Annotated in this window: 90 protein-coding genes, 1 pseudogene and 1 riboswitch; of the genes and pseudogenes, 49 read left to right on the top strand and 42 right to left on the bottom strand. The window is 40.2% G+C overall.

Translation table 11 applies throughout. The features are described from left to right. The 8 genes and pseudogenes from PROVRUST_RS13205 to purM form a co-directional block, all read right to left on the bottom strand. Positions 1-711 (bottom strand): efflux RND transporter periplasmic adaptor subunit (locus PROVRUST_RS13205; protein WP_006815355.1); only part of this gene is annotated, 711 nt, incomplete at its 3' end. A 266-nt stretch (positions 712-977) separates the two neighbouring features. Further along, a complete protein-coding gene (locus tag PROVRUST_RS13200) occupies positions 978-2,333 on the bottom strand; it encodes an MFS transporter (RefSeq protein ID WP_006815354.1) in 1,356 nt (451 codons plus the stop codon). 591 nt (positions 2,334-2,924) lie between these two features. Next, positions 2,925-4,205, bottom strand: a pseudogene (mgtE, locus tag PROVRUST_RS13195) (magnesium transporter); the annotation flags it as partial. A gap of 347 nt (positions 4,206-4,552) precedes the next feature. Continuing rightward, entirely contained in the window at positions 4,553-6,085 is a 1,533-nt protein-coding gene (ppx, locus tag PROVRUST_RS13190; protein ID WP_006815352.1) for an exopolyphosphatase, read from the bottom strand. Between the two features lie 4 nt (positions 6,086-6,089). After that, a complete protein-coding gene (ppk1, locus tag PROVRUST_RS13185; RefSeq protein WP_006815351.1) occupies positions 6,090-8,159 on the bottom strand; it encodes a polyphosphate kinase 1 in 2,070 nt (689 codons plus the stop codon). An 89-nt stretch (positions 8,160-8,248) separates the two neighbouring features. After that, positions 8,249-8,794: a spermidine N1-acetyltransferase gene (gene speG / locus PROVRUST_RS13180; RefSeq protein ID WP_006815350.1), complete on the bottom strand. Its 546-nt coding sequence runs from the start codon at positions 8,792-8,794 to the stop codon at positions 8,249-8,251. Between the two features lie 272 nt (positions 8,795-9,066). After that, positions 9,067-9,705 (bottom strand): phosphoribosylglycinamide formyltransferase, encoded by a 639-nt coding sequence (purN, locus tag PROVRUST_RS13175; protein ID WP_006815349.1) that lies wholly within the window; start codon positions 9,703-9,705, stop codon positions 9,067-9,069. Next, a complete protein-coding gene (purM, locus tag PROVRUST_RS13170; RefSeq protein WP_039855252.1) occupies positions 9,705-10,745 on the bottom strand; it encodes a phosphoribosylformylglycinamidine cyclo-ligase in 1,041 nt (346 codons plus the stop codon). Before purM ends, purN begins: the two co-directional genes overlap by 1 nt. Before the next feature lie 314 nt (positions 10,746-11,059). Here purM and upp point away from each other — a divergent pair, with 314 nt between their 5' ends. The 3 genes from upp to hda all read left to right on the top strand — a co-directional run bounded on the left by upp (position 11,060) and on the right by hda (position 13,893). Then, on the top strand, positions 11,060-11,686 hold the full coding sequence (upp, locus tag PROVRUST_RS13165) for a uracil phosphoribosyltransferase (RefSeq protein WP_006815347.1): 627 nt from the start codon (positions 11,060-11,062) through the stop codon (positions 11,684-11,686). Between the two features lie 79 nt (positions 11,687-11,765). Beyond that, complete coding sequence (gene uraA, locus PROVRUST_RS13160) at positions 11,766-13,064, top strand: uracil permease (protein WP_039855249.1); 1,299 nt, start codon at positions 11,766-11,768, stop codon at positions 13,062-13,064. Between the two features lie 106 nt (positions 13,065-13,170). Next, entirely contained in the window at positions 13,171-13,893 is a 723-nt protein-coding gene (hda, locus tag PROVRUST_RS13155) for a DnaA inactivator Hda (protein WP_039855247.1), read from the top strand. A 35-nt stretch (positions 13,894-13,928) separates the two neighbouring features. Here the strand turns inward: hda and arsC are convergent, their stop codons facing one another. After that, a complete protein-coding gene (gene arsC / locus PROVRUST_RS13150; protein WP_006815344.1) occupies positions 13,929-14,285 on the bottom strand; it encodes an arsenate reductase (glutaredoxin) in 357 nt (118 codons plus the stop codon). 12 nt (positions 14,286-14,297) lie between these two features. Continuing rightward, the gene (gene bepA / locus PROVRUST_RS13145; RefSeq protein ID WP_006815343.1) at positions 14,298-15,761 is read right to left on the bottom strand and encodes a beta-barrel assembly-enhancing protease; all 1,464 of its coding nucleotides are present in this window, start codon (positions 15,759-15,761) and stop codon (positions 14,298-14,300) included. Positions 15,762-15,904: 143 nt separating this feature from the next. Here bepA and PROVRUST_RS13140 point away from each other — a divergent pair, with 143 nt between their 5' ends. Next, the gene (locus PROVRUST_RS13140) at positions 15,905-16,987 is read left to right on the top strand and encodes an AI-2E family transporter (protein ID WP_006815342.1); all 1,083 of its coding nucleotides are present in this window, start codon (positions 15,905-15,907) and stop codon (positions 16,985-16,987) included. 62 nt (positions 16,988-17,049) lie between these two features. Here the strand turns inward: PROVRUST_RS13140 and bcp are convergent, their stop codons facing one another. Both bcp and PROVRUST_RS13130 read right to left on the bottom strand, forming a co-directional pair. After that, a complete protein-coding gene (bcp, locus tag PROVRUST_RS13135; protein ID WP_006815341.1) occupies positions 17,050-17,520 on the bottom strand; it encodes a thioredoxin-dependent thiol peroxidase in 471 nt (156 codons plus the stop codon). A gap of 14 nt (positions 17,521-17,534) precedes the next feature. Then, complete coding sequence (locus tag PROVRUST_RS13130; protein ID WP_006815340.1) at positions 17,535-18,092, bottom strand: glycine cleavage system transcriptional repressor; 558 nt, start codon at positions 18,090-18,092, stop codon at positions 17,535-17,537. 250 nt (positions 18,093-18,342) lie between these two features. Between PROVRUST_RS13130 and dapA the strand changes: the two genes are divergently transcribed. The 4 genes from dapA (at position 18,343) to purC (ending at position 22,184) form a co-directional block, all read left to right on the top strand. Then, on the top strand, positions 18,343-19,251 hold the full coding sequence (dapA, locus tag PROVRUST_RS13125; RefSeq protein ID WP_006815339.1) for a 4-hydroxy-tetrahydrodipicolinate synthase: 909 nt from the start codon (positions 18,343-18,345) through the stop codon (positions 19,249-19,251). A 16-nt stretch (positions 19,252-19,267) separates the two neighbouring features. Continuing rightward, a complete protein-coding gene (gene bamC, locus PROVRUST_RS13120) occupies positions 19,268-20,320 on the top strand; it encodes an outer membrane protein assembly factor BamC (RefSeq protein WP_006815338.1) in 1,053 nt (350 codons plus the stop codon). A gap of 167 nt (positions 20,321-20,487) precedes the next feature. Beyond that, a complete protein-coding gene (locus PROVRUST_RS13115; RefSeq protein WP_006815337.1) occupies positions 20,488-21,159 on the top strand; it encodes a hypothetical protein in 672 nt (223 codons plus the stop codon). Positions 21,160-21,470: 311 nt separating this feature from the next. Then, a complete protein-coding gene (gene purC, locus PROVRUST_RS13110; RefSeq protein ID WP_006815336.1) occupies positions 21,471-22,184 on the top strand; it encodes a phosphoribosylaminoimidazolesuccinocarboxamide synthase in 714 nt (237 codons plus the stop codon). A gap of 49 nt (positions 22,185-22,233) precedes the next feature. Here purC and PROVRUST_RS20565 read toward each other — a convergent pair whose 3' ends face one another. Genes PROVRUST_RS20565 through PROVRUST_RS13085 form a run of 5 tightly spaced genes read right to left on the bottom strand, consistent with a single transcriptional unit; the run spans position 22,234 to position 25,630 of the window. Then, entirely contained in the window at positions 22,234-23,043 is an 810-nt protein-coding gene (locus tag PROVRUST_RS20565) for an energy-coupling factor ABC transporter ATP-binding protein (RefSeq protein ID WP_006815335.1), read from the bottom strand. Next, positions 23,030-23,872, bottom strand: a complete 843-nt coding sequence (locus tag PROVRUST_RS13100; RefSeq protein WP_006815334.1) for an energy-coupling factor ABC transporter ATP-binding protein — start codon at positions 23,870-23,872, stop codon at positions 23,030-23,032. The genes PROVRUST_RS20565 and PROVRUST_RS13100 overlap by 14 nt, the downstream gene beginning before the upstream one ends. Next, complete coding sequence (locus PROVRUST_RS13095) at positions 23,863-24,567, bottom strand: energy-coupling factor transporter transmembrane component T (protein WP_039855242.1); 705 nt, start codon at positions 24,565-24,567, stop codon at positions 23,863-23,865. The genes PROVRUST_RS13100 and PROVRUST_RS13095 overlap by 10 nt, the downstream gene beginning before the upstream one ends. A gap of 9 nt (positions 24,568-24,576) precedes the next feature. After that, a complete protein-coding gene (locus PROVRUST_RS13090; protein ID WP_039855240.1) occupies positions 24,577-25,158 on the bottom strand; it encodes a membrane protein in 582 nt (193 codons plus the stop codon). A 46-nt stretch (positions 25,159-25,204) separates the two neighbouring features. Next, positions 25,205-25,630 carry a PPC domain-containing DNA-binding protein gene (locus PROVRUST_RS13085; RefSeq protein ID WP_006815330.1) on the bottom strand — a complete coding sequence of 142 codons (426 nt, stop codon included), beginning with the start codon at positions 25,628-25,630 and terminating at the stop codon, positions 25,205-25,207. Positions 25,631-26,013: 383 nt separating this feature from the next. Here PROVRUST_RS13085 and PROVRUST_RS13080 point away from each other — a divergent pair, with 383 nt between their 5' ends. After that, positions 26,014-26,466, top strand: a complete 453-nt coding sequence (locus tag PROVRUST_RS13080; RefSeq protein WP_006815329.1) for a DUF441 domain-containing protein — start codon at positions 26,014-26,016, stop codon at positions 26,464-26,466. A 7-nt stretch (positions 26,467-26,473) separates the two neighbouring features. Beyond that, complete coding sequence (locus tag PROVRUST_RS13075; protein ID WP_006815328.1) at positions 26,474-28,513, top strand: tRNA(Met) cytidine acetyltransferase TmcA; 2,040 nt, start codon at positions 26,474-26,476, stop codon at positions 28,511-28,513. On the opposite strand, the gene PROVRUST_RS13070 is transcribed toward PROVRUST_RS13075, so the two are convergent. Beyond that, positions 28,494-28,688 (bottom strand): YpfN family protein, encoded by a 195-nt coding sequence (locus PROVRUST_RS13070; RefSeq protein WP_006815327.1) that lies wholly within the window; start codon positions 28,686-28,688, stop codon positions 28,494-28,496. The two genes, PROVRUST_RS13075 and PROVRUST_RS13070, sit on opposite strands and share 20 nt — an antisense overlap. A 118-nt stretch (positions 28,689-28,806) precedes the next feature. Between PROVRUST_RS13070 and PROVRUST_RS13065 the strand changes: the two genes are divergently transcribed. Next, a complete protein-coding gene (locus PROVRUST_RS13065) occupies positions 28,807-29,199 on the top strand; it encodes a DUF454 family protein (protein ID WP_039855470.1) in 393 nt (130 codons plus the stop codon). A gap of 51 nt (positions 29,200-29,250) precedes the next feature. Here the strand turns inward: PROVRUST_RS13065 and PROVRUST_RS13060 are convergent, their stop codons facing one another. The 4 genes from PROVRUST_RS13060 to PROVRUST_RS13045 form a co-directional block, all read right to left on the bottom strand. Further along, positions 29,251-29,919: a M15 family metallopeptidase gene (locus tag PROVRUST_RS13060; RefSeq protein ID WP_006815325.1), complete on the bottom strand. Its 669-nt coding sequence runs from the start codon at positions 29,917-29,919 to the stop codon at positions 29,251-29,253. After that, positions 29,916-31,046 carry a succinyl-diaminopimelate desuccinylase gene (gene dapE, locus PROVRUST_RS13055; protein ID WP_006815324.1) on the bottom strand — a complete coding sequence of 377 codons (1,131 nt, stop codon included), beginning with the start codon at positions 31,044-31,046 and terminating at the stop codon, positions 29,916-29,918. The genes PROVRUST_RS13060 and dapE overlap by 4 nt, the downstream gene beginning before the upstream one ends. Positions 31,047-31,057: 11 nt before the next feature. After that, entirely contained in the window at positions 31,058-31,429 is a 372-nt protein-coding gene (locus tag PROVRUST_RS13050) for an ArsC family reductase (RefSeq protein ID WP_039855238.1), read from the bottom strand. 204 nt (positions 31,430-31,633) lie between these two features. Next, a complete protein-coding gene (locus PROVRUST_RS13045) occupies positions 31,634-32,254 on the bottom strand; it encodes a LuxR C-terminal-related transcriptional regulator (RefSeq protein ID WP_006815322.1) in 621 nt (206 codons plus the stop codon). Positions 32,255-32,705: 451 nt separating this feature from the next. Here PROVRUST_RS13045 and maeB point away from each other — a divergent pair, with 451 nt between their 5' ends. The 5 genes from maeB (at position 32,706) to PROVRUST_RS13020 (ending at position 41,495) form a co-directional block, all read left to right on the top strand. Beyond that, on the top strand, positions 32,706-34,985 hold the full coding sequence (gene maeB / locus PROVRUST_RS13040) for an NADP-dependent oxaloacetate-decarboxylating malate dehydrogenase (protein ID WP_039855236.1): 2,280 nt from the start codon (positions 32,706-32,708) through the stop codon (positions 34,983-34,985). A gap of 128 nt (positions 34,986-35,113) precedes the next feature. After that, complete coding sequence (locus PROVRUST_RS13035) at positions 35,114-36,007, top strand: ChaN family lipoprotein (protein ID WP_050767636.1); 894 nt, start codon at positions 35,114-35,116, stop codon at positions 36,005-36,007. A 137-nt stretch (positions 36,008-36,144) separates the two neighbouring features. Continuing rightward, complete coding sequence (locus tag PROVRUST_RS13030; RefSeq protein WP_006815318.1) at positions 36,145-36,951, top strand: energy transducer TonB family protein; 807 nt, start codon at positions 36,145-36,147, stop codon at positions 36,949-36,951. A 12-nt stretch (positions 36,952-36,963) separates the two neighbouring features. After that, positions 36,964-39,096 (top strand): S9 family peptidase, encoded by a 2,133-nt coding sequence (locus PROVRUST_RS13025; protein WP_006815317.1) that lies wholly within the window; start codon positions 36,964-36,966, stop codon positions 39,094-39,096. A gap of 137 nt (positions 39,097-39,233) precedes the next feature. Beyond that, on the top strand, positions 39,234-41,495 hold the full coding sequence (locus PROVRUST_RS13020) for a TonB-dependent receptor domain-containing protein (protein ID WP_006815316.1): 2,262 nt from the start codon (positions 39,234-39,236) through the stop codon (positions 41,493-41,495). 59 nt (positions 41,496-41,554) lie between these two features. Here PROVRUST_RS13020 and xseA read toward each other — a convergent pair whose 3' ends face one another. Then, a complete protein-coding gene (gene xseA, locus PROVRUST_RS13015) occupies positions 41,555-42,922 on the bottom strand; it encodes an exodeoxyribonuclease VII large subunit (RefSeq protein ID WP_006815315.1) in 1,368 nt (455 codons plus the stop codon). A 170-nt stretch (positions 42,923-43,092) separates the two neighbouring features. Between xseA and guaB the strand changes: the two genes are divergently transcribed. Then, complete coding sequence (gene guaB / locus PROVRUST_RS13010) at positions 43,093-44,559, top strand: IMP dehydrogenase (RefSeq protein ID WP_006815313.1); 1,467 nt, start codon at positions 43,093-43,095, stop codon at positions 44,557-44,559. Positions 44,560-44,642: 83 nt separating this feature from the next. After that, complete coding sequence (gene guaA / locus PROVRUST_RS13005; RefSeq protein ID WP_006815312.1) at positions 44,643-46,220, top strand: glutamine-hydrolyzing GMP synthase; 1,578 nt, start codon at positions 44,643-44,645, stop codon at positions 46,218-46,220. A gap of 166 nt (positions 46,221-46,386) precedes the next feature. Here the strand turns inward: guaA and PROVRUST_RS13000 are convergent, their stop codons facing one another. After that, entirely contained in the window at positions 46,387-46,719 is a 333-nt protein-coding gene (locus PROVRUST_RS13000; protein ID WP_006815311.1) for a hypothetical protein, read from the bottom strand. 620 nt (positions 46,720-47,339) lie between these two features. Between PROVRUST_RS13000 and alr the strand changes: the two genes are divergently transcribed. The 4 genes from alr to rlmA all read left to right on the top strand — a co-directional run bounded on the left by alr (position 47,340) and on the right by rlmA (position 51,091). Next, on the top strand, positions 47,340-48,563 hold the full coding sequence (gene alr / locus PROVRUST_RS12990) for an alanine racemase (protein ID WP_006815309.1): 1,224 nt from the start codon (positions 47,340-47,342) through the stop codon (positions 48,561-48,563). 208 nt (positions 48,564-48,771) lie between these two features. Then, a complete protein-coding gene (locus PROVRUST_RS12985; protein WP_039855233.1) occupies positions 48,772-49,509 on the top strand; it encodes a phosphatase in 738 nt (245 codons plus the stop codon). A 436-nt stretch (positions 49,510-49,945) separates the two neighbouring features. Then, positions 49,946-50,158: a hypothetical protein gene (locus PROVRUST_RS12980; protein WP_006815306.1), complete on the top strand. Its 213-nt coding sequence runs from the start codon at positions 49,946-49,948 to the stop codon at positions 50,156-50,158. Positions 50,159-50,269: 111 nt separating this feature from the next. Beyond that, the gene (rlmA, locus tag PROVRUST_RS12975; RefSeq protein ID WP_006815305.1) at positions 50,270-51,091 is read left to right on the top strand and encodes a 23S rRNA (guanine(745)-N(1))-methyltransferase; all 822 of its coding nucleotides are present in this window, start codon (positions 50,270-50,272) and stop codon (positions 51,089-51,091) included. Between the two features lie 43 nt (positions 51,092-51,134). Here the strand turns inward: rlmA and mntP are convergent, their stop codons facing one another. The 8 genes from mntP to pabB form a co-directional block, all read right to left on the bottom strand. Further along, complete coding sequence (gene mntP, locus PROVRUST_RS12970) at positions 51,135-51,716, bottom strand: manganese efflux pump MntP (protein WP_126436906.1); 582 nt, start codon at positions 51,714-51,716, stop codon at positions 51,135-51,137. Between the two features lie 3 nt (positions 51,717-51,719). Then, positions 51,720-51,908, bottom strand: a riboswitch (yybP-ykoY riboswitch). A 151-nt stretch (positions 51,909-52,059) separates the two neighbouring features. After that, positions 52,060-52,518: a DUF986 family protein gene (locus tag PROVRUST_RS12965; RefSeq protein WP_039855231.1), complete on the bottom strand. Its 459-nt coding sequence runs from the start codon at positions 52,516-52,518 to the stop codon at positions 52,060-52,062. Between the two features lie 89 nt (positions 52,519-52,607). After that, the gene (locus PROVRUST_RS12960; RefSeq protein WP_006815302.1) at positions 52,608-53,459 is read right to left on the bottom strand and encodes a PTS mannose transporter subunit IID; all 852 of its coding nucleotides are present in this window, start codon (positions 53,457-53,459) and stop codon (positions 52,608-52,610) included. A gap of 13 nt (positions 53,460-53,472) precedes the next feature. Further along, positions 53,473-54,270, bottom strand: a complete 798-nt coding sequence (locus tag PROVRUST_RS12955) for a PTS mannose/fructose/sorbose transporter subunit IIC (RefSeq protein ID WP_006815301.1) — start codon at positions 54,268-54,270, stop codon at positions 53,473-53,475. 78 nt (positions 54,271-54,348) lie between these two features. Further along, positions 54,349-55,314, bottom strand: a complete 966-nt coding sequence (gene manX / locus PROVRUST_RS12950; RefSeq protein ID WP_172459968.1) for a PTS mannose transporter subunit IIAB — start codon at positions 55,312-55,314, stop codon at positions 54,349-54,351. A gap of 701 nt (positions 55,315-56,015) precedes the next feature. Beyond that, positions 56,016-57,380: an L-serine ammonia-lyase gene (locus PROVRUST_RS12945; RefSeq protein ID WP_039855230.1), complete on the bottom strand. Its 1,365-nt coding sequence runs from the start codon at positions 57,378-57,380 to the stop codon at positions 56,016-56,018. A 294-nt stretch (positions 57,381-57,674) separates the two neighbouring features. Continuing rightward, positions 57,675-58,235 carry a CoA pyrophosphatase gene (locus tag PROVRUST_RS12940; protein ID WP_006815297.1) on the bottom strand — a complete coding sequence of 187 codons (561 nt, stop codon included), beginning with the start codon at positions 58,233-58,235 and terminating at the stop codon, positions 57,675-57,677. Next, positions 58,219-59,598, bottom strand: a complete 1,380-nt coding sequence (gene pabB / locus PROVRUST_RS12935; protein ID WP_006815296.1) for an aminodeoxychorismate synthase component 1 — start codon at positions 59,596-59,598, stop codon at positions 58,219-58,221. Before pabB ends, PROVRUST_RS12940 begins: the two co-directional genes overlap by 17 nt. A 140-nt stretch (positions 59,599-59,738) precedes the next feature. Between pabB and PROVRUST_RS12930 the strand changes: the two genes are divergently transcribed. Both PROVRUST_RS12930 and yebF read left to right on the top strand, forming a co-directional pair. After that, positions 59,739-59,918 (top strand): YoaH family protein, encoded by a 180-nt coding sequence (locus PROVRUST_RS12930; RefSeq protein WP_006815295.1) that lies wholly within the window; start codon positions 59,739-59,741, stop codon positions 59,916-59,918. A gap of 187 nt (positions 59,919-60,105) precedes the next feature. Beyond that, the gene (gene yebF, locus PROVRUST_RS12925) at positions 60,106-60,471 is read left to right on the top strand and encodes a protein YebF (protein WP_006815294.1); all 366 of its coding nucleotides are present in this window, start codon (positions 60,106-60,108) and stop codon (positions 60,469-60,471) included. Between the two features lie 95 nt (positions 60,472-60,566). Here yebF and PROVRUST_RS12920 read toward each other — a convergent pair whose 3' ends face one another. Beyond that, positions 60,567-60,797 carry a DNA polymerase III subunit theta gene (locus PROVRUST_RS12920; protein WP_006815293.1) on the bottom strand — a complete coding sequence of 77 codons (231 nt, stop codon included), beginning with the start codon at positions 60,795-60,797 and terminating at the stop codon, positions 60,567-60,569. Positions 60,798-61,091: 294 nt separating this feature from the next. Between PROVRUST_RS12920 and ftnA the strand changes: the two genes are divergently transcribed. The 4 genes from ftnA (at position 61,092) to PROVRUST_RS12900 (ending at position 63,463) form a co-directional block, all read left to right on the top strand. Beyond that, positions 61,092-61,595, top strand: a complete 504-nt coding sequence (gene ftnA / locus PROVRUST_RS12915; RefSeq protein WP_006815292.1) for a non-heme ferritin — start codon at positions 61,092-61,094, stop codon at positions 61,593-61,595. A 197-nt stretch (positions 61,596-61,792) separates the two neighbouring features. Beyond that, on the top strand, positions 61,793-62,179 hold the full coding sequence (copC, locus tag PROVRUST_RS12910) for a copper homeostasis periplasmic binding protein CopC (RefSeq protein ID WP_006815291.1): 387 nt from the start codon (positions 61,793-61,795) through the stop codon (positions 62,177-62,179). Position 62,180: 1 nt separating this feature from the next. Further along, a complete protein-coding gene (gene copD, locus PROVRUST_RS12905; RefSeq protein WP_006815290.1) occupies positions 62,181-63,077 on the top strand; it encodes a copper homeostasis membrane protein CopD in 897 nt (298 codons plus the stop codon). Between the two features lie 44 nt (positions 63,078-63,121). Continuing rightward, entirely contained in the window at positions 63,122-63,463 is a 342-nt protein-coding gene (locus tag PROVRUST_RS12900) for a DUF2511 domain-containing protein (protein ID WP_006815289.1), read from the top strand. Between the two features lie 454 nt (positions 63,464-63,917). On the opposite strand, the gene PROVRUST_RS12895 is transcribed toward PROVRUST_RS12900, so the two are convergent. The 3 genes from PROVRUST_RS12895 to yebS form a co-directional block, all read right to left on the bottom strand. Beyond that, the gene (locus tag PROVRUST_RS12895) at positions 63,918-64,151 is read right to left on the bottom strand and encodes a DUF1480 family protein (RefSeq protein ID WP_006815287.1); all 234 of its coding nucleotides are present in this window, start codon (positions 64,149-64,151) and stop codon (positions 63,918-63,920) included. A 149-nt stretch (positions 64,152-64,300) separates the two neighbouring features. Next, entirely contained in the window at positions 64,301-66,640 is a 2,340-nt protein-coding gene (locus PROVRUST_RS12890; RefSeq protein ID WP_006815286.1) for a PqiB family protein, read from the bottom strand. Beyond that, positions 66,615-67,841, bottom strand: coding sequence for a membrane integrity lipid transport subunit YebS (gene yebS / locus PROVRUST_RS12885; protein WP_039855227.1), 1,227 nt, complete (start codon positions 67,839-67,841; stop codon positions 66,615-66,617). Before yebS ends, PROVRUST_RS12890 begins: the two co-directional genes overlap by 26 nt. Before the next feature lie 128 nt (positions 67,842-67,969). Here yebS and PROVRUST_RS12880 point away from each other — a divergent pair, with 128 nt between their 5' ends. From PROVRUST_RS12880 to htpX, 5 genes are all read left to right on the top strand, one after another. After that, positions 67,970-68,452 carry a GAF domain-containing protein gene (locus PROVRUST_RS12880; RefSeq protein ID WP_006815284.1) on the top strand — a complete coding sequence of 161 codons (483 nt, stop codon included), beginning with the start codon at positions 67,970-67,972 and terminating at the stop codon, positions 68,450-68,452. A 110-nt stretch (positions 68,453-68,562) separates the two neighbouring features. Next, positions 68,563-69,249, top strand: a complete 687-nt coding sequence (gene proQ / locus PROVRUST_RS12875; RefSeq protein ID WP_039855225.1) for an RNA chaperone ProQ — start codon at positions 68,563-68,565, stop codon at positions 69,247-69,249. Positions 69,250-69,268: 19 nt separating this feature from the next. Then, on the top strand, positions 69,269-71,311 hold the full coding sequence (gene prc / locus PROVRUST_RS12870) for a carboxy terminal-processing peptidase (protein ID WP_006815282.1): 2,043 nt from the start codon (positions 69,269-69,271) through the stop codon (positions 71,309-71,311). A 202-nt stretch (positions 71,312-71,513) separates the two neighbouring features. Then, positions 71,514-72,242, top strand: a complete 729-nt coding sequence (locus PROVRUST_RS12865; RefSeq protein ID WP_006815281.1) for a YdcA family protein — start codon at positions 71,514-71,516, stop codon at positions 72,240-72,242. A gap of 211 nt (positions 72,243-72,453) precedes the next feature. Continuing rightward, the gene (gene htpX / locus PROVRUST_RS12860) at positions 72,454-73,338 is read left to right on the top strand and encodes a protease HtpX (protein ID WP_006815280.1); all 885 of its coding nucleotides are present in this window, start codon (positions 72,454-72,456) and stop codon (positions 73,336-73,338) included. A 210-nt stretch (positions 73,339-73,548) separates the two neighbouring features. Here the strand turns inward: htpX and PROVRUST_RS12855 are convergent, their stop codons facing one another. From PROVRUST_RS12855 to PROVRUST_RS12845, 3 genes are all read right to left on the bottom strand, one after another. Beyond that, complete coding sequence (locus PROVRUST_RS12855; RefSeq protein ID WP_006815279.1) at positions 73,549-74,538, bottom strand: phage integrase; 990 nt, start codon at positions 74,536-74,538, stop codon at positions 73,549-73,551. Between the two features lie 93 nt (positions 74,539-74,631). Then, on the bottom strand, positions 74,632-74,844 hold the full coding sequence (locus PROVRUST_RS12850) for a hypothetical protein (RefSeq protein ID WP_006815278.1): 213 nt from the start codon (positions 74,842-74,844) through the stop codon (positions 74,632-74,634). After that, positions 74,841-75,131: a helix-turn-helix domain-containing protein gene (locus PROVRUST_RS12845; RefSeq protein ID WP_006815277.1), complete on the bottom strand. Its 291-nt coding sequence runs from the start codon at positions 75,129-75,131 to the stop codon at positions 74,841-74,843. The genes PROVRUST_RS12850 and PROVRUST_RS12845 overlap by 4 nt, the downstream gene beginning before the upstream one ends. A gap of 94 nt (positions 75,132-75,225) precedes the next feature. Here PROVRUST_RS12845 and PROVRUST_RS12840 point away from each other — a divergent pair, with 94 nt between their 5' ends. The 14 genes from PROVRUST_RS12840 (at position 75,226) to PROVRUST_RS12775 (ending at position 82,972) form a co-directional block, all read left to right on the top strand. Next, positions 75,226-75,576 (top strand): hypothetical protein, encoded by a 351-nt coding sequence (locus tag PROVRUST_RS12840; protein WP_006815276.1) that lies wholly within the window; start codon positions 75,226-75,228, stop codon positions 75,574-75,576. Positions 75,577-75,584: 8 nt separating this feature from the next. Further along, the gene (locus PROVRUST_RS12835; protein ID WP_006815275.1) at positions 75,585-75,815 is read left to right on the top strand and encodes a hypothetical protein; all 231 of its coding nucleotides are present in this window, start codon (positions 75,585-75,587) and stop codon (positions 75,813-75,815) included. Positions 75,816-75,853: 38 nt separating this feature from the next. Beyond that, a complete protein-coding gene (locus PROVRUST_RS12830; RefSeq protein WP_006815274.1) occupies positions 75,854-76,066 on the top strand; it encodes a hypothetical protein in 213 nt (70 codons plus the stop codon). A gap of 18 nt (positions 76,067-76,084) precedes the next feature. Further along, complete coding sequence (locus PROVRUST_RS12825; RefSeq protein WP_006815273.1) at positions 76,085-76,249, top strand: hypothetical protein; 165 nt, start codon at positions 76,085-76,087, stop codon at positions 76,247-76,249. A gap of 5 nt (positions 76,250-76,254) precedes the next feature. Next, positions 76,255-76,674, top strand: coding sequence for a DUF5347 family protein (locus PROVRUST_RS12820; RefSeq protein WP_006815272.1), 420 nt, complete (start codon positions 76,255-76,257; stop codon positions 76,672-76,674). A gap of 68 nt (positions 76,675-76,742) precedes the next feature. After that, positions 76,743-77,003 (top strand): DUF2732 family protein, encoded by a 261-nt coding sequence (locus tag PROVRUST_RS12815; RefSeq protein WP_119246420.1) that lies wholly within the window; start codon positions 76,743-76,745, stop codon positions 77,001-77,003. After that, positions 76,996-77,217 (top strand): TraR/DksA family transcriptional regulator, encoded by a 222-nt coding sequence (locus PROVRUST_RS12810; protein ID WP_006815270.1) that lies wholly within the window; start codon positions 76,996-76,998, stop codon positions 77,215-77,217. The genes PROVRUST_RS12815 and PROVRUST_RS12810 overlap by 8 nt, the downstream gene beginning before the upstream one ends. Positions 77,218-77,219: 2 nt before the next feature. After that, complete coding sequence (locus tag PROVRUST_RS12805) at positions 77,220-77,516, top strand: DUF3850 domain-containing protein (protein WP_119246367.1); 297 nt, start codon at positions 77,220-77,222, stop codon at positions 77,514-77,516. Beyond that, entirely contained in the window at positions 77,509-78,333 is an 825-nt protein-coding gene (locus PROVRUST_RS12800; RefSeq protein ID WP_006815268.1) for a DNA adenine methylase, read from the top strand. The genes PROVRUST_RS12805 and PROVRUST_RS12800 overlap by 8 nt, the downstream gene beginning before the upstream one ends. Beyond that, on the top strand, positions 78,330-78,650 hold the full coding sequence (locus tag PROVRUST_RS12795) for a DUF5405 family protein (RefSeq protein WP_006815267.1): 321 nt from the start codon (positions 78,330-78,332) through the stop codon (positions 78,648-78,650). Before PROVRUST_RS12800 ends, PROVRUST_RS12795 begins: the two co-directional genes overlap by 4 nt. Continuing rightward, positions 78,643-81,045 (top strand): replication endonuclease, encoded by a 2,403-nt coding sequence (locus PROVRUST_RS12790; RefSeq protein WP_006815266.1) that lies wholly within the window; start codon positions 78,643-78,645, stop codon positions 81,043-81,045. Before PROVRUST_RS12795 ends, PROVRUST_RS12790 begins: the two co-directional genes overlap by 8 nt. A 525-nt stretch (positions 81,046-81,570) precedes the next feature. Continuing rightward, the gene (locus PROVRUST_RS12785; RefSeq protein WP_006815265.1) at positions 81,571-82,041 is read left to right on the top strand and encodes a GNAT family N-acetyltransferase; all 471 of its coding nucleotides are present in this window, start codon (positions 81,571-81,573) and stop codon (positions 82,039-82,041) included. Then, on the top strand, positions 82,042-82,623 hold the full coding sequence (locus PROVRUST_RS12780; protein ID WP_006815264.1) for a hypothetical protein: 582 nt from the start codon (positions 82,042-82,044) through the stop codon (positions 82,621-82,623). Then, positions 82,601-82,972, top strand: a complete 372-nt coding sequence (locus tag PROVRUST_RS12775) for an ASCH domain-containing protein (RefSeq protein ID WP_006815263.1) — start codon at positions 82,601-82,603, stop codon at positions 82,970-82,972. The genes PROVRUST_RS12780 and PROVRUST_RS12775 overlap by 23 nt, the downstream gene beginning before the upstream one ends. A 9-nt stretch (positions 82,973-82,981) precedes the next feature. Here the strand turns inward: PROVRUST_RS12775 and PROVRUST_RS12770 are convergent, their stop codons facing one another. Beyond that, the gene (locus PROVRUST_RS12770) at positions 82,982-83,518 is read right to left on the bottom strand and encodes an ATP-binding protein (protein WP_039855219.1); all 537 of its coding nucleotides are present in this window, start codon (positions 83,516-83,518) and stop codon (positions 82,982-82,984) included. 62 nt (positions 83,519-83,580) lie between these two features. On the opposite strand from PROVRUST_RS12770, the gene PROVRUST_RS12765 reads away from it, so the two are divergent. Further along, positions 83,581-83,961 carry an ASCH domain-containing protein gene (locus tag PROVRUST_RS12765; protein ID WP_039855217.1) on the top strand — a complete coding sequence of 127 codons (381 nt, stop codon included), beginning with the start codon at positions 83,581-83,583 and terminating at the stop codon, positions 83,959-83,961. Positions 83,962-83,971: 10 nt separating this feature from the next. Continuing rightward, positions 83,972-84,751, top strand: a complete 780-nt coding sequence (locus PROVRUST_RS12760; protein WP_006815260.1) for a putative phage abortive infection protein — start codon at positions 83,972-83,974, stop codon at positions 84,749-84,751. A 621-nt stretch (positions 84,752-85,372) separates the two neighbouring features. Here the strand turns inward: PROVRUST_RS12760 and PROVRUST_RS12755 are convergent. Continuing rightward, entirely contained in the window at positions 85,373-86,413 is a 1,041-nt protein-coding gene (locus PROVRUST_RS12755; protein WP_006815257.1) for a phage portal protein, read from the bottom strand. Further along, positions 86,413-86,563: hypothetical protein (locus PROVRUST_RS19625; RefSeq protein WP_006815256.1), on the bottom strand; the 151-nt coding region annotated here is incomplete at its 5' end. The genes PROVRUST_RS19625 and PROVRUST_RS12755, both read right to left, overlap by 1 nt.

Genomic DNA, 86,563 nt, shown 5'->3' with positions numbered 1-86,563 from the left:
ATCGGCGGGTTGAGTTTGGGTGATCACGACAATTGGTGTTGAGGTGCCCGAAGAGATAAAGTTACCAACATCCACCTGTTTTAGACCAACACGCCCAGAAATTGGGGCGGTAATTTTACTGTAGGTTAATTGCAGTTTGGCATTATCCACCGTCGCTTGGTCGACTTTAATGCTACCTTCTGCTTGTAGAACGGTTGCTCGTTGATTGTCTAATTCTTGCTGTGAAATGACTTTTGTACCCGCTAATTTCTGGTAACGAGCTAAATCTAAACGCGCATTAGCGAGAGTTGCTTTATCTTTGGCGAGTTGACCTTCTGCTTGGGCAAGCTGAACCTCAAATGGGCGAGGGTCGATTTGTGCCAGTAAGTCACCTGCTTTGACATATTGACCCTCAGTAAAGAAAATCCCCATCAATTGCCCTTCAACTCGGCTTGTTACCGTGACCACATTGGCGGCTTGTACCGTACCTAAACCTGAAAGATAGCGAGGGACGATTTTTTTCTGTGCGGTTGCAAATTGAACAGGCGCTAAAGTTCGAGGTGGGCGTCCATTTGAATTTCTCGGTTGTGAGCTATTGGTTGTTGCGTTAGCGGTTGGTGCATCGCTTTGATTATTTTTATGGTAGACATACCAAGTTGCTCCTGCGGCTGCGATTAAAGCGACAAGAATAGCTGAGCGAGTCAATGTTTTATGGCGTTTTTGTTTAATCATTGTGGACAATTCGCTTAACTCAAAGTTGAGTAAATATCAGTTAGAAATTAAACCAAAAAATTAACTGAATATAATTAGGTATATATTAAAAATTAATCAGTTGCGTATCTTAATAGTTTAGCTGGAGGGGAACAAAAGAAAATGGAGGAAATATGAAAAATTGCAAGATATCTTTGGGTTTAGGTCAGGTATTGTCAATTTTAGTATAAAAAACCTGTGATTTTGGGACCACAGGTTTTAAATAAGCAGTGTGTTGCTGATTATGACTATTGAATTGTGCTGGTTTTCAGAACGGCAGCATTATTTGAGGCTTGCTCAGATGTGCCAGTCCAACCTTTCCAAGACAGCGGGATAAATGCCACTGCAACGGCTAATAAAGAGACCCCAGCCACATAGTAGGCAGGGCCCATATGGGATTGTTGTAACCAAGCACCCGTCAATATTGGTGTTAAGCCACCGAATACGGCATAGGCTAAGTTATAGGCGAATGATAGACCTGAAAAGCGAATTTCTGGTGGGAATGCTCGGGTACTGACTATGGGGGTGGTTGCAATTGCGCCAACAAAGAAGCCCATTAACCCATAATTGAACGTCAGAGTGTTAGCTGAGATATCCGCTGACAAACTTGAGTAGAAATAAAGTGCAGTGACGGCTAATCCGCCCCATGACAATGTCATGGATGCACGAGTCCCCATTTTATCGCCTAACCAACCCCAGAAAATACAACCTAAAGTCAGTGTTAATGTTGCCGCACAGTTAGCTTGTAATGCGATATTACGGTCAATGCCATAAATCCCTTTTAATACTACATCGGGCGTCATCAAAATCGTGACAACAATGGCGGTAGACAGTGACCAAGTCAGAGCCGCAGTGATCATACAGGCTTGTTTATGGGACTTAATAACGGTCTTCACCGGTAATTCTTTGGTTAAAGCTTTCTTGGCTGCCATTTCTTTGAAAATAGGTGTTTCTTGTAAGAAGCGACGCAGATAAACAGAAATAAAACCAAAGATCCCGCCTAAAATAAACGGAATACGCCAAGCAAAATCGTGAACTTCTTGAGTGGTATATGAGCGCTCAATTAAGATAGCGACGATGGAGCCTAATAAAATTCCACCAGTAATACCGGAAGTTAATGTGCCAATTCCTAAGCCATAACGTTGTTTTGGTGTATGTTCAGCAATAAATACCCATGCTCCCGGCATTTCACCACCAATAGCCGCACCTTGCATGATCCGCATCAACAGTAATAACAGTGGCGCTGCTGCACCAATGGTTTCAAAAGTTGGTAAGAAACCGATGATCAGGGTAGGAAATGCCATTAAAAAGATACTTAAAGTAAACATCTTTTTACGACCAATTTTATCCCCAAAGTGCGCCATAATAATTCCGCCTAGAGGGCGTGCGAGGTAACCCGCAGCAAACAAACCTAGCGTTGCCATTAATGCGAGAAATTCATTATTTCCTGGGAAGAATAGCTGGGAAATAATTTTCGCGTAAAAGACGAAAATCACGAAATCATAAAACTCTAACGTGCCACCCAAAGAGGATAAGCCCAAAGTTTTATAATCTTCTTTACCCAATGGTCTGGCTGCGGGCTGACTGGTTGTTTGCGATGTCATAATACTGTCCTTCTAAAATACACAGCGTTTAATTATTAGCGCGATAGTTTTTTTAATATTAATAATAGGTACTTTAAATAATGCAGTTGTTAATATTAATTTGAAAAGAATATGAGAGATAAAACATGGGAGGAATAAACCTTGTTAACACTCTGTATCTTTAATGCTGCCTCATTTATAGCAGAAAGTTTCATATTCTGTAAACCGTCACCTTTAAAACAAGCATAATATTCCTATCAGTTATCTTTAGTTGGATTTAGTCGCTGATTGATGGTTGAATGCCATGATATGATGTTAATAATAAAGCTTTTGCAGAAGATCCTATATTTAGATGGCCTAAATATGGTGTGAATTCAAAAGAAATAGTTAATTTTGACGATAATTAAATAGATGAAAAATAAAAAATAGTACGGGCATTTTCTAAGGGTAAATTAAAATAAACAGTAAATATGGCTATTTAAATAAATAATACTCGTATATTTGAACTGTTTACGCTATCTGCTTTGGAATGTTTCGGAGGTTTATTTATAAATAGCGGGGTTTTATAAATCTGCATACTTAACAGCGTGCTAAGTATGCAGATGATAGAAATTAAACTAAGAATAGGGTAGCTAAGCCAAGGAAAATAAAGAAACCACCAGTATCCGTGATTGCTGTAATCATAACGCTAGAGCCGATAGCGGGATCTTTACCCAGTTTGATCATTAATAATGGGATTAAAACACCCATAATAGCAGCCATCAGCAAGTTCAGTATCATGGCTAAAGTCATTACGGCACCCATGGCGATGTCCCCATAGAGTAAATAGGTAACAACCCCCATAATCCCCCCCCAGACGACGCCGTTAATGAAGGCGACACCTAGCTCTCTAAATAAGAGGAAGGAGAAGCTTCCATTTTGGATTTGGTGCAGGGCAAGAGCGCGCACAATCATCGTAATGGTTTGGTTACCGGTATTCCCGCCGATACCTGCAACAATTGGCATTAGAGTCGCTAAGGCGACTAATTGGGAAATGGTATCTTCAAACACACCGATAACACGGGAAGCGACAAATGCGGTACATAGGTTAAGTGCCAACCAAGTCCAACGAGTTTTCACTGCCTGTCCAACAGGAGCAAATACGTCTTCTTCAGGGCTTAACCCCCCCATACGACGGATGCTGTTATCATTTTCTTCGCTGATATTATCAACGATATCTTCAACGGTTAAACGCCCCATCAATAAACCATTGTTATCGACGACTGCGGCAGAAATTAAGTCATAACGTTCGAACGCACTTGCCGCATCTTCACCTTTTTCATCAGGTAAGAAGGTGACGGTGTCCGTTTTCATAACATCCGCGACAATTTTTTCGGGAGCTTGGGTTAATATGGTGGTTAGCGGTAATTCACCTTGTAGGTTGTTGTATTTATCAACCACAAAGATCTTATCTGTCGCCTCAGGGATCTTCCCGCGTTGGCGTAGATAGCGTTGAACGGTTTTCAGGGTCACATTAGAACGCACAGTCACGAACTCAAAGTCCATCATTTGACCGACGCTATCTTTTGCGTACTGTAAGACTTCGCGGATACGACTTCTTAAGCTGGGATCTAAATAGGTGAGTAATCGGCGCATTGTATCGCGAGGTAAGTGCTCAGCGATGTAGGCTTGTTCATCAACGTGCAGCCCAGCGACAGCGCGCAGCAATTCTCTGTCAGACATATCTTTAATCAGGCTATCCCAGACTGAAACAGATGCTTCAACGAGTACTTCACCGCGTTCGTTATTGTCAATCAGTCGCCATAATGCGAGACGTTCATCATAGGGGAGCATCTCAAGTATATCCGCGATATCGGCGGTGTGGAGGTCGACTAATAACTCTTTTACAGCATTGATTTTTTCACGAAATGCTTTGTCATCAATACCGACGTGTTGATCATTTTCAACGAGAGCATGGACGAATTCCTCGTCGTCCATAAAAAGCGTCAGGATTTGCTGGCGGATATACGCCAACTTCTGTGAGTGCGGATTGACCGTAGTTGCCGCATCAGTTGAAAAAGCAGTTTGTGACATTTTAATCCTTAAAGCATTCGGCGCGTATGGCGCTTTTAATTAATTCGTCTGCGAGCGGACGAAACTTCTTCCCAGTATTGTCGCTGATCCCTCAGAAATATCAAATCTGTTCATATTCCGAATAGGAAGCTCAAAGCGATACTGACCGCAAATAATCATGTTTCATGCTACTGCATATTTTCCGCGCAAATGCTTAATTTCCAGCCCGGAACATCTTCCCAATAGGAACTCTCTTTCTCAAGGTCTAGCAGCATTAATGCATTCTGCGCGAGATATTGAGCAGGTAAAAAGAGAGTCCAATGACCTTCGTCTGTTTCAATTCGTAATGACGTTGGTGTTGTCGTTGATTGGCGCTGGTTATTTAAAAGCACGGATAAGCGCAAAATTTGAATCAACGGCATAAATTGTTTACGTTTAAACAAGTTAAACTTAGGTATCTCATCGTATTTAATCCCGCGACGATGATTTCGTACCAAGGTAGCCAGTAGTAACTGTTGCTCTTGGCTAAATCCGGGTAAATTAGTATTTTGCAGGATATAAGCGGAGTGACGGTGCATACCGCTGTGATTAATACTTAATCCCACTTCGTGAAGCATTACCGCCCAAATTAAAATAGATTCTAATTGTGGATTGGCCTGCTTAGGGTTCTGTTGGCTCCATTGATAATAGAGTTCCTCCATGGTTTTTAGAACCCGCTTGGCTTGTTCACGGTCGATATTATAGTGTTCAGCAAGACTTAACGCTGTACGTTGGCGAATATCTTGATGACGGAAACGGCCTTCCATTTCATATAATACCCCTTCACGTAAGGCGCCATCAGAAAGCCGTAGCTCTTTAATTTCTAAGGAATCAAAAACGGCGATTAGGATTGCTAACCCCGGTGCAAATACATACTTGCGTTCCGCAGATAATCCTGGAAGATCCAACGATTTAAAGGTCTTATATTTTAGCGTTAATTGCTTAATTGCTTCCAAACGTTCTCGCGTAATGAGGCCGTCTCTATCACCCATTTCAACGATCACGGCATGGGCTGCCTTGATGGTTCCTGATGCCCCCATTGCCACATCCCACGGCTGTTTTTTAAATTGAATAGCCGTGCTTTCTAATTTTAAACAAGCTGCAAGATAAGCGCGATTAAAATTTTCAGGTGAAATGATTTCGTTAGGAAAATAGTTGCGTGCAAAACTGACACACCCCATTCGACGGCTTTCAATCAGCAATGGCTCAAATTTTTCACCAATCACTAATTCGGTGGATCCACCACCAATATCAATAACCAGTTTGCGACCTTTTTCTGGCTGGGTATGTTCGACACCCATGAAAATTAAACGGGCTTCTTCTTGACCTGAAATAATCTCGATTGGGTAGGGGATGATGGCTTTAGCACGACGTAAAAATTCTTCAACGTTTGTCGCAACCCGTAACGAGTGGGTGCCCACAATACAGACATTTTCAGGGGTAAAACCCTGTAAGCGCTCAGCAAACAGAGCAAGACAAGATAACCCTCGCTCCATGGCTTCTTCGCTTAATTCATTGGTATCACTGAGACCATCAGCAAGGTGCACCCGTTTCTTTAAACGGGTAAGTACTTGTAATGCCCCATTGACGATACGCGCAATGACCATGTGAAAACTATTTGAACCCAAGTCAATCGCAGCAATTTCTTGCGGTCTTGGGGTAGATGAAGAGGTTATTGGCATAATATCAAACTCGAGTTTCTGGCATTTCAAGCGCTTTTAAAAATTCATAAACAGCTAATTGAGCGCGTATTTTGCGCTTATTGCCGCGAGGGACATAATTATTACTCAGTTCTTTATCAACAAAACGTGCTTTGACAGTATCGCTGAATTGGAGTTCGAGGATATCTAAAACGAGTTGTTTCAAGCGCGGGTCAACCAAACGAACGGCCACCTCAATGCGATAGTCAATATTGCGAGTCATCCAATCGGCGGAGGAGATAAAGACTTTTTCATCCCCGGCATTGGTGAATACGTAGACCCGATCGTGTTCAAGGAAACGATCGACCACACTCGTCACGTGAATATTTTCGCTATAGCCTTGTTGCCCTGCAACTAATGAGCACATTCCTCGGACTAATAAGCGAATTTTCACACCCGCATTTGAGGCATCATACAGTTTGTCGGTTAATTCTCTATCAACTAAGTTGTTAATTTTCAGTGTGATACCACTAGGCAGCCCAGCATTGGCATTGGCAATTTCTTGGTCGATTAGCTCCGTAATTTTGGTCCGTGTATTTTGTGGCGATACCATTAAGTTATCAAAGGTCACTGGGCGATATGGGTTTTCAATAAAGCTAAAGACGCGGCGAACTTCATTAGTGATTTGTTCGTCACAGGTCAGTAGTGAATAGTCGGTATATAAGCGCGCTGTTTTTTCGTTAAAGTTACCAGTTCCGATATGGGCATAGCGGACAATTTGCCCCTCTTCCATGCGGGAAATAATAAACAGCTTGGCGTGAATTTTAAGTCCCGGTGCAGAGAAGATAACGTGAACACCGGCTTCAGTCAGGCGTTTTGCCCAGTGGATATTGGCTGCTTCATCGAAACGAGCTTGTAACTCCACCACGACGGTCACTTTTTTGCCATTATGAGCGGCGTGGATCACGGAATCAATAATGCGGGAATCTTTAGCCACACGATAAATATTAATTTTAATCGACAGAACATTAGGGTCAAAAGAAGCCTGACGAAGTAATTCTAAAGTGTGTTCAAAAGTGTAATAAGGGTAGTACAGCAACACATCACGTTCACGAATGGCATCAAAGCCGTTACGGAAATTGTCAAACCAGCGGTGACGTAAACGCGGCAAAGGTTTATTCAGTAGATTTTTATTCCCTTCATTTGGGAAGTTAATGAAATCTTTAAAGTTATGGTAGCGTCCACCTGCAATAACTGAATCATCACTGGATAAGCCCAATTTTTCTCGTAAAAGGGCGACCATCTCGTCCGGCATATCTCGTTGATATACAAAACGTACGGGCTCCGCGGTGAGGCGCTGTTTTAATGTGGATGACATTATTTCCAGCAAGCTGGACTCCATTTCGGTGGCAATGTCATATTCCGCATCTCGGGTCATCTTCATCGAATAGGCATTGAGTTTGTCATAATCGAAGAAGCCTTTAAAAATCTCATCAAGGGTGTAACGTAATATATTATCAATCAAAATCATAGATTTGCGACGTTTTGGCATTTCTGGTGGCAGATTAACAAAACGTGGAACCTTATCCGATGGGATCTCTAGCAGTGCATATTGCACATTGGCACCATTAATAATTTCAACCGCAAGATAGGTGTAGTCGTCTTTTAAGAACTCAACTAAGTTGGTATCTCGGTTAATTAAAATGGGGGTAATGTGCTGACGCAGATTTTGTCGAAAATATTGACGCAACCAAATCTGTTGGCGTGGAGAAATTTGACGTTCATTGATTAAAAAAATCTGATTACGTGCCATTTCTAGTAGCAAGTCGTTATATAAAATATCGAACTCTTGCTCTTGTTTTGCGACTTTGGATTGGATGCGCTTGAGTAGATGGCGAGCCCCGCTAGCGGAGCCTCGCTCTTCATTAATTAAAATACGGCGTTTTACGTCGGCAAAACGGACTTTATAGAATTCGTCTAAGTTATTGGAATAAATGCCCAAAAAACGCATTCGTTCAATCAAAGGGTTACGCTTGTCAGCGGCTTCTTGAAGAACTCGTTCGTTAAAAGAGAGCCAGCTGAGCTCTTTTTCATGATAGAGGCGTTCTTGGGACATTGTTGCTCCGTATTCGACTGATAATATAGGTTAATGCGTGTAGAGACTGATTATCACCTGTCACTTACTTGCCGTAAGACTGTGGCATATTACTCATTTGTAGCTTGCTGCTTCATTGCAAAATATTGATGCTGAAATATGCACATACGGATTGCAGTATGATAACGACCATTCACAAAGAACTCATCAATAAGCTCGCCTTCAGTATGGAAACCGAGCTTATTATAGATATGAATAGCTTTGATATTTTCTTTATCGACTATCAGATACAGCTTGTATAAATTGAGCACCGAAAAGGCGTAGTCCATTGCGAGTTTTGCTGCTCGGCTCGCATAACCTTTACCTTGATAACGCGGTGCGATAATAATTTGAAATTCGGAACGACGGTGAACATAATCAATTTCAACCAATTCGACTAAACCGACTTTTTCACTATCGCATTCTACGATAAAGCGTCGTTCAGATTGGTCATGAATATGTTTATCGTAAAGATCACTTAACTCCACAAATGCTTCATATGGCTCTTCGAACCAATAACGCATGATATTGGCGTTATTATCGATTTGATGGATAAATGCTAAATCTTCACGCTCAAGTGGGCGCAATCTGAACAGATGAGCTTGCCCGGTCGTCATAAAACACCTCAGTTTATTGTTAATTTTAGAACTCGTTAAGGATAAAACATCAATCACTAAGTCAATTGACCATCCTTATATTTAGAATACCACTTATTTACAATAAAATAATGACAGAAAGCAGGGTGTTATTCTTATTGGTGAATATTAGTTCACTTAATTACAGCGTAATCGCTTCTGTATATCGAACAATGAGTTCTTTCTGATAAACATATGTAAATAAAAAGGGCGGAGATTTTTTCTCCACCCTTAATATTGCACTTTCTAGGCTGCTATTCGGCAATTAACCCTGTGATTGGTATCGCTTTACCATCTAAAAAGGCTTTACCATCCCCCATGACTAGTCGATTAGCAATAAACCACTCGACCACTTGAGGATAAATAATGTGCTCTTGTAGTTTGACTCGTTCGACCAAATCATCCTCGGTATCTGTTGAATAAACCGGTATGCGACCTTGCAAAATAATCGGACCGCCATCGAGTTCTTCCGTGACAAAATGCACGGATGTACCGTGTTCTTTATCGCCATTTTCTAAGGCCCTTCGATGAGTATGTAGCCCCGGATATTTTGGTAATAAAGAAGGGTGGATATTGAGCATTTTCCCAGTGAAATGTTTAACAAATTCGGGGGAGAGAATGCGCATAAATCCAGCCAAAATGACTAAATCAGGTTGGTACCGTTCAATGGTGTCTAACAATGCAGTATCGTAGGCTTGGCGATCGGCAAATTGTTTGGAGTCCACACAAATGGCGGGAATACCCGCCTTTTGTGCTCGCTGTAAACCGTAAGCATCATTTTTGTTGCTAATCACAGCAACGATTTGCCCGCTGATTTCACCACATTGGCAAGCATCAATCATTGATTGTAAATTACTGCCGCTGCCCGAAATCAATACCACGATGTTTTTCATTAGCGAATAACAACCTGCTCTTCACCGGCTGGCAATGCGCCAATAGTACCGATTTGCCACGCATTTTCCCCTAAAGAGGTCAGTAAATTTAGGGCAGATTCAACTTCAGTTTGTGGCAGGGCGATGATGATACCGACGCCACAGTTGAATGTACGGTACATTTCGTGAGTGGTGACATCGCCTGCCTGTTGTAACCATTCAAATACAGCAGGCCACTGCCAACTGTTACCATCAATAATTGCTTGGGTATTATCCGGTAATACGCGAGGAATATTTTCCCAGAAACCGCCACCTGTAATATGCGCAATGGCATGGATATCATTTTTGGCGATGAGTTCCAGTACATTTTTCACATAAATTCGGGTTGGCTCAAGGAGATGATCAGCGAGAGATTTTCCTGCTAATTGGGTAGTTTCTGGATTGGTTTTGCTCACTTCCAAAATTTTTCGGACTAATGAATAGCCGTTAGAATGTGGGCCACTTGATCCTAAGGCAATTAATGCATCGCCAGCGCTGACTTTTGAGCCATCGATGATTTCAGAACGCTCAACAACACCAACACAGAAGCCTGCAACATCATAATCTTCACCGTGGTACATTCCTGGCATTTCAGCGGTTTCGCCGCCAACTAATGCGCAACCTGATTGTTTACAACCTTCGGCTATGCCTGTAATGACGCTAGCTGCGGTATCCACATCTAATTTACCCGTAGCATAATAATCGAGGAAAAATAGTGGCTCTGCACCTTGTACGATTAAGTCGTTCACACACATAGCGACGAGGTCGATACCGATGGAGTCATGGCGTTTCAGATCCATAGCAAGACGCAATTTAGTGCCTACGCCATCAGTGCCTGAAACTAAAACAGGTTCACGATATTTCTGCGGAAGGGAACATAATGCGCCAAATCCCCCCAGTCCTCCCATAACTTCTGGACGGCGAGTTTCTTTCACCACACCTTTGATACGTTCAACCAATGCGTTACCCGCATCAATATCGACACCGGCATCTTTATAGCTGAGAGAGGTTTTATCAGTCACTACGGCCCCCAAGGCAATTGCATTTTGGAAAAAATAACATCATTTGCAGATATTCTATCAGGCTCCGCAAACGTTTGCGATAGCTTTCTGAGTGAAATGTTTGTCAGAATAAAGGGATATCCAGTGATAGATCGCCCACTAATTTATGGAGAACCTATAACAAAAAATATTTGGTGTATACTATTCGAACAAAGAAAGTTTGTTTGATTATACTTTGACCTAAATCAATAGGTTCCTAGTGGCATATAATAAAAAAAGAGGTATAATCCGGCGATTTTTTTGTCCGGTGACGTTTAAAAAGGTAGGAGAAACCCATGAAGATCGTTGAGGTAAAACACCCTCTCGTTAAACATAAACTCGGCCTGATGCGAGATCACGATATAAGCACTAAGCGTTTTCGTGAACTGGCCTCAGAGGTTGGTAGCCTACTAACTTATGAAGCAACCGCAGACCTAGAAACTGAAAAAGTTACCATTGATGGTTGGTGTGGTCCGGTAGAAATTGAACAAATTAAAGGTAAGAAAATTACGGTAGTCCCAATTTTACGTGCTGGTATTGGCATGATGAACGGCGTTCTGGAAAGTGTTCCAAGTGCACGTATCAGCGTAGTGGGTGTTTACCGTGATGAAGAAACATTGCAACCTGTCCCATATTTCCAAAAATTAGTTTCAAACATCGATGAGCGTATGGCTCTGGTTGTTGACCCAATGTTAGCAACAGGTGGTTCGATGATTGCAACTATCGACCTATTGAAAAAATCCGGCTGTAATTCAATTAAAATATTAGTTCTTGTTGCTGCTCCGGAAGGTATTGCTGCATTAGAAGCTGCTCACCCTGATGTTGAACTGTATACCGCTTCGATTGATCAATATTTAAATAAAGATGGTTACATCGTTCCGGGTCTCGGAGACGCGGGCGATAAGATATTTGGTACTAAATAAATAATTAAGCCGACTTGATAGTCGGCTTTTTTTTGATAAAAAAATAATACTCACTACCATGATAAGAGGATAAAGAGAGATGACACGCCGCACGATAAGTGTTGAAGAAAGACCACCTTTATTACAAACCATCCCATTAAGCTTTCAACATTTGTTCGCCATGTTTGGGGCGACGGTAATTGTACCTATTTTATTCGGGGTTAACCCTGCAACTATCTTACTGTTTAACGGGATTGGTACACTGTTATACCTGTTTATTTGTAAAGGAAAAATCCCAGCGTATTTGGGCTCTAGTTTTGCCTTTATTTCACCAGTTTTAATTTTATTACCTTTAGGTTATGAGCTCGCTCTTGGTGGGTTTATTATCTGTGGGGCGCTGTTTTGTCTTGTGGCACTCATTGTCAAAGTGGCCGGTCGCGGTTGGATCAACGTCATGTTCCCTCCTGCGGCAATGGGGGCAATTGTTGCAGTTATTGGACTGGAATTGGCTCAAACGGCAGCGGGAATGGCAGGATTATTACCAAAAGAAGGCGCACCCGTTGACTCATCGACATTAATCATCTCACTTACCACGTTGTCTGTGACGATTTTATGTGCAGTGGTATTCCGTGGTTTCCTGTCGATTATCCCAATTTTAATTGGTTTCCTTTCTGGTTATGCACTGTCGTATTTTATGGGGATTGTCGATTTCACTCCGGTGATTGAAGCACCTTGGTTTGCGATTCCAACGTTCTATACGCCACGTTTTGAATGGTTTGCTATCCTGACTATTTTACCTGCGGCATTAGTGGTTATTGCTGAACACGTCGGACATTTAGTCGTCACTGCGAATATTGTAGAACGTGATTTGATGAAAAACCCAGGTTTACACCGTTCGATGTTTGCTAATGGGATTTCTACTGTATTATCGGGTTTCTTTGGTTCAACACCAAATACCACTTACGGTGAAAACATCGGGGTCATGGCGATCACTAAGGTCTATAGCACTTGGGTTATTGGCGGTGCGGCGATAATTGCTATCTTACTGTCCTGTATCGGTAAACTTGCGGCGGCTATTCAGTTAGTACCCGTTCCAGTCATGGGCGGTGTCTCCTTGTTACTGTATGGGGTTATTGGTGCATCGGGTATTCGTGTATTGATCGACTCTAAAGTGGATTATAACAAACCGCAAAACCTGATTTTAACTTCGGTGATTCTAATCATCGGCGTTAGTGGTGCAGTGATCCATATTGGTCAAGCTGAACTGAAAGGTATGGCACTGGCGACTATCGTGGGTATCTTGATGGCATTATTATTCCGTTTTATTACCTTCGTACGCCCAGAAAAACAGTTCATTACTTCAGAAGTGGATGTTGTGGAAGAAAAGAAAAATAAATAAGCGGTAATACAAAATAAATTGCCGGAGTGGCTAAAGCTCCGGCAATTAACGTTCTGAGTGTTCATCTATCCTTGGTATTTATGATAAACTTATCGGCGTTAATTGAATTGTACAATCAGAGGCGCTTCTGAACACACCATCTCAGCTATCACTACCACTCTATCTTCCGGATGATGAAACCTTTGCAAGTTTCTATGCGGGGGAGAATGAAGGGTTGCTGTCAGCGCTTAAAACAGCGATTAACCAACCTCATGGCAGTTATATTTATTACTGGTCTCGAGAAGGAGGCGGTAAAAGCCATTTACTACATGCGGCTTGTGCTGAACTTTCAGAGCAAGGTATTGCCGTCGGTTATGTTCCTCTCGATAAACGGGCCTATTTCGTACCTGAAGTTTTAGAGGGTATGGAACACTTATCCCTTGTCTGCATTGACAATATCCAGTGCATTGCAGGTGATGAAGAGTGGGAAATGGCCATTTTCAATTTATATAACCGCATATTAGAGATTGGGCGAACCTGTTTGCTGATTACAGGGGATAGACCTCCTCGTCAAATTGATTTAAAACTTCCTGATTTAGCCTCTCGTTTAGATTGGGGGCAAATTTATAAACTTCATCCGCTGAGTGATGAAGATAAAATCCATGCATTACAGTTGCGTGCTAGTATTCGTGGGTTTGAATTACCTGAAGATGTCTGTCGTTTTGTTTTAAAACGGCTAGATAGAAAAATGGGGACGCTATTTGATATTTTGAATAAGCTTGATCATGCTTCTATTGTTGCGCAGCGTAAGATGACCATTCCCTTCGTAAAAGATATCCTAAAGTTATAAAAGTTTGGCAGCCAATCGACTGCCAGATATTTCACTTATAAAATCTCTAGTACTTGCTCCGGTGGGCGACCTAATTTCGCTTTTTTGCCTTTAACAACAATAGGGCGCTCAATTAATTTTGGATTATCATGCATGGCTTTAATGAGTTGCGCTTGAGTTAAGGTTGTATCTGCTAATTTCAACTCTTTATATAACTCTTCTTTGGTGCGCATTAGTTGGCGTGCATCACTGAATCCTAGCATTTTCAATAGGTTTTCAATTTCTGCAACTGAGGGCGGTGTTGTTAAATATTCAACCACCGTCGGTGTAATACCTTTGTCTTGCAATAAACCCAAGGTTTCACGGCTCTTTGAGCAGCGTGGGTTATGATAAATTTTAATTGAATCCGTCATGATTATTGGTCCTTACGGTTTTGCATTACTATCACGTTCTTTCAGCCTTGTTAGCTCATCAATACGCGCATCAAATCGTAGCTGATCGTAGCTACCTAAACGGCTTCTACGGCTAGCTTCACTCAAATAATTAATGGCAGTGTCATAGTTACCACGTAGTGCCATACCTTCTGCATAGGCGGCAAGTTCCGCATTGCGATCCCCTTGTTTAGCCGATGCTTCTGCCAACAAATCCCATCCTATCGGGTCATCTGGGTAATCAAACGTATATTTATTTAATAGCTTGCTGGCATCTTGATATTGACCGCTATTCACGTACGCATTGGCTAAGTTAACAATAAATACCGTATTTTTCGGTGATTTTTTCAGGGCGTTTTGTAGGCGGGTTACTGCTTTTCCAACCTGCTTTTGTTCAATGTCTATATCCGTCATTGAGTCAATGAACCATGGGTTATCTGGTTGTTTGGCCAATAATTCTGACAGGATAGCGCCTGCTTCGGCATATTTTTTATCTTGTGATAATTGTAAAGCTTGACCATATTTGGCGGCCAGTTGTTCTTGGGCATTGCCTTTACTGTAATTATCCAAGATTTGGTCTAGTGCAATTTTTTGGTCGGCGCTATACATGGACAAGATACGTACTCGAGCCAACATAAAATCGAGAGAGGATGGCGCGCTAACTTTTGGATATTGGTTAGAACGGTTGCGTGCATCCGCTAAACGGCTATCAGGCAAAGGGTGAGTAAGTAGGATTTCAGGTGGCTTTGACATATAGCGCGTTTGGTCTGACATTATTTGCATAAAATCAGCCATCGCATGTGGGTCAAAACCCGAGCGGCGTAAGGTCTGTAAACCGATACGGTCGGCTTCTTGCTCATTCGCTTGAGTGAAGCTGATCATCCCTTGTTGCATACCTGCCATGGTCCCTGTTAAGGCGGCAAAACCAGCTTGTGGGTTTGCCATTACGAGTAGCAATGAGCCAATGGTTCCTGCAATAGCCAGTGGCGTAGTGGCTTTTTGGTCTTCCATCATTCGCGCCAAATGGCGCTGAGTCACGTGAGATATTTCATGCGCCATAACAGATGCTAGCTGGCTTTCATTTTGGCTATAGCGGAATAGGGCGGAGTGCAATACGACGTTACCACCAAAATAGGCATAGGCGTTAATATTTGGGTTATTGACTAAATAGAACTTAAATGGAGTTTTAACTGAATCCGCATTGGTCACTAAACGTTGCCCAAGCTTGTTAATATATTGGGTAAGCAGCGGATCATAAATTAAAGGCGTACTGCCTCGAATTTGGCGAGTAATTGCATCGCCCATTATGATTTCTTGGTTGATGCTCAGTGTACCGCCAGCTGTGGTACCAATATCTGGTAAGGTATCTTCGACGGAACTATATGCAGGTAATATAGCGCCATGGATCAGCGCAGACATGAATACAGCCAGTAATGGATATTTCAATTTTTTAGTCATGGTGCATATCTTCACTTATCACCTACAGAAAACGCGAATTAATTAGGAGATATGATAGCAAAAGCTATCGTAAAATCTGTTATTCGGTATAATTTTCTTCAATTTAGGAACTGTCCTTGTTTGACCTTCCCAGGAGCCAATAAATGTTAGAGATGTTTTTACAATGGTACCGTCGGCGTTTTGCTGACCCGCAAGCAGTTGCATTGTTTAGTCTGCTAGTCATTGGCTTTTTGGTCATATTTTTCTTCAGCAGTATACTGGCTCCATTATTAGTCGCAATTGTCTTTGCGTATTTACTTGAATGGCCAACTCATTTGCTTCAACGTATCGGTCTTTCCCGTGTTTTATCGGTTAGCATCATTTTGACCTTATTTGCGGGAATTAGTGCCATGGTGATCCTAATTATTGCACCTACAGCATGGCAACAAGGGATGAATTTGGTTGCAGATTTACCAAACATGGTCACTCGTTTTAGTGAATTTGCACAAAAACTGCCGGAGCAATATCCCGCTCTCGTTGATGCCGGGATCATCGATATGATGGCAGATAATATTCGTAGCAGGTTGTCAAATGTTGCGGACTCAGTGGTTAAAGCGTCAGTTGCTTCATTGATTGGTATTTTCACTCTTGCAATTTATTTGGTTCTGGTTCCATTGATGATATTTTTCTTATTGAAAGATAAAGAAAGAATTTCGAAAAGCTTTCTAAAACTATTACCTCGAAATCGTTTATTAGTCAGCAAAGTATGGCTAGAAATGAATCAACAAATCACCAATTATTTACGTGGTAAAGTCACGGAAATGGTTATTGTTGGGGTCTGTACCTATATTGGGTTTGCTTATTTTGATTTGCGCTATTCAGTACTTTTATCTGTGTTGGTTGGGGTTTCTGTCTTGATTCCTTATATCGGTGCTGTAGCGGCGACAATTCCTGTCGTGCTCGTGGCGTTATTCCAGTGGGGAGTGGGTAGTGAATTTTGGTCGTTATTGATTGTCTATCTGGTTATTCAAGGCTTGGACAGTAATATTGTGGTGCCATTACTCTATTCAGAAGCTGTGAATTTGCATCCATTAGTCATCATTTTATCCGTGGTGATTTTTGGTGGATTATGGGGCTTTTGGGGCGTGTTCTTTGCTATTCCGTTAGCGACATTGATTAAAGCAGTCATTAACGCGTGGCCTCAAGATGTGAATGATGTTGAAACACTAGATAAAAACTTATCATAGAAGTCAAAAGTAAGCAGAAAAGAAAAAGGTTGCCTAAAATATTCGGCAACCTTTTTGTTTAATTAGGCGTGAGCGTTGATATACGTTAGAACGATTTCATGGTGATTACTGGTTTTAAAATCGTCAAAAACATGTTCAATGGTGCCGTTTGCATCAATAAGAAAACTAATACGGTGAATCCCATCGTAGGTTTTCCCCATAAATTGTTTTTCACCCCAAACACCGAATTGCTCACAAACTTGATGATCTTCATCGGATAACAGAGTGAAGTTTAATAACTCTTTTTCAGCGAAACGAGCCAATTTTTCTGGTTTATCTGTACTAATACCTAAAACCTCGACACCTTTTGATTTTAGTGTATCCATCTCATCACGCAGGCCACAAGCCTGAACAGTACAACCTGGGGTCATTGCTTTAGGATAAAAATAAGCTAATACGCGTTGCCCCTGATAATCAGAAAGATTGATGATCTCACCATCTTGGTCAGGAAGGCTAAATTGAGGCGCCTTATCACCGGCTTTCAATGGGTTCATTGCATATATCTCCGTTAACTCTGCATTTTGGGATTGTTAACAATACTGATGTTGCCTTTGGCACTTAGCATTGTACATAGTTGTTGAAATTTATTCTTTATAATTATGCCATTATCATCCAGAGGATCATGGGCTGTAATTTGGATTTCTAATTGAGCGGGCATATCTTCATTAGCAGGCTGTGTCTTTGATACTAGTTCAGCAATATTACAGTGTTGCGTGGTGAGTAAATTGGTGAACTGTTCGACGATGCGAGGAGCATCATCTACAACAACATTGATCGTTACAGTTGAAGGATAGTAGGTTTTTTTCACGCTGTGCGTTCTTTTCATCACAATCAGCAGATCAAGCTCAGCACCTTTGGTGGGTAAGATCGCTTCTAACAATGTGATAGCGTTCCAACTCCCTGATAACATCATGATAAATGTAAATTCCTCGCCAAACATAGCGAGTCGGCTATCCTCAATATTACAATCACACTCGCTGACAAGACGTGTAATCGTATTCACGATGCCCGAACGATCTGTTCCCAGCGCAGTAATAACAAGAAATTGCGGTTCAGTCTTAGGCAAAGTTTGTTCCTTATTTGACTAAATTATGGTCAGAATGGTGTTGACCCTAGATGAAGCTAAGGAAACCATAAAATTGTGAGTCTGCCAAGTAAAGTGATTCACTCTTGCGACAAATACTGCTGAATTATTACTTCTATTTAAGTTAATGTCATTGGCATTAACAAAATTCATTAAAATCTTGCGTTTGGGTGGTTTTATTCTTTGAAATGAAAAAGTAACATGGGAACTCATCTATTTAGGGGATATCGTGATGGCAAATCAAAACGCACACTACAAAGATTTTTTAACGGGAAGTATTGTTGCCGTTATTACACCAATGGACTCAGCTGGAAACGTTGATAGAGCAAGCTTGAAAAAGCTGGTGGATTATCATGTAGAAAGCAAAACTACAGCCATTGTTTCTGTAGGAACTACCGGGGAGTCGGCAACACTTAACCATAAAGAACATGTGGATGTCGTTAAAGCAACCCTTGAGCTAGCAGATGGGCGCATTCCTATTATTGCGGGCACTGGCGCCAACGCAACAGCAGAAGCAATTTCGTTAACTCAAGAGTTTGAACACAGTGGCGTAGTTGCTTGCCTGACGGTAACTCCTTATTATAATAGACCGTCACAAGAAGGTTTATACCAACACTTTAAAGCGATATCAGAAAACACCAGCTTGCCACAAATTCTCTATAATGTACCATCACGTACTGGTTGTGATTTATTACCAGAAACTGTGGGGCGCTTGGCGAAATTGGCGAATATTGTTGCAATTAAAGAAGCAACAGGGAACTTAGCAAGGGTTCACCAAATCAAAGAGCTGGTTGATGAAAATTTTGTCCTGCTATCTGGTGACGATGCAACAGCACTTGATTTTATGCAACTTGGTGGTCAAGGGGTAATTTCCGTCACTTCCAATGTGGCTGCTGCGCTGATGGTAAAAATGTGTGACTTAGCGCTTGAGGGCAAATATACTGAAGCCCGTGAATTGAATAAACGACTGATGGGGCTTCATCATCAGTTATTTGTTGAGCCAAATCCAATACCAGCGAAATGGGCATGCCATCGTCTTAACCTCATCGCTGATGATACGTTACGGTTACCAATGACACCGCTAACAGTATCAGGGCAGCAAAAGGTTGAGGATGCCATGAAGCTCGCTGGCTTACTGTAAAATTTAGGGAATTTTAATGGCAACATTATTGCAAAAATCGAAGGTTATGAAGGTTGCTGGCCTGTCACTTGTCGTGTTACTGGCAGCCTGTTCCAGCGATCAGCGCTATAAACGTCAGGTCAGTGGTGATGAAGAATATCTTAGTGCTGCGCCATTGAAAGCATTGAATGTGCCTCAAGGAATTACATTACCTGCGGCGAATGGTGAATATGATCTTCCTAAGACTACATCCACTGGCGCAGTAGGTAAGGCACTTGATATTCGTCCTCCTGTATTGACGATTTCACAATTATCCGGCTCTCGTACTGAGAATAGCGCTGAAGCAAGTCGTTTGTTGCTAGAAAATACACCTGAAAATAGTGCGTTATGGTCACAAGTTGCGATGATTTTAGAGCAACGCGGTATTCCAGTATCCAGTAAAAATGATGGTTCTCGTTTTATCGAAACTGACTGGATTAAGTGGGATCGTGCGGATGAAAACGTGCCATTAGAAAGTCGACATAAAGTGACTGTTCAACCGGAAGGTGGCATGATTGCCTTAACTGTGACCAATTTAGGTCTACGCCAAGGTAATGAGTCAGTGACTGATGCAGTTGAAGTTCAACGCTATAATAAATTGTTATTAAACGATTTAACTGATGCTCTTTATGCCTTACGTGACACTTCAAGTAAAAATAGCCTACAAAGCGCGTATGGCATTATTGATGTGCAGACCGGCAGTAATGACACGGGATTACCGGTTGTTATCGTACGCGCACCATACGATGCAGTTTGGGAGCGTTTACCACATGCATTAGAAAGTGTTGGCATGAAAGTGGGTGATCGTAGCCGCTCAGCGGGTTCTGTGATGGTGACATACAAAGGGCTGAGTAGCTCTGAATGGCAAGCGTTGGGAATTGATGATCCTTCGGTGCCAGAAGATGACTATAAAGTCCAAGTGGGTGACTTGAATAACCGTAGTAGCTTACAGTTTATCAATACTAAAGGTGTGCCATTAACTCAGAAACAAAATGATGAGATGGTTGCTGCTCTGAAAGCCGCTTTTAGTAAAGCTCCAACTAAAAAATAAGTTTATTTAGCTTATTGGTTCATAAAGAAACGCTATCCGATTGGGTGGCGTTTTTTTTTACTCAAATGCTCAAATAAAGTGAGCCAAATGTAATAAAATCGTTTAATTATCACTCTAACGGTTAATGTATCCAACGCTATTTTTCGGATATACTTCAGTCAATATGGGTGAACAAAGAGGATAGAGTCGTGGATAATAACGCATCAAAACCAACGACAGATAGAGATAATAGTTCGATGCCAAGACAAATATCAGGGGCTGAGTTTAATTATAAACTTAGGGATCCTCAGAATAATCAGGCTCATACCGAAAGTTTTATTCGGGATGGTGTCGTGAATGTTGATTTACCAGGTTATGTTATTCCGAAAGGGTATCGGCTAGTTAAATCACTTAAAAAAGAACAATATAGATTGTTATCAACTGATGGGATCCCTGAAACAGTTTATTTACTTGAATTGAGATTCCGCCCAGATATCATATTTGGGGAAACGACATGTACCCAAATTAAAGTTTGGCGTACGGTATCTCATCTACATCAAACTAATATTGGAGATTTGCCTCGTATATTCTTCATCCATTTGTTGGATAGTCATAGCATTATGGTTACGGATGAAGAACATACTCGTGATGGGCAACGTTTTTGGGAAATTATGATTTCATGGGCATTCCATCAAGACTATTATATTTATGCTTCAGATGGAACCATTGAAGACAGACCATTAACTCAAATTCAAAACGAAGCAGAGTTTTTCTCTCAATGGGTAAACCAGCTGTGGGGCACGGATATTGACGTTTATACTCATAAGTTGGTAGTAATTAGTAAATATCCATTACTGTAGTTTCGTACTATTTCATTTTAATCACCTAAAAATTCTCACAACAAACCAATGGACAAAAAATCAGTATTCACGGCTAAGTAATCGTTTGCGTCCACACGTAAATTTTATTATCATAATTGGTAGTTAATTATAAAATATTGAATATCAGTAAGTTAGGCTTAAGGTGTAAGTTTATCGATAACTGACTGAATCAGAGCAGAAAATTAACAATGAAGACGTTTTTTTACGGGTTTAATTCTACTGTTACTTATCTGAATCTGCTGTGCAGGTTGGTTTCTATTTAGTTTAATCACATCTCTGGAGTGTGTAAGATGCAAAAGAAAGCTGAGTTGTATCGTGGCAAGGCAAAAACTGTCTATACCACAGAGGATCCGAATTTATTAATTTTGGAGTTCCGTAATGATACATCAGCACTCGATGGGGAGCGTATCGAGCAATTTGACCGCAAGGGAATGGTCAATAACAAATTTAACCATTTCATTATGACTAAGCTAGAAGAAGCAGGCATTCCAACACAGATGGAAGCGCTGTTATCTGATACTGAAGCTTTAGTTAAAAAATTAGATATGGTACCCGTAGAATGCGTTATTCGTAACCGTGCAGCAGGCTCCTTAGTCAAGCGTCTTGGCGTTGAAGAAGGAATGGTATTAAATCCACCTTTATTTGATTTATTCCTAAAAGATGATGCTAAACATGACCCAATGGTCAATGAATCTTATTGCGAAACTTTCGGTTGGGTAAGTAAAGAAAATTTAGCGAAAATGCGTGAATTAAGCTACAAAGCTAACGAGGTATTGAGCAAAATTTTTGCTGATGCAGGTCTGATCTTAGTCGATTTCAAACTTGAGTTTGGCCTATTCAACGGTGAGGTAGTTCTAGGCGATGAATTCTCTCCAGATGGTAGCCGTTTATGGGACAAAGAAACGCTAAATAAAATGGATAAAGACCGTTTCCGTCAAAGCCTTGGTGGGCTGATTGAAGCGTATGAAGAAGTTGCTCGTCGCATTGGCGTAAAACTTGATTAAGTTCACGAAAACAGTGACAAGATAGCCTGCTATGCAGGCTATTTTTTTGTCATGAGATGTGATGCCGAGCTAAAAAAGCGTCACTCCATGACTTGGCATTATTCTCAATAGGTAATTGTAGGTGTCGGCTTAGTGCCTGCAATGTGGGGGCAGGAAGTCGTGAATCGGGTTGTAACTCTGGATGGTATAAAACATCAGCAACAGCGCCATCAGCAATTAAGCAACCTTTAGATAAATGCACTGCGCGCTGAAAATTCCTAGCCACAAAATCCAAATCATGGCTGATGGCAATGACTGTAGTGCCTTGTTTACGTTGAAGCTGTAGCCAATTTTCAAAACAGCCTAGCCAATGAGCATCAAAATCGCGACTGGGTTCATCAAGAAGTAGAAGCTTTGGTGCTACCGCTGTTAAACAGGCTACAGCGACCATACGACGCTGCGCTGAATGTAAATCTAGAGGGTGCTTATCAGAAACCTCGGTAAGATGACAAATATCGAGGGCCTGTTGAAGACGCCGTTGGCTTTCTGTATGGGATAGTTTTAACCGGCGTAAGCCAAAACGGATTTCTTCTTTAACGCTGCTGTGAAATATCTGTTTTTCGGCCTCTTGAAATAAGATGCCAATCTGTTGGGCTCGTTCTACCGCGCGGTAGTGGCTGACAGATTGATGTTCGAAATTAACGTCTCCCTTTGTGGGAGATAACAATCCCGCGATTAAGCGCAAAAGTGTTGATTTTCCCGCACCATTATCGCCAACTAAAGCCAACCATTCTCCCGATTTAACCATCAATGATAATTGGCTGATTGCGTCCTCTGCGTTCGGCGTCCAGCGAAAACTAAGGTCATTAATTTGTAGCATAGTACGCTCTCATTCTTTGTAATAGTTGTTGCTCATTACGAGGAATTCCCTGATCCCAAACCCCGCTTTGAATGAGATAGCCAATAACTCGCCATGCATCAGGCATATTAATGGTACGTTGTGCAGGAAGAAAAACCTGCTCAATATCGCCTATAGCGACAGATTTTCCTTGCTCTAATAGCATGAAATTATTGCAAAAGTGGAGAGCTGGAAGTAAATGGCGTTCAAATAGAACGATACAACAGCCAGTCAATTGAGAATATTGCTTTAGTTGAGATAGCAGGCGCTCGGTTGCCGCAGGTGTTAGGCGACTAAATGCTTCATCTAACAGAAGGAGTTGAGGACGCATGGCAATGGCACAGGCTAAGACAACGCGTTGAGCCTCACCGCCAGAAAGCGTTGCAGGATGGCGGGTACGTAAACAATCACAGAAGGTTAATTCTAAAGCATGTTCGACCCGTTGCTGAATCTCTTCAGGTGATAGCCCGAGGTTTTCTGGTCCAAATGCAACTTCTTGTTCAACAGAAAAAGTGCAACCCGACAACTGTAGTTGAGGGGATTGTTGGACCCATTGTCGGTTTGCGGCTAAGTTAACGAGAGTCCCTTGGCCAATTTCTTGTGAAAGTACTAACGACGTGCCAGATAAAAGTCCGCTTAGTTGGTCAGGATACCAGCCTGCTAATAGCTGAGCGAGGGTACTTTTTCCACTCCCATTACCACCCAGAATACACAGCCAATCTCCTTGCGCTAATTGTAGGTCTAAGGGGCCAAGCAAAGGTGTTTCAGAGCCTTTAGGTGTAAAGGTCATTTGTTTAATATTTATAACCATATCGCCAAACCTCCTTCAATAAAAAGGAGGAAGAACATTCCAATACGAAGCCTTTTTTGAAAAAGGCTGTCTACTGGCGGATTTAACGTGGTTCTATTTTTCGTGTAGCGGAAAGCTCGCATATCTAGAGCCGCACTACGAACAGTGAGTTCAGATAAGGCATTACTTGCCAAAGGTAATAAAAGGGTGGGCAATGAGGTTAATCTTTGCCAAAAATTGCCATCTAGAGGAACGCCACGGGCTAACTGAGCTTCACGAATACTGGAAAGTTGCTGGCGCAATTGCTCCACTAATAATAGAGGACCCGCCAATAAGTATGCGAAGCTAGCGGGAAGTCGACTGGCAAATAATGCACGGATAAAGCGTTCAGTGGGAACATATTGTAGCCACAATTGGGATGCACTAATGATAGCTAACAAACGAAACCATAGTGCCATCGCTTTTTGTTGCTGGGTGATTGGCGGCGGTGAACCTGTCAATAGTTCACTTAACCAACCCCCATGAATCAGCCATAGTCCCGCAGCCATCGGTAGCATAATCCAGGCAATAAATTTCCAGCGGTAGAACGAGGCTGAGCGTAAAATCACTGCGGCAAATGCACCGAAAGCAATCAAGATGAGTGCCCAGCCTAGGGGCAACATGAGTGTGCTGGCACTAAACCAGAACCAGAGTGTTAATGATGTAAAAGGGTGCATGACGAACCCCTAGCGAACCTTGGCCATATTGGGGAAGCCGCGTTGGACGCGTTCAGGTAAGCGGCGCACTAACAGCCACGCGATGATGGCAGAAATAATTTTGTCAGCAATATTTGCACCTAATACGGTAATAGCAACGGATTCGAGTAAACCATCACCGATGGCATACAGATAGGCTACAAAGAAGTCAGCGCCGCTGCCAGTGGTACCCGAAAATAGATAAGTTCTGATAGGAACGGCAACAATCATGAGTGCTAAGGTAATAATAATTGCCGATAAGATCACGCGGGGCAAAGTTCGAAATCCTCCTGCACGAGCCAACAATCCTGCACTAAGACCAATCATCATCGCCACGGGTGCGAATGCGGCGGCGATCGGACTGCTGATTAATCCCCAAAGCAAGTTAGTGAGTAATCCACTGAATACAGCGACCCAAGGGCCCGCAAGTAAGGCACAAATGAGCGTACCAATTGAATCAAGAAAAATAGGCAGTTTTAGCATTGAGCTTAATTGCCCAGCAATCATATTGATTGCAATAGAAAATACGATGAGAGCCAAGGTACGGCTAGAAATAATGGACGAATTTGCCATGATAGATTGATCCCTTAGAAATAAAAATTAAACCCAATAATGAAAATTAACGTTCAGTAATCACCAACTCTTCATACCCAGAAAGTGGGCAATGCTCTCGGGTAAACTGAACGTTCTCTAATTCACCGATAACTAATTCAAGCGTGGTTCTGACAGTACAGCCGGGCATCATATGACCGCCACTCATGTGTCCATTTTCATCGGAAACAGCGAGATGAAGATGTTCCCCTTCGGCATCTAGGGTGCCAATTAAAGAAACAATTTCATATTTACCCGAGGTGAAGTGGGTATTTTCTTGTCCTGCAAAGCGTAATGCGACATCGGTTAAGCTTCCGACACAGCCAGCAATAAATGCGGCATAAAGTTGATGTTGCTTAATTTTTTGTCGCAAGGTGAGAACGACGTCCTCTCCGGGACACAAACGAAGCGCAATAAAGCGGGCGTTTGAATGGTGCGCTAAAGGTTGTGACATAGCTGCAATCCTAGCTAATAGGTTTATAGGTTTCCATAATCTATTATACGAATTGCATTAAGGCTGTCTGGAGAGTAATTTTTTTTCGAGTCTTTTTAGCTTAAATAGCTATAGCTTGAAAAATATCGACTAAAAAAATGGTTAAGGTCACTATGAATAGAATCTAGAGTGTTCTATATCCTAATTATTTAACTTAAGTTGCTATGTGCAGGGTGATTTAAAGCATAAAAATAAGTTAGTTTTAGGATAAACTGCAAATATTGCTATTTAAGTTGGTAAAATTTGCTTCTTTAAAATCAGATCAATAACATACACAGCAAATTTGTCCTATCTACATTATTTGTACTGAGTGAAAGCTGAGCACTAATTTTACAGGGGTACCCATGAGTCAAGTTGACCCAACACTGATCATTTTATTGGTTCTTGCGGGGCTGGGCATTATCAGCCATAACATGACAGTGACACTCGCAATGCTATTTCTCTTGGTTGTGCGGATCACTCCGCTTAATCATTTTTTCCCATGGGTTGAAAAATATGGTCTAACGATCGGGATTTTGATCTTAACTATTGGTGTCATGGCTCCGATTGCGAGTGGCAAAATATCAGCTCACGATGTCTTTAACTCCTTTTTAAACTGGAAGTCGTTATTGGCGATTGTCATCGGTATAGCGGTTTCTTGGCTAGGTAGCCGAGGTGTGGCATTAATGGGACATCAACCCTCAACAGTAGCTGGTTTATTGGTAGGAACGGTTATTGGTGTTGCACTATTTCGTGGGGTTCCTGTTGGGCCATTGATCGCAGCAGGGATACTCTCTCTCTTGATTGGTAAGTCATAGATTACCGATGGATATACCATTAGACGCAATTGTTCAGCAACTACAACGCAGCGGATACCGCCGTTTATTGGTGCTGTCAGGAGAAAGTGATTGGGTAGAATCACAGCTGGTACAATTCAGACAGCAATTACGTGGTGACTGGTTGTGTGTATCTGCGGATTTACCTGACAGCATTTTACCTGAAAAAGCACATTTACTGTTGGGGCGAGAATTTACTCACGCCATTTTTGATGCCCGATCAGGGTTACATTCTGAAGCACTTGCTATGCTTGCGGGAACGTTGAAAGCAGGTAGTTTATTGGTGCTATGCACGCCAGCTCAACAGCATTGGGCTCAGAAAAATGATACAGATAGCCTGCGTTGGAATGAGCAATTAGGCATTATTCCAACACCGAATTTTGTACGCCATCTTCAACGAACAGTATTATCGTCCCCTGATGTGCTGCTTTACCAACAAAATGTTGGGTTTTCCTATCGTTCATTACCTGATAGCCCAGAATGGCATCCTCCGACGGGGGAACCAACAGTTCAACAACAGCAAATACTCCATCAATTATTATCTGCGCAACAGGGCGTTTGGGGTATTATTGCTGCCCGAGGAAGAGGAAAATCGACCGTTGCTGGAATGCTGATAAATCAATGGCAAGGCGAGTGTTGGTGCTGTGCTCCAGCTAAAGTGACGATAGGCACATTGGAATCTTTCGCTAAAAAAGCCTTAAATTTTTGGGCGCCTGACGCACTATTAAAATATTGCCAATCAGGTCAGCCTATTGATGCAGACTGGCTAATTATTGATGAAGCCGCTACGATCCCAACTCATATATTGCGCCAGCTCATTACTTATTTTCCTCGAGTGTTAATGACAACCACGGTTGATGGTTATGAAGGTACGGGGCGGGGTTTTATGGTGAAATTCTGTGATAGCGTAGATAATTTTACCTCACTAGAATTGAGTGAACCAATCCGCTTTGCACCCCATGACCCTCTAGAAAATGTGATTAATCAAGGTTTGTTACTTTGCGAGCCAACGCCAATTCCTTGGGTTGATGCTCCGGTGAGAGTCTATTCTATTAATCAACAGCAACTCACTCATAATCTAAATCAGCTTCAAGGGTTTTACGGATTACTGACTGGAGCTCATTACCGAACATCCCCGTTAGATCTACGGCGTTTATTGGATGCTCAACAGCAACACTTTGCCATTGCGAGTGTGCAAAATGGGCAGCAGCAAGCTCATATAGGCGCACTGTGGATGGTGGATGAGGGCGGATTAGATACGTCATTGAGTTGGCAAATTTGGGCTGGGCAGCGTCGACCTCGAGGTAACTTAGTCGCTCAATCACTTGCGGCTCATAGTTATTTTCCTACTGCGCCACAACTAATTTCTCGGCGGGTTATGCGTATCGCAGTAGCATCTTTATATCGTCGTAAGAAAATCGGGTACCAATTACTTCAGCAACAGATTGAGCAGGCAAATGCTGATGGGGTAGATTTCTTGTCGGTTAGCTTTGGTTTAACGCCAGAATTACTGGCATTTTGGCAATCTGCGGGTTTCCATCTGGTGCGTATTGGTAGCCATATTGAAGCTAGTAGTGGCTGTTTTACTGCAATGGCGGTACTGCCTTTATCCGCAGTTGCTGGTGAACTTTGCAATAAAGGGCAGTATTTATTGCAAAGAGATAATTTCTGGCGCACTGATTTGAATGAATTTAGTCTGAAAATATCCGCTGACCAACGCTTAATAGAGGAAGATTGGCTAGAATTGATAGGTTTTAGTGACTATCACCGTTCTGTTTCCGCGAGTTCAGCGGCGATACAGCGATATTTAAAATGGCTTCAGGGGCAGCAACATGCACTATCGACTTCTGTTCTGAGTCTTCATTTTATACAAGGTTTATCAATTGAACAGATTGTTCAAACATTAAAACTGACAGGGCAAAAGCAATGGTTAAAGCAAGCAAGAGCAGAAGTTGGGCAGTGGCTGGCAGAATATCAACCTGATCAGCTTCAAGCTCTTAAGCAGAAAGTTAACGCTTTTTGTCTTTAGGCCAGTCCTCATCCTCATCATCCCACAAGTGGTTATTGTCTTGGTGAGGTGGAATTTCAGGTTTGTCTTCTAAATATTTTTTAGGATCTAGTCGCATCATTTCTTTTACTGAATTCCAGATAATACCGACGAGTAAAAGTAAAATGATCCACCAGTAATCTGCGAGCCATTGCATATTTGCCTTCTTATATTAATCATAATACTGTGTAGAACAGCCGAAAGGTGAGTTTACAATAATGTTAGTGGAGCCATTTAACCATGTTTTGTGTTTTTACGGGAGAGCTGGGATGAATATAAAAAAAATCATATTCATTACCGTAGGATGGCTTGCTGTCGGTTTGGCTTTTTTGGGAGTTATTTTACCCGTCATGCCAACAACCTGTTTTTTATTGTTAGCGGCATGGTGCTTTTCGCGTTCTTCACCACGATTTCATAATTGGCTACTATATCGCTCATGGTTTGGTGGTTATTTACGTCATTGGCAAACCTATCGCGCTTTACCTAAAGGTGTAAAACCGAAAGCGATGGCATTGATCACGATAACTTTTACATTTTCAATTTGGGTCGTCGGGTTTTGGTGGCTAAAGATTGGATTATTTATAGGAATGTGTTGGTTACTGATCTTTATGTACCGGTTACCAGTGGTTGATGTTCCCTCGTCAGATCAGGATAAAACCGCACCGTGACGGAATTAAATTTCACTCAGCAGCATAACGCTGAGTGAAATGAAAACAGGTTTATTCAGGAATTTTTATATAGCGGTTAAAAACAGAGTCTAAATTAGCTAATAACCAGCTTTTTCCATAAATATCCTCTTCGATAAGCACTTGTCTAATTACTTCAGGTGTTAACAACTGCTCTGCCTGATGCGATAAAGGCCAGTAACTAATATGCCAAGGTTCGTAAGCCACTCCGCCATCTTTCGCGGTAAAAGGGCGATAAAAATCAAAGGTTGCCATATTTTCACTCAGCCACTCATTGAGTTCTGCTAAATAACCGCCAGCTTCGTATTCCCAAGGCTCTAATTGCAGTGTTTGCCCTGCTGGAATACGCAAAGGGTCATAAACATCAATTTCGGTTCCCCAATGATGGCGGCTTGCTCCCGGTAAAGCTGACCAATGTAAAATAGCTTCACAGCGCTCACCTTCAGTCAGAGTGGAAATATCTAAAGGTTGACTATGGGCATCAAGAACAGGGCGCTTACCTGTGAATTTCTCATTCCAAATTAACTGTTGACGGGAGAAATCTCGAAATGCGCTTGCTGACTGTAATTTAAAACCCGCTCTTGCAGCCGCTTGTTGCATGGCTAGAAAGGCTTTAGTCGCATTAAATTGTAACTTGTGATTACCACCTAATGTCACTAAATGGTCGGTGCAACGGCCTGTGAGCATGTCGATTGTGATCATAAGATCAGTAACTCCATGATGCGTTCATAAATCAGTGCTAATTTTTGTAGGTCATCAACACTGACACACTCATCCACTTTATGGATAGTGGCATTTAGTGGGCCTAGTTCAATAACGTGCGTTCCCATCTGGGCAATAAAGCGACCATCGGAGGTTCCACCACTGGTGGACAGTGATGTGGTGCGCCCCGTCAATTCTTGAATCGCTTGTACAGTGGCACTGACCAATTTACTTTCACCGGTTAAGAATGGCTGCCCAGATAAGACCCAGTCTAAATGGTAATTCAACCCATGACGGTCGAGCATTTCGGTAACGCGTTCTTTAATGATGGTATCTGTAAGTTCAGTACTGAAACGAAAATTAAATTGAACGTTAAGTTCACCAGGGATCACATTATTCGCCCCAGTGCCTGCCTGAATATTTGCAATCTGCATGCTCGTGGCTGGGAAATATTGGTTACCTTCATCCCACGTTGTGGTGACTAATTCTTGTAAAAAGTGAGTTGCTCTATGCACAGGGTTATCGGCAAGATGTGGATAGGCAACGTGCCCCTGTATTCCAATAATGGTTAAATTGGCTGTTATGGAACCACGGCGTCCATTTTTAACTATATCCCCAAGTGCAGATTGACTTGATGGTTCACCCACTAAGCAGTAATCGACAGGTTCATGACGTGCCATTAAGGCTTCCACAACTTTGACTGTACCGTGAGTTGCTTTGGCTTCTTCATCTGATGTAATTAAAAATGCAAGGCGCCCGGTATGATTAGGATGTTTTGCAACAAAACGTTCAGCAGCAACGACCATGGCAGCAATTGAACCTTTCATATCGGCTGCGCCACGGCCATGAAGATGTTGATTGATAATGACCGGAGTAAATGGTTCTGTCTTCCATTTGTTGGGGTCTCCGGCAGGTACGACATCAGTGTGGCCTGCAAATGCTAATGTTTTTCCATCTTGACCACGATAAGCCCAAAAATTAAGCGTATCGCCAAATGGCATTTTTTCAACAATAAACCCGACGTTATTTAAGCGTTCTATTAATAAGTCTTGGCAACCTTGATCATCAGGACTGATAGATGGGCGAGAAATTAATTCTTTGGCAAGTTGAATAACAGGGCAATCCATTCTATCACCTTCTATTGTGTGAATTTTTGATAATCATCGACAGAAAATCCCACTAAATAGCGGTTATCTGCGGATATTAAGATTGGACGTTTGATCATCGCTGGTTCTGCCAGTAACACTTTTTTTGCGCTAGCTGCATCAACAACCGCATTTTTTTCAGTATCACTCAGTTTACGCCACGTAGTGCCTCTTTTATTGACTAATATATCCCAGTCAATATGCTGTAAAAAGGTGGAAAGCAGTTCATCACTGATGCCATCAACACGATAGTCATGAAATTGGTAATGAATACCGTTATCTTCTAGATAGCGACGGGCTTTTTTTATGGTATCGCAGTTTTTAATCCCGTACATAACATAAGGAGAAACAGGGGTGTTGGACATGTCATTTTCCTCTGATGGCTAACAATGTGTGCCATACATAATGCTGGAAAATACAAATATGGTCTACCCCTTTGAATAGAAAAGATTAATTAAAAAACTAATTGATATAATAATTAATATTGAGACGTTAATATTCATAATACTATATGGATGATTAAATATTATTAATGGCGATTATATTAAAAAATATATTATTTAATATAATTATTTTGATCGCATGTATATTAAGCTAGCCTCTAACCTTGAACGAACACGTAATTTTTTTAAAACATTTCGAATATGGACTTTGACTGTTTCCTCTGAAATAAAAAGTAGCTGAGAGATTTCTCTGTTTTTTAATCCAGCAGCCATCTCGTGTAATATTTCACATTCTCTTCGAGTTAATGTTGAGAGTGGATCTTTTGATTGATGTCGAGTAATTAAATGTTGATATACTTTTTCACTAAAGACGTGATGCCCTTCGATGGCTTTTTTCATACTATTAATCAGCATGTCGAGTTCACTATTTTTTAATAAATAGCCTTGAGCACCGGCGTCTATTGCGGAGTAAATATCGGTTTTCATGGTAGACAGAGACAAGACTAATAGATAACTGCTAGTGCAATGCTTGCGTAGTAACCTAATTGTTTCAAAGGTTTTATTACCATGGATTATGGTATCTATCAGAATCATTTTAGGCTGTTTTGTAGTGGCTATATTTAAGGCTTCTTTACAATTACAGACTTCATCAGTGACGTGAAAATCAGTTGCAGTATTTATCAGTTGGGATAGTCCAAACCTAATTATAGGGTGTTCATCAATGATCATAACGGTGTGATTAGACATAGAGGGTTCCTTTTTTATGTCTTGATATTTTTTAGATTAACAATTGTTAATCTGGTTTAAATTCAATTAATTTAAATTCTATGAGTTTCTAAAGTCTTAATTCAGATGTTAATTATTTTTGTATTATCATAAATAAATGAATGGATTTTATAAGTTCAAGTATTTTTAATGATTAATGGATGTTTAGAGCGTTTTAATAATACATTAATTTCGAAAGAATAATAACTAAGATGTAGAAAAATAAATTGCCTTTTAGGAATGCTATTAATAAATATTAATAACATTCCAGCATCCGTATAGGATTTTCACTTTAAATTTTTTAAGAAAAGTGTATAGAGTTCATTGTAATTGAGAGATTTTTCTGGAAATCATAGGCATGATCATGATTTGCTAACAAGATGTGTTTATACTGTGATGGCTGTTACCTTACCAATTTTGAAAGGACTTGATGATGGATGATAAGTTAAAACAAAGTGCTCTCGATTTTCATGAGTTTCCACATCCTGGGAAAATTACTGTAGTCCCCACTAAACCTTTAACCACTCAGCGCGATCTCGCACTCGCTTATTCACCGGGTGTTGCTGTGCCTTGCCTTGAAATAGCGGAAGATCCACTGAAAGCATACCGTTATACAGCGAAAGGTAACCTTGTAGGGGTTATCTCCAATGGAACGGCTGTTCTTGGTTTAGGGAATATCGGTGCCTTGGCTGGTAAGCCGGTCATGGAAGGAAAAGGGGTATTGTTTAAAAAGTTCTCTGGCATTGATGTTTTCGATATCGAAGTTGATGAAACTGACCCTGACAAATTAATTGATATTATTGCTTCACTTGAGCCAACGTTTGGCGGGATTAACTTAGAAGATATAAAAGCACCCGAGTGTTTTTATATTGAGCAAAAATTGCGTGAGCGGATGAATATTCCCGTTTTCCATGATGACCAACATGGCACTGCAATTATTTGTACCGCCGCAGTCATTAACGGATTACGTATTGTTAAAAAAGATATTGGCGATGTGCGCTTAGTGGTATCAGGCGCAGGCGCAGCTTCAATTGCTTGCATGAATTTATTAGTTGCATTAGGTCTGAAACGCGAAAATATCACGGTATGTGACTCCAAAGGGGTTATTTACAAAGGTCGCGATGAAAAAATGGATGCGACAAAAGCGGCTTATGCGATTGACGATAATGGCCAACGTACATTAGCGGATGCGATCCCTGATGCTGATATTTTCCTTGGTTGCTCGGGACCTCGCCTTTTAACGCCAGAAATGGTGAAAACCATGGCGAAAGATCCATTAATTTTAGCTTTAGCGAACCCAGAACCAGAAATATTACCGCCGTTAGCAAAAGAAGTGCGTCCAGACGCGATAATTTGTACCGGTCGTTCAGATTATCCAAACCAAGTGAATAACGTGCTGTGCTTCCCATTCATTTTCCGCGGTGCGTTAGATGTCGGCGCAACAACGATTAACGAGGAGATGAAGCTAGCGTGTGTCTACGCGATCGCTGATTTAGCACTTGCAGAGCAAAGTGAAGAAGTTGCTTCCGCTTACGGTAACCAAGACCTATTCTTTGGTCCTGAATATATTATTCCTAAGCCGTTTGACCCTCGCCTAATTGTTAAAATTGCCCCTGCTGTTGCGAAAGCGGCAATGGATTCAGGTGTGGCAACACGCCCAATCGCAGATTTAGATGCTTATGTAGAAAAACTGAACCAGTTTGTTCATAAAACAAACTTATTCATGAAGCCAATCTTCTCCCAAGCAAAAAAAGAAGTGAAACGCATTGTATTAGCCGAAGGGGAAGAAGAGCGCGTACTGCATGCGACTCAAGAATTAGTTTCTCTCGGTTTAGCATTCCCAATTTTGATTGGTCGTCCAAGCGTTATCGAAATGCGTATTCAGAAACTGGGCTTACACATTGAGTTAGGAAAAGACTTTGAAGTCGTCAATAACGAAAATGACCCACGTTTCAAAGAGTATTGGCAAGAGTATTACCAAGTGATGAAGCGCCGTGGCGTATCTCAAGAAATGGCTCGTCGTGCCGTCATTGGTAATCCAACCATTATCGGTGGGATCATGGTACTGCGCGGTGAAGCGGATGGTATGATCTGTGGCTCTGTCGGCAGCTATAGTGAGCACTATAATATCGTCAAAGACTTGTTCGGTTTCCGCGAGGGTGTACATGCGGCAGGGGCAATGAATGCGCTGTTATTACCAACCGGAAATACATTTATTGCCGATACGTATGTGAATGAAGATCCAACGCCAGAAGAGTTAGCTGAAATCACGATTATGGCTGCTGATACTGTTCGTCGTTTTGGTATCGAACCAAAAGTCGCATTACTATCTCGTTCTAGCTTTGGCTCTTCCGATTGCAGCTCAGCACAAAAAATGCGTGATACTTTAGCGTTAGTGAAGGCTCGTGAGCCTAATCTAGAAATTGATGGTGAAATGCATGCGGATGCGGCATTGATTGAATCAATCCGTAAAGATGTGATGCCTGATAGCCCACTGAAAGGTTCGGCAAACTTGTTGATCATGCCAAATATGGAAGCTGCACGTATTAGCTATAACTTATTGCGAGTCACCAGCTCTGATGGTGTGACGGTTGGTCCAGTACTTATGGGTGTTTCAAAACCTGTTCATATTCTGACTCCAATCGCTTCTGTTCGTCGTATAGTTAACATGGTTGCGTTAGCGGCAATTGAGGCGCAAACAAATCCACTTTAATGATTGATTAATAATCAAATCATAATATAAAGGCTTCCATTATTCGTAATGGGAGTCTTTTTTATTTGAAAATGATTCTCATTATCTGTATTTTTAATGACTTCAAAATTAAAAATATGGAAAAGATAATGATATCAGCAAGTTCTTTGAATTTATTCAGTAAAAAGTCTTCATTTCTTGGCTTGGGAATGTTACTTCTTTTCAGTTTCACACAGCTAGGATGTACAGCGGCTAAACCAAAATCTGCATTTCAATTGGCTCCGGAACTGACTCAGACGGGTAAAATTATTGATTTAGCATCAGGGCAGCCAATAACACCTCAGCAACTGATACAGCAACTTGCCGAATCATCTCGGGTCGTGGTTGGTGAGAAACACGACAATATTCACCATCACCACATAGAACAATGGCTTGCTCAAGAGTTACCCAAGGTTCGCCCTCAAGGTGCGGTATTGTTAGAGATGTTCACTCCAAATCAACAAGCAAAAGTGAGCAATGTACAAAAGCAGATGCAGGGTAACCCATATATTCGAGATGAAAAATTACAAGAAGTATTACATTGGAATAGTGGTTGGCCATGGGAGCAATACGGAGAGTTAGTTAAATATTTGCTCACCCAGCCTTATCCTGTCTTAGCGGCAAACCTCAACCCAGATGAAATTAAGACAGCGTACAATAATCCACCAACACTCAGTGGTAATCATTCAACTCAGCCAATTGTCCAAGAACTGATCCTTGCCACCATTAAACGCTCCCATGGGGGAGAAGTCGATGATGACCAAGCTAATAAAATGAAAGTGATCCAGCAATTACGTGATAGAGCCATGGCGCAAAGTTTATTAAATGCACCTGAACCTGCGCTCTTATTTGCTGGTGGATATCATGCCACAAGGGCTATTGGTGTCCCTCTGCATGTGCAAGATTTAGCGCCTAATGAGCCTTTGAAGGTATTGATTATTTCTGAAGAGGGAGAGGAAATTGACCATTTACATGCTGATTATGTGTGGTACACACCTAAATAATTGAGGTTCCTCATTAATTCAATGATTTTAAAAAGGTTAATTTTGTGAAGTAATTAGCATAATTATTAATAAATAATTTCCATTCGCATTCGTTATTAATTATCATTTGCATTTTCGTGAATATACGTAAGATAAACATGAGCACAATAACGTTTGAAAGTGGATATGTGAATCGAGCCACCAGAGTGGGAATATGGCTCATATTGGCAATAGCTTTGCACATTGCCATTGTGGGCTTATTTATTTGGAACACTCACAATGCGCGCTGGGACGAATCATTACCTGCGCCATCGGTGGTAATGGAGCTATCTATCGAAGCACAGGCTGAAAAATTAACCGAAGTGAATATCGGGCAAGTTCAGGAGCTTTCCGTTGCGAGTGAATCCCATCAAGCCCAAGCGGAAGAGGTGGATCTCCCAGCATTACCGAAGAATGACCAAGCAGAAGTTTTGGTGACGCAGGCGGTCAATAAAAAACCAAAACCTGAGGTTAAAAAACAAAAGCGTGAACAGCAACCGACAGAAGAAAAGGTACAAACGACAGATTCGAAAGCTCATGATGCACCTGTAACGAGTGATGCAGCAGCGCCTTTACAGAGTCATCAAATTGCTGCGGAATTTAATAGCCAATCTCAATCTGAAGATGATGCAAGGAAACAGTGGGAAGCACAGGTGCTGGGAAAATTGAATAAATATAAGCGCTACCCAGAAGATGCGGGACGTCGAAGTCGAGTGGGTAAACCCGTGGTTATTTTTACGGTTGATCCTCAAGGAATATTACTCGATAGCGAGTTAATGACATCTTCAGGAACACGTTCTTTAGATAGGGAAGCACAGCAAGTTTTATCAAGAGCGGCGCCATTACCACTTCCACCGTCAGAAATATTAAAAAATGGTCGGGTGACGGTCAGAATGCCTATTGATTTTACTCTTAATGAAAAATAGATTGGATAAACTATGCGTAACAAAATCGCAAAATTTTGTGTAATTACATTTTTTGGTTTATATGCAGCCATGAGCGCTGCGGAGGATAGAATGCCAGCTCCAATAGCAAAAAAACAGCCTTACACGATCACAACCCATGGGGATGTTCGTGTCGATAATTATTACTGGCTAAGGGATGATAAACGTGAGTCCCCTGAGATTATTGAATATCTAAATCAAGAAAATGCCTATACCGAGCAACAACTCGCATTAGGTGAACCACTAAAAAAAGAAATTTATGACGAGCTATTTTCTCGAGTAAAGCAGGATGATGAATCGGTTCCTTATAATTTTAATGGTTATACCTACCGTTCAAGAGTGGTGTCGGGTAAAAATTATCCAATTTATGAACGGCGTCCAATTGACAGCCAAGAAGAATGGACGGTATTGGTTGATGGTAACCAGCGTGCAGAAGGTGTGGAATATTATCGTATGGGGGCGTTGGCTATTTCGCCAGACAATACGACGTTAGCCATTGCAGAGGACCGACAAGGACGCAATGATTATGGCGTTTCTTTCCGTAAGATTGATGACCCAAAATGGCAAGAAAATGTGCTGGTGAATACTTCCGGCAATATTGTTTGGGCGAATGATAATCGTACGCTGTTTTATGTGAATAAAGACATACAGACATTACTGCCTTATCAAGTTGTTAAGCACCAATATGGGACTAAGCAATCTGACGATACTGTCGTGTATGAAGAGAAAGATGATACTTTTTACGTCAGCTTAGCTAAATCGACGTCAAAAGATTATATTCTGATTGGGATCACCAGTACGGAAACGTCGGAATATCGTTTAATTGATGCCAATAAACCTAATCTTGAGGCTAAAATTTTACAAACACGTCAAGTGGGTGTGGAATATTATCCAGACCATTTTAATGGCAAGTTTTATATTCGTTCTAATCACCAGCATCCATTATTCGGGTTATACATCGCTGATAGCGAAACGGCACCATGGGTGAGCTTTATTGCCCCGCGTGATGAAGTGGATTTAGAAGATTTTTCATTATTTAATAACTGGTTAGTTGTCGAAGAACGCCAAAATGGGTTGGTCAATATTCGTCAAATTAGCTGGCTAACCCACAAAGAAAGCTCAGTCACTTTTGATGACCCAACGTATATGGCATGGATTAGCAACAATCCAGAGCCAGATACTGACACATTACGTTATGGTTATTCATCCATGACAACACCGTCTTCAGTGTATGAAATTAATATGCTGACTCAAGAACGTACTCTCTTAAAGCAAGAAGAAGTGAAAAATTTTGATAAAGCCAATTATCAAAGTGAACGCATTTGGGTGGAAGCTCAAGATGGAGTAAAAGTTCCAGTTTCACTGGTTTATCGTAAAGATTTGTTTAAAGCAGGTAAAAATCCATTATTAATCTATGGATATGGCGCTTACGGTTATGGTATCGATCCCTCATTTAGCTCTTCTCGTTTATCTTTACTGGATCGTGGATTTGTTTACGCTATCGCGCATATTCGTGGTGGTGGCGATTTAGGCAAAAACTGGTATATACAGGGCAAAACAGTTCATAAGATGAACACGTTCACTGATTTTATTGATGCAACCAAGGCATTGTTATCTCAAGGTTATGGTGAGCAAGGCCATGTCTATGCGATGGGCGGAAGTGCCGGTGGTTTATTAATGGGTGCCGTGGTTAATATGGCCCCAGAGCTATATGAAGGTGTTGTCTCTGCTGTGCCATTTGTAGATGTGGTGACTACAATGTTAGACCCATCAATTCCGTTAACCACGGGGGAATATGATGAGTGGGGTAATCCTGAAAATGAAGCCGATTATTGGCGAATTAAGGCCTATAGTCCGTATGACAATATTAAAGCTCAGCAATATCCTCATATATTAGTGACTACCGGTTTACATGATTCCCAAGTGCAATATTGGGAGCCCGCAAAATGGGTAGCTAAATTAAGAGATGTCAAACAGGGTAATTCATTACTGTTGTTGGAAACCAATATGAATGCAGGGCATGGTGGAAAATCAGGTCGTTTTAATGCATTGGATGATATTGCAAGAGAGTACAGTTTTATTCTTATGCTTGAAGATAAGCCAAAGTATTTCCCAAATTTAAAATAATAATTTACCCATAAGGTAATTAAAGGTCAGTAACATTATTTATCGCATATTGTTGCTGGCCTTTTTCACAGAAATTTATTTATTCTGTGTTGGCAGTGTGAGCGACTGTTTAATCAGTACGTTTACAGGAATGGTTTATGAACAATAAAATAATAATTATGGTAGCGGGTGTTATTTCCACTAGCTATCACGGTATCGCTTTGGCTGAAAATACTCAGCCACAAAATAAGCAGCAAGATGATGTGGTTAATTTTAGTCAATTGAAAGTGTCTGGCGCACAAAAACAGACTCCATTAGTGAAGGCATTGGAAAAACCGGGGGCGTTTAGTGCGGTTGGAACCGAAAATAAACTCCAATCTATGGATAAAATTATTCGTTCCATGCCGGGAACCTATACCCAAATGGATGCAAGCCAAGGCACGATTAACGTCAATATTCGTGGACTTAGTGGTTTTGGGCGCGTCAATATGATGGTGGATGGCGTTACCCAGAGCTATTACGGAATATCACCCAGTAAATATACTCATGGAATGCAGCCAAGTAATGATTTTGGATCATTAATTGACCCTAACTTTATTGTTGAAGTTGAAGTTGAAAAGGGGCAATTAAATGGTAGCAATAGTATTAACGCATTAGCAGGAAGTTCAAATTTTAGAACTATCGGCATTGATGATGTTATTTTTAAAAATAATCTTTGGGGGTTACGGAGCAAAGGAAGCTGGGGAGATAATGGTCTTGGTTATAATGGGATGGTTTCCGTTGCAGGGAAAACATTATTAAATGAAGATGATGGTTATTTAGGCGGATTAATTGCTGTTAGTGGGCATAATATTCCTGGAAGCTATAAGAATGGTGATGGTTTTGATACGGATGAGTTTGCTACCGATCCAACATTTAAACAGAAACCTCAATCCCAACTAGCAAAATTAAAATATAAGCCAAATGACAGCCATGAATTAGAATTTAGTGGTCGTTTTTTACAGAATAAATTAACTAGCCGAAAAATTAATAGTGAAGATTATTATCTTAAATACAAATATACGCCAATAAACGAACTTATTGATGTAGAGCTGTTAGCGAGCCATGGATATAACACGCAAAAATTCCAAGGTGATCCCATTGGTGGAGCGCTAAAGAATGCAGAGTCTGAAAATAAATCAGACAGTATTAATCTCTCCAATACTAGCCATTTTTCTTATGGAGATGCAGATTTTAAATGGCAATTGGGTTCGAAACTCATGAAAACCAAGTACCAAAAAATTACACAACCAGTTGAAGATCCAAATACGATTATCTATAACCCTTTTTCACCTAGTGGCACACAAGATATTGCGAGTCTGTATACCCAATTTGAGGCGAAGTACGATATTTATACGGCGACTTTTGACCTCAATTACCTTAATTACAGAGTTAAAGGTTATAAGCCAGCTTGTGATGCAACGGAAAAATGCTTCCCACAAGAGGCAAGTACATTAGATCTACGAGAAAGTGGTATTAATCCTGGGATATTGATTTCAGCTCAAATTATTCCGGAGTTTCAGCCTTTCGTGAGTTATGCTCATTCGATGCGTGCACCTAATTCCCAAGAAGTCTTTTTTTCACAAAATGGAGGGCAGAGTATGAATCCGTTCCTAAAAGGGGAAAAATCGAAAACTTGGCAAATTGGTTTTAATAGTTTTAAGCCTGATTTCATAGTGGAAGGGGATCAATTTAATCTGAAAGCTCTATGGTTCCATACACATATTAAGGATTACATTACCAGCAAATCATTTATGCTGTGTCGTGCAACTTCACAGGAAGAATTTGATTGGTGTTTAATTAATGATGATGTTTGGAATAAAGAAAATCCTGATATTTTTCAACGTGCAGACATGTACGTGAACGATCCTCGTGATGTTAATTTACGAGGTTATGAGCTGCAAGCTAACTATGATGCAGGGGTATTTTATTCGATGGTTTCCTATACTCAGGAATCAGGAAAGCAACCAGTTTCTATCAATAGTACCTCGGTGTTTAGTGCAGGCGATTTTACTCAACTTCCTGAATATTATGTCACTTTAGATACTGGCGTACGTTTATTTGATGAGAAGCTCACAATAGGTTCTGCAATTACATGGACGGGGCCTTCTAAGCGCATTAGCCCGATACCTGATGGAGATATGAATGGGGATGCAATGACGGAAAAATATGAGAAACAACCCACTATTGTCGATCTGTACGCAGACTATGAAATTAATAAAAACTTTAAGTTAATGATGACCATTAATAACCTGACAAACGAAAATTATACGGATGTTTTAAATCGTGCAAATTCAGGTGCCATCATGGAGGAGCGTGGTCGAAATAATGAGACAGGAAGAGGGCGCAGTTATATGCTTGGTGGGCAGGTGCGTTTTTAATCAATAAATAAATTCTCACTTATCTAGCCAAAATCCAGCTAGATAAGTGAGATAAATAATCACTTCGTGACTTTTTTTACTTTAATCTTCTGAATGCTAGTTACTTGGCTTTCAACCCAGCCATCATTCAGGCGTGTTTTCAGTTGTTGCCCCAGTTTTACTTGGCTGGTTTTTTTCAACACGGCGCCTTGTGAGGTTTCACTGATACTAAAACCACGAGCTAAGGTAGCTAGGGGGCTAACTGCTTCCATTTTAGAACAGGCAACGGCGAAACGCTGGCGATAGTCAGTCACTAGACGGGTTAACATATTTTGTAAATGATACTGAGTCTGCTGCAATTGACGTTGTTGGTGCTGTAATTTTGGGCGCAAGTCATTTTGGACTAAGCGTTGTTTATTTTTCTCAAAACGCCATGTGGCAGATTGCAATTGACGGTTTATGGCGAGATTCAATTTTTGTTGTAAGCCATTTAATTGATTCTGTTGCCGTGCAAGGCGCAATTGAGGGTGTTGCTGTTGTAACCGATGCTGTAAACGAGCAAAACGCTGTTGCTGCCCCGCTAAGTAATAATCCAGCGCCATTTCAAGATGCTGCTGGCTGGATTTGAGCTGGCGTAACATCTCAGTCTGATTACGGCTAACTAACTCTGCTGCTGCGGAGGGGGTTGGAGCGCGAACATCCGCGACATAATCTGCAATAGTGACATCGGTTTCATGCCCAACGGCGCTAATAATTGGTAATCGACTATTAAAAATTGCTCTAGCGACGATTTCCTCATTAAATGCCCATAAATCTTCTAATGAACCGCCACCACGCCCGACAATGAGTACATCACATTCGTTACGTAAATTAGCAAGCTCAATGGCGCGAGTGATTTGTGCAGGGGCTAATTCACCTTGAACGGCAGTAGGATAAATAATCACCGGGAGTGAAGGATCTCGTCGACGTAAGATATTTAAAATATCATGCAGAGCTGCGCCGGTTGCTGACGTTATTACACCCACACATTTTGCCGGAGAGGGTAAAGCTTGCTTATGAATGACGTCGAATAACCCTTGAGCATTCAATGCCTGTTTAAGTAGCTCAAAACGCTGCTGTAGCAATCCTTCACCGGCAGGCTGCATACTCTCAATGATTAACTGATAATCGCCCCTAGGCTCATACAGAGTGACTGTGGCACGGACTAATACCTGTTGCCCATTTTGGGGACGAAAAGCAACCCGTGTATTTTGCCCACGAAACATTGCCGCGCGAACTTGTGCTCGATCGTCTTTAAGGGTTAAGTACCAGTGCCCAGAACTCGGTTGCGAAAAATTCGATATTTCGGCGGTTAACCAAATTCGTCCCATTTGGGTATCGAGTAATTCTCTTACCGTTTGGTTGAGCTTACTGACAGAGTAAATTGCGCTATTTTGTTGAGTCGACATGTGAGCTAGATCAAATTCTAAAACAATGACTTAATTGACTGATACTAACGTAGCCGACGGACTTATCAAGTTTTTTTTGAAAAAAATGCTGGAAGCAACCGATTACGGTGTGTATAATGCCGCGGCAATATTTTATACCTTTCATAACGCTGCCTGGTGGGATATTGCCTATGTTACGCATTAAAAAAGAAGCACTAACTTTCGACGATGTTTTACTCGTTCCTGCACATTCAACTGTACTGCCAAATACGGCAGATCTGTCAACTCAACTGACCGCAAAAATCCGCCTGAATATTCCTATGCTCTCTGCAGCAATGGACACTGTCACCGAATCTGATCTGGCCATCGCACTGGCTCAAGAAGGTGGTATTGGTTTTATCCATAAAAACATGTCTATTGAGCGCCAAGCTGAAGAAGTTCGCCGTGTGAAAAAACATGAAAGTGGTGTTGTCACTGACCCTGTGACAGTCACGCCAGATACGACCATTCGTGAAGTTCAAGAGATGGCTCAGCGAAATGGTTTTGCTGGTTATCCTGTGGTTACTAAAGATAATTCTTTAGTAGGGATCATCACTGGACGTGACGTTCGTTTCGTCACAGACCCTGACCAACCGGTCACTGCGGTTATGACACCGAAAGAGCGTCTTGTTACTGTGAAAGAAGGTGAAGCACGTGAAGTCGTTTTACAGAAAATGCATGAGCATCGTGTCGAAAAAGCCTTAGTGATCGATGACAACTTCCACCTGTTAGGAATGATCACGGTAAAAGATTTCCAAAAAGCAGAGCGTAAACCTAATGCGTGTAAAGATGAGCAAGGTCGTCTGCGTGTGGGTGCGGCTGTGGGAGCAGGTCCTGGTAATGAAGAGCGTGTTGACGCATTAGTTGCCGCGGGTGTTGATGTTCTGCTGATTGACTCTTCACATGGTCATTCCGAAGGCGTATTACAACGTATTCGTGAAACTCGCCAAAAATATCCTGATTTACAAATCATTGGTGGTAACGTAGCTACTGCTGAAGGTGCGAAAGCGTTAGCGGATGCTGGCGTTAGCGCAGTGAAAGTCGGCATTGGTCCAGGTTCAATCTGTACAACTCGTATCGTAACTGGCGTCGGTGTTCCTCAAATTACAGCGATTGCTGAAGCGGCCGAAGCATTAGAAGGTACTGGTATTCCTGTTATCGCTGATGGTGGTATTCGTTTCTCTGGGGATATTTCTAAAGCTATTGCTGCAGGTGCTGCGTGTGTGATGGTCGGCTCCATGTTTGCAGGAACGGAAGAATCACCGGGTGAAACTATTCTGTTCCAAGGTCGTACCTATAAAGCATATCGCGGAATGGGTTCTTTAGGAGCGATGTCCAAAGGGTCTTCAGACCGTTATTTCCAATCTGATAATGCCGCAGACAAGCTGGTTCCTGAAGGTATCGAAGGTCGTGTTGCTTACAAAGGTCGCTTAAAAGAAATCATTCACCAACAAATGGGTGGCTTACGTTCATGCATGGGTCTGACTGGCTGTGCAACAATCGATACGTTAAGAACAAAAGCAGAATTTGTGCGTATCAGTGGTGCGGGCATCCAAGAAAGTCACGTTCATGATGTGACTATCACGAAAGAGTCTCCTAACTACCGTTTAGGACAGTAACAGACTGATTTCAGGGTGGCTCTATCTGCGGATAGGGTCACCGCATTTTATTTTTTGACTTGAATTTCTGGAATTCTCCTCAAATGACTACAAATATTCATAAACATCGCATTCTTATTCTTGATTTCGGCTCGCAATATACTCAGCTGATCGCCCGTCGCGTCCGCGAAATTGGCGTTTACTGTGAACTGTGGGCATGGGACGTTACCGAAGAGCAAATCAAAGAGTTTAATCCTAACGGAATTATCCTTTCTGGTGGTCCAGAAAGTACCACTGAATCAGACAGCCCACGCGCACCTGACTATGTATTCAATGCTGGCGTTCCTGTATTAGGTATTTGCTATGGCATGCAAACCATGTCTATGCAATTAGGTGGTGCGGTTGAAGTTTCTGGTGAGCGTGAGTTTGGCTACGCGAATGTCGAAATTACTGAGCAGTGCGAACTGTTCCGCGATATTCAAGATGCGATTAATGCTGAAGGTAAACCAGTATTAGATGTATGGATGAGCCACGGTGATAAAGTCACTGCGATCCCATCTAGCTTCAAAACCATTGCAAGCACCCCAAGCTGCCCATATGCCATCATGGCAAATGAAGAAAAACGTTTCTACGGTGTTCAGTTCCACCCAGAAGTGACTCATACCCATCAAGGCTTAAATATCTTAAAACGTTTTGTTCTGGATATTTGTCAGTGTGAAGCTTTGTGGACTTCAGCGGCGATTATCGAAGATACCGTTGCACGTTTAAAAGAACAAATTGGTGATGACCATGTTCTATTAGCGCTGTCTGGTGGTGTTGACTCCTCTGTAACGGCTCTGTTGTTACACCGTGCTATCGGTAAACGTTTGACTTGTGTGTTTGTCGACAACGGCTTACTGCGTTTGAATGAAGCAGAGCAAGTAATGGAAATGTTTGCAGGTAAATTTGACCTGAATATTATCCATGCTAAAGCGCAAGACCGCTTTATGAACGCATTAGCGGGTATTAGTGATCCAGAAGAGAAACGCAAGAAAATCGGCCATGTATTTATCGAAGTCTTCGATGAAGAGTCATCTAAGCTGCCTAATATTAAGTGGTTAGCTCAAGGGACTATCTACCCAGATATTATCGAATCAGCCGCTTCAGCAACGGGTAAAGCACACGTCATCAAATCTCACCATAATGTAGGTGGTTTACCTGATGATATGAAGCTGGGTCTAGTTGAACCATTAAAAGAGCTGTTTAAAGACGAAGTCCGTAAAATTGGTCTGGAATTAGGTCTGCCATACGACATGCTGTATCGCCATCCATTCCCAGGTCCAGGTTTAGGTGTTCGTGTACTGGGTGAAGTGAAGAAAGAGTACTGTGACTTGTTACGTCGCGCTGATGCTATCTTTATCGAAGAACTGCATAAAGCCGACCTATACAATAAAGTGAGCCAAGCGTTCACCGTATTCTTACCAGTTCGTTCCGTCGGTGTGATGGGCGATGGTCGTAAATACGACTGGGTTGTTTCCCTACGTGCCGTTGAAACTATCGACTTTATGACTGCTCATTGGGCGCATTTGCCATATGACTTCTTAGGTCGTGTTTCTAACCGTATTATCAATGAAGTTAGTGGTATTTCCCGCGTAGTCTATGACATCAGCGGCAAGCCACCAGCGACCATTGAGTGGGAATAAACTAGTTATTGTTGATAACAGTTTTTAGTTGTCGATAAGCCTAAAGGCATCAGTAAATTACTGGTGCCTTTTTGTTTTTAGGAGTGACTGATAATGTTAGGTACTTTATGTCCCCTATGATGGATATAAACATGGATTAATAGCTTAAAGTCTATATTAATGGGCGTTAAATATGGGAAAACTTTTTTCTAGGAACAATGGCCCCTAATGAATAACATAGTCCTGTTAACCCAGCGAGGCTTAACGGTAAAATCATGACACTATCATTTTTTAGTGGATTATCTAGGTTAAACATAATAACGATTAAAAATAAATTACTCGCGAAGGTGGCAGCGGTGTAGATAACAGCCACCTTTTGAGGTAAACGAATTAACGAAAAATCCTCAGCAAACTTATCAAAATGCTCCCAAATAAGGTGAATCACTAAATAAGCAAGAATAAGTGTAAAGTAAAATATGCTGAGTGCTTGTGTTGTTTGTGGATGGAAAAACTCAATCATATTTTATCGAGATATAGATAAAAATAACGCTGAGTATAGCCGCTAGAATATAAATATTAGTGGTCGTTAAAATCAGTGATGGAACGATAAGCGATATAGCACCATTGAGTGCTAGGGCTGAACCAACTCCTCCTGTAAGAGGATTCATTATCTTTTGAATTATCCAATTCATAGTTTTCCTCACTTTTTGTTAAAAGCAGTGATCGTTAAATAGCTAACAAGGCGTTGTTACTAAAATAAAGGGATTAAACCGCAAGCACTCCAGCACAAACGCACCCAGAATAATAATTTCCAAAAAATAAAAACATACCCCGAACAAGGTAATTTAAAGCAGAAAAAACGATTATGAGAGCAGCCTCGTAAAAAACATTATTGGGACAGTTTAGAGGTACTTGTATTGCGGTAAATAATATATGAGAAAAGAAATCTTAGAATAAAGGTTGGTTATAAATTCAATAAATGCGGTTTTTTATTCAAAAAAATGCCAATTATTGCTTGTTCAATTAATTCAGATTGTTATTATCAATAGCCTATATACATAGAAAGTATATGTTCACTCCCCGCAATCATAATAATAAAGGTGAGGGGAAACTCACTGATCCACGGCTAAGGATAAAAACGTGTCATTTCGTCTTAGATATCTTGCTTTTCTGCCTCTGCTGGTCGCAACAGCATGCCAACAACCAGTTAAAACCAACATCATTGAAACGTCATCTGCACAAATTCAACCTGCGGTAGTTAATAACTCGTGGATAGAAATCTCGCACAGTGCATTGGATTACAATATCAAGAAAGTACAAGCATTATTAGGCGATAAAACGGGAATGTGCGCCGTTTTAAAAGGAGATGCTTATGGGCATGATCTGACGCTAGTGACTCCTGTAATGATCGAAAATAACGTTCAGTGCATTGGGCTAACAAGTAATTCAGAATTGAAGCAAGTTCGTGATTTAGGTTTCAATGGTCGTTTAATGCGTGTGCGTAACGCCACAGAAAAAGAGATGGCTCAGGCAACAGAGTTTAATGTAGAAGAGCTGATTGGTAATCTTGAAATGGCGCAGCGTTTGAATGCAATTGCTGTGAAGCAGGGGAAAATTATACCGATTCATTTAGCCTTGAATTCAGCGGGAATGTCCCGTAATGGGTTAGAGGTTGGAACGTCTACAGGATTACAACAAGCTAAATTAATTTCAGAACTTCCAAACTTAAAAATAGTTGGGATTATGTCCCACTACCCTGAAGAAGATGCTGCTCAAATTCGAAAAGATTTGGTGAAATTTAAAAAACAATCTCAGCAAGTACTCGATATCACGGGATTAAAGCGTGAGGATGTGACACTGCATGTGGCGAATACTTATGCAACTTTAACCGTACCTGAGTCGTGGCTGGATATGGTTCGCGTCGGTGGGATATTTTACGGAGATACCGTTGCAACTAAAGACTACAAACGAGTAATGACGTTTAAATCAAATATAGCGGCAGTTAATCACTATCCAAAAGGTAATACAGTAGGTTATGACAGAACCTATACATTAAAACGAGACTCTGTATTAGCGAATATTCCGGTAGGTTATGCTGATGGCTATCGTCGTGTATTTAGTAATGCAGGGCATGTGCTGATTAATGGGCAGCGAGTGCCTGTCTTAGGAAAAACATCAATGAACACGGTAGTGATTGATGTGACTGATATTAAAAATGTTCAGCCGGGAGATGAAGTCGTCTTTTTCGGAAAGCAAGGTGTTGGTGAAATAACTGCTGAAGAGGTCGAAGATATCAGTGGGGCGCTATTTACCGAAATGTCCATTTTATGGGGTGCGACTAATAAGCGGATTTTAGTAGACTAATCCATTTTACGTTGAATATTAGCCCGCTCTTGTAGCGGGTTTTTTGTTGTGTATGGCGTCAGATAAATTGTCATTTATATCGATATCCGATAAGTGCTGTTTAACCGAATTGTTATCGAATCCTTTGTGTCAATATGTTAGCTTGGGATTATCTTTTCAATCTGAATAATATCAGACAATAAATAGTAGAATTAGAGGGATGTCTTTTATGTATCAAGTTGATTTACATGCACATACCATCGCTAGCACCCACGCATTTAGTACCGTTGACGAATATTTTGCAGAAGCAACTGCTCGGGGAATGAAGCTGTTTGCCATTACTGATCATGGTCCAGAGATGCAAGATGCTCCCCATGAATGGCATTTTGGTAATATGCCGATACTGCCACGTATCGTTAATGGTGTTGGTTTGCTGTATGGAATTGAGGCGAACATTAAGAATAAGTTAGGTGAGACTGACTGTAATGAAAAGATTGCGCGTCATTTGGATATTATTCTAGCCGGATTTCATGAGCCAGTGCTGGAGCCTCAAAGTCTGGAAGACAACACTGAGGCAATGATTGCGACTATTCGTAGTGGTAAAGTTCAGATTATCACTCACCCAGGAAATCCAAAATATCCTATTGATATTAAAGCAGTTGCTCAAGCTGCCAAAGAGTGTAATGTCGCGTTAGAAATGAATAATTCTTCCTTTTTGCACTCAAGGGCAGGCAGTAAGATGAATTGTATTGAAATTGCAAAAGCTGTTAAGGAAGCTGGCGGTTGGGTCTCTTTAGGTTCAGATTCTCACCATGTCAGTTATTTAGGGCGTTTTGATGAGGTGATTAAGATGTTGGAATCTATCGATTTCCCAGAATCACAAATTTTGAATACGACACCTCGTCGTGTTTTAGACTTTTTAGAGTCCCATGGGCGAAAGCCAATCCCAGAATTTATGGATTTTTAAAAATACATAATGTAGTTAATTAGCCATTCAATATGAATGGCTTTTTTATTTAATAGATGGTCAAACATGATTTTCAATATTATAATTAAATGAACCTTAAACGGATGAGTGAATTTAGAGGCCAAGTAAATTAAATTTATAATTCAAATAAATTGGAATGAAGTAAGTATTTAAAATAAAAAAATTAACATTAATACGTGTATTTTTTATTTCATTGATATTTATAGGTAAATTTTTTTGAATTTCTCACTTTCGATAGTGGGAATATACTTTTAAAATTAAATAAAATATCAACAAAATTCAAATATTCCCTTCCTAAAATAACCTATAAAAAACTTAAGAATCTTTAATATTCTCCTCTTGTGTGGTGACCTCCAGTCGTGATTTATTAGCGTGGCAAGAACATTCTTGCTTAATAAATCTTAAGGTACATAGTATGAAAAAGTTATTAGCAATTACCACTATATTGTCATTAGCTGTTTCTGGTGCTGCATTAGCAAATACCACTGTTAAAACTGAACATGTCAACCATGGCGCGAAAACTCACGAAGTTGCGAAAGCAGAGCATGGTAAAAAAGAGATTAAAAAAAGTGAGGTTAAAAAAACGAGTGAATTAATAGCACCAGTTGCAGCTAAAGCCAGTAAGTAAATTCGCTAAACCCCTCTAGATTACGTCACGGTGCCATGGGGTATAATTCCATGGCGCTGCTGATTCGGTTGTATGATATACTGTGCATTATTTTTAAATTAGTGTATCAATATGAATTATCAATGCCCCCTGTGTTTTAGTCCCCTAAATTTAACCAATAACAGTTATCGTTGTGACGCTAATCATCAGTTTGATTGCGCTAAAGAAGGCTACGTTAATTTGTTACCCGTTCAACATAAACGCTCAAAAGATCCTGGGGATAGTGCAGAGATGATGATCTCTCGTCGCCAATTTTTGGATGCGGGGCATTACCAACCAATGCGCGATGCTGTGGCAGAAAAATTGATGCAGTATTTGCCAGTAGACTCGAAAAATGTGTTAGATATTGGCTGTGGAGAAGGGTATTACACCGATTATTTTTTACAGACGCTCATCACTAAATTCTCAGCAATAAAAATGTATGGATTGGATGTTTCAAAAGTGGCGATTCGTTTTGCTGCAAAGCGTTATAAATTGGTGAATTTTTGCGTGGCATCAAGCCATCGTTTACCTTTTTCCGAGTCGAGTATTTCCGCCATCATTCGTATTTATGCGCCTTGTAAGGCTGAAGAACTTAGCCGCGTATTAACGTCTGGAGGAATCTTAATTACAGTGACGCCGGCAGCAGAACATCTGCAAGAATTAAAAGCATTGATTTATGATGAAGTGAAATTACATCCAGCTAAAGATGAAGAATTACCGGGCTTCAAATTGATGGATGAAACACGTTTAAAATACGCTATGGATTTAGTGGGTACAGAAGCTTTTGCATTATTAGAAATGACGCCGTTTGCGTGGCGGGCTTCAGAAGAGGTGAAACTTGAGCTTCAACAATCTAAAAATAAGCAATATACGGCTGACTTTTTAATTCGTGTATATCAATATAGCGAATAAAACGTGATGGCTCCCCCTGAATAGTTCAGGGGGAAAAAATCTATTATGGGGCGTACATAAATAATTCGAGATGCTCAAATAAGATATTAAAACCAATTCCAATCAACACAAAACCGCCAAGAATTTCCGCTTTTTTACCTAATAATGGTCCGACATAGCGACCAATCATCATACCAATTGTTGCCATAATCATGGTAGTTACACCGATAGTCATTGCGGTATGAACTATATCAACTTGCAGGAATGCTAGGCCTAAACCGATTGCCATGGCATCAAGGCTGGTGGCAATCGCTGCGAGAACAAGATTCCCTGCGCTGTGGCTTGATGCTTTGGAGCAGCACTCTTCATCTTTGGTTGTGACACTTTGCCAAATCATACGGCCACCCAGAATAAAGAGTAGGGCAAAAGCGATCCAATGATCCCAACGAATAACATATTGGCTAGCTAAAATACCAATTCCCCAACCAATAATTGGGGTAATGGCTTCAATAAAGCCAAAGATAAAACCAGTGCGGAGGATTTCGCGAAAGCGCGGTTTATGAAGAACAGCACCTTTGCAAATGGCGACAGCAAATGCGTCCATGGATAGTGCGAGGGCTAAGATGATAGTAGCGTAAAGACTCATAGAAACAATCTCGGTTGGGTATTTCCATATACACATAAATTACCCCCAACCAAAAGGCGTATTTATGTGTCTATGGTCTTGCCAACCAACTTAATGGCATCCGCACCACGTTTAAAAACAAACGAGTATGTTGATACGGATTTTCTGGAATCAATATATTTCCAGAACAGGCTACTCCCCAATGACGTGGGATGAAAGATATCACAATTTTTAATAAAGGCAAAATTTAAATTATTAATAATGCCATATCCATATGAGAATAATTGTCATTTTCAATATTAATAAAACTAAGGTTAATTAATCAGTTAATTAACCTTAATGTTTATGCCAATATATAATGTGGTTATTTATGATTAATAAAAAAATCATAAATCTTTTGTAAATCATCAAGATGCTTGACTTGAATGTGAATTTTACTTTTTTCTAATCCAACAATTAAAATACCGTTTTCTGATAAATTCATTGTTTTAATTCTATTATATAAAATAAAAGCATTGGCGAAATAGAAACCATTTTGTTTAAAAAATACTTTTGGTGTTCTAATGAATGCCAAATATATCGCCATGAAAATAGTAATCATTAATAAATAAGTGGTTAATAAATTACCATGTCGAACAATATTTGTATAAATCACAATACAAATTAGAACAATGAATATAATGGCATCTGCTCGGTGTTTGCGTTTTAAATTTACCTTTAGCAGAGTTTTGCCTTTCAGTAACCCCTGAATGAATTCATCATAGATTGCGTATACAAGCATGATCAAAATGATAATGACAAGGATTGAATCATTTAAGGTCATTTGAGTACCCATGACTAAGTGAACGAGCAGTAGAGCTTAAAATTAAAAAAGGGAGGCTGCAACCTCCCTTGTTAACTATTTAATGATTTCTATGGTGCTAAGAAGTTTAACCACGCACCCAGAATACCTAAGCCGAAGAAGCCGATAATGATCCATAAAGCGTTAACTTTACGACGTAGCAGCCACATACAGGCAAAGGTCAGCAGAAGAGGAACTAAGCCCGGCATCAGTTGGTCAAGGATCATTTGAACAGTGGTAATATCTTCTACCCCTGTTGTTTGGTTCTTAATCCGTGAGACCTCAAGAGGAATATTGACGTGGGTCCATTTGTTAACCAAAGCCCCCATGACAAATAGACCTAAAATTGACGCACCTTCTGTCAGCTTTTGAAGGAATCCGCCGCCAATATCTTGAACGATATCAATCCCTTTTTTATAGCCGTAGGAAACACCATAGTACAGAGTGAGTAAACGAACTAAGTTAAAGAGAACGAAGAACAGCAATGGACCAAGCAGGCTGCCGGTCATCGCTATACCCGCACCGAGAGCGGCAAATACAGGGCGTACAGTACCCCAGAATATTGGGTCACCTACACCAGCCAACGGTCCCATCAAACCGACTTTAATACCGTTAATCGCACCATCATCAATGGCTGCACCATTAGCGCGCTCCTCTTCCATCGCCATGGTAACACCCAAAATTGGTGCTGCGACATATGGATGGGTGTTGAAGAACTCAAGGTGGCGCTTAATGGCTTGTTTACGGTCGTCATTATTGTCTGGATAAAGACGACGAATCACAGGAACCATTGAGTAGCAGAAACCCAATGCTTGCATACGCTCGAAGTTCCAAGAGCCTTGCAACAAGTTAGAGCGTAAAAATACGCCGCGAATATCGCTTTGAGTTAGCTTTTTCGCTGTTGGTTTTGTTGTGTCTACCATGATTACGCTCCTCCTAGTCTAGCTCGTTGTCGAGATTGTTATTGCTGCTTTGTACTACAACAGTTTGTGATTTGTTGTATTTAGGACTGAGCTGGATGTATAGGATAGCCATCACAGTACCAATGACACCAAGTGCAACAAGGTTAAAGTCGGTAAATGCGGCAGTGACAAAACCTAAATAGAAGAACGGCATCAGGTAGCCAGCACGCATCATATTGATCACCATTGCGTAACCAACAACAACAATCATACCACCCGCAATATTCAGACCATCAGTCACGACTTGAGGTATAGAATCAAGCATTTGTTGGACTTCTGATGTACCCACCGAAACAGCGACAACGAGAGCAGGAATTGCGATACGCATAGCTTGAAGTAGCAGAGCCGAAATGTGAATCAAGCTAATGGCGGATAAGTTACCCTTAAGCGCGGCCCGGTCTGCTGCATGTTGGAATGCAACGGTAATGGTACGAACAATAATAGTCAGAACTTGACCTGCAGCGGCTAGCGGAATTGCAATCGCAATACCAGCACCGATGCTTTGTCCACCGGCGATAACCAAGATGGTTGAAATGATAGATGCCAATGCTGCATCAGGGGCAACTGCCGCACCAATGTTCATCCAGCCTAAGGCTATCATCTCAAGTGTACCACCGATGATAATACCGGTTTTCATATCACCCAGAACGATACCAATAAGCGTACAGGCAACGAGAGGGCGGTGGAATTGGAATTCATCAAGGATCGATCCCATACCGGCGATACAAGCCACGATGAATACCATTACTATTTGAACAACGGTAAGTTCCATTGTTTAATCTCCTGTAACCAACAAGTGTCTAAGACTGTTTTTGAGTAACGGTTCAATATGAACGAATTTCTAAAATAATTATTTTTTAAGTTTATTAATCAAATCCATCATGCGGACTTTACTGTCTGAAGCGACTTTACGAACTTCTAGCTCAATCTTTTTGTCGTTCAGATAATTAAATGCATCAATATCTTTTTGGTTGATAGAAACCGCATTGGTTACCATCGTTTTACCTTCGGTATATGCCATGCCGCCAATGTTGATTGAGTCAATCTCAACACCTTGCTCAACAATTCGCTGAACATCAGTTGGATTGGTGAACAGTAGCATGACACGCTCACCTGCATATTTCGGGTTGTTATAAACTCGAACACATTTGTCTACGTCAATAACATGGGCAGTTACACCAGGTGGCGCCACTTGTTTTAGTAGAGTAGAACGAACATGATCTTTTGCTACTTCATCACTTACCACGATAATACGCTTAACACGCATTTCTTTGGTCCAGCGAGTCGCAACTTGCCCATGAATTAGACGGTCGTCGATACGAGCTAGTGCAATAACCATGTGCTCACCCGGACCGGCAATAACTGCTTGAGGAGCGGGTTCATTCTTGACTACTGGTGCTGGGGTTTCTGTAACGGACTCTTTAAATTTGAATGGACGGATACCGCCACGACCAGTTTCTAGTGCTACTGTAATTAACTCATCCATAGATGGGTTATCATCGCGGCACATGAAGGTCTCTACAAGCATAGGAACATTGACGCCAGTAATGATTTCATAGTTGTCATGCTCGTTCGCAATGCGTGTAGCGGCATTGAATGGGCTACCACCCCAAGTATCAACTAGGAACAACACACCTGCTGAGGTATCAAGCTCAGTCAATTTTTGGGTGTATTTATCAAATAGGGTGTCAGCATTTTCACCAGGGACAAAATCAATAAACGAAACATTTTCTTGCTCGCCTATTAACATCTCGGTGGTTCGGAGAAGCTGTTCAGCAGCGACTCCGTGGGTTCCAATCATAATAGCTATACTCACTATTTTTCCCTCTTAACAGATAAATCGAAACGTAATTTGCGGATTGTATTGAAGCTTAAAACTTGGATTCCTCTGTATTAGTTTCCCTGCACCATAATAGTAGCTGAATAAATTCAAACTAAGTGGTTAGCTAATAATTTAATAAGTACAATTATTAGCGGATTGACTGAGTGATCATAACATTAGGATTAATCTAAAAAACTTGTTTCGCGTCAGAAAAATAAAAATAGATCCAAATATTACCGATAAATAAATCTTTAATTTTTTTCTTTGCGATATTATTAAAATTATAATCTAAAAAATAATAAAATAATGGATATAAGCTCTGTTATCGGTAACAGAAAAGGTGGGCGTTTTATATTCAAATTAGTGTGTGGGATGAAAAATAAGCGATTTTTGATGGAGGGAATAGAATTTATAGCAATAAATAGTGAGAGAAAGAGAATAAAAAGATATGAAAAATCAATAAAGATAGCGTTGATAAAACGACCATAAACGATAAAAATCGAAAGCTGAAACGAGCAAAGCTGTTAAATGTAAATCATCGAAAATAGAGCGTATATGCCAATAAATAACTTATTTTAAATAATTTAATAAGTATGAGGGAAAAGAGAACATTATGATAAAAAAATAAAACCCTTTCACACCGCATATTGGTAAGTGAAAGGGCTCTAAGGGAACGGCTAGATATTCAGAACTAATTAATCACATTGGACTTTAATTGCTAAGCCACCGCGAGAAGTTTCACGGTATTTAGCATTCATGTCTTTGCCTGTCTCATACATGGTCTCAATAACTTTATCAAGAGATACACGAGGTTCACTGGTTCGACGAAGCGCCATACGTGCCGCATTGATGGCTTTCACAGAAGCAATAGCATTACGTTCAATACAAGGAACTTGGACTTGTCCAGCTACAGGGTCACAGGTAAGACCTAAGTTATGTTCCATGCCGATTTCAGCGGCAATACAGACTTGCTCAGGGCTTCCACCAAATAACTCAGTCAAACCTGCCGCAGCCATTGAACAAGCTACACCAACTTCACCTTGGCAACCTACTTCAGCACCTGAAATCGAGGCATTCATTTTATATAAAATGCCAATTGCACCAGATGCTAAGAAATAGCGCAGGTAAAGTTCAGGGGTTACAGGTTCAACACAATGGTTGTAGTACGCCAATACGGCAGGAACGATACCACAAGCTCCGTTTGTTGGTGCTGTTACAACTCGTCCACCTGCGGCATTCTCTTCATTGACCGCTAATGCATACATATTGATCAAGTCAATCACGTTCATTGGGTCGTTGGAGAGTTTGCTGGATGATGTGACTAAGCGATTAAGTGCTGGGGCACGGCGAGGTACACGTAGTGGACCGGGTAACACGCCTTCAGTATTTAAACCGCGTTCAATACAAGCTTGCATGGTGTGCCATACGTCAGCAAAGTAAGCATAGACTTCGTCACGAGTGTGCAGATCTAGCTCATTTTTCATCATGAGGCTTGAGATTGATAAGCCGGATTCTTTGCATTTTAGTAATAACTCTTCAGCAGAGTTAAATGGATAAGAAACTGGTTTGCTATCTGTTGCAGTTTGACCAAAATGCTCTTCATCAACGATAAAACCACCGCCGATAGAGTAGTAAGTTTTGGTATAAATTTCCTTGTCACCTGCGAAGGCATGGATAGTCATACCATTTTCATGTAACGGTAGGTTATCCTGACGGAAATTCATGCCACCCTCTTTAGGGAAGTCAACAATATGCGTACCATTTGCTAATGGTAGCTTCTCGGTTTCTTCCACATTCTTGATAAAGGATGGAATAGATTCGATGTCAACAGTGGCTGGCAGGTTACCCGCAAGCCCCATAATAATGGCGATATCGGTATGGTGACCTTTACCTGTTAAGGATAAAGAGCCATAAACGTCAACGGCAACACGAGTGACGGTTGGTAATAATTGTTTATTGACCAAATCATCGACAAATTCTTTCCCAGCCTTCATTGGTCCGACTGTATGAGAGCTTGAAGGGCCAATGCCCACTTTAAACATGTCGAAAACGCTTATCACGCAGGACTCCTTAAAGAAAAGATGTAGATATAGTGATTTATTTTAAAGGGCGCTACTTTACTGTTATTTCGTAGTGTTAACCAGTAAGTTTAAAGTATTTTTTAAAATAAGGTAGTTACATAAGGTGTATTGCTCAGAAATAGCACTAATTGTATTTCAGAGTCTCACAAAGTGATTTAAGAAAAGAACTATTCTCTGTTGAAGATAATCGATAATTGGAAAATTGCTTGGCTTATTCTACTGAATATTACGTATTTTAAAAATATTACACTATCGATGGGGGATCTTCATAAATTAGTCCAATTGTAATGCTAGTTGATGAAGAATAGATGCAGTCAGTCCCCAGACTAAGTAATTGTTATACCAATAGAAAAAAACGCGATTTTCTCGACCAGTACGTTTGATATCAACATATTTATGTTTATGAAGAGCAAGTGCATCAAATAGCGGGATCTCGAAAATTGATGAAACCTCACTGGGGTTCGCATGGTAATGAATATTATCGGGGACTAAACCAATAATTGGCGTGACTTGATAACCCCCAATACTGCTTAATGGCGTGAGTTGACCTAATACTTGCACTTTTTCAGGTGGAATGGCGACTTCTTCGTATGCTTCCCGCAATGCTGTTGCAATTAATGTTTTATCTTCTGGATCGCGAGAACCTCCCGGAAATGCTACTTGGCCTGCATGGGAACGTAAAAGCGGAGAACGCTGTGTGAGTAATAAGGTTGGATTGGGTTTATCAATTATTGGCAATAGGACTGCCGCCGCTTTACCCGCCTTAGTAGCGGGTTGACGGGACTGAGGTAATGTAAACTGAAAACGACTAATAAAGCTATTCAGTTCGGTCATCGTTATCCATTTTTCCTAGTTTTGGTAAAATCAGGCGTAATTTATCAAACGTCTCTTGATACTCTTTATCTGCTTGACTATCTGCAACAATTCCACCGCCTGCCCAGCAATAAATCTGCTTTTTATAAGTCAGTAGGGTGCGGATTGTGATATTGGTATCCATATTCCCATTGAAACTAATATAGCCTATTGCACCACAATATCCATGTCGGCGATGAGGCTCCAGCTCTTCAATGATTTGCATCGCGCGTATTTTTGGTGCTCCTGTGATTGAGCCTCCTGGGAAACAGGCACGAAGCAAATCGGTTGCACAGTATTGTTCAGCTAATGTTGCTGTAATGGTACTGACTAAATGATGTACAGCAGGGAATTGCTCAACTTTAAATAGCTCAGGAACTTTCACTGTGCCAGGTTTTGCAACGCGCCCAATATCGTTACGTAATAAGTCGACAATCATCAAGTTTTCGGCACGATCTTTAGGCGAATTGGCCAGTTTTTCTGCTTGAATTTTATCTTCTTCAGGATCGTCCAAACGTGGCAAGGTCCCTTTAATTGGGCGAGTCTGAATTTCACCTTTATCCAATAAAATAAAGCGTTCAGGAGAAACACTGATGATGGTATTTTCGGGTAAGCGAATAAAAGAGGAAAATGGTGCACGGTTGCTTTGATTAAGCGTTAAAAAGGCATTCCACTCATTTCCTTTATATTTAGCTTTAAACCGCTGTGCTAGATTGATTTGATAACAATCGCCATCACGGAGATATTGATGAATATGGGCGATATTTTCATGATATAGGGCTTCAGTCATGTTGGAATTCCACGAAGACGTTAGCTCAAATTGATTTTTCCGCGGTATTTTTTGTGATTGTAGCCACGCTAGACGTTGTTCAACATCATCATAGCTGAATAATGTCACGGTTTGGGCTTGGTGGTCGACAATTAATGCCCATAAATATATACCAACGGCCATATCAGGAAATTGCAGTTCAGATGTTGCTATCGCAGGAAGTTTTTCAATTCGACGACCTAAATCATAACTCCAAATTCCCATAGCCCCACCATTAAAAGGCAGAGAATTATCGGTTAATTCGGTAGTTTTGTATTTATCTATAAGTTGTTGTAGTAAAGCAAAAGGATCTTGCTGCGATACTTGCTCTTGTTGGCCTAATTCTTGAATCACAGTGTTTAGATCACGAGTTAACAGCGTTGCAATAGGGTCTGCAACAATTATATCGTATCGGTTATGTGAATGTTCAGCGTTGCCAGAATGAAGCAACATTGCCCATGGCTGGTGTGCAAGAGGGGCAAAATAGTTTAAGGCTGCATCAGGGCAGTAAGGTAATTGTATTTTATTAATAATCATATCAATAAGTAAAAATAGAGTTCTTCAAGTGAATAATGCCAGATTACCATATAATCTTACCTTATTAAGGTAAGAGCTGTTAAAATTTACCGAAAAATCTTAATGTATAAAAATGAGTCAATGACTAAAAGAGGTTAATTATGTTTTCTGGTATGCCAGCACTTTCCCATGAAGAACAACAAGAAGCGGTTGAGAAAATTCATCAGCTAATGTCTGAAGGTATGAGCAGTGGACAAGCAATCGCATTGGTAGCACAAGAAATTAGAGAAAAACATCAAGGTAAAGAGCAAATTATTGCGCGTTTCGATGACGAAAATTAATAAAACATAAACATACTATTAACATTCAAATGTAATTCTGATAAATTTAGTATTAGTTAAGTCATTTTGCTGATAAGTATTATTTTGTAACTAAACTCAAAGTTGCAGTATTAATCGATATATTTCAGTTATGGCAACTAAAACGGATCTAAATTTAGCCTACATCGAATAGGCACCGGAGGATGGTATGAGTGTTAATAAAAAGATGGCAGTAGTTTTAGGAAGTTGCGCTTTAGTATTTAGTTCTTTTGCATTCAGTGTTAACACGGACGAAGGTAAAGCGGCTCCATTTGTTAGCTGTGGAAATTTAACTGAGCCGCAAGTTGCCGCGCAAGTAAAAAGTGATTTTATGAATAACCGTTTACCGCGTTGGACAGAAGAGAAGGCTGCGGTCGGTAAAAAAGCAGTAGCTTGGGTCAATGATAGTGAAGTGACCAAAACGGATGATGGCTATATTGTCCCCCTGGTTGTCAGAGGTTCAAAATCTGATCTCCATTACCGTGTTGCAGTAAATTGTAAAAATAATACAGTGACTTATAACACCAGTAAATAATAGTAACATTTAAGTTTTATAGCATTTTAAAAGGAGAAGATAATTCTCCTTTTTCGTCTATCAATATAAAATAAGGTTATCAATCTATTAGTTAGCTAGCGACTTTTTGGCTCATAAGGTAGTCGAGCGAAGTTCATAGATAGTTTACGATAGTGTACTAATCGTTCTCTAAAATACTCCCTGAGATGTTCAGGTTGCTCCCGTTCAACCACTTCTGGAATAATAGGAATATTATAACGTTCTTTGAATGCGACGCCGGAAGCAAGCAAATCGATGTTGATTTTGTCCATCTCGTCTTTAGGTAGCGAGGCAAGATTGTAACTCATTTCAAATCCTAACGGTTAATATCAATAAGTTGAATTGTAGCAACTGCGACTAAAAAAATCTTGATGGATTTAACCTTTAAATATTCTTATCAAAAAATCTGAAATGGGATTAATTGGCTTTAATTGATCTTGAATCTTTATATCAAAGATAAATAAGAGTGATTCGCGTTATTTTTACAAAATATTATTGATTATCAATAAATTAATTTTTGTTTCAGGTATGTTTTCCTAAGTCATTTATTATGTTACTGTGCTTAAATAACCTCATGAATAAATCATTAATAAGGTAAAAATATGTTAAAAGCTGACATGATTGACGCGTTAAATAAACAATTGAATCTTGAGTTTTTCTCTGCGAATTTATATTTACAGATGAGTGCATGGTGTAGTGATAAAGGCTATGAAGGTGCGGCAGCATTTTTGAAAGCACACTCACAAGAAGAAATGGAACACATGCAGCGTTTATTTAATTATCTTAGCGATACTGGTGCATTACCTCGTTTAGGCCAGATTTCTGCACCACCGGAAGATTTTAAATCTATTGCTGATGTTTTTAGCCAAACTTATGAACATGAACAATTAATTACTTCTGAAATTAACAAACTTGCTCATTTAGCGATGACGACTCAAGACTATTCAACATTCAACTTCCTGCAATGGTATGTTTCAGAACAGCATGAAGAAGAAAAACTGTTTAAATCTGTTCTGGATAAATTGGGAATGGTCGGCGAATCAGGTAAATCTTTATTCTTGTTAGATAAAGAGCTGAAAGGAATGGCGACAGCTTCTCATATTTAATTTAATGATGATTTTAAATATAAAGCTCCATATCAGTAATGAATGGAGCTTTATTTTTTGAGAGTGAGTTTTATTCGCATTTTGTGTGAAAACTCACAAGCTAGGAAATTAAACGTTTTTTTCAGCGGATAAATAGAAATTTTTCCGTATAATGATTGGTCTTTAAAGTAAATTCACCTGAAAATTAAGGGGTTACTATGCCTATCAAACATATAAAGTCTTCTTGGCGTAAACTGAGCGCTGTCGCGGTTCTGTTTTTAGGAATGTCACTTCAGCAAGCTTTTGCTCATGCCCATCTAAAAGATCAGCTTCCGGCAGAAGGTGCGGCAATAGAACAGGCACCAGAATCGATCACTTTAAATTTCTCTGAAGGCATTGAAGTTAACTTCACTAAAGTGAATGTAATAGGCCCAAATAACCAAGCGGTTAAGACAGGCAAAGCATCGTTAGATCCAAGCAATAATACGCGCGTGATCATCCCAGTAGAAACTAAGTTAAGCACGGGTAAGTATGATGTGCAATGGAGTGTTGTTTCTGTTGATGGTCATAAAACCAAAGGAAACTATAGCTTTACTGTGAAGTAACATGTCACTGGAAGCCTTTTATACCTTAACCCGCTTTGTCCATTTTATTGCTGCGATGTTGATGTGTGGCATGTCAATATTCGCGGTGATGCTCAGCCGTGGGCAATTTGGCGATCTACTTCGTGGCTATTTGAAAAAAGGCATTGTATTTAGTGCCATTATTACCACGATTAGTACTTTTTGTTGGATGGTTTCCCAAGCAGGTTTGATGGGAGATGGCTGGGATGATGCGTTAAATATCGAAATTTGGCAGGACGTTTTTGAGACTAATTTTGGTCATATATGGCGTTGGGAATTGATCTGTGCTGTTGGTTTATTCGGCGTGTTGTTTATTCGTTCAATTAAAGTAAAACTTCATTTAATCCTCTTCCTTTCTATTATCATATTAGGGCTTCATGCATTTATTGGGCATGCAGCTATGTATGAGGGAAGTGTTGGTGTTTTCCATCGAGTTAATCAGTTTATACACCTTATCAGTGGCGCTTATTGGTTTGGTGGATTATGGCCATTTTTGATTTGTATCCAATTTATCCGTAGTAAAAAACACTTAAAATCAGGATTAGAGCAGCAAATTACGGTGACGATGAAGCGATATTCACAAGTTGGGCATTTTGCTGTTATTTGCGTCTTAGTGACCGGTATTGTCAATAGTGTACTTTTGGTACCTGACTGGCCATTAACGCAGATGACATCGGAATATCAAACTTGGTTATGGTTTAAAATCAGTTTGGTTGGCTTAATGGTTCTTTTGGCACTTATTAATCGCTATGTAGTTGTACCAAACTTACAACGTAAAGGCCGCTTAAACTATTTAATTATGAATAGTTGGGCCGAATTATTACTAGGAACTATGGCTATTTTAGCGGTAGCTATTTTTGCCTCTTATCAGCCTATATAGTCTAGGCTAATATCTATTTCTTCTTGTATTCAAAGGTTATTTTGATGAAACACACATTAATCGTTTGTTCGTTATTACTCGGCTGTACAGTTAGTTCAGCTTTTGCTGCGCCATTAACGTCTGTAAGTAAAAAACAGTTTGGTGCAGACTGGCCATTAAAGCGTGAGGAGGTGATGCTGGAGTGTCGGAGTAATGGTGCACTAATAGTTATCAATCCATCAACATTGATGCAGTACCCTTTGAACGATATCGCACAGGACTTAATGGAAAAAAAACAGATCCAAGCTCAACCCATTGATGTATTACTTGCACCATCAGATTCGAAAAAAACCACTGAAGAGCGTATCTTACCATTAAAACAAGCAGCACAAAAATTATGTGAGTAAACAATAGTTTAATACTTATCTGATATTTTTAATTTTAATCTGTAATTAGATTAATCGATGGTATTAATCTGTAACTTAAATAATTTCAAGCTACTAGCATTTCGTCAGTGATATCAAGGGAATGATTTTTGAACAATTTTAGTGATTGTTCGGATCGGTTTAACTTATCATGCAAAGAGCTAAACTTTAGAGAATCAAACAATAATTTGTGTTAAAAATATGTAAATAAATTGATAATTAAAGTGGTAAGAACGTGCTTTGGAAGCTAGTATTAGATTGTACTTTGTTACGTCTCAATGGCAATTTTAGCGCACGGCTCTGCCAGAGCCATTTCCCAAGGCCCGGTAATCGGAATCTACCAGGCCTCTTTTTTTGCATATCATTTCCCATCGAATCATCTCTTCAAGAGCAACGTTGCTTACCATCTGCATTACACGAGCAAACATCAGCTTCATTAGGCAACTCTCATCACCCAATGATGATTTTCTTTATCGTAACGTTGACGATAAAGGAGTACCGGTTTTTCATCAATTGTTGCAGGGATACTGGTATGTTCATCCCAGCCATCTAATTGCATACAAAACTCGGAATCAGAATCGCAAGGGATACTGAGGGTATCATGATATTTTTCAGGCATAACCGCATCATTGATTTCATAGGAAGATATTTTCAATTTAACTATGCACATAATAATTCCTCTTTACTTGTTATTTTTACAATAAAAAACCTGCCCAACGGAATTAAGCATAGTATAAATGGAATCTATTTCCAAAATATTTTTTTATGAGGGCTGGGGCGGGAATGGCGTAATGCTGAAAACATTACGCCAGATAGCGATTATTTTTTAGGAATAGGGGTTCCCCAGTCTAACCAATCAGCAGGAGGTTCTAATTTCAGAATGAAATGCTGATCTGCTTTGGCGCGAGGCGCTAAAGGTACTGTTGGTGGTGTTGCCAATGAAATGCCACCACGGACAAACTGTTTAAAGGTACCACTTTTTACCACGCCGCCTGTCAAGCCAAATGCGAGATTATAGCCAGAAGATAACCAGAATTGAGTATTATCACGGATTAGGTATTGGTATTCTTTGCCAATACGCGTTGCAACATAAACACGATCGGAAAGCTCTCCCAAATATAACCCTGTGACTGTACCAATTTCTAAGCCTCTGAATAAAATTGGTGTCCCAACTTGGATTGATCCCGCCTCAGAGGCATCAAGGAAGATAGTTAAGCCATCTAAATAACGAGAATCAGTGATATTTGCAGTTTGCAGCTCAAATTGGAAACGACTCTTATTACTCCGTCCTGGCTCGGCACTGATATAAGGTTGGAGTAGTGTGTCGAGGTTATTGAAGCCTGATGGTGACAACTCAGGCGTCACAATCGCGAAACGTGTACCTATTTTTGTGAAGTTTGCGACATATTCAGGATATAAAATAGCCTTAGCTCGGACTTCGCGATTATCGGCAGACAGTTTTAATGATTCGATTTGCCCAATATTGATACCCAAGTAACGAATTGGCATTCCTTCAGATAATTTAGATGCATCGAAAGTGGTGAGTATCACTGCGCTACCAATCGCTTTCGCAGCTGTTTCTGAAGGATAAAGAGTATGCTGACGAGAAGAGTCAGGTGTGCCGACTTGGATATTATCAAAACTAATTGCACCACTAAATGCTCGGCTCAATGGTGAGGCTTGTACCGTTAACCCATTTGCATTTAATTGTACTTTTGCACCACCCTCAGCCCAAAATACACTCTGCGGCGTGAGTAAATGACGATATTGACCAGATATATAGATGTTGACGGCAAACCCATCATTATTAGGTTTAATCGAAACAATTTTACCAACTTCAAATTGGCGATAAAGGACAACTGAACCTTGTTGAATATCGGGTAATGTTGAAGTATTTAAAGTAATAGTAGTAGGGGGTGCTGCACCTAAAATTCCCGCTTTAGCATTGTCATCTGTACGGTATAGAGGAAAGGCTACGGGTAGGTCATCTTTACCTTTACCTGGGATGATATGTAGCCCTCCATCAAGCCATTCCTGGGGGGTAGCTCCTTGGAATTGCACACCAGTCATACCAAGCTGTACATCCACTCGGCTATTCGCAACAAATTTACTATCATGTTTAACTAGGTGCTTAAATTCATCAAAAACGGTAATTTGGAATTCGACATTGTCATTGGATAAGTGACGCTGTAACACTTGGCCGACTTTAATGCCACGATAAATGACGGGTTGTCCAACATCAACCCCAAATGTATCTAACGCGGTAAGCTTAAGCTGCAAGTCTTCTTTTCCCTTTTGGTCTAAGGGAATAATGGCATCTTTACTGTTTTGCAAAACATAATGCTGCCCCTCTTGAGCCGGAAGACTATTTGCGGGAGAGTCAAAAGAGATTGCGCCATTAATTACCGCGGAGAGACTTTCCATTTTAATATTAGCGCCAGAATTGAGATTAAAGCCACCTTCAATACCAGAGGCATTCCAAAACTGGCTATCTTGGCGAACCAAATTGACATAGCGTTTTTTGATAATAGCGGCGATTGATACGCCTCCATTATCCGGTAGAAGTGAATAATCAGAAATATAGCCTACAGGAACCTTACGATAATAAATTGCAGAATTTTCATTGATAGAGCCGAGGTCACTTGCGGTCAGGTAAATGAGTAATTCACCTTCATTAATATTGCGCTGGGGCTGAGCATCTAAAGCAACAAACCGTTCTTTGGGGGAGCCTGTGCCAGGCTGCATCCCAATATAGTTGCCTCCAACTAATGCATCTAAGCCAGATACGCCAGCTAGCGATGCTTTTGGCGTTATGAGCCAGAAGCGAGTGCCAGTTGTCAGTGCTGAACGCATATCTTTATTAATTCTGGCAGTGACTATGATGCTTTTCATATCATCACTGATAGTCACGGTTTGCACCATGCCGACTTCAACACCCTGGTAACGAATAGGGGTTCGGCCAGCAACGACTCCCGATGCCGATGAAAATTGAATGGTGATTTCGGTACCACGTTCGACCCATTGTTGGAATAGTAGCCAGCCCGCGATCAGAATGGCAATAATCGGTAGAAGCCAAAAGGGTGATATTCTCACTCTTTTACGCGTGATAGCTTCTGGAACCTCTTCATTAGGTTCACTTTTTTGCTTTTGATTTTCCATAAGAATCCCAAATTAATCGACTGTCTAACCACTCAACGGCAAGGATAGTTAAAATAACAGCGGTACCAAAATATAAGGCCGCAGGTCCCATTGTAAATGACATCAATAGATCGCGGTTGACGAGTGTCATCATGAGTGCAATAACAAATAAATCTAACATTGACCAACGCCCAATCCATGAAACAAATTTAAGTAATTTCATGCGTAAAACAGGGTCAGTATGACTGTTTAATTGAATCGAAAATAGTAACAGTATCATGATGATTATTTTTACAAATGGCACCAAAATACTGGCAATAAACACAATCATTGCAATCGGCCAATTTCCAGAGTCAATCAACGAAACAACCCCAGAATAAATGGTGTCTTCCATCCGTTGCCCATTCAAATAAAAAATTGAAATTGGCAGAAGATTAGCAGGAAACAATAGCACCATGGCGGCGATCAACGCTGCCCAGGTTTTTTGTAAACTTAATGGTTCACGATAGTGAAGTGGTCGATGGCATCGCTGACATTTCCCTTTTTTATTAGGAGATCCGGTAAAGTGACAAGCGGTACAGACTAATGCATGAGGCGCATTAGCCTGCTCTTTCATCGGATAAAGTCGCCGCCACAATTCATCAAGATTAATGTGAATCAAGATAAGTAAACTCAATATGGTCATTGTAGTGAAGGCTATAAGGCCATGGCCAATATCCACAGTGGCATAATCCTGCATTTTGATTGCAGCAATTCCTAATCCAACGAGATATACATCTAGCATCACCCACTCTTTTAAATGTTTCATCACTAATAAAACAGGCCGCATATTCATGCCTAAGTAGCGAGCTAATACTAAGTATAAGATAGAAATGGGCAATAATAGCGGGGCGGCGATAGCACAAAAAGCGACTATGCTGGCGGTAAAAGGGTCACCTTGCTGGCTAATTAACCTAATTCCTTCCAATACATTGGCATTTATTTGTGTACCAAAAAGATGAATTGAGATGAGCGGTTGCCAAAAAGCAATAGGCGCGAGCATCAATAAAGTAATAGATAATAGTGATAGTCGACGTAGTGACCAAGAACGGCCATCGTTTAATTGACTAGAACATTTAGGACAAACAATGACTTGTCTTGATTGAAAGGGGGGAGTCATTATTTTTTGGTTGCAATAGCAACATCGTTGCAAAATCATGGCAGTATGATTAATGTGGTTCATATGTGCTCATTGTATTAATTAACTTGCATGTAATCTAGTGTAAAAAAATTTACGCAAAAGTGACAACTTGCTAACCTTGGGTCTACGCTTACTAATGTTTTTACTTATTTACGTATTACAAAAAATATATGGATAAAAAGAAGTATTATCTCGAACTTTCAGATAGTTTGTCTGCACTACTTGCTGGAGAGTATGATTTAATTGCCAGTTTAGCAAATACCAGTGCATTATTATTTGAACGCCTATCAGGTGTTAACTGGGTTGGCTTTTACTTGAATAATGGACAAGAATTGGTTCTTGGTCCATTCCAAGGAAAAGTTGCCTGCGTACGCATTCCATTCGATAAGGGAGTTTGTGGATTGGCATTTACCCACAACCAAACTCAACGAGTGGAAGATGTGCATGCATTCCCCGGTCATATCGCGTGTGATGCAGCAAGTAACGCTGAAATCGTTTTTCCTCTAAGGGTAAATGACCAAATTATAGGGGTTTTAGATATAGATAGCCCAAATATTGGTCAATTCAATCAAGAAGATGAAGAAGGGCTTCAATACCTTACAGACCAGTTGTGCCAACACTTGGCTATGTGTTCTATGCCAAAATATTACTAAATATTAGTATGTAAAATTAATAGGAACGTGGCAATTGTCAGCAACACGATTATAATGTCGGCTTGTTCATGCCCGTGAGGTTGGCAAAATCGTTGTTATCAGGAAATTTCATGGAAAATCAACCTAAGTTGAATAGTAGTAAAGAAGTTATCGCATTTTTGGCAGAGCGTTTTCCACGCTGTTTTATCGCTGAAGGCGAAGCACGTCCGCTTAAAGTCGGAATTTTTCAAGATATCGTAGGAAGTTTGACCGAAGAAGATGGTATTAGCAAAACGCAATTACGTTCTGCGTTACGGATGTACACATCTAGCTGGCGTTATCTCTACGGTGTTAAAGAGGGAGCAAAGCGTGTTGACTTAAATGGAGATGACTGCGGTGAATTAGATGCAGAACACATTGCCCATGCTCGTCAACAGTTAGCTGAAGCCAAAGCAAGAGTTCAAGCTCAGCGCGCGGAGCAGCAAAAAACGCAAAAGCGTCCAGCTGCAAAAAAACCGAGTGATAAAGCTGCACGCAATACTGATGCGAATAAAGAGAACTCTTCTCGTCGCCGTCCATCAGACAAAAAAGAACGCCCACAAAATACAGCTCCGACAAAATCTCGTAGCAATGAAGCTGAACAGAATTTGAAGTCAGTGACTGATATCAACACACTTAACGTCGGTCAGGCGCTAAAAGTTAAAGTTGGTTCCAGCATGATGGATGCCTCTGTACTGGAAATTGCCAAAGATGGTGTTAGGGTTCAATTGCCGTCTGGTTTGGCAATGATTGTGCGCGCGGAACATTTAAAGTTCTGATACGGAGGTCACTCAGGTCATGAACAAATTACTTAAAATTGCTTTTGTCGTTAGTCTCGCAACTTTCGGCACTGCAATAGCTAATACTCAAGCAGTGGCTCCGGTCACTGCTGCCCAGTTGCCTGTTTTAAAGCAGAATACACAGCATGGTACTGTTAGCGAAAGGGTAACATCACGTTTCACTCGCTCACATTATCGTCAATTCGACTTAGACAAGGAGTTTTCTGGGAAAATATTTGACCGTTATCTGAACATGTTAGATTTCGGGCATAATGTTTTACTTCAATCTGACATCGACCAATATGCGAAAGATAAAGCGCAAGTGGGTGAATGGCTTGAAGATGGCAAGTTAGATAAGTTTTATGACCTGTATAACCTTTCTCAGCAACGTCGATTTGAACGTTTTCAATATGCGCTTGCGCGTTTAGACCAACCGATGGATCTAAATGCGCACGATTCTATTGAAGTTGATCGCTCTAAGTCGCCTTGGCCTAAAGATAAGCAAGAGCTAGACCGTTTGTGGGATCAAAAGGTCCGTTATGACTGGTTAAGCTTGAAGTTGTCAGGTAAAGATGACAAGGAAATTAAAGAAAAATTAACTAAGCGCTATAAATTTGCTTTAAAACGATTGACACAAGCGCAAAGTGAAGATGTATTCCAGTTAATTATCAATGCGTTTGCCAGAGAAATTGACCCGCATACAAGCTATTTATCTCCGCGCAGTACTGAACAATTCAATTCAGAAATGAGTTTATCTCTTGAGGGTATTGGTGCGGTTTTACAACAGGATGATGATAACACTACGATCAATTCCTTAGTGGCAGGAGGTCCAGCAGCTAAGAGTAAAGAGTTGAAAGTAGGGGATAAAATTATTGGTGTTGGTCAAGTCGGTAAACCGATTGTGGATGTTGTCGGTTGGCGTTTGGATGATGTTGTTGCATTAATTAAGGGACCGAAAGGTAGCCAAGTTCGTCTGGAGGTTGTTTCTGATACTAAGGGGGCGAAGCCACGCATAGTCACCATAGTGAGGGAGCAGATTCGACTCGAAGATAGAGCCGTAAAACTGACAATCAAGCAGCAAGGCAAAGAGAAAGTTGGTGTATTAGATATTCCAGGTTTCTACGTCGGTTTAACGAATGATGTAAAAGCTGAACTCCAAAAAATGGCGAAAGAAAATGTCTCGGCTCTAATTATTGACTTGCGGGGCAATGGTGGCGGAGCATTAACGGAAGCAGTGGCATTATCTGGTTTATTTATTAATAAAGGTCCTATTGTTCAAGTTCGTGATAACAATGGTCAAGTGCGTCAAGATGCGGATGATGATGATGTTATTTACTACAAAGGGCCATTAGTCGTTTTAGTTGATCGCTTTAGTGCTTCAGCTTCTGAAATTTTTGCTGCGGCCATGCAGGATTACGGTCGAGCATTAATTGTGGGAGAGCCAACCTTTGGTAAAGGAACCGTTCAACAACATAGAAGCATAAGTCGTGTCTATGACCAAATGTTGAAGCCAGAATGGCCATCTTTAGGTTCAGTGCAATATACCATCCAAAAATTCTATCGTGTTAATGGTGGTAGTACTCAGCGAGAAGGTGTTACTCCTGATGTTGTGATGCCTACAGGACAAGACCCTGCTGAAACAGGGGAAAGCTTTGAAGACAATGCATTACCTTGGGATAGCATTCCTCCAGCAAATTACACGAAAGCTGGAGATATAGCGCCAGATTTGTCAGCCATCAAAACTAAACATTTAGCGCGTATTAACGTTGACCCTGAATTTAAGTATATTGATGAAGACATTGCTCGTTATAAAACGTTGAAAGAAACTAAAAACTTGATTTCTCTTAATTATGCTCAGCGTTTGAAAGAAGATAATGAAATAGAAGCCACCAAGTTAAAGCGCATTAATGAACGTAATGTGAAGCAAGGTAAGCCGTTATTAAAATCTATTGATGATTTACCTAAAGACTATGAAGGGCCAGATCCATACTTAGATGAAACAGTTAAAATGGCAATAGACCTTTCTAATCAAAACACTAAGATGCTTTCAGGTACAAAATAATAAAAATAAGTTCGAAATAAATAAGGCCAGCATATGCTGGCCTTATTTTTTAATTTATTGATATATAACGCATTGCTTTTATTAGATATTCTTCCAATGATGATACCTTGGCTTTTATGCAAAAAAAGTGGTTGGTTTTCTTTCTCTTTTTTAAATATATCCTACACTTCAGTTGAATGTTCCTTATTAATGAGGCAAAACAATGAGTAAAACGCTGGTTGGCTTATTCGCTGTAGTGGCTTGTTTGATTTCATCTATTGGTACCGCAAGTGCAAGAAATTATCCTTGCTCTGGAGCCAAAGGTGGAATTAGCCATTGTGATAATGGGCAATTTATTTGTAAGGACGGCAGTACTAGCCGTTCAGAACAAGTTTGTACAACTGAATTGAAAAACTCAATTAACAAAAGTGCAGGCATTAGTACAGGTATTGGGGCGGGTGTAGCAAAGCAGGCGAGCAAACCATCTGCGGTAGATTCTATCAAAGAGACGGGTGATAACATGAGTAAAACTGCAAAAGAAAAGGCATCAAAGGCAAGTAGTAAAGCAAAAGATACGGAGAAGGAAACCTCTAAAGCAGTAAAAGGCTCGGCTGATAAGGCTAAAGCTAAAGAGAAGGAAGCCTCCAAAGTAACTAAGGATAAAGCAGATAAAGCCAAGGCTAAAGAGAAAGAAACCTCTAAAGCTGTGAAGGATAAGGCGGATAAAGCGAAAGCCGACAAAGCCAAAGCCGATAAAGCCAAAGCAGACAAAGCTAAAGCAGACAAAGCTAAAGCAGACAAAGCTAAAGCAGACAAAGCTAAAGCAGACAAAGCTAAAGCTGATAAAGCCAAAGCCGATAAAGCCAAAGCGGACAAAGCTAAATCTTCAGCAAAAACTACAGCTAAAGTCTCTAAAGACAAAGCCGGTAAAGCGAAGACTAAAACGAGCTAAACTAACTTGATATTTTTGCTGGGAGTTGTATGAGCAAAATGTTGTATATCACCTAGATGCCGTCTATTAAGACGGCATTTTTTATTTGTGTGTGTAAAGATATGTTGTTTTATGGTTTTTTCCTGTTAATGGGCTTGAAATAGTGTGAAAAAACCTTATTTATAAAGTAAATTTGTCGTGGTATTGGTTTTTACTAAGGGAACTATAAAAAATGATGAGAATTGCTTTATTCTTGCTCACAAACTTAGCTGTTATGTTTGTGTTCGGGATTATTTTAAGTTTAACCGGGATACGTGGAAGTAGCGCACAAGGTCTACTGATTATGGCTGCATTATTTGGCTTCGGTGGGGCATTTATCTCATTGCTGATGTCTAAATGGATGGCATTAAAGTCAGTGGGTGGTGAAGTTATCGAACAACCACGTAATGAGATGGAACGGTGGTTGGTGAATACCGTTAGCCGCCAAGCTCAACAGGTAGGTATTCAGATGCCTCAAGTTGCTATTTACCATGCCCCAGATATTAACGCATTTGCAACGGGTGCGCGTCGTGATGCTTCTTTGGTTGCGGTAAGCACTGGATTATTGGAAAACATGAGCCGTGATGAAGCTGAGGCGGTTATTGCTCATGAAGTTAGCCATATCGCAAATGGTGACATGGTGACTATGACCTTATTACAAGGCGTGGTAAATACCTTTGTTATCTTTATTTCGCGTATTCTGGCTCAAGTCGCTGCTGGTTTTATGTCGAATAATAATGACAACGAAAGTGAAAGTAGCAATGGTAATCCAATGGTTTACTTTGCCGTATCCATGGTGCTGGAGATTGTATTTGGTATCTTAGCGAGCATTATTACCATGTGGTTCTCTCGTCATCGTGAGTTCCATGCGGATGCTGGTTCTGCGAAATTAGTGGGTAAAGAGAAAATGATTGCTGCCTTACAGCGCTTAAAAACCAGTTATGAGCCACAGGAAGAAGGGCGTCTGATGGCATTTTGCATTAATGGCCGAGGTAAAGCATTTAGTGAATTATTTTTATCGCACCCACCATTAGACAAACGTATTGAAGCACTACGTTCAGGTCAATACCTGAAATAGTCACCGCGCTAATAAAAATTGAGATACAACGAAAGGGAAATACAGTGTGTTTCCCTTTTTTAATCTGTGGGTATCAAGCTAAGAATAGAATTTTAGGCAAAAAAAAGCCCCCTTCATAAGGCATAGCCAGCCTTGTCAATACAGGTCTGGCTATATAAATCAATGAGATATCACATGACTGTCATACTATAAAGCACCACAATAGCCCGTTTATGTGGATGGAATGTGGATGCTTTCGCGTAGTGGATTACATGATATAGCCTCATTTAAGTAATCTGGCGCAAAGTGTGCATACGTCATTGTTTGCTGAATTGTTGCATGACCCATGATTTTTTGGAGTGTTAAGATATTCCCTCCGTTCATCATAAAATGAGCCGCGAAAGTATGACGTAAAGCATGTACAGCTTGACCATGTGGTAAATCAGGTTTTACGTTTTTTAGTATCGCTCTATAAGTTTCATAGTCAGCGTTGAACAGTAAACCAGACTCTTTAATTTTTACTGCCTTCATTACTTCATCAGATATTGGAACGGTGCGATGCCTGCCGTTCTTCGTCTTCATAAAAGTAACTCGCCCATGTAATAAATTCTCGGCTCTTAATTGGGTTGCTTCACCCCATCTGGCACCGGTACTTAAACATAAAACTGTAATGCGCCAATAATCACCTTCAACAGCATTCAGTAATTTTTCAATATCACTTTTCGTCAAATAAGACATTTCGGGCTTTTCTTCTTTTAGCTTACTAAGCCCTTTGATTGGGTTGGTTTTAGAACATTCACCAATCTCTGCCAACGATGTGAAAATGCCCATTAACAAATTCAGCTCTCTATTGACTGTTGAAGCTTTCACTCCACTTTGCAGCCTATCTGACCGATATTGACCTAAAAGCTTAGGCGTTATCTGATATACGGAAGGGTTACCCATATCATTGATTATCTTTGTTACTGTTCTTTTGCGATTAGTCGAATATTTATTGTTACGCCCTTTATATATCCACCATATCTGAAAAATCTCAGACAGAGATCGGTAGTCTCGTGACTCACTATTCCACTCATCGCTATTTGCAGTAAGCATTACACTTCTTTCGAATGCTAAGGCATCTGCTTTCTTTTTAAATACCCGCTGGACTCGTTTTCCTTCTCGCCCCTGCGGTCTGATATCCACTTTGTAACGTCCACCTTCAAGCGCCTTAATAGTCATTGTTGCGCCCTCCGGTTAAACGAGGTGATTCTAAATTGTTAGTAAAAACATACTGTTGATAAATATTTAGCCAGCTTTTGTTATTAAAAGCAGCTAGATTATTTTCATAAGCCCATTGTGTGCGATAGCCGGTGAAATTTGACCGGCAGATGGAATAATTTTACCGGTTGTTAGCCATAGAGAATATTTACTAAGCCGCCGATGTTTTAAAATATTCTCAAAGCATAGCCAATTGATGTTATTAGCAATCGGTATATCTAAGTGTTCAACGGATAATGCTTCTTTAAGTTTTTCATTTAATGTCATGCTTGTTTGTCCTCATCAACTTCATAGTTTTTAGGGTCGTAAAGTGCTGGAGCTATTTGACCTGATTCAGGGGCGGTTTTCCCCGTAATAAACCACAGTGCATACTTTTCAAAGCGTGGGTGATTTAAAATTTTTGTGACAACATCCACATCTGGCATAGTTTTACCATTTTCATAACGCCATAATGCGTTAGTAGGAATACCAAGCATTTCAGCAACTTCCGGTCGACTTGAGAGTCTTTCGCTTTCGCGTATCAAAAGCAGTCTCTCTCCAATACTGATTTTCATATTGCAGTTCTCAACTATTTAGGGCAGAATTGATTTAAATTAAACACATTGGGGTAATTCATTGCAGAAATACCCCAAACGGAGAGATTATCACATGAATGAGAAATTGTTACATTTGCTGTTCAAGATTCCTGATCCGATCACTGTTTCGGAGTTTTCCCGCCGTACAGGTAAGTCAGAAAGTAGTGTTCGAAAACTCACTGATCGCCGTCGTTTACCTATCCGCACCGAACGTCAATTGCATGGTGAAAGTTTTAGCGATATGCGCTTAATGATCATGTGGAATGAGTGGCTTGAAATGGTTTATGAGGCTACTGGTCAAATTCCATCAACTGAACGGATGGGATGGAAAGCGAGTTGGTTTAAGCGCGTAAATAAACTTATTAGCGATTTAGGTGCTGTTCCTGATGAGCTGAAATCTGTCGAAGAAGCTTTGAAAGGGTAGGTGACGAAATGACTGCTGGTATTGAGCAGATTTCAACGCATAGCTTTAAGTATCGTAACTTTCAAATTATTAAGTTACCGGCTAAAGCCATGAATCCCGTAACCCGCTTTCACGTTCAACGTGATGATAATTCGTTTGGGTTATTTGATTCGATGACTGAGGCGACAAAATATATCGATAAATTATTCGTTAGGGGTAACCCTTGTCCATATATTGATGAAGTTCCTTTTCATCGATAGTTAAATTTTAATTAAATTAGTTAGTTGGAGTAGACACTATGGATACCCTTTCAGATAAGAAAGAAAAATATGATGAACTCTATAGAACATACCATTCCATAATTGAAATGCAATTATCACTTAGTATGGATGGAGTTCGAGCCAAAAAAGCATGGCGCTCTGCATTATCAGATATTGAGGTTTCAGTTTTATCAGATGTACTTGCTCAAGTTTTAAATCAAGCAGGTTACAAGATCTTGTCGCATAAATAACATGAGGAGTGGCTATAAATGACACAATTACATGTGCAACAGCATAAACATAAATTAACAGGTTCATCTGTTAATGAATTTAAAAGCGATAGGAAGAAATGCAAGTTATCTAGTGTTGATAAACTATTTATGCTTGTTGGTTTTTTGTTCTTATCATTTATTTTTATTTCTGCATTTAGATAAACGAAATGAATAGTTCAACAATTGAGTTAGTTAAAGCTAAACAGTTGATTGAATCAGCCGGTAATGTGAAAACTGATGTTACACCAGCAAAGCGAGCAACAACTAGGTACTACGAGAATCACGGAAAAAGCATTGAATATCGTGTGAGTGAGTTGAATAAAGCTGCTCAATTAAGAACGACAGTTTTTCATTCAAATAAAGAATGTCCAGATAATAAGGAGCTTTCCGGATTTATTGAGTATTTAAGATTAAGTGATGTGAGAATGCTAAATATGATTTTTTATTTGGCTGGCATTAATAGTGATAAGCATCAATTGATGTTAGAGGATTTTAGTAAAGAGGATAAGCAATCTATTATATCTGCAATTAATCAAGTAAAAGTATTAGCGGCATTGTTACCGAAACACATCGCCATGCCTATTTAAATTAAATAAAGAAATAAATGACGTTAGCGCGTCAGGGGTTCTTACATTCTAAATTTGAGGTATTAGTTATGCGAAATAAAGAGATAAAACCGATTTTAATTGGTGTTGATATTGCTACGAGAGAACGTGATTACTCGGCTATCGCTATCAGCATTAAAGCCATTCGTGAAGATGAACGCAAAGTTCAGCTTGATAAGTTTTCAACTCGTCTTGATTCCATCGTTTGTAAAGCAACTCGTGAAAAACTGACTCGTGAGCAAATCCTTGAATTGCTTGCGGGTGAGTCTGTTCATTTATCCAATTTGGCTGCGGAGTTAGATCATGTCTAAAGAAATTGACCGCGCTAGCGAGCACGAAATGTTGATGCGAGAGCAGCAAATAAAAGCAGTTACAAACCGAGCAGTCAGTACTTCGGCTTTTGAGTGTGAAGACTGCGATAAACCAATTCCAGAACAGCGTCGAATTGCCTCAATGGGCTGTACTCGTTGTATTGATTGCCAAACGATTTTTGAGCTGAAAAGCAAACATTATCGGAGCGTGTGACGGTGAAAAGAAGATATGAGCTCAAGCTTGCCCCTCGTTACTTTCAATTGGTTCAAGATGGTTTGAAAACAGCAGAATTTCGCCGTGCCGATAGAGATTTTAAGGTGGGTGACGAGCTGTTTTTACGTGAATTCAATTCAACTAATAAACCATATGCCAGTTACACAGGTAACGCTATTTCATGCTTAATCACTGACATCACAAAGATTAATGATGTTTATCCAGAACTAAAGCCATTACCTGAATTTGTGATGATTTCTTTTTCAATTATTCGAATTGAGGATAATTTTCGTGGCTAAACCTAATAGAACTATCCTCAAGTGGGCAGGCTCTAAAGTTGGTATTATGGAGCAGCTACGCCTTCATTTGCCTAAAGCAAACCGTTTGGTTGAGCCATTCGCTGGATCTTGTGCTGTGATGATGAATACTGATTATGAGCAGTATTTAATCGCGGATGCTAATCCTGATTTGATTAACTTATATGAAGCTATAACGACACTGCCTGAAAGTGTTGCTATAGAGGCATTGCAGCTTTTTAGTGAAAAAAATAATAGTGAAGATTTTTATCTCGCTAGAGTAGAGTTTAACGGTGACAAGCAGGAATTGTCACGATTAAGGCAAGCAAGTTTATTTTTATACCTAAATAGGCATTGTTTTAATGGGCTGTGTCGTTATAACCAACAAGGCAAATTCAATGTTTCTTTTGGTAACTACAAAGCGCCTTATTTCCCTAAAACTGAAATTGATAGTTTCTGTAATAAAGCCTATCTCACCAAAACTAGAATTTTGAATCTTGAATGGCAAGATACATTATCACTCGTTGATTTTGGTGATGGTGTTTATTGCGATCCGCCTTATATGGGGGATAGTTTCACTCGTTATCATACTGCTGGCTTTTCTAATACTGACCAGCAAGAACTAGCAATTGCCTTGAAAGATATTAATGATATTCAAGGTAATCCTATTACCGTATCTAATTCTCTTGCAGCAAAAGAGCTGTATCTTGATCTTGGCTTTACTGTCCATGAGATAGAAGCACCGAGAAAAATTTCAGCGAACGGAAATCGTAAATCGGCAACTGAAATTATCGCAGTTTTGGCAGGGGTTGAGTCATGATGTTTGACCCTAAAGATGGCGTTTACATTAGCGGTACTCGCTTTGCGATTCAGCGCCATGTAGATGATTCTAAAAATGTTCAGTGGCGCTTACTGCAAATCAATAATAAAACTCGTTGTTATGAGTTAGTTTGTTGTAGCTCTGATCCGTGGTTTATTGCGATTGAGCTGACCTCGTATCACGTCATGAGAGTGAAGGGAAAAGGCATCAAGACGCTGGATGTTTACCGCCAGACTGTTGATGTCATTTCTCGTCGTTGTGAAACTGCCATTAATTTATTAAGACCAGAAACATTAGGCGGGGCGCTTAATGTCTAAGGTATTGGATTTCACGCAACAGGGATTAACTTATTCCGCAGATATGGATTTTCCGTATTCGTGGAATAAGCCCAAAGAAAATAATTATTACAAAGCTGATATAGATGCTTTAGGAAAATCTCTATCGCATGAACAATTAATTCATGCGCAAGCGATTTTAGGTGAAGTAGAGACTTTACCGCGCATCTTGCGTTACCGTATTCAAAAGCACTATGAGAACATCATTAAAGAGTCAGGGCAGTATAAAGCGTATGAGTATTTACGTTCTGACTTCTACAAGAAAATCTACCCACGTATTATGGCTGTTAATTCACGCTATGAGTTAGATACAAAAGCGCTATTGACGCTATCCACTCGTTTTACTTCTGAAATTAGCCAGTTTAACAGGCTATTTGATCTGTATGACAAGCCAATTAAAAAATTGGCGGAACATATTTCAAGTGGTTTTTTCAGTCTCTATGAAATCTATTGCGATAAGTTGACCGAGCAAAATGACGGTGATCGTGAGGTTATCTATGAAGATGCATCGCAAACGTTGATTTATGGGCGTTTAGCTGAGCTTTCCAATGGTTTACATGTGTGTCCTCTTCACTATCAAAGCTATTTGAAAGTTTTGAAAAATAGAAAGCGCAGAAAAGGAAAGCAAAACTTAACCACGCGCCAAGTGATTGCAGCTGTACAACGTTTAGTTGACGCAGATTTTTGGCATCGCAAGCTAAAAGCCCATCGTACCCAATGGATTGAGGCAATCATGATTGCCAATATGGACGTGTGTGTAAATCGCCAGCCTTATGCCAGTAAGCAGGCTATTCGTGAGGTGCAAGCTCAGCGTTTATCTAATATGCAATATCTGCAAGGTATGGATATTCAAGACGTTGAAACGGGTGAGCGGTTTGATCTGTTTGAGAAAGTCATGGCGAGTATTTCTAACCCTGAAATACGCAGGATGGAACTGATGGCGCAAATGGCAGGTATTGAACGCGTAGCGAAAGAACGGGGTGATATCGGCATGTTTATTACATTAACTTGCCCGTCAAAGTATCACCCGACAAAGCAACGAAAAGAAAAAAACAAGGAAACGGGTAAAGATGATTTTTACGCGGTGCTTAATCACAAGTGGAAGGATGAGGCTTTTACGCCAAAAGATGGGCAGCGCTATTTAGTTAAAATTTGGTCGCGTATTCGCTCGGCTTTCAATGATAAAAATATCAATATTTATGGTGTTCGAGTTGTTGAGCCGCACCATGATGGCACGCCGCATTGGCATATGTTGCTATTTGTTGATAAAGCAAAACGCGCGGAAGCAATTGATATTATGCGTAAACGGGCTTTGAAAGAAGATGGAAACGAAGCCGGCGCACAGAAATTCCGTTTCGAATGTAAGCATATGAACCGTGGTGGTGCCGTCGGGTATATCGCGAAGTATATCGCTAAAAATATCGACGGTTACGCCCTTGATGGTGAAATTGATCACGAAACCGGCAAAGACTTAAAAAGCATGGCGGCGGCGGTAACCGCGTGGGCTTCAACGTGGCGCATCCCTCAATTCAAATTCTACAAACTCCCATCAAAAGGGGCATATCGCGAGTGTCGTCGATTGCGCGGCGTTTCCATTGCTGACAGCCTTGGTGATATCGCGGAGCGTGTTCGCGCGGCGGCTGATGAGGGTGACTTTTTTGAGTATGTCATGTCACAAGGTGGTCCATGTATTCCACGCAAATTAGAAACGATCCGCGTAGCTCGTGAGACTAATGACGTTAACGTCTACGGGGAAGAGGTTCAGAAAGTAGTTGGTATCTACAACCAATTAAAATCTGGTGCACCAGTCATTAAAACTCGCGAAAGAAAGTATCAAATCGTCAAGAAAAGCGCCGTTGACCTTGACCTTAATCTTTTAAGAAGCGACAGCGGAGCGCCTCGGAGTCCTGTCAATAACTGTAGATCGCCTATTAACTCTAATCTATCAGATGTGCAATTTTACGAGCCAGAGCACGGCTCTGGTGAAGTATGCAACATCAAGGAATACGGTTTTGCGTTTATAGAAACGGATGCTGAGAACGCAGCAGGAAGCGAAATATCACAAGGTAAGCAGCAGAGAAGGGTTTCAAAAATAGAATTAAGTGAAAGTGATGAAAAAATTCAGTCGGAAATAGTCACTTTTGCCAATGAAGTTGGTATTCATTTCGATATTCCACAGATTGAAACCATGTTCATAAATGGTTTAGGCGTGAGTGATGAACTGCATTTTATAAAAGTTGACGGAGATAGGTTGAGATTGAGTTTAAACGAGGACGGCAAAAAGCAGCAAAGGCGGGAGTTGGAGGCGCAGAGAAAGGCAATTAGTGAGAAGCATAGGCAAAGGTGTATGGATGTGTTGACTAGGCTAATCGATTAGACCATTCTTGAGCGATAAAGATGCTGGAAAAGCGGCAGAGAGAGTACAACCGACACAAATTGTCAGAAAGGTTGATTCCAGAATCCATCTGACGAACTAAGAAAATATACTCGTACCAGAAATCCTGCAATTTGCGGCGAAAATGGGGTACGAAATAAACAAGTCAGCGCCAAGTAATGATGTTTATTTAGGGAACCACTGATTGCAGCGACCAGAAATTATTATTTCTTGATGGGCAATTGTGGTTGGAACTGAGCGAAGAAGTAAAAATAGTGAGTGGAGGACCACAGGCTGTTAAACGAGAGCAGTTATATGCCACTAACTGAATGTAAAAATAAATATTATCAACAGCTAGGAAGTTCCTAGGCTATACGTGGCGATTTAAGATTACAATGGTGAAGACATTATCTAGAACTATTGATAAACTTACTGTGAGACTATGAAAAAATTAAGACTTTTAAAGTGTTTCTTTTCGATTGCATCGACCTATTGATTGCAAAATGGTGATTGAACAAGGAAAATCGGATGCCTATACAAGAAAAATTCTTCCGTGAGATTGACTTAAATGACCGTTTTTTCAATTCATTAAAAGCGGACTATGACGGTTTTGACAATTGGTTTATCTCTAAATCAGGGAACAAAGCTTTTGTTTCTTACAACGATAATGGCGAGATGGATGGGTTCCTTTATTTAAAAGTAGAGGACGAGGCAATTACAGACACGACCCCTACATTTGAGAGAAAGACTAGGGTTAAGCTAGGTACTTTCAAAATAGATGCACACGGAACAAAATTAGGTGAAAGATTCGTACGATTAGTTTTTCAGTTTGCTATGAAAAATAATCTCAAAGAAATATATGTGACAATTTTTGATAAGCATGCAGGACTAATTAGTTTATTATCGCGTTATGGTTTCGAGTTGCGAGCAAAAAAAAATCTAGAAACAAGCAATGGTCGAGAAGGCGTTTATTTCAAAAATTTGGAGTGGAGAGAATAAATGAGTTACCCCAATTATCCGTTAATTAAATTAAAAAATAGAAACTTCCTGCTAAGTATATACCCATCATGGCATACTAGGTTGTTTCCTGAATCTAAACTGAATAACGAAGATGGAAGTTTGATTCAGGATGTTTCTCATACAAATAGCATTGAAAAGGTATATCTCACTAAAATGGATGGTACGCAAGATCTCCAGTTCGGTGACAATCTTCTAATCTATAGAACTTCAGATGGTCAGGGACCGGCACGTTATCGCTCAGTAGCAACTTCGGTATGTGTGGTTTTGAGTGTCAAGAATATTCATGAGTTCTCTACTTATAAAGATTTTAGGGATTATTGTGCACCATTCAGTGTTTTTGATGAAGATGAGCTTAAGCTTTTATATGCAAAGAAAAATTATCCATATATCATCCGTTTTACCTATAACTTCCCGTTAACGAAAAGAATAATTAGGGATGATATTATGACTATTACTGGATATAATGATGCAAATTATTGGGGGTTCCTCCCTTTGAGTGATGCTTGCTTTAAAAAAATTATTACTGATGGGGGCGTAGATGAAGGTTATATTATCAATTAAACCGGAATATGCAGAGCAGATTTTATCTGGCGAAAAAAAATTCGAGTTTAGAAGAAAAATATTCAAAAACAAGGATGTTGATACCGTCATTATCTATGCGACTATGCCTGTAGGTAAAGTAATCGGAGAGTTTAAGGTAGGTGATATTTTAGTAAACACACCTCCGAAGCTGTGGAGTTTAACTAAAAATCATGCTGGAATAAGCCATAAATTCTTTACTGACTATTTCCATCGTCGCGATACAGCATTTGCTATTTCAGTAAAAAGCCCCATACGGTACAGTTCTCCATTGGATTTAGATGATATATCTCCGGGGGCAAAAGCACCTCAATCTTTCCGATATGTTTAAATATCTACCTTAAGTGCGAGTAATACACTCGTACTTAATCTCTTCAATCGCATCACTAAAATCTTTAATAGAAGCCGAATATAATTCTTTTAAGGGAATATCTAAATCAGTACATATTTTTTTTGCATTATTTGTTTCGTGTTCAATTAAAGAATTAATATCATATTGTATTGCATTACTATCTCTTTCTGTGATTCGTTGTGTTATTAAACCGATATCATTTTGTAATAAAATAACACCATCAGGATTCAATCTTTCAAACACATCAATTTCTATTTCAGTTATTATTCCATCTTTAGATACTAATGCAAAATGTCCATCAAGTAATAACATACATCCATTTTGAGTGAGATTATCAATAGCAGCTAATAGTATAAGTTGATTTCTGTCAATGTTTTCTGTTAGCTTGCTGGTAGGTAACTCTATTTGCCCATATTCTCGAATTAATTGGCTCGCACTTTTATGTATAGCTTTATTATTTTCGACATACTTTTTACATAAGTAACCTTTACCAACACCGTGGACTCCCGCAATAAAAATCAACATAATATACCTCATGTTTACGATTTATGTTAAAATATCATGGTATAAACCATAAGGGTCATACCATGAAATATCAAGCATTATCTATCCTCAAACCTGCAGTAGATCTCATTTTAGATGGTAAAAAAAATATTGAGATAAGATCATGGTTGCCACCAGAAATCCCGATGAAAAATGTTGTAATTGTTCAAAATCAAAAATATCTTTCTAGCGATGAAGATATAGATGATGGGATAGCTTTGGCTATCGTCGATTTTACAGAGTTTAAAATATGGACAAAAAATGATTATAACGATAGCGATCCTTCAATTCGTTTAGGAAGAACTTGGAAAGAAGGTTATTTTACATGGAAGATTGAAAATATAAGAAGGTTAACGAAACCAATTAGATGCAAAGCTATGAAGGGAATATATCAACTTGATTTAAATGATATTGAGTTAGTATAAGGTTAGAGTTATGCGGAAAATAATAGACTATATGAAAAGAGTACCTTTTATTATATTTATTTTTGTACTGGTGACCTGTTTATTTATCTTATTTGCCTTATATAAGTATTGGACGAATTTTGGAACCTTGCCTATAAGTCAATCTGTAGAGAAATGGGGGCAGTTCGGTGATTATATCGGGGGAGTACTTAATCCTGGTTTAAGTTTTTTATCTATAATTTTGGTTTGTTTCACCCTTTACACGACATCTAAACAATCTATGACTCAATCATTTGAGTCGGTACTCTTTGAACTTCTAAGATACCACAAAGAACACTTATCTAATATTAAAACCTTCTATGATAATACGTCATATAAAGGCGTGGATGCGCTTGAGTGGTATATAACAGAGGTCAAGTTTAATTTTCTGAATTTATCAAATGATGAGGCTCTGATTAAGGAAAGAATGAGGTCTTCAATTGATCTTGTATATGAAGAAGAAAATTTTTTCTCAAATACAGGGCATTATTTTAGAAATTTGTATCATATATTTAAACATATAGATGAAGCTAGTTTTCTTTGTGAAAAAGAACGAATTAAATATGCTAAATTGGTTAGAGCACAGCTATCATCAATAGAGTCTGGTGCTCTAATGTTAAATGGATTGTCAACTAAAGGTTTTAAATCTAAAGGTTATATTGAAAAGTATTCCCTACTTCAAGGCTTCACTCTTAGTAAATCTTTTAAAGATGAGTTGAAATCCGCAGGAGCAATGAATCTTTACCATCAGGATGCCTACGGTGATAAGTGAATATTAATAGAGATATGAGCTATAAATTACAAATAATTTATAGCTATAATATTATTCTATTATTTTAATTACGTTTTCTTTCTGATGTAGATGCATAAATTGTATACTTGGCTTCGATAGTGCCTTCCGGAGTCAGAGAACTGATTATTTTTAATTTTTTTGCCTATTACATGTATGCTGCATACTGCACTCATCTGCATTAATTTGCATGATTATTTGAAGCTCATTTTTGCTGAGACCAAATAGAGTTATCGTGACTTTACTTGTGTATGCACCTGCATGAAAACCGACCTATTTAGTGGGCAGGCGTGGCGGGGCTACGATTGCGCGGCGACATGTTTATTGTTGATAATCCGCCCGCAAATTCTCCGAGCCATAGCGGCGTTAAATTCAAATTTCTATAACTGGATAGCAATTATTTTAGGTCGCCTCAGAATGGATTACAGGGCGGATAAGCGTCGATTTGGTGGGGGTTAAATTCAGGGGATTAGTCTTGGTGTTGTGGTTTTGATATAATAGAGTGGGGTTATATTATTATTTAAACCATCGAGATCACCTACCTGTGAGCGAAAAAATACCGCCACTGAGGGCGGTATCACGATTAGATTACTTGCGTTTGTTCTAGTCGTTGTTATCTAAATCCAATGAGTATTTATCAAACTTAACAATCTCAGCACCAAACCAATCATTAAGCTGCATCATCTTACTTTGTAGTGGGATAAGTTCATTACGAACAAACACCTTCGCGGCTTTCTCCACATCACCAAAGCCACCTACGTTTTCAGGAATGATCCCCATGATTTGAGGGGGGACACGGTGCGCCGCTAACATATCATCACGACTCACATTCTTGATATTCAGAAACTCATCTTTTGCTGCCGCCTCCGACAAAGGGATAGTTTGAATACCGTCTTTCTTTCCCCCCGGTGCATACAAAAATAAATTACGGAAATTCCCTGGTCCTTTACTGCTTTTTAGGGCTTCACGAATTTTATCAACATCATCGGTTTTCTGTGCTGCATCACTGATATACAAGATATATCCTGCGTGTGAACCATTCAGGTAATACTTACGGCGAAACAGCGTTGATGCTTCATTGAGTAACACGGATGGAATAGCGGCTAAGTATTCAGGAAGCCCGTAGATTTCTTGGTTAATATCAGGCTCAATTAGGTGATGCACTTTACCGGTTTCAAACTCATAAGGCTTAGTATCATACCCCTGCTGTACAAACCAGTAGGTTTCTAAGTCTGCGCCTCGGCGTGTGAACTTAGCGGGGGAGTGTTTAAATGTTAACGCTTGCCCGAGTCGGTTTTCTCGTAACTCTAAATAGCCATTGCCAAAAAGTAAAAAATCCAATCCCCAGCTATCAAAGGTTTGGCGGCTGAGGTATTTATTAGGAATGAATGTGCTTGTGAGAATATTACGTTTTACATAGATGGCACTACTATGGTGAGGGGCAGCACGGAACGTCCGAGCCAGCCCATGAAAGCTAATCGGTGGCTCATAATAATTATCAATCTGCACACATTCCAAATAATCAAAAATCTCGCGCTTGTCTAACACTGGTATTGGGTCGCCAAACGTGAACGCTTCCATTGATGCGTCATTGGTTGTATGCGCCATATTCTGTGAATGACGTTTTTTATTTTTACGGCTCATTAAAATACCTCGACAATATTGTGATGGTTGCTGTTTTCACCGGTGATCGGTTCGTTATACAGAGCATGCATAGTTGCCCACGCTAAATCGGCATGGCTGGCTTCTTCACTGCGATCTGCTTCATACGTAGGGCGGTTGCCACTCGCGGTG

This window comes from Providencia rustigianii DSM 4541 (genome assembly GCF_000156395.1).
Taxonomy (GTDB): Bacteria; Pseudomonadota; Gammaproteobacteria; order Enterobacterales; family Enterobacteriaceae; genus Providencia; species Providencia rustigianii.
The sequence above is the reverse complement of the archived record's forward strand: the minus strand, read 5'-3'. Positions and strand labels throughout refer to the sequence as shown.

Coding starts and splice junctions, on each gene's coding strand:
- PROVRUST_RS13200 (WP_006815354.1), bottom strand. CDS start 2,333: ATGACATCGCAAACAACCAGTCAGCCCGCAGCCAGACCATTGGGTAAA.
- ppx (WP_006815352.1), bottom strand. CDS start 6,085: ATGCCAATAACCTCTTCATCTACCCCAAGACCGCAAGAAATTGCTGCG.
- ppk1 (WP_006815351.1), bottom strand. CDS start 8,159: ATGTCCCAAGAACGCCTCTATCATGAAAAAGAGCTCAGCTGGCTCTCT.
- speG (WP_006815350.1), bottom strand. CDS start 8,794: ATGACGACCGGGCAAGCTCATCTGTTCAGATTGCGCCCACTTGAGCGT.
- purN (WP_006815349.1), bottom strand. CDS start 9,705: ATGAAAAACATCGTGGTATTGATTTCGGGCAGCGGCAGTAATTTACAA.
- upp (WP_006815347.1), top strand. CDS start 11,060: ATGAAGATCGTTGAGGTAAAACACCCTCTCGTTAAACATAAACTCGGC.
- uraA (WP_039855249.1), top strand. CDS start 11,766: ATGACACGCCGCACGATAAGTGTTGAAGAAAGACCACCTTTATTACAA.
- arsC (WP_006815344.1), bottom strand. CDS start 14,285: ATGACGGATTCAATTAAAATTTATCATAACCCACGCTGCTCAAAGAGC.
- bepA (WP_006815343.1), bottom strand. CDS start 15,761: ATGACTAAAAAATTGAAATATCCATTACTGGCTGTATTCATGTCTGCG.
- PROVRUST_RS13140 (WP_006815342.1), top strand. CDS start 15,905: ATGTTAGAGATGTTTTTACAATGGTACCGTCGGCGTTTTGCTGACCCG.
- bcp (WP_006815341.1), bottom strand. CDS start 17,520: ATGAACCCATTGAAAGCCGGTGATAAGGCGCCTCAATTTAGCCTTCCT.
- dapA (WP_006815339.1), top strand. CDS start 18,343: ATGGCAAATCAAAACGCACACTACAAAGATTTTTTAACGGGAAGTATT.
- bamC (WP_006815338.1), top strand. CDS start 19,268: ATGGCAACATTATTGCAAAAATCGAAGGTTATGAAGGTTGCTGGCCTG.
- purC (WP_006815336.1), top strand. CDS start 21,471: ATGCAAAAGAAAGCTGAGTTGTATCGTGGCAAGGCAAAAACTGTCTAT.
- PROVRUST_RS20565 (WP_006815335.1), bottom strand. CDS start 23,043: ATGCTACAAATTAATGACCTTAGTTTTCGCTGGACGCCGAACGCAGAG.
- PROVRUST_RS13100 (WP_006815334.1), bottom strand. CDS start 23,872: ATGGTTATAAATATTAAACAAATGACCTTTACACCTAAAGGCTCTGAA.
- PROVRUST_RS13095 (WP_039855242.1), bottom strand. CDS start 24,567: ATGCACCCTTTTACATCATTAACACTCTGGTTCTGGTTTAGTGCCAGC.
- PROVRUST_RS13090 (WP_039855240.1), bottom strand. CDS start 25,158: ATGGCAAATTCGTCCATTATTTCTAGCCGTACCTTGGCTCTCATCGTA.
- PROVRUST_RS13085 (WP_006815330.1), bottom strand. CDS start 25,630: ATGTCACAACCTTTAGCGCACCATTCAAACGCCCGCTTTATTGCGCTT.
- PROVRUST_RS13080 (WP_006815329.1), top strand. CDS start 26,014: ATGAGTCAAGTTGACCCAACACTGATCATTTTATTGGTTCTTGCGGGG.
- PROVRUST_RS13075 (WP_006815328.1), top strand. CDS start 26,474: ATGGATATACCATTAGACGCAATTGTTCAGCAACTACAACGCAGCGGA.
- PROVRUST_RS13070 (WP_006815327.1), bottom strand. CDS start 28,688: ATGCAATGGCTCGCAGATTACTGGTGGATCATTTTACTTTTACTCGTC.
- PROVRUST_RS13060 (WP_006815325.1), bottom strand. CDS start 29,919: ATGATCACAATCGACATGCTCACAGGCCGTTGCACCGACCATTTAGTG.
- dapE (WP_006815324.1), bottom strand. CDS start 31,046: ATGGATTGCCCTGTTATTCAACTTGCCAAAGAATTAATTTCTCGCCCA.
- PROVRUST_RS13050 (WP_039855238.1), bottom strand. CDS start 31,429: ATGTCCAACACCCCTGTTTCTCCTTATGTTATGTACGGGATTAAAAAC.
- PROVRUST_RS13045 (WP_006815322.1), bottom strand. CDS start 32,254: ATGTCTAATCACACCGTTATGATCATTGATGAACACCCTATAATTAGG.
- maeB (WP_039855236.1), top strand. CDS start 32,706: ATGGATGATAAGTTAAAACAAAGTGCTCTCGATTTTCATGAGTTTCCA.
- PROVRUST_RS13035 (WP_050767636.1), top strand. CDS start 35,114: ATGATATCAGCAAGTTCTTTGAATTTATTCAGTAAAAAGTCTTCATTT.
- PROVRUST_RS13030 (WP_006815318.1), top strand. CDS start 36,145: ATGAGCACAATAACGTTTGAAAGTGGATATGTGAATCGAGCCACCAGA.
- PROVRUST_RS13025 (WP_006815317.1), top strand. CDS start 36,964: ATGCGTAACAAAATCGCAAAATTTTGTGTAATTACATTTTTTGGTTTA.
- PROVRUST_RS13020 (WP_006815316.1), top strand. CDS start 39,234: ATGAACAATAAAATAATAATTATGGTAGCGGGTGTTATTTCCACTAGC.
- xseA (WP_006815315.1), bottom strand. CDS start 42,922: ATGTCGACTCAACAAAATAGCGCAATTTACTCTGTCAGTAAGCTCAAC.
- guaB (WP_006815313.1), top strand. CDS start 43,093: ATGTTACGCATTAAAAAAGAAGCACTAACTTTCGACGATGTTTTACTC.
- guaA (WP_006815312.1), top strand. CDS start 44,643: ATGACTACAAATATTCATAAACATCGCATTCTTATTCTTGATTTCGGC.
- PROVRUST_RS13000 (WP_006815311.1), bottom strand. CDS start 46,719: ATGATTGAGTTTTTCCATCCACAAACAACACAAGCACTCAGCATATTT.
- PROVRUST_RS12985 (WP_039855233.1), top strand. CDS start 48,772: ATGTATCAAGTTGATTTACATGCACATACCATCGCTAGCACCCACGCA.
- PROVRUST_RS12980 (WP_006815306.1), top strand. CDS start 49,946: ATGAAAAAGTTATTAGCAATTACCACTATATTGTCATTAGCTGTTTCT.
- rlmA (WP_006815305.1), top strand. CDS start 50,270: ATGAATTATCAATGCCCCCTGTGTTTTAGTCCCCTAAATTTAACCAAT.
- mntP (WP_126436906.1), bottom strand. CDS start 51,716: ATGAGTCTTTACGCTACTATCATCTTAGCCCTCGCACTATCCATGGAC.
- PROVRUST_RS12965 (WP_039855231.1), bottom strand. CDS start 52,518: ATGACCTTAAATGATTCAATCCTTGTCATTATCATTTTGATCATGCTT.
- PROVRUST_RS12960 (WP_006815302.1), bottom strand. CDS start 53,459: ATGGTAGACACAACAAAACCAACAGCGAAAAAGCTAACTCAAAGCGAT.
- PROVRUST_RS12955 (WP_006815301.1), bottom strand. CDS start 54,270: ATGGAACTTACCGTTGTTCAAATAGTAATGGTATTCATCGTGGCTTGT.
- PROVRUST_RS12940 (WP_006815297.1), bottom strand. CDS start 58,235: ATGACCGAACTGAATAGCTTTATTAGTCGTTTTCAGTTTACATTACCT.
- pabB (WP_006815296.1), bottom strand. CDS start 59,598: ATGATTATTAATAAAATACAATTACCTTACTGCCCTGATGCAGCCTTA.
- PROVRUST_RS12930 (WP_006815295.1), top strand. CDS start 59,739: ATGTTTTCTGGTATGCCAGCACTTTCCCATGAAGAACAACAAGAAGCG.
- yebF (WP_006815294.1), top strand. CDS start 60,106: ATGAGTGTTAATAAAAAGATGGCAGTAGTTTTAGGAAGTTGCGCTTTA.
- PROVRUST_RS12920 (WP_006815293.1), bottom strand. CDS start 60,797: ATGAGTTACAATCTTGCCTCGCTACCTAAAGACGAGATGGACAAAATC.
- ftnA (WP_006815292.1), top strand. CDS start 61,092: ATGTTAAAAGCTGACATGATTGACGCGTTAAATAAACAATTGAATCTT.
- copC (WP_006815291.1), top strand. CDS start 61,793: ATGCCTATCAAACATATAAAGTCTTCTTGGCGTAAACTGAGCGCTGTC.
- copD (WP_006815290.1), top strand. CDS start 62,181: ATGTCACTGGAAGCCTTTTATACCTTAACCCGCTTTGTCCATTTTATT.
- PROVRUST_RS12900 (WP_006815289.1), top strand. CDS start 63,122: ATGAAACACACATTAATCGTTTGTTCGTTATTACTCGGCTGTACAGTT.
- PROVRUST_RS12895 (WP_006815287.1), bottom strand. CDS start 64,151: ATGTGCATAGTTAAATTGAAAATATCTTCCTATGAAATCAATGATGCG.
- PROVRUST_RS12890 (WP_006815286.1), bottom strand. CDS start 66,640: ATGGAAAATCAAAAGCAAAAAAGTGAACCTAATGAAGAGGTTCCAGAA.
- yebS (WP_039855227.1), bottom strand. CDS start 67,841: ATGAACCACATTAATCATACTGCCATGATTTTGCAACGATGTTGCTAT.
- PROVRUST_RS12880 (WP_006815284.1), top strand. CDS start 67,970: ATGGATAAAAAGAAGTATTATCTCGAACTTTCAGATAGTTTGTCTGCA.
- proQ (WP_039855225.1), top strand. CDS start 68,563: ATGGAAAATCAACCTAAGTTGAATAGTAGTAAAGAAGTTATCGCATTT.
- prc (WP_006815282.1), top strand. CDS start 69,269: ATGAACAAATTACTTAAAATTGCTTTTGTCGTTAGTCTCGCAACTTTC.
- PROVRUST_RS12865 (WP_006815281.1), top strand. CDS start 71,514: ATGAGTAAAACGCTGGTTGGCTTATTCGCTGTAGTGGCTTGTTTGATT.
- htpX (WP_006815280.1), top strand. CDS start 72,454: ATGATGAGAATTGCTTTATTCTTGCTCACAAACTTAGCTGTTATGTTT.
- PROVRUST_RS12855 (WP_006815279.1), bottom strand. CDS start 74,538: ATGACTATTAAGGCGCTTGAAGGTGGACGTTACAAAGTGGATATCAGA.
- PROVRUST_RS12850 (WP_006815278.1), bottom strand. CDS start 74,844: ATGACATTAAATGAAAAACTTAAAGAAGCATTATCCGTTGAACACTTA.
- PROVRUST_RS12845 (WP_006815277.1), bottom strand. CDS start 75,131: ATGAAAATCAGTATTGGAGAGAGACTGCTTTTGATACGCGAAAGCGAA.
- PROVRUST_RS12840 (WP_006815276.1), top strand. CDS start 75,226: ATGAATGAGAAATTGTTACATTTGCTGTTCAAGATTCCTGATCCGATC.
- PROVRUST_RS12835 (WP_006815275.1), top strand. CDS start 75,585: ATGACTGCTGGTATTGAGCAGATTTCAACGCATAGCTTTAAGTATCGT.
- PROVRUST_RS12830 (WP_006815274.1), top strand. CDS start 75,854: ATGGATACCCTTTCAGATAAGAAAGAAAAATATGATGAACTCTATAGA.
- PROVRUST_RS12825 (WP_006815273.1), top strand. CDS start 76,085: ATGACACAATTACATGTGCAACAGCATAAACATAAATTAACAGGTTCA.
- PROVRUST_RS12820 (WP_006815272.1), top strand. CDS start 76,255: ATGAATAGTTCAACAATTGAGTTAGTTAAAGCTAAACAGTTGATTGAA.
- PROVRUST_RS12815 (WP_119246420.1), top strand. CDS start 76,743: ATGCGAAATAAAGAGATAAAACCGATTTTAATTGGTGTTGATATTGCT.
- PROVRUST_RS12810 (WP_006815270.1), top strand. CDS start 76,996: ATGTCTAAAGAAATTGACCGCGCTAGCGAGCACGAAATGTTGATGCGA.
- PROVRUST_RS12795 (WP_006815267.1), top strand. CDS start 78,330: ATGATGTTTGACCCTAAAGATGGCGTTTACATTAGCGGTACTCGCTTT.
- PROVRUST_RS12790 (WP_006815266.1), top strand. CDS start 78,643: ATGTCTAAGGTATTGGATTTCACGCAACAGGGATTAACTTATTCCGCA.
- PROVRUST_RS12785 (WP_006815265.1), top strand. CDS start 81,571: ATGCCTATACAAGAAAAATTCTTCCGTGAGATTGACTTAAATGACCGT.
- PROVRUST_RS12780 (WP_006815264.1), top strand. CDS start 82,042: ATGAGTTACCCCAATTATCCGTTAATTAAATTAAAAAATAGAAACTTC.
- PROVRUST_RS12775 (WP_006815263.1), top strand. CDS start 82,601: ATGAAGGTTATATTATCAATTAAACCGGAATATGCAGAGCAGATTTTA.
- PROVRUST_RS12770 (WP_039855219.1), bottom strand. CDS start 83,518: ATGTTGATTTTTATTGCGGGAGTCCACGGTGTTGGTAAAGGTTACTTA.
- PROVRUST_RS12765 (WP_039855217.1), top strand. CDS start 83,581: ATGAAATATCAAGCATTATCTATCCTCAAACCTGCAGTAGATCTCATT.
- PROVRUST_RS12760 (WP_006815260.1), top strand. CDS start 83,972: ATGCGGAAAATAATAGACTATATGAAAAGAGTACCTTTTATTATATTT.
- PROVRUST_RS12755 (WP_006815257.1), bottom strand. CDS start 86,413: ATGAGCCGTAAAAATAAAAAACGTCATTCACAGAATATGGCGCATACA.